Annotated in this window: 121 protein-coding genes and 2 other annotated features; of the genes, 22 read left to right on the top strand and 99 right to left on the bottom strand. The window is 46.6% G+C overall.

The window, feature by feature from the left end:
- Nucleotides 1-90: 90 nt before the first annotated feature.
- From pyrE to KNP91_RS04205, 34 genes are all read right to left on the bottom strand, one after another.
- Entirely contained in the window at nt 91-735 is a 645-nt protein-coding gene (pyrE, locus tag KNP91_RS04370; protein WP_214848835.1) for an orotate phosphoribosyltransferase, read from the bottom strand.
- Nucleotides 732-1,430: an orotidine-5'-phosphate decarboxylase gene (pyrF, locus tag KNP91_RS04365; RefSeq protein WP_214848833.1), complete on the bottom strand. Its 699-nt coding sequence runs from the start codon at nt 1,428-1,430 to the stop codon at nt 732-734. The genes pyrE and pyrF overlap by 4 nt, the downstream gene beginning before the upstream one ends.
- Nucleotides 1,405-2,334 (bottom strand): dihydroorotate dehydrogenase, encoded by a 930-nt coding sequence (locus KNP91_RS04360; protein ID WP_012370811.1) that lies wholly within the window; start codon nt 2,332-2,334, stop codon nt 1,405-1,407. The genes pyrF and KNP91_RS04360 overlap by 26 nt, the downstream gene beginning before the upstream one ends.
- Complete coding sequence (locus KNP91_RS04355; RefSeq protein ID WP_012370812.1) at nt 2,331-3,062, bottom strand: dihydroorotate dehydrogenase electron transfer subunit; 732 nt, start codon at nt 3,060-3,062, stop codon at nt 2,331-2,333. Before KNP91_RS04355 ends, KNP91_RS04360 begins: the two co-directional genes overlap by 4 nt.
- On the bottom strand, nt 3,059-6,271 hold the full coding sequence (gene carB / locus KNP91_RS04350; RefSeq protein WP_214848832.1) for a carbamoyl-phosphate synthase large subunit: 3,213 nt from the start codon (nt 6,269-6,271) through the stop codon (nt 3,059-3,061). The genes KNP91_RS04355 and carB overlap by 4 nt, the downstream gene beginning before the upstream one ends.
- Nucleotides 6,264-7,352: a carbamoyl phosphate synthase small subunit gene (locus KNP91_RS04345; RefSeq protein ID WP_012370814.1), complete on the bottom strand. Its 1,089-nt coding sequence runs from the start codon at nt 7,350-7,352 to the stop codon at nt 6,264-6,266. The genes carB and KNP91_RS04345 overlap by 8 nt, the downstream gene beginning before the upstream one ends.
- On the bottom strand, nt 7,345-8,616 hold the full coding sequence (locus KNP91_RS04340) for a dihydroorotase (protein ID WP_214848830.1): 1,272 nt from the start codon (nt 8,614-8,616) through the stop codon (nt 7,345-7,347). Before KNP91_RS04340 ends, KNP91_RS04345 begins: the two co-directional genes overlap by 8 nt.
- A 1-nt stretch (nt 8,617) precedes the next feature.
- Nucleotides 8,618-9,517 (bottom strand): aspartate carbamoyltransferase catalytic subunit, encoded by a 900-nt coding sequence (locus tag KNP91_RS04335; RefSeq protein ID WP_214849401.1) that lies wholly within the window; start codon nt 9,515-9,517, stop codon nt 8,618-8,620.
- Nucleotides 9,518-9,655: 138 nt separating this feature from the next.
- Nucleotides 9,656-10,972 carry a uracil-xanthine permease family protein gene (locus tag KNP91_RS04330; protein ID WP_214848827.1) on the bottom strand — a complete coding sequence of 439 codons (1,317 nt, stop codon included), beginning with the start codon at nt 10,970-10,972 and terminating at the stop codon, nt 9,656-9,658.
- Between the two features lie 51 nt (nt 10,973-11,023).
- Nucleotides 11,024-11,554, bottom strand: coding sequence for a bifunctional pyr operon transcriptional regulator/uracil phosphoribosyltransferase PyrR (pyrR, locus tag KNP91_RS04325; protein WP_012370818.1), 531 nt, complete (start codon nt 11,552-11,554; stop codon nt 11,024-11,026).
- Between the two features lie 242 nt (nt 11,555-11,796).
- The gene (locus KNP91_RS04320; RefSeq protein WP_026827946.1) at nt 11,797-12,720 is read right to left on the bottom strand and encodes an RluA family pseudouridine synthase; all 924 of its coding nucleotides are present in this window, start codon (nt 12,718-12,720) and stop codon (nt 11,797-11,799) included.
- Nucleotides 12,721-13,194 carry a signal peptidase II gene (lspA, locus tag KNP91_RS04315; protein WP_012370820.1) on the bottom strand — a complete coding sequence of 158 codons (474 nt, stop codon included), beginning with the start codon at nt 13,192-13,194 and terminating at the stop codon, nt 12,721-12,723. It lies immediately after the preceding gene.
- A gap of 72 nt (nt 13,195-13,266) precedes the next feature.
- A complete protein-coding gene (gene ileS, locus KNP91_RS04310; RefSeq protein ID WP_214848825.1) occupies nt 13,267-16,002 on the bottom strand; it encodes an isoleucine--tRNA ligase in 2,736 nt (911 codons plus the stop codon).
- A 57-nt stretch (nt 16,003-16,059) separates the two neighbouring features.
- Nucleotides 16,060-16,287: a binding site (T-box leader), on the bottom strand.
- The gene (locus tag KNP91_RS04305; RefSeq protein WP_012370822.1) at nt 16,288-16,809 is read right to left on the bottom strand and encodes a DivIVA domain-containing protein; all 522 of its coding nucleotides are present in this window, start codon (nt 16,807-16,809) and stop codon (nt 16,288-16,290) included.
- A gap of 26 nt (nt 16,810-16,835) precedes the next feature.
- Nucleotides 16,836-17,609: a YlmH family RNA-binding protein gene (locus KNP91_RS04300; RefSeq protein ID WP_012370823.1), complete on the bottom strand. Its 774-nt coding sequence runs from the start codon at nt 17,607-17,609 to the stop codon at nt 16,836-16,838.
- Nucleotides 17,609-17,881 (bottom strand): YggT family protein, encoded by a 273-nt coding sequence (locus KNP91_RS04295; RefSeq protein WP_012370824.1) that lies wholly within the window; start codon nt 17,879-17,881, stop codon nt 17,609-17,611. Before KNP91_RS04295 ends, KNP91_RS04300 begins: the two co-directional genes overlap by 1 nt.
- 2 nt (nt 17,882-17,883) lie before the next feature.
- A complete protein-coding gene (locus KNP91_RS04290) occupies nt 17,884-18,207 on the bottom strand; it encodes a cell division protein SepF (RefSeq protein ID WP_233550664.1) in 324 nt (107 codons plus the stop codon).
- A gap of 201 nt (nt 18,208-18,408) precedes the next feature.
- Nucleotides 18,409-19,080 (bottom strand): YggS family pyridoxal phosphate-dependent enzyme, encoded by a 672-nt coding sequence (locus tag KNP91_RS04285; protein ID WP_214848823.1) that lies wholly within the window; start codon nt 19,078-19,080, stop codon nt 18,409-18,411.
- Nucleotides 19,067-19,843: a peptidoglycan editing factor PgeF gene (gene pgeF / locus KNP91_RS04280; RefSeq protein WP_012370827.1), complete on the bottom strand. Its 777-nt coding sequence runs from the start codon at nt 19,841-19,843 to the stop codon at nt 19,067-19,069. The genes KNP91_RS04285 and pgeF overlap by 14 nt, the downstream gene beginning before the upstream one ends.
- Before the next feature lie 82 nt (nt 19,844-19,925).
- On the bottom strand, nt 19,926-21,086 hold the full coding sequence (gene ftsZ / locus KNP91_RS04275) for a cell division protein FtsZ (protein WP_012370828.1): 1,161 nt from the start codon (nt 21,084-21,086) through the stop codon (nt 19,926-19,928).
- 38 nt (nt 21,087-21,124) lie between these two features.
- The gene (gene ftsA / locus KNP91_RS04270; RefSeq protein ID WP_214848821.1) at nt 21,125-22,429 is read right to left on the bottom strand and encodes a cell division protein FtsA; all 1,305 of its coding nucleotides are present in this window, start codon (nt 22,427-22,429) and stop codon (nt 21,125-21,127) included.
- Between the two features lie 229 nt (nt 22,430-22,658).
- Nucleotides 22,659-23,438, bottom strand: coding sequence for a cell division protein FtsQ/DivIB (locus KNP91_RS04265; RefSeq protein ID WP_012370830.1), 780 nt, complete (start codon nt 23,436-23,438; stop codon nt 22,659-22,661).
- A gap of 61 nt (nt 23,439-23,499) precedes the next feature.
- Complete coding sequence (gene murG / locus KNP91_RS04260) at nt 23,500-24,594, bottom strand: undecaprenyldiphospho-muramoylpentapeptide beta-N-acetylglucosaminyltransferase (protein WP_214848819.1); 1,095 nt, start codon at nt 24,592-24,594, stop codon at nt 23,500-23,502.
- On the bottom strand, nt 24,591-25,940 hold the full coding sequence (gene murD, locus KNP91_RS04255; protein ID WP_214848816.1) for a UDP-N-acetylmuramoyl-L-alanine--D-glutamate ligase: 1,350 nt from the start codon (nt 25,938-25,940) through the stop codon (nt 24,591-24,593). Before murD ends, murG begins: the two co-directional genes overlap by 4 nt.
- Nucleotides 25,941-25,973: 33 nt before the next feature.
- Entirely contained in the window at nt 25,974-26,936 is a 963-nt protein-coding gene (gene mraY, locus KNP91_RS04250; protein ID WP_012370833.1) for a phospho-N-acetylmuramoyl-pentapeptide-transferase, read from the bottom strand.
- A gap of 22 nt (nt 26,937-26,958) precedes the next feature.
- Nucleotides 26,959-28,278: a UDP-N-acetylmuramoyl-tripeptide--D-alanyl-D-alanine ligase gene (locus tag KNP91_RS04245; RefSeq protein WP_214848814.1), complete on the bottom strand. Its 1,320-nt coding sequence runs from the start codon at nt 28,276-28,278 to the stop codon at nt 26,959-26,961.
- 104 nt (nt 28,279-28,382) lie between these two features.
- A complete protein-coding gene (locus KNP91_RS04240) occupies nt 28,383-30,521 on the bottom strand; it encodes a penicillin-binding protein (protein ID WP_214763674.1) in 2,139 nt (712 codons plus the stop codon).
- Nucleotides 30,518-30,904: a cell division protein FtsL gene (ftsL, locus tag KNP91_RS04235; RefSeq protein ID WP_012370836.1), complete on the bottom strand. Its 387-nt coding sequence runs from the start codon at nt 30,902-30,904 to the stop codon at nt 30,518-30,520. Before ftsL ends, KNP91_RS04240 begins: the two co-directional genes overlap by 4 nt.
- Nucleotides 30,905-30,917: 13 nt before the next feature.
- Nucleotides 30,918-31,856: a 16S rRNA (cytosine(1402)-N(4))-methyltransferase RsmH gene (gene rsmH, locus KNP91_RS04230; protein WP_012370837.1), complete on the bottom strand. Its 939-nt coding sequence runs from the start codon at nt 31,854-31,856 to the stop codon at nt 30,918-30,920.
- Between the two features lie 160 nt (nt 31,857-32,016).
- Complete coding sequence (gene bshC, locus KNP91_RS04225) at nt 32,017-33,576, bottom strand: bacillithiol biosynthesis cysteine-adding enzyme BshC (RefSeq protein WP_012370838.1); 1,560 nt, start codon at nt 33,574-33,576, stop codon at nt 32,017-32,019.
- Nucleotides 33,577-33,601: 25 nt separating this feature from the next.
- Nucleotides 33,602-33,958 (bottom strand): DUF3397 domain-containing protein, encoded by a 357-nt coding sequence (locus tag KNP91_RS04220; protein WP_012370839.1) that lies wholly within the window; start codon nt 33,956-33,958, stop codon nt 33,602-33,604.
- Nucleotides 33,955-34,776: a ketopantoate reductase family protein gene (locus KNP91_RS04215; RefSeq protein ID WP_214848812.1), complete on the bottom strand. Its 822-nt coding sequence runs from the start codon at nt 34,774-34,776 to the stop codon at nt 33,955-33,957. Before KNP91_RS04215 ends, KNP91_RS04220 begins: the two co-directional genes overlap by 4 nt.
- An 87-nt stretch (nt 34,777-34,863) precedes the next feature.
- Complete coding sequence (gene rpmF, locus KNP91_RS04210) at nt 34,864-35,037, bottom strand: 50S ribosomal protein L32 (RefSeq protein ID WP_012370841.1); 174 nt, start codon at nt 35,035-35,037, stop codon at nt 34,864-34,866.
- A gap of 47 nt (nt 35,038-35,084) precedes the next feature.
- Nucleotides 35,085-35,609, bottom strand: coding sequence for a YceD family protein (locus KNP91_RS04205; RefSeq protein ID WP_012370842.1), 525 nt, complete (start codon nt 35,607-35,609; stop codon nt 35,085-35,087).
- A 155-nt stretch (nt 35,610-35,764) separates the two neighbouring features.
- On the opposite strand from KNP91_RS04205, the gene KNP91_RS04200 reads away from it, so the two are divergent.
- On the top strand, nt 35,765-36,916 hold the full coding sequence (locus KNP91_RS04200) for a tRNA(Met) cytidine acetate ligase (RefSeq protein WP_214848809.1): 1,152 nt from the start codon (nt 35,765-35,767) through the stop codon (nt 36,914-36,916).
- Here KNP91_RS04200 and KNP91_RS04195 read toward each other — a convergent pair.
- Genes KNP91_RS04195 through KNP91_RS04175 form a run of 5 tightly spaced genes read right to left on the bottom strand, consistent with a single transcriptional unit; the run spans nt 36,889 to nt 39,722 of the window.
- Nucleotides 36,889-37,887 (bottom strand): SepM family pheromone-processing serine protease, encoded by a 999-nt coding sequence (locus KNP91_RS04195; protein ID WP_214763654.1) that lies wholly within the window; start codon nt 37,885-37,887, stop codon nt 36,889-36,891. The two genes, KNP91_RS04200 and KNP91_RS04195, sit on opposite strands and share 28 nt — an antisense overlap.
- A complete protein-coding gene (coaD, locus tag KNP91_RS04190; RefSeq protein ID WP_012370845.1) occupies nt 37,884-38,378 on the bottom strand; it encodes a pantetheine-phosphate adenylyltransferase in 495 nt (164 codons plus the stop codon). Before coaD ends, KNP91_RS04195 begins: the two co-directional genes overlap by 4 nt.
- Complete coding sequence (gene rsmD / locus KNP91_RS04185; protein ID WP_214848806.1) at nt 38,375-38,944, bottom strand: 16S rRNA (guanine(966)-N(2))-methyltransferase RsmD; 570 nt, start codon at nt 38,942-38,944, stop codon at nt 38,375-38,377. Before rsmD ends, coaD begins: the two co-directional genes overlap by 4 nt.
- Nucleotides 38,945-38,998: 54 nt before the next feature.
- Complete coding sequence (locus KNP91_RS15775; protein WP_012370847.1) at nt 38,999-39,256, bottom strand: YlbG family protein; 258 nt, start codon at nt 39,254-39,256, stop codon at nt 38,999-39,001.
- A 25-nt stretch (nt 39,257-39,281) separates the two neighbouring features.
- Nucleotides 39,282-39,722: a YlbF/YmcA family competence regulator gene (locus KNP91_RS04175; protein ID WP_012370848.1), complete on the bottom strand. Its 441-nt coding sequence runs from the start codon at nt 39,720-39,722 to the stop codon at nt 39,282-39,284.
- 101 nt (nt 39,723-39,823) lie between these two features.
- On the opposite strand from KNP91_RS04175, the gene KNP91_RS04170 reads away from it, so the two are divergent.
- Nucleotides 39,824-40,591 carry an ATP-grasp domain-containing protein gene (locus KNP91_RS04170; RefSeq protein ID WP_234944529.1) on the top strand — a complete coding sequence of 256 codons (768 nt, stop codon included), beginning with the start codon at nt 39,824-39,826 and terminating at the stop codon, nt 40,589-40,591.
- A gap of 110 nt (nt 40,592-40,701) precedes the next feature.
- A complete protein-coding gene (locus KNP91_RS04165; RefSeq protein ID WP_012370850.1) occupies nt 40,702-41,052 on the top strand; it encodes a YugN family protein in 351 nt (116 codons plus the stop codon).
- A 146-nt stretch (nt 41,053-41,198) separates the two neighbouring features.
- Here KNP91_RS04165 and KNP91_RS04160 read toward each other — a convergent pair whose 3' ends face one another.
- The 9 genes from KNP91_RS04160 to cyoE all read right to left on the bottom strand — a co-directional run bounded on the left by KNP91_RS04160 (nt 41,199) and on the right by cyoE (nt 48,494).
- A complete protein-coding gene (locus KNP91_RS04160; RefSeq protein ID WP_012370851.1) occupies nt 41,199-41,456 on the bottom strand; it encodes a hypothetical protein in 258 nt (85 codons plus the stop codon).
- An 8-nt stretch (nt 41,457-41,464) separates the two neighbouring features.
- Nucleotides 41,465-42,070 (bottom strand): SCO family protein, encoded by a 606-nt coding sequence (locus KNP91_RS04155; protein ID WP_114595415.1) that lies wholly within the window; start codon nt 42,068-42,070, stop codon nt 41,465-41,467.
- Between the two features lie 12 nt (nt 42,071-42,082).
- Nucleotides 42,083-42,544 carry a DUF420 domain-containing protein gene (locus tag KNP91_RS04150; RefSeq protein WP_012370853.1) on the bottom strand — a complete coding sequence of 154 codons (462 nt, stop codon included), beginning with the start codon at nt 42,542-42,544 and terminating at the stop codon, nt 42,083-42,085.
- 18 nt (nt 42,545-42,562) lie between these two features.
- Nucleotides 42,563-43,468 carry a cytochrome c oxidase assembly factor CtaG gene (gene ctaG, locus KNP91_RS04145; RefSeq protein WP_214763648.1) on the bottom strand — a complete coding sequence of 302 codons (906 nt, stop codon included), beginning with the start codon at nt 43,466-43,468 and terminating at the stop codon, nt 42,563-42,565.
- Between the two features lie 131 nt (nt 43,469-43,599).
- Nucleotides 43,600-43,929 (bottom strand): cytochrome C oxidase subunit IV family protein, encoded by a 330-nt coding sequence (locus KNP91_RS04140; protein ID WP_026827914.1) that lies wholly within the window; start codon nt 43,927-43,929, stop codon nt 43,600-43,602.
- Between the two features lies 1 nt (nt 43,930).
- A complete protein-coding gene (locus KNP91_RS04135; protein WP_012370856.1) occupies nt 43,931-44,560 on the bottom strand; it encodes a cytochrome (ubi)quinol oxidase subunit III in 630 nt (209 codons plus the stop codon).
- 1 nt (nt 44,561) lies between these two features.
- The gene (gene ctaD / locus KNP91_RS04130) at nt 44,562-46,430 is read right to left on the bottom strand and encodes a cytochrome c oxidase subunit I (protein WP_026827913.1); all 1,869 of its coding nucleotides are present in this window, start codon (nt 46,428-46,430) and stop codon (nt 44,562-44,564) included.
- 34 nt (nt 46,431-46,464) lie between these two features.
- Nucleotides 46,465-47,496: a cytochrome c oxidase subunit II gene (coxB, locus tag KNP91_RS04125; RefSeq protein ID WP_012370858.1), complete on the bottom strand. Its 1,032-nt coding sequence runs from the start codon at nt 47,494-47,496 to the stop codon at nt 46,465-46,467.
- Nucleotides 47,497-47,561: 65 nt separating this feature from the next.
- Entirely contained in the window at nt 47,562-48,494 is a 933-nt protein-coding gene (gene cyoE / locus KNP91_RS04120) for a heme o synthase (RefSeq protein WP_214763646.1), read from the bottom strand.
- A gap of 324 nt (nt 48,495-48,818) precedes the next feature.
- Between cyoE and KNP91_RS04115 the strand changes: the two genes are divergently transcribed.
- Nucleotides 48,819-49,712, top strand: coding sequence for a COX15/CtaA family protein (locus KNP91_RS04115; RefSeq protein ID WP_214763644.1), 894 nt, complete (start codon nt 48,819-48,821; stop codon nt 49,710-49,712).
- 64 nt (nt 49,713-49,776) lie between these two features.
- Here the strand turns inward: KNP91_RS04115 and KNP91_RS04110 are convergent, their stop codons facing one another.
- The 4 genes from KNP91_RS04110 to KNP91_RS04095 all read right to left on the bottom strand — a co-directional run bounded on the left by KNP91_RS04110 (nt 49,777) and on the right by KNP91_RS04095 (nt 56,290).
- Nucleotides 49,777-51,132, bottom strand: coding sequence for a cryptochrome/photolyase family protein (locus tag KNP91_RS04110; RefSeq protein WP_214763638.1), 1,356 nt, complete (start codon nt 51,130-51,132; stop codon nt 49,777-49,779).
- Nucleotides 51,133-51,235: 103 nt separating this feature from the next.
- On the bottom strand, nt 51,236-54,670 hold the full coding sequence (locus tag KNP91_RS04105) for a pyruvate carboxylase (RefSeq protein WP_214848803.1): 3,435 nt from the start codon (nt 54,668-54,670) through the stop codon (nt 51,236-51,238).
- Nucleotides 54,663-55,934, bottom strand: coding sequence for an FtsW/RodA/SpoVE family cell cycle protein (locus tag KNP91_RS04100; protein WP_214763631.1), 1,272 nt, complete (start codon nt 55,932-55,934; stop codon nt 54,663-54,665). The genes KNP91_RS04105 and KNP91_RS04100 overlap by 8 nt, the downstream gene beginning before the upstream one ends.
- A 77-nt stretch (nt 55,935-56,011) precedes the next feature.
- Nucleotides 56,012-56,290 (bottom strand): Fpa/YlaN family protein, encoded by a 279-nt coding sequence (locus tag KNP91_RS04095; RefSeq protein WP_014970798.1) that lies wholly within the window; start codon nt 56,288-56,290, stop codon nt 56,012-56,014.
- A 122-nt stretch (nt 56,291-56,412) separates the two neighbouring features.
- On the opposite strand from KNP91_RS04095, the gene KNP91_RS04090 reads away from it, so the two are divergent.
- Entirely contained in the window at nt 56,413-56,874 is a 462-nt protein-coding gene (locus tag KNP91_RS04090) for a hypothetical protein (protein WP_012370865.1), read from the top strand.
- A gap of 73 nt (nt 56,875-56,947) precedes the next feature.
- Here the strand turns inward: KNP91_RS04090 and KNP91_RS04085 are convergent, their stop codons facing one another.
- Nucleotides 56,948-58,264, bottom strand: a complete 1,317-nt coding sequence (locus KNP91_RS04085; RefSeq protein WP_012370866.1) for a PhoH family protein — start codon at nt 58,262-58,264, stop codon at nt 56,948-56,950.
- A gap of 39 nt (nt 58,265-58,303) precedes the next feature.
- Nucleotides 58,304-58,756 carry a PNPOx family protein gene (locus KNP91_RS04080; protein WP_214763625.1) on the bottom strand — a complete coding sequence of 151 codons (453 nt, stop codon included), beginning with the start codon at nt 58,754-58,756 and terminating at the stop codon, nt 58,304-58,306.
- A gap of 116 nt (nt 58,757-58,872) precedes the next feature.
- Between KNP91_RS04080 and KNP91_RS04075 the strand changes: the two genes are divergently transcribed.
- The gene (locus KNP91_RS04075; RefSeq protein ID WP_012370868.1) at nt 58,873-59,076 is read left to right on the top strand and encodes a YlaI family protein; all 204 of its coding nucleotides are present in this window, start codon (nt 58,873-58,875) and stop codon (nt 59,074-59,076) included.
- A gap of 28 nt (nt 59,077-59,104) precedes the next feature.
- On the opposite strand, the gene KNP91_RS04070 is transcribed toward KNP91_RS04075, so the two are convergent.
- From KNP91_RS04070 to typA, 3 genes are all read right to left on the bottom strand, one after another.
- Nucleotides 59,105-60,154 (bottom strand): PQQ-dependent sugar dehydrogenase, encoded by a 1,050-nt coding sequence (locus KNP91_RS04070; RefSeq protein ID WP_214848800.1) that lies wholly within the window; start codon nt 60,152-60,154, stop codon nt 59,105-59,107.
- Between the two features lie 138 nt (nt 60,155-60,292).
- Entirely contained in the window at nt 60,293-60,646 is a 354-nt protein-coding gene (locus KNP91_RS04065; protein ID WP_012370870.1) for a YlaH-like family protein, read from the bottom strand.
- A 27-nt stretch (nt 60,647-60,673) separates the two neighbouring features.
- Nucleotides 60,674-62,521: a translational GTPase TypA gene (gene typA, locus KNP91_RS04060; RefSeq protein WP_012370871.1), complete on the bottom strand. Its 1,848-nt coding sequence runs from the start codon at nt 62,519-62,521 to the stop codon at nt 60,674-60,676.
- Between the two features lie 187 nt (nt 62,522-62,708).
- Between typA and KNP91_RS04055 the strand changes: the two genes are divergently transcribed.
- Complete coding sequence (locus tag KNP91_RS04055) at nt 62,709-62,879, top strand: DUF5325 family protein (protein WP_012370872.1); 171 nt, start codon at nt 62,709-62,711, stop codon at nt 62,877-62,879.
- An 18-nt stretch (nt 62,880-62,897) separates the two neighbouring features.
- Here the strand turns inward: KNP91_RS04055 and KNP91_RS04050 are convergent, their stop codons facing one another.
- The 3 genes from KNP91_RS04050 to KNP91_RS04040 all read right to left on the bottom strand — a co-directional run bounded on the left by KNP91_RS04050 (nt 62,898) and on the right by KNP91_RS04040 (nt 64,510).
- Nucleotides 62,898-63,677: an inositol monophosphatase family protein gene (locus KNP91_RS04050; protein ID WP_052294397.1), complete on the bottom strand. Its 780-nt coding sequence runs from the start codon at nt 63,675-63,677 to the stop codon at nt 62,898-62,900.
- Nucleotides 63,678-63,814: 137 nt separating this feature from the next.
- Entirely contained in the window at nt 63,815-64,003 is a 189-nt protein-coding gene (locus KNP91_RS04045) for a hypothetical protein (RefSeq protein WP_012370874.1), read from the bottom strand.
- Between the two features lie 234 nt (nt 64,004-64,237).
- Nucleotides 64,238-64,510, bottom strand: a complete 273-nt coding sequence (locus tag KNP91_RS04040) for a UPF0223 family protein (protein ID WP_214848797.1) — start codon at nt 64,508-64,510, stop codon at nt 64,238-64,240.
- Nucleotides 64,511-64,642: 132 nt separating this feature from the next.
- On the opposite strand from KNP91_RS04040, the gene KNP91_RS04035 reads away from it, so the two are divergent.
- Nucleotides 64,643-66,130, top strand: a complete 1,488-nt coding sequence (locus tag KNP91_RS04035; RefSeq protein ID WP_012370876.1) for an aminotransferase class I/II-fold pyridoxal phosphate-dependent enzyme — start codon at nt 64,643-64,645, stop codon at nt 66,128-66,130.
- Nucleotides 66,131-66,254: 124 nt separating this feature from the next.
- Here KNP91_RS04035 and KNP91_RS04030 read toward each other — a convergent pair whose 3' ends face one another.
- The 5 genes from KNP91_RS04030 to pdhA all read right to left on the bottom strand — a co-directional run bounded on the left by KNP91_RS04030 (nt 66,255) and on the right by pdhA (nt 71,543).
- Nucleotides 66,255-66,563, bottom strand: a complete 309-nt coding sequence (locus KNP91_RS04030) for an SAV0927 family protein (RefSeq protein WP_012370877.1) — start codon at nt 66,561-66,563, stop codon at nt 66,255-66,257.
- Nucleotides 66,564-66,666: 103 nt separating this feature from the next.
- A complete protein-coding gene (gene lpdA / locus KNP91_RS04025) occupies nt 66,667-68,079 on the bottom strand; it encodes a dihydrolipoyl dehydrogenase (RefSeq protein WP_114595397.1) in 1,413 nt (470 codons plus the stop codon).
- 3 nt (nt 68,080-68,082) lie between these two features.
- Nucleotides 68,083-69,381: a dihydrolipoamide acetyltransferase family protein gene (locus tag KNP91_RS04020; RefSeq protein ID WP_012370879.1), complete on the bottom strand. Its 1,299-nt coding sequence runs from the start codon at nt 69,379-69,381 to the stop codon at nt 68,083-68,085.
- Nucleotides 69,382-69,479: 98 nt separating this feature from the next.
- Nucleotides 69,480-70,457, bottom strand: a complete 978-nt coding sequence (locus tag KNP91_RS04015; RefSeq protein WP_131502667.1) for an alpha-ketoacid dehydrogenase subunit beta — start codon at nt 70,455-70,457, stop codon at nt 69,480-69,482.
- 3 nt (nt 70,458-70,460) lie between these two features.
- A complete protein-coding gene (gene pdhA / locus KNP91_RS04010; RefSeq protein WP_012370881.1) occupies nt 70,461-71,543 on the bottom strand; it encodes a pyruvate dehydrogenase (acetyl-transferring) E1 component subunit alpha in 1,083 nt (360 codons plus the stop codon).
- Between the two features lie 377 nt (nt 71,544-71,920).
- Between pdhA and def the strand changes: the two genes are divergently transcribed.
- Nucleotides 71,921-72,460 (top strand): peptide deformylase, encoded by a 540-nt coding sequence (gene def / locus KNP91_RS04005; RefSeq protein WP_012370882.1) that lies wholly within the window; start codon nt 71,921-71,923, stop codon nt 72,458-72,460.
- A 56-nt stretch (nt 72,461-72,516) separates the two neighbouring features.
- Here def and rnjA read toward each other — a convergent pair whose 3' ends face one another.
- Both rnjA and KNP91_RS03995 read right to left on the bottom strand, forming a co-directional pair.
- Nucleotides 72,517-74,184: a ribonuclease J1 gene (gene rnjA / locus KNP91_RS04000; protein ID WP_012370883.1), complete on the bottom strand. Its 1,668-nt coding sequence runs from the start codon at nt 74,182-74,184 to the stop codon at nt 72,517-72,519.
- On the bottom strand, nt 74,181-74,399 hold the full coding sequence (locus KNP91_RS03995) for a DNA-dependent RNA polymerase subunit epsilon (protein ID WP_012370884.1): 219 nt from the start codon (nt 74,397-74,399) through the stop codon (nt 74,181-74,183). Before KNP91_RS03995 ends, rnjA begins: the two co-directional genes overlap by 4 nt.
- Nucleotides 74,400-74,569: 170 nt before the next feature.
- On the opposite strand from KNP91_RS03995, the gene KNP91_RS03990 reads away from it, so the two are divergent.
- Nucleotides 74,570-75,346 (top strand): Cof-type HAD-IIB family hydrolase, encoded by a 777-nt coding sequence (locus tag KNP91_RS03990; protein ID WP_214763608.1) that lies wholly within the window; start codon nt 74,570-74,572, stop codon nt 75,344-75,346.
- A gap of 43 nt (nt 75,347-75,389) precedes the next feature.
- Here KNP91_RS03990 and KNP91_RS03985 read toward each other — a convergent pair whose 3' ends face one another.
- From KNP91_RS03985 to KNP91_RS03965, 5 genes are all read right to left on the bottom strand, one after another.
- Nucleotides 75,390-76,058, bottom strand: coding sequence for a potassium channel family protein (locus KNP91_RS03985; RefSeq protein ID WP_012370886.1), 669 nt, complete (start codon nt 76,056-76,058; stop codon nt 75,390-75,392).
- A gap of 310 nt (nt 76,059-76,368) precedes the next feature.
- Nucleotides 76,369-77,391: a cytochrome d ubiquinol oxidase subunit II gene (locus KNP91_RS03980; protein WP_012370887.1), complete on the bottom strand. Its 1,023-nt coding sequence runs from the start codon at nt 77,389-77,391 to the stop codon at nt 76,369-76,371.
- 12 nt (nt 77,392-77,403) lie between these two features.
- Entirely contained in the window at nt 77,404-78,792 is a 1,389-nt protein-coding gene (locus tag KNP91_RS03975; RefSeq protein WP_012370888.1) for a cytochrome ubiquinol oxidase subunit I, read from the bottom strand.
- 221 nt (nt 78,793-79,013) lie between these two features.
- Complete coding sequence (locus KNP91_RS03970; RefSeq protein ID WP_012370889.1) at nt 79,014-80,126, bottom strand: N-acetyldiaminopimelate deacetylase; 1,113 nt, start codon at nt 80,124-80,126, stop codon at nt 79,014-79,016.
- A complete protein-coding gene (locus KNP91_RS03965) occupies nt 80,110-81,000 on the bottom strand; it encodes a transcriptional regulator CcpC (protein ID WP_012370890.1) in 891 nt (296 codons plus the stop codon). The genes KNP91_RS03970 and KNP91_RS03965 overlap by 17 nt, the downstream gene beginning before the upstream one ends.
- Nucleotides 81,001-81,065: 65 nt before the next feature.
- Between KNP91_RS03965 and KNP91_RS03960 the strand changes: the two genes are divergently transcribed.
- The gene (locus tag KNP91_RS03960) at nt 81,066-81,458 is read left to right on the top strand and encodes a disulfide bond formation protein B (RefSeq protein WP_012370891.1); all 393 of its coding nucleotides are present in this window, start codon (nt 81,066-81,068) and stop codon (nt 81,456-81,458) included.
- 9 nt (nt 81,459-81,467) lie between these two features.
- On the opposite strand, the gene KNP91_RS03955 is transcribed toward KNP91_RS03960, so the two are convergent.
- From KNP91_RS03955 to KNP91_RS03925, 7 genes are all read right to left on the bottom strand, one after another.
- Nucleotides 81,468-82,748: a protoporphyrinogen/coproporphyrinogen oxidase gene (locus tag KNP91_RS03955; protein ID WP_012370892.1), complete on the bottom strand. Its 1,281-nt coding sequence runs from the start codon at nt 82,746-82,748 to the stop codon at nt 81,468-81,470.
- A 110-nt stretch (nt 82,749-82,858) separates the two neighbouring features.
- Nucleotides 82,859-83,674 carry an ammonia-dependent NAD(+) synthetase gene (gene nadE, locus KNP91_RS03950; RefSeq protein WP_214848795.1) on the bottom strand — a complete coding sequence of 272 codons (816 nt, stop codon included), beginning with the start codon at nt 83,672-83,674 and terminating at the stop codon, nt 82,859-82,861.
- 38 nt (nt 83,675-83,712) lie between these two features.
- Nucleotides 83,713-84,174: a BsuPI-related putative proteinase inhibitor gene (locus KNP91_RS03945; protein WP_012370894.1), complete on the bottom strand. Its 462-nt coding sequence runs from the start codon at nt 84,172-84,174 to the stop codon at nt 83,713-83,715.
- A gap of 91 nt (nt 84,175-84,265) precedes the next feature.
- Entirely contained in the window at nt 84,266-84,478 is a 213-nt protein-coding gene (locus tag KNP91_RS03940; RefSeq protein WP_012370895.1) for a hypothetical protein, read from the bottom strand.
- Between the two features lie 357 nt (nt 84,479-84,835).
- The gene (locus KNP91_RS03935; RefSeq protein ID WP_214848793.1) at nt 84,836-85,927 is read right to left on the bottom strand and encodes a virulence factor; all 1,092 of its coding nucleotides are present in this window, start codon (nt 85,925-85,927) and stop codon (nt 84,836-84,838) included.
- A gap of 133 nt (nt 85,928-86,060) precedes the next feature.
- Entirely contained in the window at nt 86,061-86,786 is a 726-nt protein-coding gene (locus tag KNP91_RS03930) for an alpha/beta fold hydrolase (protein WP_012370897.1), read from the bottom strand.
- 8 nt (nt 86,787-86,794) lie between these two features.
- Nucleotides 86,795-87,352, bottom strand: a complete 558-nt coding sequence (locus tag KNP91_RS03925) for a GNAT family N-acetyltransferase (RefSeq protein WP_012370898.1) — start codon at nt 87,350-87,352, stop codon at nt 86,795-86,797.
- Nucleotides 87,353-87,473: 121 nt separating this feature from the next.
- Between KNP91_RS03925 and KNP91_RS03920 the strand changes: the two genes are divergently transcribed.
- The 3 genes from KNP91_RS03920 to KNP91_RS03910 all read left to right on the top strand — a co-directional run bounded on the left by KNP91_RS03920 (nt 87,474) and on the right by KNP91_RS03910 (nt 89,851).
- Complete coding sequence (locus KNP91_RS03920) at nt 87,474-88,205, top strand: hypothetical protein (protein ID WP_214848791.1); 732 nt, start codon at nt 87,474-87,476, stop codon at nt 88,203-88,205.
- 251 nt (nt 88,206-88,456) lie between these two features.
- Nucleotides 88,457-88,750 carry a hypothetical protein gene (locus KNP91_RS03915; RefSeq protein ID WP_012370900.1) on the top strand — a complete coding sequence of 98 codons (294 nt, stop codon included), beginning with the start codon at nt 88,457-88,459 and terminating at the stop codon, nt 88,748-88,750.
- A gap of 228 nt (nt 88,751-88,978) precedes the next feature.
- Nucleotides 88,979-89,851: a DegV family protein gene (locus KNP91_RS03910; protein ID WP_214763603.1), complete on the top strand. Its 873-nt coding sequence runs from the start codon at nt 88,979-88,981 to the stop codon at nt 89,849-89,851.
- Nucleotides 89,852-90,032: 181 nt separating this feature from the next.
- Here the strand turns inward: KNP91_RS03910 and KNP91_RS03905 are convergent, their stop codons facing one another.
- The 3 genes from KNP91_RS03905 to KNP91_RS03895 are packed head-to-tail and all read right to left on the bottom strand — an operon-like array spanning nt 90,033 to nt 91,694.
- Nucleotides 90,033-90,527: an HAD family hydrolase gene (locus tag KNP91_RS03905; RefSeq protein WP_214763602.1), complete on the bottom strand. Its 495-nt coding sequence runs from the start codon at nt 90,525-90,527 to the stop codon at nt 90,033-90,035.
- The gene (locus KNP91_RS03900; RefSeq protein WP_214763600.1) at nt 90,514-91,149 is read right to left on the bottom strand and encodes a phosphatase PAP2 family protein; all 636 of its coding nucleotides are present in this window, start codon (nt 91,147-91,149) and stop codon (nt 90,514-90,516) included. The genes KNP91_RS03905 and KNP91_RS03900 overlap by 14 nt, the downstream gene beginning before the upstream one ends.
- On the bottom strand, nt 91,149-91,694 hold the full coding sequence (locus KNP91_RS03895) for a phosphatidylglycerophosphatase A family protein (RefSeq protein ID WP_012370905.1): 546 nt from the start codon (nt 91,692-91,694) through the stop codon (nt 91,149-91,151). The genes KNP91_RS03900 and KNP91_RS03895 overlap by 1 nt, the downstream gene beginning before the upstream one ends.
- A 145-nt stretch (nt 91,695-91,839) precedes the next feature.
- Between KNP91_RS03895 and KNP91_RS03890 the strand changes: the two genes are divergently transcribed.
- A complete protein-coding gene (locus KNP91_RS03890) occupies nt 91,840-92,352 on the top strand; it encodes a YjcG family protein (RefSeq protein WP_012370906.1) in 513 nt (170 codons plus the stop codon).
- Nucleotides 92,353-92,354: 2 nt separating this feature from the next.
- Here KNP91_RS03890 and KNP91_RS03885 read toward each other — a convergent pair whose 3' ends face one another.
- Both KNP91_RS03885 and fabI read right to left on the bottom strand, forming a co-directional pair.
- Nucleotides 92,355-92,558 carry a hypothetical protein gene (locus KNP91_RS03885; RefSeq protein ID WP_012370907.1) on the bottom strand — a complete coding sequence of 68 codons (204 nt, stop codon included), beginning with the start codon at nt 92,556-92,558 and terminating at the stop codon, nt 92,355-92,357.
- Between the two features lie 127 nt (nt 92,559-92,685).
- On the bottom strand, nt 92,686-93,459 hold the full coding sequence (fabI, locus tag KNP91_RS03880; RefSeq protein ID WP_214848788.1) for an enoyl-ACP reductase FabI: 774 nt from the start codon (nt 93,457-93,459) through the stop codon (nt 92,686-92,688).
- A 144-nt stretch (nt 93,460-93,603) separates the two neighbouring features.
- Here fabI and KNP91_RS03875 point away from each other — a divergent pair, with 144 nt between their 5' ends.
- Complete coding sequence (locus KNP91_RS03875; RefSeq protein WP_012370909.1) at nt 93,604-94,773, top strand: FtsW/RodA/SpoVE family cell cycle protein; 1,170 nt, start codon at nt 93,604-93,606, stop codon at nt 94,771-94,773.
- A 45-nt stretch (nt 94,774-94,818) separates the two neighbouring features.
- Here the strand turns inward: KNP91_RS03875 and KNP91_RS03870 are convergent, their stop codons facing one another.
- Genes KNP91_RS03870 through yjbM form a run of 3 tightly spaced genes read right to left on the bottom strand, consistent with a single transcriptional unit; the run spans nt 94,819 to nt 97,182 of the window.
- Nucleotides 94,819-95,700 (bottom strand): RluA family pseudouridine synthase, encoded by an 882-nt coding sequence (locus tag KNP91_RS03870; protein ID WP_214763596.1) that lies wholly within the window; start codon nt 95,698-95,700, stop codon nt 94,819-94,821.
- A gap of 17 nt (nt 95,701-95,717) precedes the next feature.
- The gene (locus KNP91_RS03865; RefSeq protein WP_012370911.1) at nt 95,718-96,521 is read right to left on the bottom strand and encodes an NAD kinase; all 804 of its coding nucleotides are present in this window, start codon (nt 96,519-96,521) and stop codon (nt 95,718-95,720) included.
- A 10-nt stretch (nt 96,522-96,531) separates the two neighbouring features.
- Nucleotides 96,532-97,182, bottom strand: coding sequence for a GTP diphosphokinase (yjbM, locus tag KNP91_RS03860; protein WP_012370912.1), 651 nt, complete (start codon nt 97,180-97,182; stop codon nt 96,532-96,534).
- A gap of 105 nt (nt 97,183-97,287) precedes the next feature.
- On the opposite strand from yjbM, the gene KNP91_RS03855 reads away from it, so the two are divergent.
- Both KNP91_RS03855 and KNP91_RS03850 read left to right on the top strand, forming a co-directional pair.
- Nucleotides 97,288-97,863: a CYTH domain-containing protein gene (locus tag KNP91_RS03855; RefSeq protein WP_251135896.1), complete on the top strand. Its 576-nt coding sequence runs from the start codon at nt 97,288-97,290 to the stop codon at nt 97,861-97,863.
- A gap of 91 nt (nt 97,864-97,954) precedes the next feature.
- A complete protein-coding gene (locus tag KNP91_RS03850) occupies nt 97,955-98,746 on the top strand; it encodes a DsbA family protein (protein ID WP_012370914.1) in 792 nt (263 codons plus the stop codon).
- Between the two features lie 169 nt (nt 98,747-98,915).
- Here KNP91_RS03850 and pepF read toward each other — a convergent pair whose 3' ends face one another.
- From pepF to cls, 3 genes are read right to left on the bottom strand one after another with little or no spacing between them, the layout of a single operon-like run.
- Nucleotides 98,916-100,718, bottom strand: coding sequence for an oligoendopeptidase F (gene pepF, locus KNP91_RS03845; protein ID WP_012370915.1), 1,803 nt, complete (start codon nt 100,716-100,718; stop codon nt 98,916-98,918).
- 5 nt (nt 100,719-100,723) lie between these two features.
- Entirely contained in the window at nt 100,724-101,791 is a 1,068-nt protein-coding gene (locus tag KNP91_RS03840) for a competence protein CoiA (protein WP_214848785.1), read from the bottom strand.
- Nucleotides 101,792-101,802: 11 nt separating this feature from the next.
- Nucleotides 101,803-103,314 carry a cardiolipin synthase gene (cls, locus tag KNP91_RS03835; RefSeq protein WP_214763591.1) on the bottom strand — a complete coding sequence of 504 codons (1,512 nt, stop codon included), beginning with the start codon at nt 103,312-103,314 and terminating at the stop codon, nt 101,803-101,805.
- Between the two features lie 61 nt (nt 103,315-103,375).
- On the opposite strand from cls, the gene KNP91_RS03830 reads away from it, so the two are divergent.
- Nucleotides 103,376-104,098: an SDR family NAD(P)-dependent oxidoreductase gene (locus tag KNP91_RS03830; RefSeq protein WP_214763588.1), complete on the top strand. Its 723-nt coding sequence runs from the start codon at nt 103,376-103,378 to the stop codon at nt 104,096-104,098.
- 70 nt (nt 104,099-104,168) lie between these two features.
- Here KNP91_RS03830 and mecA read toward each other — a convergent pair whose 3' ends face one another.
- The 3 genes from mecA to KNP91_RS03815 form a co-directional block, all read right to left on the bottom strand.
- Nucleotides 104,169-104,804, bottom strand: coding sequence for an adaptor protein MecA (gene mecA, locus KNP91_RS03825; protein ID WP_353048619.1), 636 nt, complete (start codon nt 104,802-104,804; stop codon nt 104,169-104,171).
- 160 nt (nt 104,805-104,964) lie between these two features.
- The gene (spxA, locus tag KNP91_RS03820; RefSeq protein ID WP_012370920.1) at nt 104,965-105,363 is read right to left on the bottom strand and encodes a transcriptional regulator SpxA; all 399 of its coding nucleotides are present in this window, start codon (nt 105,361-105,363) and stop codon (nt 104,965-104,967) included.
- 174 nt (nt 105,364-105,537) lie between these two features.
- Complete coding sequence (locus tag KNP91_RS03815; RefSeq protein ID WP_012370921.1) at nt 105,538-105,675, bottom strand: hypothetical protein; 138 nt, start codon at nt 105,673-105,675, stop codon at nt 105,538-105,540.
- A 224-nt stretch (nt 105,676-105,899) separates the two neighbouring features.
- Between KNP91_RS03815 and KNP91_RS03810 the strand changes: the two genes are divergently transcribed.
- The gene (locus tag KNP91_RS03810) at nt 105,900-106,433 is read left to right on the top strand and encodes an HD domain-containing protein (RefSeq protein WP_214763584.1); all 534 of its coding nucleotides are present in this window, start codon (nt 105,900-105,902) and stop codon (nt 106,431-106,433) included.
- A 49-nt stretch (nt 106,434-106,482) separates the two neighbouring features.
- Here KNP91_RS03810 and KNP91_RS03805 read toward each other — a convergent pair whose 3' ends face one another.
- The 5 genes from KNP91_RS03805 to KNP91_RS03785 all read right to left on the bottom strand — a co-directional run bounded on the left by KNP91_RS03805 (nt 106,483) and on the right by KNP91_RS03785 (nt 112,449).
- A complete protein-coding gene (locus KNP91_RS03805; protein ID WP_214763580.1) occupies nt 106,483-107,436 on the bottom strand; it encodes an ABC transporter ATP-binding protein in 954 nt (317 codons plus the stop codon).
- Nucleotides 107,436-108,509 (bottom strand): ABC transporter ATP-binding protein, encoded by a 1,074-nt coding sequence (locus KNP91_RS03800; RefSeq protein WP_012370924.1) that lies wholly within the window; start codon nt 108,507-108,509, stop codon nt 107,436-107,438. The genes KNP91_RS03805 and KNP91_RS03800 overlap by 1 nt, the downstream gene beginning before the upstream one ends.
- A 27-nt stretch (nt 108,510-108,536) precedes the next feature.
- A complete protein-coding gene (gene opp3C / locus KNP91_RS03795; RefSeq protein WP_012370925.1) occupies nt 108,537-109,568 on the bottom strand; it encodes an oligopeptide ABC transporter permease in 1,032 nt (343 codons plus the stop codon).
- Nucleotides 109,568-110,494, bottom strand: a complete 927-nt coding sequence (opp3b, locus tag KNP91_RS03790; RefSeq protein ID WP_214848782.1) for an oligopeptide ABC transporter permease — start codon at nt 110,492-110,494, stop codon at nt 109,568-109,570. Before opp3b ends, opp3C begins: the two co-directional genes overlap by 1 nt.
- A gap of 338 nt (nt 110,495-110,832) precedes the next feature.
- Nucleotides 110,833-112,449, bottom strand: a complete 1,617-nt coding sequence (locus KNP91_RS03785) for a peptide ABC transporter substrate-binding protein (protein WP_214763578.1) — start codon at nt 112,447-112,449, stop codon at nt 110,833-110,835.
- Nucleotides 112,450-112,720: 271 nt separating this feature from the next.
- Here KNP91_RS03785 and KNP91_RS03780 point away from each other — a divergent pair, with 271 nt between their 5' ends.
- Both KNP91_RS03780 and trpS read left to right on the top strand, forming a co-directional pair.
- A complete protein-coding gene (locus tag KNP91_RS03780; RefSeq protein WP_214763577.1) occupies nt 112,721-113,101 on the top strand; it encodes a DUF3899 domain-containing protein in 381 nt (126 codons plus the stop codon).
- A gap of 55 nt (nt 113,102-113,156) precedes the next feature.
- Nucleotides 113,157-113,361 (top strand) — a binding site (T-box leader).
- A 52-nt stretch (nt 113,362-113,413) separates the two neighbouring features.
- Nucleotides 113,414-114,415: a tryptophan--tRNA ligase gene (trpS, locus tag KNP91_RS03775; RefSeq protein WP_214848779.1), complete on the top strand. Its 1,002-nt coding sequence runs from the start codon at nt 113,414-113,416 to the stop codon at nt 114,413-114,415.
- Between the two features lie 2 nt (nt 114,416-114,417).
- Here trpS and KNP91_RS03770 read toward each other — a convergent pair.
- Nucleotides 114,418-114,645 (bottom strand): hypothetical protein (locus KNP91_RS03770; protein ID WP_214848777.1); only part of this gene is annotated, 228 nt, incomplete at its 5' end.

The raw sequence follows: 114,645 nt of genomic DNA, 5'->3' as shown, positions 1-114,645 counted from the left end.
GCTCCTTTTCTTTGTTTTCAGTGTATCAAAAAAAAGAACACATGACGGACGAATCGAATCTTTTCCGCCATGCTCGGGTGAGTTTCCTGATTATGAATTCTGTTTCGTTCCGATCAGGAAAGATTCACTCCACTTCACCGGATCAATCGACCAGGTTTGTAATCCTTCCTGCTCTTCTTTTGAAATATAGGCGGTCTCGACAGCCGTCTCCAGTAATTCCGTGAACGTCAGTAAAGCATCAGCTTTCACTCCGGCGGCCGTTAAGTTTTCCTTCAGTCGGGTCATCCCGTAAGAGAAAATCGCCTGAATCCGGATGACTGAAGCACCGGCGGCTTCGACGGCTTGCGTCGCTTCAATCGAAGACATCCCCGTCGACAACAAGTCTTCGACGACGATGACACGTTGTCCGGCCTGCAAACGCCCTTCAATCTGATTTCCTTTCCCGTGTCCCTTCGCACTTCCCCGGATGTACACCATCGGGAGACCAAGTCGTTCCGCGACGAGCGCCGCATGCGGAATACCAGCTGTCGCCGTCCCGGCGATGACGTCGGCGTTTAACGGCCGGATTCGTTCCGCCAATTTGTCGGCAATCAAAGTCCGGACCGCCGGACTCGATAAAGTCAGCCGGTTATCACAATAAATCGGCGAACGTAATCCGCTTGCCCATGTATAAGGAGCCGTCGGTGCCAACGTGACCGCTTCGATTTCAAGTAATGCCTGTGCGAGTTGATTCATTGTTTAATCCCCTTCCATTCTGAGAGCAATCCTTCATAAACGACTTTCGGATCTTTTGCCTGTGTGATGGCACGTCCGATGACGAGATCCGTTGCCCCGTTCCGGCGTGCATCCGTTACTGTCGCAATCCGTTTTTGGTCATTCGCATCCGTCCCGTTCGGCCGGATTCCCGGCGTGACAAGTTGGAAGCCGGAGCGGCAGGTTGCTTTGATATGTGTCGTATCCAGAGCCGAGCACACGACTCCGTCAAGACCGGCCTGGTCGGCTTCGCGGGCATAATGGGCAACGACTTCGTCCATCGCATGTGGAATCATCAGATCGGTTAACATGTCTTGATCCGTTGAGGTCAGTTGGGTGACGGCAATCAGCCGTGTCTTGGGCGACGTCTCGCGTAGTCCGGCAAGGGCTGCCTCCATCATCGCTTTCCCGCCTGCAGCGTGAACATTTGTCAGTTTAACACCGAGTTGACCAATGACACGCATCGTCCGCCGGGCAGTCTCCGGAATGTCATGGACTTTTAAATCGAGAAAGACATCATGTCCTTGCCGGACCAAATGACGGACAAAGGCGGGACCTTCCGCATAATACAGCTCCATCCCGACTTTAAGTGCCGGCCGGTGTGGTGCCAATTTTTCTAAAAACCGTTCGACTTGATCGGCTGACTGAAAATCAAGCGCGATGTAAAGTTGCTCCATATGCTTTCCCCCTGATATCCATGATGTGTTCGATGCCCAACTCGTCCATCCGTTTTGGTAAATCCGTAATCAATTCCTGACAAATGAACGGATTGACGAAATTGGCCGTGCCGATTGCTACTGCCGATGCTCCTGCATAAATCATCTCCAGCACATCATCCACTTCCATGACACCACCCATCCCGATGATGGGAATCGTGACGACTTGGGCGACGTCGTGAATCATCCGGACGGCGACCGGTTTAATGGCCGGTCCGGACAAACCGCCGATCCGGTTGGCAAGAATCGGCTGACCCGTCCGAACGTCGATCCGCATCCCGACCAGTGTATTGATCATCGTCAGTCCATCCGCTCCCGCCTGTTCAACCGCTTGGGCCATCTCGACGATCGATGTGACGTTCGGCGATAATTTGACATAAACCGGCTTTTCGGACACTGCCTTGACACGTCTCGTCAGCTCGGCTGCCATCTGTGGATCCGTTCCGAACTGTAATCCGCCGGACTTGACGTTCGGGCAGGAGATATTCAGTTCGATGGCTTTGACGACCGGATCACGGCTGATTCGTCTTGTGACGTCTTCGTATTCTTCCGGCGTTGACCCGGCTACGTTCGCGATGATTTCGGTATCAAACTGACGGAGGAACGGTAACTTCTGTGCAATGATTCCTTCCACTCCGGGATTTTGTAAGCCGATCGCATTCAGCATGCCCATTCCGCTTTCCGCGACGCGCGGTGTCGGATTCCCGTACCGTTCTTCTCCGGTCGCCGCTTTGATCATGATGCCGCCAAGCACCGATAAGTCATACAGCTTGGCAAACTCTTCGCCGAATCCGAAACATCCGGATGCCGGAATGATCGGGTTTTTTAAATTCAGACCGGGCAAGACCACTTGCAAACGATTCATAGGATCACCTCTTCCGCCCGGAAGACCGGACCATCAGAACAGGTTTTGACATAATGCCCGTCGGGTGTCGGACAGACACAAGCGAAACAGGCTCCGATACCGCATCCCATCCGGTTCTCAATCGATAAAAACTTGTGTTCGACCGGCACCTGCTGGATCGAACGTAACATCGGTTCCGGCCCACAGGCGAATAACGTATCAAACCGGCTGCTGTCGAGCGCGGCGGTTACGAATCCTGCGATGCCCGCTGTCCCGTCGACGGTCGTCACGGTCGTCGGACCAAGCTTTTGAAACTCAGCTTCATAAAAGACGCTGTCTGCCGTATCAAATCCTAAAATCGCTTCGCAGGCAATTCCCCGTTCGACCAACCGACGCATTGTATAGTAGAGCGGCGGAACACCAATCCCTCCCCCGACTAAGACGATCTTCGCCTCACGCGCAACGTGTTCGACCGGAAATCCGTTTCCGAGCGGACCGAGCGCATCGATTTGATCGCCGGCACGGAGACGGGCCAGTTCTTTTGTACCTTGACCAATTTCTTTGAATAAAAACGTGATTAAATCTCCTTCCACGTTGGCGATCGAGATGGGACGACGTAACAATGGACCAACCCGTAAATGCATGAATCGACCTGGTTCGATGGCCGTCGCGTCAGGCCGGCGACAGATTAACTCTGTCGCGCCTTTTGCGATTTCCCGGCGTGAAACGACTGTCAGGAGTTGAATCATCGAGTCACCGCCTTTTTCATATAATCGAACGGCTGAATCGCGCTCACTTCAAAGGACAGACTTTCAATGACCCGCAACAACGCTTCCGCTGTATCAAGAGAAGTCAGGCAGACGACATTGTTTTCTGCTGCTGCCCGGCGGATGATGAAGCCGTCTTTCGTGACTTGTGAATCCCGGCTCATCGTATTGATGACATATTCGACTTCTGCTTTTTCAATCCATTCGAGCATCGATCCTTGTTCCGAACCCAGTTTGCCGACGACTTGAACACGTAATCCGTGTTCTTCCAGGACACTGGCTGTTCCGGCCGTTGCAAGCAGCGTAAACCCGAGTGCCGTAAAGCGTTTGGCGAGATCAAGCATCTCTTGTTTGTCCTGATCCGCGACTGTCAGCAGCACCCGCCCGTGTTCCGGAATCGCCATTCCGGAAGCAAGCAGTCCTTTGTAGAGGGCTTTTTCAAGTGTCCGGTCCGTTCCGATGACTTCGCCGGTCGACTTCATCTCCGGTCCAAGCGACGGATCCACTTCTTTCAGCTTCGCAAAGGAGAAGACCGGTACTTTAACAGAAACCAGTTTTTCTTCCGGTAAAACACCGCTCGTCAATCCGTAAGACGCAAGTGTATCGCCTAAGATGACGTTCGTCGCGAGACGTGCCACCGGCAACCCCGTCACTTTTGAGATGAACGGAACAGTCCGGCTTGCCCGCGGGTTGACTTCCAGCACATACAGTTCTCCGTCAGCAAAGACAAATTGGATATTGAGCAATCCTTTGATCCGGAAGGCCTTGGCAATGCGTGTCGTGTAATCGACAATCAACTCCTTGATCGCTTGCGGTACCCGTTGCGGCGGATAGACCCCGATCGAATCACCCGAGTGAACGCCGGCGCGTTCGATATGCTCCATGATGCCCGGTATGACGACATCTGTTCCGTCGCAAATCGCATCCACCTCAAGCTCCATTCCCGTCAAGTAACGGTCGACGAGCACCGGACGTTCCGGTGAGGCGATGACGGCATGTTTCATATAATGCTCCAGTTCCTGCTCTCCATAGACGATTTCCATCGCGCGTCCACCAAGGACATACGATGGACGGACGAGGACGGGATAGCCGAGCTCGCTTGCCGCTGCTGTTGCCTCTGCGACTGTAACGGCTGTTTTTCCGGGAGGCTGCGGAATATCGAGCTGTGTCAGGGCTGCTTCAAACTGTTTCCGGTCTTCTGCCCGGTCGAGATCTTCGAGTGACGTTCCGAGGATCTTCACACCCTCGGCTTCCAGTGATTCCGCGAGATTGATCGCCGTCTGACCGCCGAATTGGACGATGACACCGATTGGCTGTTCGTTTCGGATGACTTCGAGTACGTCTTCCGTCGTCAGTGGTTCAAAATAGAGCCGGTCGGAAATCGAGAAATCGGTTGAAACCGTCTCCGGATTATTGTTGACGATGATGGCTTCATATCCGGCTTCACGAATCGCTTGGATCGAATGGACGGTGGCATAGTCAAATTCCACCCCTTGTCCGATTCGGATCGGTCCGGAACCGAGGACAAGAATCGATGGCCGTGTCGTCGGAACCGCTTCATTTTCGACTTCGTATGTTCCGTAGTAATACGGTGTGTCGGAGGCAAATTCCGCAGCACACGTGTCGACCATTTTATAGACGGGATGGAGTCCGGATTCGTTGCGGATCTGCCGGATTGCCGTCTCGGTCTGTTGCGTGATCCGGGCGAGCATCTGGTCACTGAAGCCGTAACGTTTTGCATGACGGAGGCGTTCAGGTGTCAACCCGTGCTTGACGATGTCTTGTTCGATCCGGTGGATATGATGCAGTTTTTCCAGGAACAACCGGTCGATGCTCGTCCATTCGTGCAGTTGTTCGACGGTATGACCACGTTCGATGCCGGCATACAGGGCAAACAGGCGTTCATCTGTCGCTTTGATGATATGACGGTGCAGGTCGGCTTCATTCATCTCAGCAAAACGGTTCATGTGCAAGTCCGCTTGTCCGATTTCAAGCGAACGAACCGCTTTCAGCAAAGCTTCCTCCATCGTCCGGCCCATGGCCATGACTTCACCTGTCGCTTTCATCTGGGTACCGAGCGTCCGGTCGGCCGATTCAAATTTATCAAACGGCCAGCGGGGAATTTTGGCGACGACATAGTCGAGTGCCGGTTCGAACGAGGCAAAACTCGTTTCCGTAATTGGATTTTTTAATTCGGATAAGGCATACCCGACGGCGATCTTGGCAGCCAGTTTGGCAATCGGATACCCCGTCGCTTTTGAAGCCAGTGCTGACGAACGTGAGACACGCGGATTGACTTCAATGACATAATACGTGAAGCTGACCGGATCGAGGGCGAACTGGATGTTACATCCGCCTTCGATTCCGAGGGCACGGATGATATCAAGCGATACATTCCGCATCATCTGATAATCACGGTCGGATAATGTTTGTGTCGGGGCAAAGACGATCGAATCCCCCGTGTGGACACCAACCGGATCAAAGTTTTCCATCGCACAGACGATGATTGCCTGGTTCGTCGCGTCCCGCATGACTTCGAACTCGACTTCTTTCATCCCGGCAATCGATTTTTCCAATAAGACTTGGGTCGCCGGACTGGCTTTCAGTCCGCCTTCGACAATCCGGATGAACTCATCCATCGTTTCAGCGATACCGCCGCCGGTTCCACCGAGTGTATAGGCCGGTCGAATAATGATCGGCAGACCGATTTTCGCACAGAACTGCTCGGCTTCTTCGACCGTATGCACGATTTCACTTTCCGGAACACCGTGTCCGAGTTTAAACATCAATTTTCTGAACAAATCACGATCTTCCGCTTCCTCGATTGCCGTCAGTTTTGTCCCGAGCAGCTCGACGCCGTATTCGGCGAGCACACCGAGTCGGTCTAGTTCAACGGCGAGATTCAGTCCCGTTTGTCCGCCGAGTGTCGCGAGTAACGCATCCGGACGTTCTTTCCGGATGATGCGGGCAACAAACTCTGCTTGCAACGGTTCGATGTAGACCCGATCCGCTACAGTCGGATCCGTCATGATGGTGGCGGGATTCGAGTTGACGAGAACGACTTCGTACCCTTCCTCTTTCAAGGCTTGGCAGGCTTGTGTTCCGGCATAATCAAATTCTGCTGCTTGTCCGATGACGATTGGACCGGATCCGATAACGAGAATCTTTTGAATATCTTGACGTTTAGGCATGAGAGACCTCCTGTTGGTTCGTGATTTCTGTTAAAAACTGATCGAATAAATCGTTGGCATCCATCGGTCCGGGAGAAGCTTCTGGATGATATTGGACCGAAAAGACGGGATGTGTCGTATGGCGGATTCCTTCGACGGTTCCATCATTGATCGCCCGGTGCGTCAGCTTGAGATTCAATCCGGCAAGCGACTGGTCCTCCACGGCATACCCATGATTTTGTGAGGTGATGCTGACTTGTCCCGTCCGAAGATCTTCGACCGGATGATTCGCTCCCCGGTGACCGAACGGCAGCTTAAATGTGTCTGCGCCATGTGCTAAGGCAATCAGTTGATGACCGAGACAGATGCCGAAGATGACAACTTGTCCCGTCAGTTCCTGAATCAAGGGAATGGCGGTCGGAACATCTTTTGGATTCCCGGGACCGTTTGATAACATGACACCGTCCGGCATGTAACGCAAGACGTCTTTTGCCGTCACGTCGTGCGGGACGACGACGACTTCACAGCCGCGTCGGACGAGCTCGCGGATAATGCCCAGTTTCGCGCCGAAATCGACCAGGACGATTCTCGGACCGGCACCCGGAATGACATAGGCCCGTTCCGTCGAAGCCCGTTTGACCTGATCGGTCGCAAGCGCCATTTGCTTGAGCCGCTCCAGTTGCTCGGTCAAATCGTACGTACCGTCAACGAGCAGTCCCCGCATAACACCCTTTGACCGCAGATGCCGCGTCAATTGCCGCGTATCGATGCCGGTTAAGCCGGGAATGTTGAATTCTTCCAAAGCCGTCGCAAGAGATGTCTGCGAGCGGAAGTTCGATGGCGTATGACAGACTTCCCGGACAATCAGTGCTTTCGCAAGCGGTCGGGTCGTTTCATAGTCGTCGCGGTTCATTCCATAGTTGCCGATCAACGGATTCGTTAACACAATCATTTGATCGCAGTAAGACGGATCGGATAACATCTCCTGGTATCCGGTCATCCCGGTCTGGAAGACCACCTCTCCCATCGTCACCTCGCTTGAACCAAATGCTTCTCCTTCAAATACCATTCCATCCTCTAAAATCAACGTCCGTTTAGACATGTGCTTTTTCCCCCTTGAATACGATTTCTCCACCGACGAGTGTCAGGACCGGATAACCGGTTAGTGATGCTCCGGCAAACGGAGTATTTTTTCCTTTTGAGAGGAACTGGTCCGGTTGTACCGCGCGGACCGTCTCGAGATCAAGCAGGACAAGATCGGCGGGCGCCCCGACTTCAATCCGTCCGAACGGCAAGTCAAACAAATCGGCCGGATTACGCGACATCCAGTCGAATAACTGATTCAGCGTAAAGATGCCGGGTTCGACCAGTTTCGTATAGAGCAGCGGAAAGGCCGTTTCAAATCCGGTAATCCCGAACGGTGCTCGTTCGATGCCGAGTGCTTTTTCCTCCGCGGCATGCGGCGCATGGTCCGTCGCGATGCAATCAATCGTTCCGTCCTGCAGTCCTGCAAGCAACGCTTGGCGATCCGCTTCGCTCCGAAGCGGTGGATTCATCTTGAAGTTCGGATCGCGTCCGATGATATCGTCTTCCGTCAACACTAAATGGTGCGGCGTAACTTCTGCCGTCACCCGAATTCCCGCCCGTTTTGCATCCCGGATGACCCGGACGGATTCCTTTGTCGAGACGTGGCAGACATGATAATGACAGCCGGTCGCTTCCGCAATCAAGACATCCCGGGCGATATGAATGCTTTCTGCCAGTGACGGAATCCCTTGCAATCCTTCCCGTGCACTGTATGCCCCTTCATGGACACAGCCTGCTTTCAGCGAATCATCTTCACAATGGGCGATGATACTTTTATGGACGGCGGCGGCGCGTGTCATCGCTTCCCGCATAACGGCGGCACTTTGGACGCCGACTCCATCGTCCGTGAAGGCAAAGGCATCAGTCAGTTGTTCAAATGCGACGAGTTCCTGCCCTAGCTGATTTTTTGAAATCGCCGCATAAGGGAAAACACGGACAGATGCCGTTTCTTCAATCTTTTTAAAGAGCGCATCCAGCGTCTCGCGGTCGTCCGGAACCGGTCGCGTGTTCGGCATCGGACAAATCGTTGTAAATCCGCCGGCTGCCGCTGCTGCTGTTCCGGTCGCAATCGTCTCTTTATGTTCGCCGCCCGGTTCGCGTAAATGAACATGAACATCCACAAATCCCGGTGCCACCGTGTATCCCGTGGCATCAATCACCTGATCCGTCTCAAGTGGTGTCGCATCAAGATCCGTAAAAATACCGTCCTCCATGCGAATACTCGACTTTTGCAGTTGCCCGTTTTTATACCATGTTGCATGATCAATTCGAATCGCCATTTTAGATCGTCTCCTTTATCGTTGCTGTCTCAAATGCCCGTTCCAAAATCGCCATTCGGGCAAACACACCGTTCGTCATCTGATCAAAGATACGTGATTGCGGATGCTCCACCAATTCGTCGGCAATCTCAACACCGCGGTTGACCGGTGCCGGATGTAACACAATTGCTTCCGGTCGAATCCGCTTCATCCGTTGTTCCGTCAATCCGTACCGTTCGTGATACTCTTTCGTTGCAAACGGACGGCCATCCGTATGCCGCTCGTGCTGGACTCGGAGCAGCATGATGATGTCACTCGTCGCCACCGCCTCGTCCATTTCCCGGTAGGTGATACCCATCGTCTCGTCAAACCATTCCCTCGGTCCAGAACCGATGACGGTCGCTCCCAAACGTTGCAAGACGTGTGCGTTTGACCGGGCGACCCGGCTGTGCCGGAGATCACCGCAGATGACGATCGTTTTTCCGCTGACATGACCGTATTCCGCATACATCGTCATCAAATCGAGCAGTGATTGCGATGGATGTTGCCCGCTGCCGTCTCCGGCATTAATGATTGGAATCGCCAGATGGTGTTGCAGTGGTTCGTAATAACCGGTCTCTCCGTGACGGATGACGAGCGCATCGACGCCAATCGCCTGTAACGTCTTACATGTATCCAGTAACGTTTCACCTTTTTGAACGGATGAGGTCGCTGTTTCGAATGGCAGGACGTGCAATCCGAGATGATATTCTGCCATGTCAAACGAACATTTGGTCCGGGTCGAATGTTCGAAAAATAAGTTAGCGACGGTTTTCTTCGGCAATGGCCGGGCGGGTGCGCCTTGTTTCAATTCCAGTCCCCGCTTTATCAATCGTTCGATTTCAGTTATCGACAGCTCGTCAAGACTTGTAAAATGGGCAATCCGTTGTCGTGTCTGCATGTTCTTCTCTCCTTTGGGCCGCAAAAAAGCGCACCTTCTGATGTGAAGGTGCGCTGAAGAAGACAGATGTCGCCATCTGTTTCTGAAGGGCCTCCACTTTATCGTTCTCTCTGGAACGTCTTAAAAGTCGTTAGCTGCTCGTTTCGATTGTGGTATTTCTTGTTCGTGTTCTGCCGTTTCGACCTTTGTTTTCGGCAAGATCAAATTCAGAAGGACTCCTAAGATCGTGGCCAGTGCCATACCTTCAAGCGAGAAGTTGCCGATTTTGAGGGCAGCTCCACCAATCCCGATGACCAGAATGACCGCTGTGATCGTCAGGTTTCGTTTATCGGCAAGATCGACCTTACTTTCGACCATTGTCCGCAGACCGTTCGAAGCGATGACCCCAAACAACAGGATACTGATGCCGCCCATGACAGGTGTCGGTATCGTCTTGATGAACCCTTCCACATAGCCGAGGAAACCAAAGCTGATGGCAAGAACTGCTGCGCCTCCGAGGACAAAGACACTGTAGACGCGGGTGATGGCCATGACGCCGTTGTTTTCACCGTACGTCGTGACCGGCGGACCGCCGAGCATCGAGGCAATCGTCTTCGCCAGTCCATCCCCGAGAACCGTCCGGTGCATCCCCGGATCAAGAAGCGTCTCGCGCCCGATAATCCGTGATGTCACTTTTTGTTCTCCGATATGCTCTGTCAATGTAACCAGTGTGACCGGAACGATGAGTGCAAGTGCCGCCCAGTTTAGTGTCGGCGAGTAGTCGAGGAACGGGACTGTAAAGTTCGGAACCTGGAAGAAGCTTGCTTGTTTCAGTGACGTGAAGTCGACGATTCCCGCAGCGACGGCAACCAGATACCCGGTCAGGATACCGAACAGAATCGGGACGGTACTCCACATTCCTTTGAAGTATGTCATCGCGAGCAAGGTGACAGCAAGTGTCGTCAAGGCGACGAGCAGGAAGGTACCGTTGTACTTCCCGTCCGCTCCGTTCATCGCCATGTTGACGGCTGTTGGAGCAAGCGATAATCCGATGACCATGATGACGGGACCGATCACGATCGGAGGCAACAGTTTCATTAACCAGCCGACACCTGTATATGTGATGACGAGGGAAACGATGCCGTAGACGAGTCCTGCAACCATTCCGCCGACAAGCGCATCTTCGACACCCCAGCGTTCACTGACGGCAATGATCGGGACGATATAAGCGAAACTTGAACCTAAGTACGTCGGGACTTTAAAGCGGGTGACGGCGAGGAAGATCAACGTGCCGACTCCGCTTGCGACGAGGGCGACGGATGTGTTTAATCCCGTTAATAACGGAACAAGGACCGTCGCGCCAAACATCGCGAAGACATGTTGGAGGCTGAGCATCAGCCACTGCAGGGGGTGTTTTGGCCGTTCTTGTACATCCAAAATCGCTGTGTGGGTTTTCATAAGGATAACTCCCTTTCTGGTCTCTCTGGACCACGTTAAAGGTATTTGTGTTTAACGTTTGATAAATACTTGATCGGCGTCATCGACTTCAGATAAGGCGACGACAACTTGTTCTTCGCGTGATGTCGGGACATTCTTCCCGATGAAATCCGGTCGGATCGGCAGTTCCCGGTGTCCCCGGTCGACGAGGACAGCGAGCTGGATCATACTCGGGCGACCGTGATCAACGAGCGCATCCATCGCAGCGCGGACGGTGCGTCCGGTGTACAGGACGTCATCGACGAGGACGATGATTTTTCCTGTCACCGTCTCCGGCATGTCCGTGCCTTTGATTTCCGGCTCGAGACTTTTTTTCGATAAGTCATCCCGGTACATCGAGATGTCCACGACACCAAGCAGGACCGGCTTGCCTTCAATCTCTTCGATCCGGCGGGCCAGACGGCGGGCCAGTGTCTCGCCCCGTGTCTTGATACCGACGATCATCAGTTGATCAATTCCTTTGTTGCGTTCGATGATTTCATGGGCGATGCGTGTCAATGCCCGACTGATTGCGGCTTCATCTAAAATGACGGATGGTTTCATTACTTGCTCCTTTCTGCAAAAAAACCTCCTGCGTGAAGTCGCAGGAGGTTGTTGAAGACAATAAGTGTGGGCAGCTCACGCTACACGTATCTACACAAATGAAGTGTCTCCCTTTCGTAGCCTCTCCGGACTCGTTTAAAGGTGTGCTATGGGTAGGATCGTCAACGCGGACGACCGGTTGTGTGAGGCAGATGTCTCGCATCGCTCTCTAGGTGATACTCTACCGTTTTATTAGAAAAACGTCAAGACTCTAATTCAAGTTTTTTCAACTGACTGATCTCGAACGTCATCTCTTCCGGTAACGGTGCCTCGAAATGTAACATTTCCCCAGTCCGCGGATGCTTGAATCCAAGAACAGCCGCATGAAGCGCTTGACCGTTCATTTTCATCGTTTTCCGTGGTCCGTATTTCGGATCTCCAGCGAGCGGGAAACCGATGTAACGCATGTGGACACGAATCTGGTGCGTCCGTCCTGTCTCGAGCTTACATTCAACGACAGTGAACCCTTCGTAACGGTCAAGGACACGGAAATGCGTCACAGCCGCTTTCGAGTTTTTATCCGTCACCGTCATCCGTTGACGGTCATTTTTGTCACGGCCGACCGGTGCTTCGATCGTTCCCAGTTCATGCGGAATCTCGCCGTGGACAAGCGCGATGTACAGACGCTCTGTCGTCTTATCTTTTAGTTGTTGTGCCAGGGATTCGTGTGCCAAATCATTTTTAGCGACCATCAGGAGACCGGATGTATCTTTATCGATTCGGTGGACGATGCCTGGACGTTTGACGCCGTTGATGCCGGACAAATCCTGGCAGTGATGGAGCAAGGCATTGACGAGTGTTCCGGATACGTGACCGGCTGCCGGATGTACGACCATCCCTTTTGGCTTGTTGATGACGATGACATCACTGTCTTCATACACGACATCCAGCGGGATATCTTCCGGTAACACTTCCAGCTCGACGGCTTCCGGAATCCGGACGAGAATCTCTTCCGTACCCGACATCTTATAGTTCGGTTTGACGATTCGTCCGTCGACTTCGACGTGTCCCGCTTTTAACCAGTCCTGGACTTGTGACCGGGACCAGTCTTGTTGTTCCGCTAACCATTTATCAATTCGACCGGTAGCACCATTGGCTTTAACAGCCCATTCATTTTGTTCATTCATTTAATCAATCGTTCCCTTCTTAGTCAAACGCTCTTCAAACATGACGCTGATCAGCATCAGAATAACCCCAAACGTCAAACTGACGTCTGCCACATTAAATATCGGGAAATTATACCCGAACGGATAAAAATGAAAAAAGTCGACGACTTCTCCACGTGCCATCCGGTCGATGAAATTCCCGACCGCTCCGCCCAGTAATAAGGCGACGCTCCAAGCAAATACTTTGTTTTTTGTGCCTTCTTTGTAAAGAAAATAAATCAGCCCAATGACGACGACCAGCGTGATGACGAAGAAAAATCCAAACTTCCCTTCAAGCATCCCCCAGGCAGCGCCACGATTCCGGTATGAATTTAAATAAAAGAAATTGGGAATGATCTCAATCGCTTGACCAATCGTCATCTGTTGGACGACGATCCATTTCGTCAATTGATCCACTCCGACGAGTACAGCAGCAATCGCTAAGTAAAGCCACATTCTTTTTTCCTCCACATCCAAAAATAATGAGGGACCGCTACGAAGTCGCCGTAGCTGCCCCTCCCTGATTCATTATAAAGAATTGACGACTTCAGTACAACGTGGGCAAAGTGTCGGATGAGCCGGATCTTGTCCAAGCTCCGTCGAATATGTCCAGCAGCGTTCACATTTTTCGCCGTCTGCTTTCAGAACAGTGATGCCTGTTGTCCCGTATGATTTCTCCGCCGAAGCGACGAACTCAATCTGTGAAACCTGCAACAACTGCTCAAGATGATCGATTGTCGCAAGCAACGCTTTCGTTTCGTCATTCGGTGCAAGCAGGAGTTTCGCTTCGAGCGTTTTCCCGACAAGTTTCTCGGCACGTGCTTCTTCGAGTGCTTTTAGGACATCATCGCGGAAGACGAGGAAACTGTTCCATTTCGCGATCAATGCAAGACCTTCTTCCGTCATTTCCGGTGCTTCCGGAAGATCCGTCAAGAAAATACTCGCCGTCTCGACGCCGGGAACGAATTCCCACGCTTCGTCGGCTGTATGCGGTAAGACCGGTGCCATCAGTTGTAACAATGTGACGACGGTATCATACATGACTGTTTGAACGGCACGACGCGCCGGTGCATCTTCTTTTTCGATGTACAAGATATCTTTCGTGTAATCGAGATAGAACGAAGACAAGTCCAGGACACAGAAGTTATGCAACAGTTGATAGACCGCCATGAAGTCGTACGCATCGTACGCTGCCTTTACTTTACCGACAAGTTGATCGAGTTTCGTCCGCATGAAGCGATCCGATTCCGGCAAGTCTTTAAATGCCACACGGTGCGTCGTGTGATCGAACTGGTCGAGGTTTCCGAGCAGGAAGCGAACCGTATTCCGGATTTTCCGGTAAGATTCCGATACTTGTTTGAAGTTGTCCATTGAAGCACGGACATCTGATTGATAATCGACGGAAGCCACCCAAAGACGAAGAATTTCCGCTCCGAACTGTTGCATGATTTGGATTGGTGCAATCGTGTTTCCGATTGATTTCGACATCTTCCGCCCTTGACCGTCAAGGACGAATCCGTGACTGACGACCGCTTTATAAGGTGCTTTCCCTGTCGTTGCGACGGATGTCGAAAGAGACGAGTTGAACCATCCGCGATATTGGTCAGACCCTTCCAGGTACAAGTCAGCCGGACGCTCGAGTTCCGGACGTGTCGCGAGGACACCGGCATGGGATGAGCCGGAATCGAACCAGACGTCCATGATATCCGTCTCTTTTTTGAAGATGCCGTTCGGGCTTGCCGGATGCGTAAAGCCTTCCGGTAACAGATCAACGGCTTCGCGCTCATACCAGACATTTGATCCGTGAACGGCAAACAGATTGGCGATGTGGTCGATTGTTTCCGGTGTGACGATTTCCGTACCGTCTTCAGCATAGAAGATCGGCAATGGGACACCCCACGCGCGTTGACGGGAAATGACCCAGTCTCCGCGGTCTTTGAACATGTTGTGAAGACGTGTTTCGCCCCACTCCGGTACCCACTGAACTTCTTTGATTTCATCGAGGATCTCCGCCCGGAAATCTTTGATCGAAGCAAACCACTGTGGTGTCGCCCGGAAGATAACCGGTTTTTTCGTCCGCCAGTCGTGCGGATACGAGTGTTTGATGAACGACAGTTTTAACAATGCACCGGCTTCTTCTAGTGCCACACCGATTTCTTTGTTGGCATCTTCATAGAATAATCCTTCAAAACCAGGTGCTTCTGCCGTCATGACCCCTTTGTCGTCGACCGGACAAAGGACATCAAGACCGTACGCTTGACCGATTCGGAAGTCATCTTCCCCGTGTCCAGGCGCAGTATGAACGACACCCGTCGCTTCTGCCGTGACATGATCGCCGAGCATGACAAGTGATTCGCGGTCATAGAGCGGATGTTTCGCTTTGATGTATTCAAAGTCGGCTCCGTCGAAGACACGACCAATCGTCGCACCTTCCCAGCCGAGGGCTTCGATGACTTCCGGTACGAGTGTTTCGGCGACGATATAGCCTTTTCCTTCGTGCTCAATCCGAGCATACGTCAACTCACCGCTGACAGAGATCCCGAGGTTCGCCGGAATCGTCCAAGGTGTTGTCGTCCAGATGACGAAATGATCCGTCGGCTCCAGGATGTTTTTTCCGTCCATGACTTGGAACGCCACATAGATTGCAGCCGAACGTTTATCCTGATATTCGATTTCTGCTTCTGCGAGAGCAGACTCCGAAGACGGCGACCAGTAGACCGGCTTTTTCCCTTTATAGATGTATCCTTTATTCGCCATATCGCCGAACAGACGGATTTGTGCCGCTTCGAATTCCGGTTGTAACGTGATGTATGGATTGTCGTAGTCACCGAGAACACCAAGACGCTTGAATTGTTCCCGTTGGTGATCGACTTGCTCTAATGCATATTTGGCACACAGCTCACGGAATTCTGCGACCGACATCGACTTCCGGTCGACACCCGCTTTTTGAAGCGCTGTTTCGATCGGAAGTCCGTGCGTATCCCAACCCGGTACATACGGAGAACGGAACCCGTTCATCGACTTGTAACGGACGACGATGTCTTTTAAGACTTTGTTTAATCCGTGTCCCATGTGGATGTCTCCGTTAGCGTAAGGAGGACCATCATGAAGAATGAATGTCGGCTTGCCGGCATTTTTCTCCTGGACGGCTTCATACAGATTCATCTCGTTCCAACGTGCCTGCATATCCGGCTCACGCTTCGGCAGGTTTCCCCGCATTAGAAATTCCGTTTTCATCATCAATAACGTATCTTTGTATTCCATCTGGCATTCCCTCACTTATCTGAATTTTGCGTACAAAAAAAGCCAAACACATCCCCTGATAGGGACGAGTTGGCTTGAACTCGCGGTACCACCCTACTAGCAACCGTGAAAAACGGATTACCACTTAAGAGCCTGATAACGGAGGCGAAACGGTGGAACTTACTGAACAGGTTCAGTTCCACACTCAAAGGGGATACCTTTTATCCTTGACTGATCGGGCTCACACCGGTCCCCGATTCGCTGACAGTATTTAGATAAAAGACGTGTCCTTCTCAATGATTTAACTTATACGACATCGTCGTCATTATACGCAACTGCCGGAATCTCGTCAAGCACACCCCGGGTCGAACTATCAAATGCATCCCAGTCGTGGCTCGTCAACAATTCCATCTGTGCGTCGATCAATACTTTGAATCGATTACGGTACAATTCGATTTTTTTACGCATCTGTTCGACTTCAAAATCAGTCCGCTGCGCTCGGCGCTGTGCCGCATCCTGCAGTTGTTCGGCTTCCCGTTCTGCTTGTTTGACGATAAGGCTGGCTTCTTTCGTCGCATTCGCTTTGACTTCTTCTGCCGCTTCTTGTGCCACGATGATGGATTTGTTTAGGGTTTCCTCCATCGAGCTGAAGTAATCGACACGAGACTGCATGTTTTGAATGACTTCTTGCTGTTGACGGTTTTCCCGGAGCAACAATTCAAAATCTTTGATGACTTGATCAAGAAATTCATTGACCTCATCTTCGTCATAGCCGCGAAACTTACGTGTAAATTCCTTATTGTGAATATCAAGTGGCGTCAATGGCATGATGAAATCCTCCCTCAGCTTGTTGGTTATCCTTTTAGCAGACCGTATTGCAGTTTGATCCGGTCCCGTTTCGTTGAACCGAGTACGGCAATTAACTTGACACGTCCCGTTCCGCGAAGTGACAGTAAATCGCCTTCCTCTAACAAAAAGCTCGGATCTTCAACGATTTTATAATTGACTTTACTTTCACCCTGCTTAATCAGGCTTTGCGCTTTTTGTCTTGAAAATCCAAGGATTTCACTGACGACCGTATCAAAACGGAGCGAACTGACAAATCCCAGTTCTTCCTGCCATTCTTGATCCTTGATTTTCAACTGTTCTTCTGAATCCACGAGTGACAACCGGATCTTGGTTTTCCCCGCACGATCGACGTTCGCTTCAATATAAGAAGCCACTTCTTTCGCGACGGCGAACTGGACGAGTTGATCTTGGATGACGACGTCACCGAATTTCCCTCGTTTTAATCCGACGTTTAGTAATGTCCCTGTCACCTGGCGATGCGAGAGCTCGACGAATTTTGTGGGATAATGGATACGATAAATGGCGATATCAAAATCGTTGGCATCAAGCTCGTAATAATCAGGGGCAATGAGGGCACGCTGTCGTTCCGCACCTTCAAAACCGCCCTCAAAAAAGAGGGCACATTTTGTTCCGACAAGTTCTCGGGTAATCTGTTGTTCACGCGGATCCAGAAAGTCTGTCACTTTAAATGTGTAGGTCGCTTCGACATGGTCGATCCAGTTTAGGACAAGATCGACGAACTCCCGCTCATGTCCGCGATAATGATCATAAACGCTCATTAGAAGAAGATCGCTCGAATGCCTGCCTGTGCCAAATTAAGCACTAAAAAGGCAACGATAGGTGAAATGTCAAGCATACCTCCGATGGGCGGGATAATCCGTCGGAACGGTGCGAGGAAAGGTTCGACTAACATGGCCAGGACTTGACCGAATCGTGATTCACGTGCATTTGGGAACCACGATAATAAAATATAGGCAATCATGACGTAGCTGTAATATTGAAGTAACGTGCTGAGTGTACGACCGATTGCGTACATGACTTGCGAATCCATGCTTACCACCCCTTATGGTTGATATCATCTTCACCGAGCAGATTTGAGATACTTCCGGCCAGCTCGACGTTGTTCGGTACACAGAGGAGTGTATTTTGACTGATAGTCGTAATCGTTCCATCAAGAGCAAACACGACACCTGACAGGAAATTAATCATTTGGCGTGATTGATCTTTAGACATCCGTTGCATGTTCACGATGACAGCACGATTTTGACGAAGATGTTCGCCGATTTCCTGTGCTTCGTTAAACACACGCGGCTCACTGAGAATGACTTGTGATTTCGCCTTTTTTGTATGAATGGGTACGATGTTTGATTGTCTCACAGGGTCCTCCTTTTGAGTAACAGTAGGGGTAGAATCCTCATAATACTCGTCATATTCTTGCTGTGATGCACCTCTACCTTTATTTATTGTAGCATCATTTTCATATTCGAGTTCATCTAAATCGTCTGTATTACCGAGAAATAGATTTTGCATTTTTGTTTTGAATCCCATATCAATTCTCCTTTCGTATATCTAGGCAATTTATGACTGGACTAACGTCGTACCGATTCGGACATATGTCGCGCCTTCTTCAATGGCAATCTGATAGTCCGATGACATCCCCATCGACAATTCCATGCACGGTGCATGCGGGAGTTGACGGGTTGCCACTTCGTCTCGCAAGACACGAAGTGAACGAAAAACCGAACGGAGTACTTGTTCGTCTTCTGTCAACGGAGCCATCGTCATCAGTCCGATTACACGGACCATCGGATATTGTCCTACCTCATGCAAAAATGAGTGGACATCTTCCGGATCAATCCCCTGCTTGGATTCTTCACCAGAAACGTTGACTTGCACAAAACAATCGACTGGCTGCTTGGCACGTTTATTGATTTCTTCCGCAAGATGCAAGCGGTCCAAGGAATGTAACACGTCAATCCGATCAATGACTTGCCGGACTTTACGGGTCTGCAGTGTTCCGATAAAATGCCACTCACAGGCCTCACGTCCTAAGACCGTTTGTTTGTCGGTCAATCCTTCCGGACGATTCTCACCCAGTGCCGTTATACCTGCCGCCAGCAACTCCGCCGCCACTTCACTTGAAACTGATTTCGTCACGCCGATCAATTGTACCTGCTTTTTTTGATCGGTCTTTTCATACGCCTGTTTCATGTTTTGTCGGACTTGTTGTACATTTTCAGAAATTGACATCGAGAGACTCCTTTACAATCAAACTGGCAAACCGTCCACCATGATCCCCATGACGATAGGAGAAGTAGTCTTCCGCCTGGCAGTTCGTACAGATTCCTGTATCCAGCACATCACCGACACCACTGCGTTCGGCTAACATGGCATTGGTTTTTTGAAGTGATAACATAGCTTTTCCGTCTTCTTTTTTAGTATAAGGAGACTCTTCCAAGTTCAGTTGGTCAACCGCCTCAAGAACAGGACCATCGACTTCATAACAACATTCCCGGATCGAGGGTCCGATCACCATCTGAATCGAAGAACGTTCGGCACCGGCTTGTTCCATCTTTGTCAATGTGGCTTCGACGATGTTGGCAACCGTTCCGCGCCAGCCGGCGTGAACGTTTGCAATGATACCTGTCCGCGGATCACAGAAAAGGAGCGGCACACAGTCTGCAAACAGCATCATCAATAAGACGTTTGAATCCGTTGTCACCAGTCCATCTGTACCCTTGATTGCCGTTTCGTAATCTGAGGCTCCACGACCGGACTCGAGGGTCGTTACTTGCTCGACATGATTGCCGTGCACCTGTTCAGCCCATACTGAGTTTTCCAGGGCTAAATCCAGTTGCCGCACGATGACTTCACGATTTTTAATGACACCTTCCGGATCATCTTTTACATGCAGTCCTAAGTTGCCTTGACCGTGAGGTGCTGAAAACTTTGTCGTAAACGCTGCACGGACCGTTCCTGTCGGGGTATCCCATTTTATCCATTGACCAAACATCTCATCCCATCCTTTTTTAAAAAAAGAGGTGTCGCTTACGCGACACCTCTTGATCTAGCAGTCGTGTCTCGGGAATATCGAATTAACGATTATTCCGGCGAAGGAAAGAAGGAATATCCATCGTCTCTTCGACATCTGACCCTTTTGCTGATTCTTGGTTCGAGCTAATAGGTGTCTCTTCGACTTGCGGTTTAGGTTCTTCAGCTACTGGTGATGGTGTCGACGCCTGCTTTTTCTTGAGCAGGTTTTTCATCATTTCTTGTGCTGACGGGATTTCAAAATCGAGTGGCTCGTTTTCGAATTCCGTTGCGATGACCGTAACAATGATTTCGTCTTCCAAGTTGTCATTGATGACTGATCCGAAGATTAAGTTGACTTCTTCGTCCGCAGCGCTTTGAACGATTTGTGCAGCTTCCGTTACTTCGTAAAGGCTCAAGTTCGCACTACCGGTGATATTCATCAAGACGCCTTTTGCACCTTCGATCGATGTTTCAAGCAATGGACTCGAAATCGCTTTTTTCGCGGCTTCTGTCGCACGGTGTTCACCCGTTGCAACACCGACACCCATCAATGCTGAACCTTTTTCCGTCATGATCGTTTTAACATCCGCGAAGTCCAAGTTAATGAGACCCGGAACGGCGATTAAGTCCGTAATCCCTTGAACACCTTGACGAAGCACGTTATCGGCTTCTTTAAAGGCTTCAAGCATCGGCGTGTTACGATCGACGATTTCAAGCAATTTATCATTCGGAATGACGATGAGTGTATCGACTTTTTCTTTAAAGTTCTGCACGCCTGAAACAGCATGTTGCATCCGTTTGCGGCCTTCGAACATGAAAGGTTTTGTGACGACACCTACTGTCAACGCACCGATTTCTTTAGAAATTTCAGCGATGACCGGTGCTGCACCTGTTCCGGTACCGCCACCCATTCCTGCTGTTACGAAAACCATATCGGCACCAGATAGAATTTCTGTCAACTGTTCGCGGCTTTCTTCGGCAGCTTTCTTACCGATTTCCGGATTTGCTCCGGCACCAAGACCACGTGTCAGTTTTGCTCCCAGTTGAAGTTTTACATCCGCCTGTGACATGTTTAGAGCTTGTGCATCCGTATTGACAGCGATGAATTCTACGCCTTGGACACCATGTTCAATCATTCGGTTGACAGCGTTTGAACCACCGCCACCTACTCCGATGACTTTGATTTTAGCTACTTGGTCCATCATTTCATCAAAATGCAACATAAAAGGGGCCCCCTATTTTTTTACTGATAATTTTTTATTTAGCCGAAAAATTTCTCAAAGAAACTGCTGAATGACTTCCGCTCTTTTGGAGGCTGTTCCTTCTGTGGTCGCTCTTCGCGTACTGAAGGTTGGGAAGGGTGTGCAAGTAACTCTTCTTGCTCACGTCCTTGTGCGGCTATTCCCTTTTCGTCCGCCCGGTCAAACCCTGACTTCGAAACGGCACTGCGTGACAGCACGTAGCGTAACATTCCGGCAGCGACAGCATACTTCGGATGACGAATCCCTAAGCTGGCTGGTTGATACACGTTCACGCTTTGTTTAAAGATCCGCTTACCGAGTTGGTCAATTCCTGGTAAGGAAGAACTGCCGCCACAAAGAATGATGCCGCTGTTCATTTGTGCATATCCGGCTTGTGTCATTCGTTTCTGGATCATTTCAAAAATCTCTTCCAGACGGGCTTCCAGTACAAAACCGATCTCCGTCTGTGGTTCGAAACGGTGTTCTCCGTTAATCGTCACGTAGGAAACTTTCTCTTCCGGGTCTCCGAGTGCTTCCAGTGCGACACCATATTCTTCTTTGGCGAGTTTTGCATCTTGGTATTTACAATTCATTTTATACGTCAAATCGCGTGTCAGATGATCTCCGCCATACGAAAGTGTCGTTGAGTACACTAAATCATTTTTTTCGTAAATTGAAAGAGTGGTCGTTTCATGTCCGATATCAACGATTCCGACACCGAGTTCCAATTCATCAATCGAAGCTGCAATTCGTGAGACGGCCAAACTTTCCAGCACATACCCCGCAAGTTCCAACCCAGCTCGTTCGATGGAACGTTTGATGCTATGTAGAATCGTCTTCGCTCCGATAATCAGCTTCCCTGTCACTTCTAGACGATAACCGATCATGCCACGTGGATCTGTGATCTCCGTCTGCTGATCGACAGTAAACGTTTTAGGTAAAACATCGACAACGCTCAATTCGTTTGGAATCCGCATCACCATGGCAGAATGAAGGACATCCTTCACATCATCATCCGTGATTTCGTTATCTTCCCCTTTGATTGATGTCATCCCTTGGCAATCCTTGACTTGGATGTGCTCACCGGAAATTGCTACATATACTTCACCAATCGGTTCACCGAGTGTGCGCTCCACTTCTGCAACCGCTTGTTTAATGGCATTTACTGTTTGATCGATGTCGACGATGACACCTCGCTTGACGCCTGCAGATGGTGCAGACCCTTCCGCTAAGACATTCAGTGTTCCACCTAGAAGTTCACCGACGATGAGTTTCACTTCCGATGTCCCAATATCTAGTGCGGCAATCGTACCTTTCGTTTCCATGGGAGTGACACCTCCACTTTCATAATACTAATCCTGTCGTTCCTGTTTATATTTACAGGAATCGAGACAATCTTCTTCTCGTTTAAGTCTACACTATAAAAAACCTCACGAAAAGAAGTTATTGTCTAACTTACCCATCTAATAGATTACGATTTGATGACGATGTGTCCGCTTTACTACTAATGAAAACAAACGTTTGTCAAACCCGTCTAATACAGGGTGTTATTTACTATTTTTTACCTTTATATGGTTTGAAATAGATACCACCATCAATGGTAATCGTTCCTGTTTTACCTTTTGGCAATGCAGAAATCACTTTGACATATTCATTCAACGAGTTAGAAAAAGCCGATGTACTCAATAAGACGGTATTTCCGTCCGTCATGAATAACTTTAATCCGCCTTTGTCGGTCTGGTCATTGGCTACGATTTCCGAAATCCGGCTCCGGACTTTCGGCTCGATTTTAACGAGTTCCTTTGTCAGACGTTCCAAGGACTGATCCGTAAATCCGGTTAGAATCGGTGCATCAAACAATTCTTCCTTCGACTTTCCGGGAATAATCGTTCCGTCCGCTAAGACGATCCGGGCGCCCGGTTTGTCTTTGGCATACGCGATTTCTTTTTCTTCGACGACATCCACTTCATAATGGTGTAAAAACGTTTTTTTCATCGTCGCTTCGCGAATACCCGGAACATCTTCAATCCGTTCCAACACGGCTTCTTCCGACACATTGAAAGCATGTGTCTCCTTCACCTTAATACGTGATGCTTGAATGATGTCTTCCTTCTTGACGTTCACGGTGCCAGTGACATCAAATGTCGCGACACGCGAGAAACTCGATTGAAGATAGAAGACGACACCAATCAATAGACCGATCAGGATGAGGACATAGATTAAACGCCGGTTCGCCTTTTTCCGACGCTGCTCACGGACATATGGAATTTTATCTTCTAAGCTGCGGACAGTCGCATCCATCTTCGGCTGTCTGGCCGGTTGTTGTTCCTTCACGTAAGCCTCTCCCTCCATTATGTTTAATTTCAGTACCTTATCGGTCTATTCCTGCAATGCTTTAGTTTTTTCGCTGAATCAACCGTAATAATTCATCGACCAGATCACTTGCCGCATTTGGCATACCAAGCGCAAGTGACGCTTTTGACATGTCCGCTTGATCGGCAATTGCTTTCGTACAAGCGTCGAACAATCGGTCTCCCGTCAACTCGGATTCCCGAATCAACAGACTGGCTCCTGTCTCGACGAGTGACGAAGCATTCACTTCTTGATGATTTTCCGTCACGTACGGGCTTGGAATCAAGATACTCGGCAAACCGAGCGTCGTCAATTCAGCTAACGTACTTGCACCGGAACGCGAGATGACAAGTTGACTCGCTTTTAAAATTAACGGCAGATCATAAATGAACGGACGCAATTGAATCCGGTCGGGTAATATGCCGAGCTGAGCCTGAATGTCTTCGTGGTGCACCTGTCCCGTGACGAACAATAACGACCAGTCAGTTTCTGTCAGCTTGGGAATCATGTCGACGACTGCTTTATTGATGGCTGGTGCCCCCCGGCTGCCGCCGTAAACGACAATCAGAGGACGATCTTGTTCAAAACCGTATTTTTGTTTTTCTTCGACTGGATCAATCTGCAGCATCGCAACTTCCGAAGCACGGGGATTCCCGATTAAAATCGTCTTCCCTTCATTTTTGCCGAAATGATGACCAGATCCCTTAAAGGACAAGGCCACTCGGTCAACATAACGCGCCAGGAACTTATTCGTGATTCCCGGTAAACTGTTTTGTTCATGGACGAGTGTTTTATATCCCATCTTCGCTGCTGTGTATAAAACCGGACCGCAGACGAAACCACCCGTTCCGACCACGATATCCGGTTGGAAGTCGCGCAAAAGCTTCCGGACGCGGACAACACTTTTTAAAAAGCGGAAACCGGTCTTGACGTTTTCAAACGATAAGGAACGGCGGATCCCCGAAATTTCAATCGATTCGAAAGGAATACCCGCTCGACGGACGATATCTGCTTCGAGTCCATTCTCTGTTCCGATGTACAACACTTCGCATGGCGTCCGACGTTCAATTTCTCGAATCATCGCCAACGCCGGATAGATATGTCCACCGGTGCCTCCACCTGAAACTACGATTCTCATTTCATCATTCCTCCTACTTTTTGGACAGAACGGATGAAATGTTCGCCGCGTTCTTCGTACGTTTTGTATTGGTCCCAACTGGCCGATGCCGGAGACAGCAAAATAATATCCCCGGGTTTCGAGACATCAAATGCCGTGGCAACGGCTTCTTCCATCTCACGTGTCACCGTCGAAGCAATCTGTTGCTCGGTCGCTAAATCGGCGAAGCGTTGACCGGTCTCCCCGAGTCCGATGACATGTTTGACATGGGTCATCGCACTTTTCAACGGTGTTAAATCTGCACCGCGTTCGAGTCCGCCGCAAATCCAAATGATAGACGATTGAAAACCGGACAGTGCTGCTTCCGTCGCAACATTGTTCGTGGCTTTTGAATCATTGTAGACCTTTCGTCCGGCAAACTCACCGATGTATTCTGTCCGGTGTGCTACTCCGCCAAACGTCCGCAAGACGTCTTGAATCGCTGTCAGGGAAATCCCGAACGGTTCAATCAATGTCAAGGCAGCCAGAACGTTTTCGAGGTTATGACCACCGCCGAGCGACAGTTCACGAACCGGAAGAATTTCTGTCTGACCGACAAAAATCATATCGTTTTCGATGTGTGCATACGCATCTTGGCGACGTGAGAACGTCAACCGTTCGGCTGCTGCTGTTTCGCTTAGGCGCATGACTTCCTCGTCATCCGCATTGACGACCAGTCGTCCGGCTTCATCCATGTTTGAAAAGATTCGTGCTTTGGCTGCCGCATAAGATGTAACATCCCCATGGTAATCAAGATGAGCCGGCGACAGGTTCAGGAACGCCGCACTGACTGGACAGAAGGATTCGATGCCCATCAATTGAAAACTGGACAACTCAATGACGATGACGTCGCCTGCTTCTGCCTGCTGGGCAACCTCAACTGCCGGGAAACCGATATTCCCCGCCAGATGAACACGTTTTGATCCCCGTTTTAATAGTTCATGAACGAGCGTCGTCGTCGTTGTCTTGCCGTTTGATCCTGTAATCGCCACCCAGTCCGCTTTTGTTGAACGATAAGCCAATTCCACTTCCGTCCAAACCGGGATGCCAAGCTCCAGTGCTTTCTGTAACAATGGAATCTGATAAGGGATCCCCGGGTTTTTTACGATTAAGTCTGTTCCATCCAACAAGGATAACGGATGACTTCCGAAGAGGGTTTCGACCTTCAAGGATTCAAGCGTTTGGACGTCATTTTCCGAAGGCGTCCCACCATCGTTCACCGTCACGACAGCGCCTGCCTTCACAAGATAGGTCGCTGCCGCAATTCCGCTTTTCGCAGTCCCAAGGACCAATACTTTTTTCTTCTCCAGCTCAGAACTCTTCATCATTAAATCGCTCACTTTCTTGACCACGAATTTCAATTACACGAACAGATAGGCAATTAACGCCACGATTAAGCTAATCGAAGCAAATGTTCCGACGATACGCCACTCACTCCACCCGACCATTTCGAAATGGTGGTGAATCGGACTCATTTTAAAGATCCGTTTCCCTGTCGTCTTGAAGGAAATAACCTGCAGGATGACCGATAATGTCTCGACAACGAATACAATGCCGATCAGTACTAACAGTAATTCCAGTTTCAATAAGATCGATAAACCGGCAAGCGCCGCTCCTAAAGCCAGTGATCCCGTATCGCCCATGAAGATTTTAGCTGGATAGACATTAAACACAAGGAATCCGATCAACGCACCGACAGCTGAAAAGGCAAACAAGGCAACCCCCGGCTCATCCGCGATAAACCAACCGTAAAGACCAAAGAACAGGAATGTCGGAATCGCCGTAAAGGATACGAGTCCGTCCAGTCCGTCCGTCAGATTGACCGCATTCGAGAATCCGACGAGCCAGAATAACGCGACGAGCGGATACAGAATACCGAAGTCAATCGACCATGTCGTAAAAGGAATCGCCAGGTACGTAGCTTGACTCGAAAATCCGCCGCTCAACCAGACAAACAAAAGACCGACGACAATTTGTCCGATTAATTTTTGTTTTGAGTTTAAACCAAGATTACGTTTTTTAACGACTTTGATATAGTCATCGATAAAACCGATCGCTCCGTAAGCAAGCGTCAAGAACAATAACGACAGATGGCTCCGGTCCAGATCTCCCATCACTAAGAGCACAAGCAGGCTGCCGATCATCGCCAGCAATATGACGATTCCACCCATTGTCGGCGTCCCGGATTTCACTTGGTGCCAATCCGGACCTTCTTCGCGAATCTCTTGACCGAATTTAAGACTGTGTAAAAAAGGAATCGCTTTTGGCATCACGAGGACGACAACCAAAAACGCAATAATTAAACTGATGAATAATGTGATCATTGCAAACACCTACTTTTAAGGATTAAGTTTCATTTAGAAATGTAAAAATTTGTTCCAGTGCCAGTCCACGCGACGCTTTCAGCAAAATAACGGTTTGCTGGCCGAGCAAAGGTTGGAGCAGACGCGCTGCCTCTTCGACCGTGTCCGCAAATTGGACTTGGACGGTCGGATCTGCAATTCCATCCGCAATATAACGCCCTTTCCCCCCTACAAGGATAGCATGGGATACAGGAAGTGCAATCTTCTTCCCGACAGAGGCATGCAACAGACGTTCCTGTTGACCCAGTTCATACATATCCCCGAGGACAACGACCTTATTCGTAAATCCGTCGAGCGTTGCAATCGTTTCAATCGCCGCATTCATCGATGTCGGACTGGCATTATAGGCATCGTTGATGATTGCCGTTTGCCCGTACATTAAACGTTCCATCCGCATCGGTGTCAATTGTACGTCATTCAATCCTGCCTGGATGACGTCATCGGTAAGTCCCAGTGCTTTTGCTGTCGCAATCGCGTATGCTGCATTCCGGACTTGATGTTTACCGAGGACCGGTATGCTGAACGTCGTCCCGTCAAATTTAAACGTCGTTCCGATGAACGTCGCTTCCGCCTGTTCGATGACGTACGTATTGGTCGCATGATATCCGATCCGTTCAGCCGGCACTTCTCCTAACAACGGCTCGTCGCCATCTACGAAGAGATGACCGTTCGGTTTTAATCCTGAGCGAATCTCCAGTTTGGCCTGGGCGATTCCAGTTCGTCCGCCGACTTGCTCGGCATGGGACTCCCCAATGTTCGTCACGAGTGCAATATCCGGTTCGGCAAGATTCGATAACAGCTCGATATCTCCAAACCCGTTCATTCCCATTTCAAGAACAGCGACTTCCGTCTCGATCGGCATCATCAAAATCGTCAATGGCATTCCGATATCTGAATTGAAGTTCCCTGCCGTTTTATGTGTCCGGAACGACTGTTTCAAAACACTCTCAATCATATCTTTTGTTGAGGTCTTGCCGTTTGATCCTGTAATCGCGATAACTTTCGGGCCCACTTGTTGTAAGTACCGTTTGGCGATGATTTGTAACGCTTGTAACGGATCTTCGACTTCAAGCACCGTGATGTCCATCTCCGGAAGCGGAATACCTTTTTTCCACAACGTGGCGATGGCCCCTTGAGCAGCTGCTCCCTCGATGAACGTATGTCCGTCGACGCGTGCTCCCTGGATCGGGATATACAATCCTTCTGTCAGCATACTTCTTGAATCTGTCGCAAAATTTCTTAAAGCCCGTGTATCGGTTTCTTCTAGGCCCAGCCACTGGGCAATCTGTGCAATTGTCACCATCACTATTTCCTCCACTCGATTACAGAAAACGAGGACGAACAGAAGTCAACGAATGACTCCGGTCCGTCCTCGTTTCACTGCAGAAATCAGGAGACCGCTGTTTCTTACTCTTTTGGTTCAGCGAGTTCCACCGTCAGCTTTCCATTTTCTTTCACTAGTGTACCAGTTCGCGCCGATTGTTTGGTTACAAAACCTTTACCAATCACGTCTAACTTTAAATTATAGAGACTGACAAGCTTTTTGACATCCCGTTGTGACCACCCGGTGATATCAGGCATCTTAAACGTCCGTCCTGTTTTGAAGAGGACACGTTCCCCGCTGACGAATTCCTGTCCGCGGGTCGGAATTTGGGAGACGACTTCGACCCCGTCACCTAACACGACCGGTACGGCACCTTGCTCTTTCGCCATCTCTTCCGCCTGATTCATACTTTTCCCGATGTAGCTCGGAATGATTTTCGCTTTGACATCCACCGACTCTTTTTGAGTCGCCGGTTTAATGCTTCGATACTGTAATGCTGTATTCATAACACTTTTGAAGACAGGACTCATGATGCTTGGACCGGAAACCGACGATTCATTTTTCGACGGCCGATCGACCGCGATATACATGATCAATTCCGGATCATCCTTTGGCGCCATTCCGATAAAGGAGTGGATGAACTGCCCTTGGATGTATTTCCCGTTCTCGGAAATCTGGGCCGTCCCTGTTTTCCCGATGACACGGTAATCTTTCAGCTTGTACATCTGTCCGGTTCCGATTTTACTGTTGACGACACCGTCCAGTGCTTCCCGGGTCGCTTTTGCCGCTTCCGCGGAAATCGGTTTTCCGACTACTTCTGTCTTGGCTTTATACGGCGCTTTGTCCGTATGGTCCGCTTTTTGGATAATATGCGGTTTGACCATTTCACCGTCTCCGGCAATCGCTGTCGCCCCTTGGAGAATTTGCATCGGCGTTACCGCCGTCGATTGTCCCCACGATGTAATCAGCGTATTCAGCGGTTTTGACAGATCAGATTGACTGTTTACTTCACCCGAGATATCTATACCCGTTTTTTGATCGAAATGAAACTTCTTGAAATAGTCTTTATAGCGCTCGATTCCAAGCTTTTCAGCCGTCAGAATCGAGAACATGACATTTGAGGAGTGATAAACCCCTTCAATCATCGGAATCGTTCCCCAGCCGACATCATTGTAGTCTTTAATGACGGTCCCCTTGTAATTGTAACTTCCTGATTTATAAGGTTCGTTCGGACGGAAGACCCCTGCATCGATGGCAGCAGCCAACGTGAAAATCTTCATCGTCGATCCGGGTTCAAATCGAGACGAGACGGCAAAGTTCGTAAAATCCGTCATATCACGTAAATTCGGGTTAAATGACGGACGATCCGTCATTGCCAAAATTTCACCTGTTTTGGCGTCCATGACGATTCCGGTCGCATTTTTCGGTTTGTATTCGTTGTACATCTTCTGCATCTGCTTCTCAAGCGCCTGCTGAATCCGGTGATCAATCGTCAGATACAGATTGGATCCGTCTTTCGGCTCATTTGAGATTTTTGACGTACCTTGAACCAACTCTCCGCCACTGCGATCTTTTTCAAAGACACGGGAGCCAAACGATTCACGTAAGGCCTCATCGTATTGTTTTTCGATGCCCATCTGTCCTTTTAAGACAACCCGCCCGTTATCTTCTGTAATTTTTTGGACGAATCCTAGCGTATCCGACAGGAAAATCCCGTTCGGATAATAGCGTTTCGGTTCCTCGATTAATCGAATTCCGGGCAACTTCAACCGATCGATCTGTTCTTTCTGATCAACCGTCAAGTCATTCCCTTTTTTACCGAATTCGATTTGAGACCGATCTTTATTTTCAATCAGATACGTTTCCAGCTCTTTCACCGACATGCCTAAAATCGGCGCCAGTCCGGTCGCTGTTTTCTTGAAATCGACCACTGTCTCGTCCGGATCCTTCACTCCGCCCAACCGGTAGATTGCCACTAAGTGATAGGACGGGATGTTGATCGCAATCGGTGAACCGAGCCGGTCAAAGATTTCTCCACGTTCTGCCGATAATGTCGATTGCGACTCCCAACGTTTTTTTTCCGCGTAGACCAACATGTCTTCTCCGTGGAATTTTTTTGTCGTCGATAAGTATAAAAAGCGTGAAATGAACACCAAAAAGAGAGCAGCAAATATCAACATGACAAAGGCTACTCTCCGTCGGGATTTAGATAGTGGATTCATTTAGGAATCACCTTAATGTTCCCTTTTCGCATATCAAGACCTTGTTCTTTCGCAATCTTGTAAATGCGTTCTGGAGAGCTTAAGTTGGTCACTTCAAGTTGAAGACGTTCATTCTCTTTTTTCATCTCTTGCGTCACTTGGTTTTCTTTCGCGAGATCGCGACTGACATTGTAAGCTTCGTTATGAGCACCAATCGTCACACTGCCAAAGAGGACAATTCCGCCAATCATCGCACTGTACAAAAACTTTTCAAATGGATACAAACGATATTTTGGACGAACCGCAACACGACGTGCGATATCTTCCGTCTTACGTGGTTCTTGGATAGGTTGCTGCCGAACAGGTTCCATGGATTGCATCGGTTTACGAAGTGGTTCTGCCATTTGAATGCTCCTCTCAACTTTCCTTCATTTTTTCAACAATTCGTAACTTGGCGGAGCGTGACCGGCGATTGTCATCGAGTTCATCGTCCCCTGCTGTAATCGGTTTTCTTGTCACCAGACGCAGTTCTGGTTCAAATTCTTTTGGAATCATCGGCAATCCTTGCGGAAGCTCAGGTAAAGATGACTTTTCTTTGAATGCTTGCTTACACATCCGGTCTTCGAGCGAATGGAAGGTGATGACACATAAGCGCCCACCGACAGCGAGTAAGTCAATCGCCTGATACACGGCTCGGTCAAAAACATTCAGTTCGTCATTGACGGCAATCCGGATCGCTTGGAACGTCCGCTTGGCCGGATGCCCTCCTTTCCGGCGGGCTGGTGCCGGAATCGCATCTTTGATTAACTCGACCAGTTCAAATGTCGTTTCAATCGGTGCAATCTCACGTGCCTTCTCAATCTTGCGGGCAATCTGTTTGGAGAACTTTTCTTCCCCATATGTAAACAAAATCCGAACAAGATCGTTATACGGCCACTCGTTGACGACTTCATAAGCAGACAGCGGTGACGTTTGGTCCATTCGCATATCCAGTCGGGCGTCAAAGTTGTAGCTGAATCCACGTTCGCCTTCGTCTAATTGTGGAGAAGATACGCCGAGATCAAATAGAATCCCGTCCACTTTTGTTACGGATCGTGCTTCTAATTCCTCTTTTAAATGTACGAAATTACTTTTTATTAAAGTAAAGCGACCTTCATACGCCGCGAGACGTTCTGCTGCATGTGCCAGTGCGACATCGTCCTGATCAAACGCGTACAGATGTCCTGTCGTCAACTGCTTGACGATTTCTTCACTGTGTCCTGCTCCACCCAACGTACAATCGACATAAATCCCGTCAGGTTTGATATTCAGCCCTTTAATGGACTCCCATTTTAATACTGTTTCATGCTCAAACATGTGCTGCCTCACCTTTCACTGTCCAAACTGGACGTTACTCTTTTTCAATGTATCATATTCTTTCTTGAAAACGTTACGAAAATGAGACAGTTTCCTTGATTTTTTGAACTTTTGTGTATCTTTCGTTAAAAAAACAAAAAAACCTGCTTATTTCGCAGGTTTAGAGCATAATTTTCAATTGTTCCGCCTCGGTTTGTTCATAGTGCATCCGTAAGGTCTGAACTAAATTCAAACCGTATCGGTTCAGCCAAGGCAATATCGAATGAATCCGTTCCTGCGGTGCATGATCGGGTGCCAACTGATACTGCAGGGCGCGGTCCGAACGATTCGCCTGTTCATGGAGACGTCGCTTTTGATCGACGATCGTCTCTACGGCAAGTTGAAGCTGTTTGTTCAGTTTCGTTGCGACAGCCGTCGTACGCAACTCCTGTTGTTCGATCCGCGTGACTTCCTCGACCAGGACTGTTCCTAAGAGGGTTGCGTCATGCAAATGCCGTTTTATTGCCGCCGCGTCAAATGGTGTGAGCGGCACGCCTGTATGAAGCACCTGTTCGAGACTCAGACCATGACGCCGAAGTCCTTTCTCGTCCCGCGCCTGTAACATGACGGCTCCCATCCGTGGAATCAGCACCGGCATCGTCCAATCGAAGTGATGGAACAACGGCCGTAATCTTGTCCAGTATGCAATTTCTCCCGGTCCTCCGATGTAAGCAAGTGTCGGGAATAAGTAATCCTGCATCAACGGTCGTGTGACGACACTGTTTGAAAAACGTTCCGGACTCGCATACAGTAATGCCAACAGCTCAAGCTCCGTATAGGTCTTCCCTTGTTTCGTCACAAAATCTTGTCCCGGATACAATAAATCACGTCCGATATCCTCCACAAACAGATGGGCCGCTTCTTCGTTTAAAAAGGTATCCGGCAACTCGGTTGTTTCTTGGATGCCTTTCGATAACGCTTGCCGGATTTCAGCATTGTCCTGAATCAATCGTTCGAAGAACGGAATTTCAAGCTGGCGGACTGCTTCCGTATCTGCATCAAAGAAGATGATATCGTGATCGACAAGTTCTCCCATGAACGAAGCAAAAAACTCTCCGTATGTCGTACTCGATTCGATTAACCGGTCCGACAGTGCCAGTAACTCTTTTGTATACGGTGTTTCCCGTTCGGTACATAGTGCCTGACGAACGATATCCTTGACGGCCGTCTGGTCAAATGCCAGCCGACTGACAGAACGCGAAATCGAATCCGGTGCCTGGATTGCCAGTTTGCGTGTCCGGAAATCATGTGTCGGTACAATCAGATGATTGATTTCATCAAAATCATGGTCTTCGGTTGCGAGCCAAAAAATCGGGAGAACCGGACGATTCAGCAGTTCTTCCGTTTGGCGGGCAACCTTTAGACAGGTCAGCAATTTATAAACGGCATACATCGGCCCGCCGAAGATTCCCGTTTGCTGACCGGTGATCACGACTTGCGCCTCACCTGTCCGCAACAGTTCGAGGCGTTCCTTCAGGCTGTCGTTCAGCCGGGGGTTTTGCCGCATCAATTCATCGACAAGCGCATTCAGATGCGGATACTGCCTTTCTTGCAACAGGCCGCTTCTTGCCTGCATTCCTTCTGTTCCAATATGATCAACGTATTTCGAAAATTCTTGACGGGAAGCTTTCTGCATCAATGAATCTTCATCATACAAGGCGTCAAATGATTGTACCTTCAAACAAAATCCCTTCTTTCTGACAAAATCAATGAATGAACAGTTGTTGAATTCCGATTCCAAACAGCGTCAACTGAACCGGAAGAGCAATCAAGATCGTAATCCGCCAACTGTGTCGAATCATCTGTATATAATCCACATCCACCTTTTTGATCCGTTGCCATAAGGCATTGACTGCAAAAATCAAGAGGACGGCGATTAACAGCCACCCTAAATAATTTTGACCGGTCAGGGCAATCAAGGCGACGTGAATTCCATACAATACGATGAATGTACCTAAATCAAGCGCCAACCGGACTGCTTTTCCGTGTTGGCGAAAGACCATCAAAAAAATAAGGTATAAGCTAACTAAGCTGAAGATTGGAAAAATAATAAACCACGTCACATCGAATCCCCTCTTTTTTCCTGAGATTTAATCTGATTAAAATAAAAAGTCAGTAAGGGTGTCGGATTCACCGCGTGTTCCAGGACAAAACCGACAATCGGCTCAATTTCCGTTTGTCTTCCCTGCTCTATATCTTGAAGCATCGACGAACGATTCAGCGCGGTTCGTCTGATGACCTGTTCGATTTCTTCATAGCTGATCGGATGCTCCGGAAAGACGTTCCGCAACTCTTCAAAAATACCGTGTGCCTTTTCAGCGTAAGGTGCTTCCAGTAATTGACCGTTCGTAATCCGGTAATAGGCAGTTAATGGATTGATGACGGCGTTCATGAATAATTTCGTTAACATGACCTGCGCGATGTCCGGAACATACTCAAACTGCAACGGTGTCGCCTCGAGCATCGCGACGGGTACCCGCCCGTAGCGGATCCGTCCCATTCCGGTATGTCGGACCGCGTATTGTCCCGTTCTCATGGCACCATGCTCGACGATCCCGAACAACGCCTGCGGTACTTGCTCCGCTTCTTTCACATGCCCCATCCCGTTCTGTAAGAACATGACCGGCATCTTTCCGTTCGTCAGATAAGGCATCACACTTTTTATATCATACGACTTTGTCGTCACGAACACCAAGTCTTGTGACTCGAATTGTTCAAGCGGCCGCACCTCTACAGGTCGGCTGACTTGATTATCCCGGATAATCTTGATTTCATGCCCTGTCGTTTGTCTCGTATAGAGTGTCACACTGTGCTGTTCTGCAAGGTAGGATGCGATTAATAATCCAATCGATCCGGCACCGATGATTCCTACTTGACTCATCTGTCCACGCTCCTTCTTTCATCAAAAAAAGCGACCTGTCAAACCGATTGCTCGATTCTAGGGTCGCTTTTATACCGATCATTCAGCTTACTTGCTGACGATTTCTTTACCTTTGTACGAGCCACATGCTTTACAAACGCGGTGTGAAAGTTTCATTTCACCACAGTTTGGGCACTCGACCATACCTGGTACACGGAGTTTGAAATGAGTACGGCGAAGACGTTTGCGTGTTTTCGACGTTCTGCGGAATGGTACTGCCATCGTTGTCCACCTCCTTGAAAAAATACACTCGTCTTTTTATGAAAAGATTAGGAATCCTGATCTTTTTTAAAGAACTGAGCGAGACCCGCAAGTCGCGGATCAATTTTTGGTTCAGCTTCTTCTGGCGCTTCTTCAGAGAGAACCGTCCAGCCTTCCCCTTGAACCAACTGATTTTCTTCATCATCCCCATGCACTTGCACTGGCACATGAAGTAAAATCAATTCTTGCACGAGTGGTTGAAGATCAACCGTATTCCCGTTCGGTAAGTTGATGTCATCCGAATCACTCGGAACAGCATCAACCTCGAGCAGGAACGACTCGATGGATTCAATCTCGAACGGGTACGCGACGTCACTCAGCGTCCGGGCATCCGGAAGCGTCATTTCGCCTGTAATCCGGAGATTGAATATTAATTGATTCGATGTAAACGATGCATTTGCACGAACGTGCACAGGTTGCACCGCCCGGATATCCGGATGGAGGGCGATGAGCTCAGGAAGCTCAATCGTCTCGTTAACCTGAAGTTGACCCAGATTGCGCAATTTATTCAATTGCATCAGGGACCATTTCATCCGAATCACCTCAATTGCAACAATATGAATTATAGAGAGGACATCTTGTTTTGTCAATGTTTTTTCTTTACACTGAAATCGCTAGAGAACGAACACTTTTGGACGTCTTCATCCATATTACCGCACTTAATTCGGTTTGCAAAGGAGAAAGTTTCATGAGAATGACTGCAATTATTTCTGAGTACAATCCGTTTCACAACGGACACCTTTATCAAGCAAAAATCGCACGTCAAGAAACAGGCGCTGATTTGATTGTCGCCATCATGAGCGGAACGTTCACACAGCGCGGTGAACCGGCTTTTACAGACAAATGGACCCGGGCGCAGGCGGCAGTCGCGAGTGGCGAAATCGATCTCGTCCTCGAACTTCCGTTTTATTTCGCCGTCCAACGGGCCGACCGGTTCGCCCTCGGGGGAGTCACGATTGCCGAGACGATTGGTGCGGAAAGTTTATCGTTCGGGAGTGAATGCGGTCAATTGGAGCCGTTCATCGAGGCTGCTGCCGAAAACCAGGAAGCGACTCCGCGTTATCAAGAACTGATGCAGGAAGGGTTAGCCCGTGGATTATCGTCTGCAACAGCCGCCAGTCATGCATTCCGGGAGATGACGACGACACTGGACTTGACGACACCAAATAATACACTCGGATATTATTACGCCCGGGCTGCCTCGACGATCACCTTGCACACGACAAAACGCATTGGGAGCGGCTACCATGATCTTTCCACCGGTGACATCATGAGTGCCACGGCAATCCGTGCTTATCACGCAACGCATCACTCATTGATCGGTTTACCGGAACTGACCGCTGAGACGCTGCGGAATGCGGTCTTTGCTTCATTTGAGCCCTACTATCCTTTTATCCGCCACCGCCTTCTGACAACCCCTCTCGATGATTTAATGCAATTTAACGGGATCGATTCCTCTTTGGCCCCGCGCTTGATTGAAGGAGCACGTAAAAACGAGACGTTCGATAACTTCATGACGGCTGTTAAAACACGTCGTTACACCCGGACCAGCCTGCAGCGTGTCCTGATCTACCTGTTGACGTCATCTAAATCAAGCGAGTTCAAAAATATCGCATTCGACCGGATCGACTACGTCCGTCCATTGGCCTTCAATGACAAAGGACGTCTCGCCTTACGCGAAATCAAACAGCGTATTCCGGTCATTTCGACATTCGAGAAACATCCCTGGCTCATCAAAGAAAGCCAAGTCACAGCAGCATACGCTGTGCCCTTGGCTCGTTATGACAGGCTTGAAGAACATCGCCGCTTCGCTCATTTTGCCGGCAGTGTTTCCAAATAATCCAGTGCATCTTCCACTGTCTTGATCGGGACGAGTTTCATACTCGTCTCGATTTTTTGGATTGACGGTTTTGCTTCTTTGTAATTTTCACCCGCCGGGACAAACATGATTTCTGCATCGGCTTCGTCTGCCGCGACAACTTTTTGCCACGCTCCGCCGATCGGACCGACTTTTCCGCCCTCTTCAATCGTACCGGTTCCGGCAATTTTATATCCTTTGGCTAAATCGCCTTTCGTCAGTTGATCATAAATTTCGAGCGTGAACATCATTCCGGCCGATGGACCGCCGACATCCTTGACGTTAAAATCGACTTCCGGATCTGTCTTTACGGAAGATATCGGAAGCGGCTCATAAATTCCCAGTCCGACCCGCTCCGATCCCTTTGTCAGCTGACTGACGGTAATGCTCGTCTGTCGTTGTTTTTTGTTTCGTAGGTATGTCAGCTTTACTTTCGTTCCTGCTTTTTTGCTGCTGATCGTTTTCATGAAACTGCCCAACGAAGTAATCGCTTTATCGCCAACCGTCGTAATCTGATCCCCGGCTTTTAACTTCCCGTCTGCCGGACCATCCGGAATGATTCCCGAGACATAAATCCCCTTGAAATCGACCGTCGCTTTTTTCCCTGCAAGTTCATACCCTTCAATCGTAGCGTTATGTTGGGCTTCTTCCATGTAAAGCTTCTGACGTTTCTCATACTGCGCATCCGACTCGCCGTCATATAGATAGTCACTGACGCTCGAACGGTCCGCAAACGGCAGAAACAGGCTCTCTACGAGAAAATAGGGTGTCGCCCGCCGCTGGGCAATCGTCAGCATCATCAGGTCACCCGGTTCTTTTGTCGCCCCTTTGACGTCAATCAGCTGCTCTGTCGATGTCGCGTCCCCGGGATAGGAAATGAAATACGGAAGCGGAACAAAAAAAGCAATCATCGCTGCGAGAACAGCAGCCAGTGCCGGTTTCCAAGCCTTCATCTTAATTCTCCTTCGCTGTATTTATGACGTAATGCTTCTTCGACGGCAGGAGGCACGAGACCGGCAACCGATGCTCCGTATTTGGCTGCTTCCTTGACGATCGATGAACTTAAAAATGAATACTGGTTGTTCGTCATCATAAATAACGTCTCGATTTGATCATTCATTTTTTTATTGATGGACGCGACTTGCATCTCATACTCGAAATCCGACACGGCGCGCAAGCCACGGACGATGACATCCGCTCCGACCGTCGAAGCATAATCAACAAGTAGCCCGTTAAAAGCATCGACTTTGATATGGGGTAAATGTTCCGTCACTTCTGAAATCAGCTCCATCCGTTCCTGAACTGAAAACAACGGTTGCTTGGAGGAATTGTTTAATACGGCAACGATGATTTCGTCAAAAATCGGCGCTGCCCGTTCAATGATATCAAGATGCCCGTTCGTGATGGGATCAAAACTCCCGGGACAGATGGCGATTCGTTTCATGCTTGTTCCTCCAGTTCTGTAAATTCATACAATGTAATCGAGATGACCGTAGAATACTGCAGCCGTCTGATGACCTGCAAACGGCCGATGACATCGGGTAACTCCGTTTCTGATCCATGTTCACAAACAATAACGCCGTTGTCCGTCAGCATGTCATGTTGCTCTATGTAGGCCACTTGCTCGGCGAGTTGCTCCTTCGCATACGGGGGGTCGAGAAAAATCAATTTAAAGGGCGATTCGCCCGCCAGTTCCGCCAAGGCCACCGTCACGTCTTTTTTTAAGACACGGCTCCGCTCCGTCAAACGTGTTGTTTGTAAATTTTCTTTAATCGTTTGAACCGCTTTAAAATGTTGATCGACAAAAACAGCTTCATCGCATCCCCGGGATAAAGCTTCGATTCCGAGACCTCCGCTTCCTGCAAATAAATCAAGCGCCTTCCCTCCGTCAAAATACGGTCCGATGACATTGAATAAGGATTCCTTGACTTTATCTGTCGTCGGTCGTGTCTGAGCTCCCGGAACCGCTTTGATTCGTGTACCTTTTCGTTCTCCTGATATGACCCGCATGCCTTCTCATCCTTTCAAAAAAGAGCGACGAGGATGACCTCATCGCTCTACCTGTTAGACTTCTTCTTGTATCTTACCTTTTTTATTCGCATACGTTTCGCTGATGAACGGCCGTTCTGATCGAATGACGCTCTCGACAAACGGCAGTTCCGTAATCCGTTCAACTATCTGTTCATGCCGTTCCAAATCAACGTATAAGAAAACGTACCGTTCCCGTTTTGAAGTGAAATAGACATTTCCGAACCGACGCAATTGACGTGAGGCCTTCAACGCATTGACATAGACGATAAGTCCGATTCGATCCTTGATCACACACCGTTCCTCCCTTGTGTCGTTCTTAACCGCTACAGCTGCAGCTTCCGCCAGTCGAACACCCGCCTGCGCATCCCTGATCGAAAAATGGATTTCCGGTCGGTACTTTGATTTGAGGAGAGACTTGTCCGGCCAGGACGAGACTGACTTGCCCGAGGAGCGTTTCCAATTGCTTCTCCGCCTTCTTAAACTGTGCGACTTCTTCCTGTAAATCAAGCGCACGTTTAATTTCATGCACTTTTTTTGTGATGGTTTGATAGTCCGGATGATACCGGCCAAATCGTTGCACCAATTCGTATTCTTCCTTAATGCGGTTAAAATCACGAATGACGTCCTGTGCTTGTCTTGAGTTTGCACGTGCCTGTTTTGCTAATCTATATGCTTGACCTGTTTCGCTTTGCGAGAGAGAGTATGCAAGGTCTTCCGCTGCGTTGATGAGGTCGATTGTTTTATCTGAATAAATCACAACGAATCTCCTCCTTAACTTAACCATCATATCATAACATTTATCTCGCTCCTAGCACGCTGAATTGTGTATAATTTGTTCAGAAGGAAGGAATGAATTGTATGCAATTTTTATCATTTAACATGTTCCGGACGATTGGTATCAAAACCGAGCATGCGAAGTCGGATTATCATTTTGATTCATTAAATAAAATCGCCCAGGCAGATGTTATCTTGTTTCCGGAATATTGGCAGATCCATTCTATTATCTACGGAATGAAAAAACCGATTTTCCCGTCAGCGGCAACATTCCATTTAGGGCACGATAAAATCGAAATGACACGGATTTTCAAAACCGTTATTCCCGACAATATTCCCCGGACAGAAATTTACGGAAAAAACGAATTCACGATTTCCCGTGTGCTCGATCAGTTCAGTTTTCCGTTCGTCGCCAAGACCGTCCGCAGTTCCATGGGTCAAGGCGTCCATCTGATCAAAAATGACGCGGACTGGGATAAATACGTGGCGCAACATGATACGTTTTATGTACAGGAATATATTCCGAATGAAAAGGATTTACGTGTCGTCGTCGTCGGCGATCAGGTTCTCGCTGCTTATTGGCGGGTCGGCGGTACCGAGTTTTTGAATAACGTCGCTCAAGGGGGTGTCCTTGATTTCGAGAACATTCCACAGGAGGCACTTGATTTTGTGCTGACTCTCGCCAAGCAACTCGATATCGATCATGCCGGATTTGATCTCATTTTCCGAGACGGTCATATTTATGTGCTTGAATTTAACGTTTTCTTCGGCGGAGAAGGATTAAATCACCTCGGCATCCATGCACCGGATACGATTCTTGAATACGTTGAGCGAAAATACGGAAGTTCATGAATTCTTCAAATTGACTTCACAACTTTTTCTTTATCGGTAGTTTCATTATGGTATGATAGCTTGGAAAGACTAGTGTACACTAGCAAACTGGGGTATAGGGGGATTCACACATGAAGTTTGAACAGTTCGGAATCGAAAATAAGGAAATGAAGTTCGGGTTACTCGAAACGATTATGGCGCATCACCGTTTCGTCCGCGAAGGACAATGGGATTATGAGCGTGCCATGTATGACATGAAATACGAAAAACAATCGACGGGCGAGGTATTTTACCTCCGTATTCCGGTCTATGCCATCCAAGGTGAGATCGAAGACCGTCAAGCAGTCGTTCGGATGTTGACACCGTTACTCGGAAAACATTACTATCCGCACGGCGTCGAATACGATGAGGAGTTCCCTCCTGAGATCGTCAAAGACTGCGAGCGCCGCTTAACTGCATTGCTTGAAACACTCGAAAAATAAGCACTCAACGAATCAAAATTCACCTTTCGTGGATTTTGATTTTTTTATTGCGTAACAATTATCTAAAAAGGAGGCACCTCCTCACGAATCGAGAAAGTGCCTCCTTTACTTTTTACGGATATCCCACTGAAATCGAGGAGTCCCGGTTACTTGGCTACCAACTGAAGATAGTCCAACACATCTTCCCCTAATTGGATGTTTACTTGTTCACGCAAATAGTGATACAAGTCCGGAAGCCGTGTGGCGTCGACCTGGACTTTCAAGCTGAACGAAACCGAATCTCCGGATAACCGTTTGATCCGGGCTACCGTCGCACCGAAATCAAGGACTGTACAGAGTAAAAGTTCTTCAATCGCTTGAACCGAGACCGTTACTGCGCCCGTTACTTGATACTGCTGTTCCATCACGGAATTCACTCCTTCGCAAGTTGTTTGACCGATGTCATTACTTCCTCTAAGTCGACCGGTTCGTCTGTCGTTTTTGCCATTGAAGAGATTGCCCGGACTTTATTATCCCGGTCGAGTATGAACATCTGCGTACCGTGTGTGACTAAGCCGCTTTCTGCTTTTGAATAATAGAAATTCAATTGGCGTGTCAGACGATCAATGACGACATCATCTCCCGTCAACACTTTCCAGCCTTCTGCATTTGCTTCAAAGTTCGAAGCATACTTTTTCAATACTTTTTGTGTATCTACTTTCGGATCGACCGTGACCGCGACCAGTTCGACATCTGTTCCGTACAACTCTTCCGCACGTAACTGCTTTTCGAGTTTACGGTAATCGTTTAACGTCAACGGACAGATATCCGGACAGTTCGAGTAGAAAAACGTCAGTACTTTGACTTTTCCATCTTCCGAACTAAACTGTTTCCCATCGACTGCATTCGTCAATTCAAATGGTGTCGGCTCCGCGATGACGGGTAATTTTTCTTTCATGAAGAAGTAATAATACCCGCCTGCTGCAGCTACTAAAATCAACACGACTGCGGCGACAGTCAAATAACTGTTTTTCTTCAAATCAAGACCTCCTTAATGGTTCCAGACGGCCCGGAACACATTTGTTGTCTCTCCCGGCTCGTAGACCACGTATAACAGACAGTAGACGATCACACCTGTAATCGCCGTTAAAAACCAAATGACCGATGCTTTCGGACCGATTTTACGGTGTTTTGCAAAGTTTTTCTTATAGGCAAAGAACAGAGCCATCAGTCCAAGGACACCACCTGATGTCGCGAGCAAAATGTGGAAAATCAAAAATCCTGTGTAGTACGGTTTGACCGTATCCGGTCCTCCAAACGCCGTGTTACCGAGCAGAATCGTCCGTAACGCGTACATGATGAAGAATAGTAAGGCTAATGCAGCAGCAATCGTCATCACGAATTGGTGTGCTTTCATATTTCGGCGTGTCTGCGCAATCAAAAACCAACCGATTGCGACAAAAATCGCACTGATGACAATCAACGAGACACAAATCAACGGCAAATAACTCATGTTCCAACTTCCCCCAATTTAATCCGCTTTTGGCGAGAAGGACATACCTTCATCGACAGCAGTACTTTTAGAACGTCTGACCCAAGTAAAGAATGTCAGACCAAAGAACAGCCCATACACTAACTCTTGACCAAGTTTCATGAGAACCCCACCAAAACGCTGGTCTTCGAGCAAATCTTTTGTTGTTCCGAACAGCCGTTCCATGTTGAGTCCATTCAAATCATTATTCGGCATACAGTATGCTAATACTTTTGCGAATGTTGCCGGATCCTGATAGGCGTCGTACTGGAAACTTTGACTAAAGATCATGAACGCACACGCCGGCGTCAACAAAACACCATTGGCGACGATATAAACCATTTTCTTCAAATCCGACAAGCTGTCTTCTTCATTGACCGGTGCGATAATCGGATACCACATCGTCATACTGAGGAAAATCAATGTCCCGTGGAAAATCCGGTGCACCGTATAGTTCGTCAGGACGTAATCAAAGATGAAGGGCATGTGATAAAACGTAAACAGTGAATTAAACAAAATCAGTGCAATCAACGGCAAAATGAAAAATCGTAATGTCCGTCCAAGATACGGTACCTCAAACAACCGTTTGAACACCCACCCTGGAATCGCAATCATCAAGAGCGGCGGTGCCACCATGTACACGAAGACCATCTGCAACATATGAGCAGAGAACGTGATATGGGCCAAGACATCAAGCGGGCTGCCAAAACCGATGTAATAGACAAACAAAGCCGCAAGCATCGAAAACTTTTGTCCTAATGTCGTCTCCGCTTCATCAGGTCGACGGATTTTTTCCGTCAATACAGCGTATAAAACATATATACCAATTAAAAGTAATGCATAGTATGGACTCCATAAAACGGTCCAGTCGAATTGTGATAAGGATCCCCTTAAATTGCCTAACATGTTTTTCACCCCGTTCCTTTTTCCTACAGATTAAGATTACCGTTCCCCTATTTCATTGTAAAGGTTTCTCATAAAACGATTCCAAAATAAAAGACCATCCTGCTAAACGTTAGCAGAATGGTCACAATTGATTACCAGATCAAAAGACGGAGTGTCGCGACAATCGTCAAGGCGACGAAGACGCCGAGTGCCATCATGACTTTGATCCAAGTGTTGCCTTTATTGTTCATGTGCATGAACATATAAAGTTGCAAGTAAACTTGAACGATTGCCATGATGATTAAAAATCCACCAGCTGCCCAGTGTGGCATGAGTTCTGCCATGACCGCACCAAAAGCAATCAGTGTGAGAAAAATCATCAAAGCAAAACTTGTGAGTTGTAACTGCATCTCGCGGCTGCGATCTGCTTTCATCTCGAGTTCAACTTGATTACGTGTTAATTGCGGCTCGTGTTTTTCCATCTTATTTCACCATCCCCATGAGGTAGACGACTGAGAAGATAAAAACCCAGACGACGTCAATGAAGTGCCAGTAAAGACTTGAAACATAATATTTCGGTGCGTTGACAACCGTGATGCCGCGGTTCCAGTTCCGGATCAACAATGTCGAAATCCAGAGGAGACCGAACAAAACGTGTGCTCCGTGGAAACCAACGAGTGTGTAGAAGGCTGATCCAAAAGCACTTGAAGTAAACGTGTGACCAATGTGGTAATAATGATTGAACTCATAGATCTCACCGCTCAGGAACCCTAAACCGAGTGCTAGCGTGATGATCAACCACATTTTCATTTTCTTGACATCATTACGTTTCATCGCCATCATCGCAAGAACACTTGTCAGTGAGCTTGTGAGAAGGAGCATCGTCATGATGAAGACAAGACCCATTTCAAAAATATCGTAACTGCGTAATCCTTCTTTTGCACCAGAGTTGTGCAAACCGATGTACGTCCCGAAGAGAGAAGCGAACAATGTCGTCTCTCCTCCAAGGAAGAACCAGAAGGCTACATATTTATTCTTACCCTCAAGTGTTGCTTTTTCAACATGATCCGGAATACCCGTGATCGGGTTGTTTGGTACTGAATGATGTCCCATCTTACTTCGCCTCCTTTTCAGCTTCAAGGCGTAGATCTTTTTCGATTTCCGCTTTCGGGATGTAGTATCCTTCATCGTCAATCCAAGAACGGAGGAACATTGCGAAGAGTGTCATCGCAAGACCGATCAAGGCGATGATCAGACCTACTGTACCGTAGTCAAGGCGAAGAATGAATCCGAGACCGGCAAGGAATAAACCGACTGACATGACGAATGGCAGGATCGAGTTGTTAGGCATGTGGATATCGCCGACTTCTTCCGAAACCGAAACCGTTTTGTTTCCAGCCATTTTTTCGAGCCAGTATGTGTCAAGACCTTTAACAAGTGGAATCTGTGCAAAGTTGTACTCTGGAGTTGGAACAGGAAGCGTCCACTCGAGGGTACGACCGTCGCCCCAGACGTCACGTTTAACGTATTCTTTTGACATCAATGCTGCAACGATGGATACGACAAGAACGATTGTCGAGACACCCATGAAGGCTGCTCCGATTGATGACAGTAAGTTCATTGTTTCCCAGCCTTGGTTTGGCAAGTACGTGAAGACACGACGTGGCATACCAGTCAGACCGAGAATGTGTTGCGGGAAGAACGTCAAGTGGAAGCCGATGAAGAACAACCAGAATTGAATTTTACCCCAGAACTCGTTGAGCTGTTTCCCGAACATGAGTGGGAACCAGTAGTACAGACCTGCGAAGAGGCCGAAGACAACCCCACCAACGATAACGTAGTGGAAGTGGGCAACTACGAAGTAGCTGTCATGATACTGATAATCGGCAGGAGCAACAGAAAGCATAACCCCTGTCATACCACCAACAAGGAATGATGGGATGAAGGCAACCGAATAGAGCATCGCAACTGGGAACGTCAATTTACCGCCCCATAGCGTAAAGAGCCAGTTGAAGATTTTGACCCCGGTCGGAACGGCGATCGCCATTGTCGCAACCGCGAAGATTGCGTTCGCAACTGGACCAAGTCCGACTGTGAACATGTGGTGAACCCAAACCATGAATCCTAAGAAACCGATTAACATTGTCGCAAAGACCATCGTCGTGTAACCGAAGAGACGTTTACGGGCAAATGTAGGAATGATTTCAGAGAAGATACCGAAGGCCGGTAAGATCAAGATGTATACTTCCGGGTGACCGAAAATCCAGAAAAGGTGTTCCCAGATGACGATGTTACCACCGGCTGCCGGATCGAAGAAATGTGCCCCGAACAGACGCTCAAACGTCAAGAGGAACAATCCGACCGTAAGTGGCGGGAATGCGAAAACGATCAATGCTGATGCAACGAATGCTGTCCATGTGAACAATGGCATCCGCATCAGTTTCATACCTGGTGCACGCATGTTCAAAATCGTAACGAGGAAGTTAATCCCCCCCATGAGTGTACCGAAACCAGAAATCTGTAATCCGAGTGAGTAGAAATCAACACCGAGAGATTCCGGAACAGTTGAAAGCGGAGCATATGCTGTCCACCCTGCGTTCGGAGCTGCGCCGAAGAACCATGACAGGTTCAACAAAACTCCCCCGAAGAAGAACAACCAAAAACCAAGTGCGTTTAAAAACGGAAACGCAACGTCACGTGCTCCGATTTGAAGCGGAACAGCAGCGTTCATATAGCCGATCAACATCGGCATGGCTGCCAGGAAGATCATGGTCGTACCGTGCATCGTGATCAACTGGTTAAATAATTCACCGCTGACGAAATCGTTCATCGGTTTAATCAATTGAAAACGAATCATTAAGGCTTCTACGCCACCAACCAGAAGGAAAAACAATCCAGAGATGATATAGAGAACCCCGATTTTTTTATGGTCGACTGTCGTTAGCCAGTCCATGATGCCGGTTTTTTTCTTCGGCATACCCATAGTATGTGTCCCCACTATGATTCCCCCTTAAATATTATTGGAGCTTTTTGTCCAATAGGTAGTCTGCAAGTTCGCTTAACTCTTCATCGCTAATCTTATCTTCAGAGAAACCAGGCATTTTTGTTCCTTGTTTTTCTTTTTGCGGATTGCGAATCCATTTTTCGAGATTTTCTTTGTCATGGTCGAGGTATCCAGCGATACGCTGACGATCACCAAAGTTTGTTAAGCTTGGCGCGACTTTCCCGCCACCGTGACAGCTGAGGCAGTTTTGTGCGTAAACTTGCTCGCCAGTCGTCCAGTTCTTTTTGTTTTTTGCATCCAATTGTTTTGTTTCTGCTTCTTTAGCTGATTTCATGTCTTTAAGCCATGCATCGTAATCATCTTGCTCAAGCGCGATGACCTTGAAGTCCATCAATGCATGTGAAGGTCCACATAACTCGGCACATTTACCGTAGTATGTTCCGGCTTCTTGTGCTTGTAACCACATCTCGTTATCGAGACCCGGGTTTGTATCTGTCTTACCAGAAAGAGCCGGTACCCAGAATGAGTGGATGACGTCTTTTGAAGTTAAGTTGACAGCGACACGTTTTCCGACTGGAATAACGAGTTCTTGTCCTGTTGAAACACCTTTGTCTGGATATTCGAACTCCCACCAGTACAAGTTGGCTGTAACGTTGATGACTTCATTTTTCTTCGCTTCTTTCGCATCTGCTAATTCAACCGTCGTTTTGATGGTTGGTACGGCAAGAACGACTAACAAGAGAATCGGAATGACTGTCCAAATGATTTCAAGTGTATGATTTCCTTCCACTTGTTTCGGAACAGTGTTGTCTCCAGCTTTACGACGGAATTTCATAAGTACGTAAATATAGATGACTGCTACAATCGCAAGGACAAACAACATGACCCATAAGCTGAGCTTAATGATTTCAAGTTGCATTTGTGCGCCTTCCCCGCGAGGCTGTAGTGCGGACAATTCCGGGATTCCACAACCTGATAACAATAATGCCATCAAACCGATCGGAAGAAGCCGGAAGAGCATTTTTCCTGATTTTTTCACAACCATCCCCACTTTCTTTTCCCCAATTTTTTTCTTTCTTCAATGGTGTCCGTGAAGTATGTCAAATCGTTTTAGAGAGAAACGAGTACGACCGTCACGATCCAAGCCGTGAAATAAAAGAGCGAGAAGAAAAACATCTTCGAAGCCCACTTAATCTCAGCTTGTTCTTCCTTGATTTTGAGACCTTTCAGTCCCATGTAGAGCCAGTATCCGCCGAGCACAGCCATGACCAGCATATAAATGATGCCGTAGTGCGCAAGGAGAAGTGATGATGGGAGTAAAACTGCAATCCACCATACAATTTGTCGTTTCGTGATCGCAAAACCATTGACGACAGGTAACATTGGAATACCGGCAGCGCGGTACTCTTCCGTCCGTCTCATGGCGAGCGCAAGGAAGTGAGGCGGTTGCCATACGAACATGATGAGAAACAAAATCCATGCATCGATATGAAGTGTCGGAGTGACTGCCGCAAATCCAATGATCGGTGGCACTGCTCCTGAAATACCACCTACGACTGTATTGATCGTATGTGTCCGCTTCAACCACATCGTATAGATGACGACGTAGACAAACGAACCGATCAATCCGAAAACTGCCGCGACATGGTTAACGATCAGCAACAGGACGGTACCGGTAGCCAGTATGCCAAGTCCTAATGCCAATATCCGTTGCCCGTCCATCTTACCGGTTACACTCGGTCTCCCCATCGTCCGCTCCATCTTATAATCGATGTCACGGTCGATGTAGTTATTGAGATAACAACTACCGGCAATGACCAGACCACTTCCGAGAAGCGTCCACAATAATGTCAACTTCGTCTGCCACAAGTAGAGTAGAACATCATCCGTTAAGTATGATGCTGCCACGACATAACCTGCGAAGACAGTGATGAGATTCGCACGAACGATTCCCATCTTTGCTAGGGAGACATAGTCCTTGAACGTCGGCTGATCCGACTGCTCGATCATGATGTCCAGGGTCTCCCCGTTTACTTTCGCCATGTTGTTTCCTCCTTCTAACCGCCTGTGCTCTTTCTGTACGTAGGATACACGTATTTTCTTCACAGAAATAACACAGACACGCCACGAAACGTCCTTTTCTCTATAAAAGATACCACATATTCAAGGTCATGACGTATGAAAATACTTTCGACATAATGAACAAAATGTGAAATGTATGTGATTTACCTCACAGTTCACCATATTTACCTAATATTAGAATAGCGTTCTTCTAAAAGATTGCAAGCGTTTCGATATTTTTTATGCGATACTATTGCTAGGTATTTCAAGTATCATGTATTTTTCCTAGAAAGGTGGTGGCTGCGTTTGAATCGAAAACTTTCGATTTTTTCAGCATTTGTCACATTCACAATGATGATTGTTCTTCTCATGGGAGGAACTGTCACGAAAACGGATTCCGGAAACGGATGCGGAACCGATTGGCCGCTTTGTCACGGTGAACTGATTCCGACTAACCCTAGTGTCGAAACGATGATTGAGTATAGTCACCGCGCTGTGACGGGAGTCGTTGGTTTATTGATCATTGCCTTATGCCTGTGGACACTCGTCGCTTTCAAAGATCGTCTCGATATAAAGATTTTTGCTTTCCTTGCCTTTATCTTTATGTTGATTCAATCAATCGTTGGTGCGGGCGCTGTCGTCTGGCAACAGTCCGATCTCGTCATGGCCTTACATTTCGGTATTTCCTTGATTTCTTTTGCTTCCTTACTCATCTTGACGATTTTAATCATGGAACGACCCGGTCAAGAATTCAGGGAATCGGTCCCAGCGTTCTTGCGTAAACTGCTGTACGGCTTGTTGGTTTATACATTAGTCGTCGTCTATACCGGCGCTTTTGTCCGCCACGTCGGCGCGACGTATGCTTGTGTCGGTTGGCCGGTCTGTTCGCAACCGACGATGACGTTTGAAGCCTGGGTTCAGATGATTCACCGGATTCTGGCCGGACTGCTGTTCTTCTATACGTTGTTTGTTCACTATACGGCGATTCGCCTCAAACACCGGACATCACGGACAGGTATGCTGTTCGCAACTTTCTTCATCTCGTGTCAGGTCGCAACCGGTGCCTGGATCGTGCTCGGCGGACATGCGACGTATGTGCCTTTATTACATGCGTTCCTGATCACCTGCTACTTCGGAGTCATTTCGTATCTCGCTTACCATGCGTTCCGGACCCGGAAAAAGGATTCTAGACTGCGCTGATTAAACCTTCAACTAAAAAGGGAAGCGGATTTTTCAACTATCCGCCTCCCTTTTTTTATACGCTTTATTTAAAACGGGCAATCGCTCGTTTCCGGGCCATATCGTGCTCGACAATCGGCATCGGATAATCGTAGTCTTTTCGTTGTTGTTCCGTCGGTTCATGAATCGATGTTTTCGGCAAATCCTTCAGTTCCGGCAAATAGGTACGGATGAACGTTCCATCCTTATCGAATTTCTTCGACTGGGTCGTCGGATTGAAGACACGGAAATACGGCACAGCGTCCGTACCGACGGATGCCGCCCACTGCCACCCGCCGATATTCGACGCTGCTTCATAGTCCACCAGTTTCTGTTGGAAGTAGCGTTCTCCTTTTTGCCAGTCGACTAATAAATCCTTCGTCAAAAAAGATGCGACAATCATTCGCAGGCGGTTATGCATCCATCCAGTCGTATTGAGCTGACGCATCGCTGCATCGACGATCGGGTACCCGGTTTTCCCTTCTGCCCAGGCTTTGAATCCCTTCTCATCCGTTTCCCACTCAATCTTCGTATACTGTTCATTAACCGGCAGTCGTTTGGATTCCGGATAATGCATGAGAATCGTGTAGTAAAATTCCCGCCAGATCAATTCCGTCAGATAGGTCTGTTTTCCTTTTGAATCCTGTTCCTGCTGGACCGCATCAAAAATCGTCCGAATTCCGATTTCACCAGTCCGCAGATATCGGGACATCAGGCTTGTTCCGTCGACGGCCGGCAGATCCCGTTGCTCCTCATAAGCAGATAAATTATTTTTAAGGAATGATCGTAAACGTTTTCGAGCCGTTTCTTCCCCGACCGCGAAGTCGGTATCTGATGCCGCCCGCTTAAAATAATCCAGCATAAAGGCATTGTTCTGCCGCCGTTTGTGATAACGTTCCTTTAAAAGATTCAGCTTGACCGGATACGGTTTATCGACATCTTTCTTCAAAAAAGCATTTTTATACGGTGTAAATACCTTGTAATAGGATCCGTCATTTTTTTTGACGGCATGCGGATGAAGCAGATGGCGGTCAAGCAACCGTTCCGTTTTTTTATCGCCCCGTTTTTTCATGATGCCGTCGTCACGGCTCTTGAACGGTTCGACGTACTCGGCGTTAAACAACAGAACATCAGCGATTTCCGTTGCTTCGAGAAAATCCTTTTCCTGTCCTTCAATGAAACGGATCGGCATATCATGGGTCTTGCAGTTTTTTGCGAAATGTTCGAGTGCCTGAAAAAAATACTGTTGCCTCGCATCATACTCTCCGATGTAGTCCGGGTTCACCCAGAAAACGAACTCGACATTTGCCTGTTCGTCCTTTTCAAGATAGTCGACCGCTCGTGCCAGCATATGATTGTCCTCGAGCCGAAAATCACTTCGAATCCAACAGATGATATTCATATTCATTCCTCCATCAACTGACGATGAACGAAAAACAGGCAATCCGCCATGCGTTTTGCCTGTTTTCGTCACCCTGTATTTATCCTGCGTTACATATTATGCATTACACGAATTCAATCAATAAATCTTGGTTCGCGATAGCTTCGCCTTCTTTGACATGAACCGATTTAACCTCACCGTCTTCTGGTGCTTGAATCGTCGTCTCCATTTTCATTGCTTCCGTCACAAGCAGCTGCTCTCCCTTACGAATCCGGGTACCGGGTTCGACCAGGACCTTCAAGACGCTACCGGGCATCGAAGCACCGATCTGTTTCGGGTTCGAACGATCGGCCTTCGGACGGCTCGACGAACTTTCTTTGATGCTGATATCTTTTACTTCGACTTCACGCGGGACGCCGTTCATCTCATAGTAGATGACACGGACACCGTGATCGTCCGGTTGACCGATTTGAATCAACTTCAGGTACAGTGTTTTTCCACGCTCGATTTCGACTTCGATTGTTTCCCCGAGACGCATGCCGTGGAAGAACGTACTCGTATCGAGAACGGAGATATCCCCGTAACGTGTGACATACGAACTGTAATCAAGGAATACCTTCGGATACAAGGCATATGCCAGAGCATCGAATTCCGTTACCGGACGTTCCAGTTTCTCGAACAACTCATGTTTGATGGCATCAAAATTGAGTGGCTCCATCATTTTCCCTGGACGTTCCGTCAACGGCTCAACGCCTTTAAGGATTGCCGCTTGGACTTGTTTCGGGAAACCGTCCGGTGGCGTACCCAGCTCGCCTTTCATCAATTCGACGACAGAATCCGGGAAGTCAAGATTGCTGGCACGTTCCAGAACATCTTCTTCCGTCAGATGGTGTTGGACCATGAACAAGGCCATATCACCGACGACTTTCGAAGATGGTGTCACTTTGACGATGTCGCCGAACAACATGTTGACGCGGGCATACATCGTTTTGACTTCCGACCAGCGATCCGCGAGTCCAACGGCTTTCGCTTGTTGTTGAAGATTCGAATACTGACCGCCCGGCATTTCATGATCATAGACCGTCGGGTTCGGTGCTAACATATCAAGTTCAAATGCTTGATAGAGGTGGCGCACATCCTGCCAGTAATCCGACACTTCCTCAAATTTTTGTGCCGAAACGAGCGGTTGACGCTTGTGACCACTGAGGGCATGAATCAGACTTCCTCCGGCAGGCTGACTTGTCAGTCCCGCCATACTTGAAGCGGCGACGTCAACGATATCGACACCGGCATCAACAGCTCGGGCATACGTGTAAATACCGTTCCCGCTTGCATCATGCGTATGCAGATGAATCGGCAAATCAACAGCATCTTTTAACGCCGAGACTAATGCGTAGGCAGCTTCCGGTTTCAGCAGACCTGCCATATCTTTGATGGCAATGATATGGGCACCGCTCGCTTCGAGTTGTTTCGCCAGTTTAACGTAATACGGAAGATGATATTTCGGACGGTTCGCATCAAACAAGTCGCCTGTATAACAAACTGCTGCTTCTGCGATTTTACCCGTCGGCAAGACGGCATCGATGGCCAGCTGAATGGATTCAGGATTGTTTAAGCTGTCGAAAATCCGGAACACATCAACACCCGCTTGCGCGGCTTCCTTGACGAATGCATGAATGACATTGTCCGGATAGTTTTTATAGCCGACTGCATTGGCTCCGCGTAACAACATCTGAATCAACACATTCGGCATCTTTTCACGCAACTGCATCAAACGAACCCACGGATCTTCTGACAGGAAACGGTATGCCACGTCAAACGTTGCACCGCCCCAGGCCTCTACTGAGAACAGTTCCGGCAACAGTTTGGCTTCCGCCTCGGCAATTGCCACTAAATCTTTTGTCCGCATCCGTGTCGCAAGCAACGACTGATGCGCATCACGGAAAGTCGTATCTGTCAATTGAACCCGTTCTTGTGCTTTCAGCCAGTTGATGACACCAAGCGGGCCTTCCGTATCAAGAATCGCTTTCGCACCTGCTTGATAGTCAGCCGGAAGATCTTTCGGAATCCGGACGTCGCGGGCAAGCGGTTTTTCAATCTTGCCGATTCCCGGGAAACCGTTGACGGATACTTCTCCGATATATGTCAGCAACTTCGTACCACGGTCTTGTCGTTTCGGGAAGATGAACAATTCTTTTGTGTCGTCGATAAACGATGTATTGTAATCTCCGCTGATGAACGCGTGGTGCTTCAGAACATTACTTAAGAATGGGATGTTGGTTTTAATTCCCCGGATCCGGAACTCGCTTAAGTTTCGGCTCATTTTAGCAACGGCTTGATCGTATGTTAAGCCGTGTGTCGAAATCTTAACGAGCAAGGAATCGTAATAAGGCGAGATTTCAGCACCGACATAGGCATTTCCGCCGTCAAGACGAACGCCAAAACCGCCTGGTGAACGGTATGCTTTGATTTTTCCCGTATCCGGCAGGAAGCCGTTCTCCGGGTCTTCGGACGTAATCCGGCTCTGAATGGCGAAACCTAACATTTGAATATTTTCTTGCGCAGGAATACCCACCAGGTCACTATGTAGTGATTCCCCTTCCGCGACTCGAATTTGTGTCTGGACGATATCAATGCCCGTAATCATTTCCGTAATCGTATGTTCGACTTGAACACGCGGATTGACTTCGATGAAATAGAAGGACTCGTCTTGTGTCACTAAAAATTCAACCGTACCGGCATTCTCATAGCCGACATGCTTCATCAACGTTACCGCTGCTTCACAGATCTTTTGGCGTCCTTCGTCCGATAACGTGACACACGGCGCGACTTCGACGACTTTTTGGTGACGGCGTTGCACGGAACAATCGCGTTCAAACAAATGAACGATATTGCCGTGGGCATCCCCGATGATTTGAACTTCGATATGTTTCGGACGTTCAATCAATTTTTCAACGTAAATTTCATCTGAACCAAATGCTTTTAAAGCTTCCGATTTTGCCCGCTCAATCATTTCCGGCAACTCTTCTTCTGTCCGGACGACACGCATCCCGCGTCCGCCGCCGCCTAGAGAAGCTTTGACCATTAATGGATAACCGGCTTTTTCAGCGAAAGCATACGCTTCATCAATCGATGTGATCGGACCGTCCGTTCCCGGAATAACGGGTAAACCGGCTTCGATGGCTGTCGTCCGCGCACGGACTTTATCACCGAAGCTGTAGAGATGTTCTTCTCGGGGACCGATAAAGATAATCCCCTCTTCCCGACAGCGAGTAGCGAGTTCAATATTTTCTGACAAAAATCCGTAACCTGGATGGATTGCATCACATTGTGCCTTCTTGGCAGTCTCGATGATTCCTTCGATATCAAGGTATGCTTCGATCGGTTTTTTTCCCTCACCGATTCGGTACGCTTCATCGGCTTTGTACCGGTGAAGCGACCCCATATCTTCTCGTGAATAAATAGCGACTGTCCGAATCCCGAGTTCGGTTGCCGCACGGAATACGCGAATCGCGATTTCTCCGCGGTTGGCGACAAGAATCTTTTTGATTTTAGTCAACTGATGCTCCCCCTTTAGGTAATGAACTCGTAGCACTCATCTTTCGTGCTTCCTGTACTTCTTTATGATACGCTATCCGGTGCTTGTTTTGCATCGAAATATTTGCCACGACCCCAAGCATCGTACTCATGACAAGCAGTGAAGACCCGCCGTAACTGATAAACGGTAACGTCACACCCGTCCCCGGAAACAGACCGGACATCGCCCCGATATTGATACCGGTTTGGATAAAGATGATCGACGAAATGCCGAACGCCACCATACTCGAATAAATCGAAGCAGATTGCCGGGCAATCAGCGCCCCTTGCCACATTAAAAAGAACAACAGTCCGAGAACAACGAGAACCCCGACGAATCCGAGTTCTTCCGAGATGATTGACATGATGTAATCGGTCTCCGGCTCCGGCAGATAACCGTACTTTTGAAAGCTGTTCCCCAAACCGACTCCGAAGAATCCTCCATGAGCGATCGAGATGACCGAATTAATCAGTTGATACCCTTTTCCTTCGGCATCTAAAAATGGATTGAAGATGGCTTGAATCCGTTCCATCTGATTGGCGGAAAAATTGTTCCAGGCATACAGACCGACTCCTGATGCAAATACGATGGCAACAGCGATATACCCGCGCGGCAAGCCGACTGCAAAAAGAATCATGGCCGAAATCAAAAGAAGGATAAACAATCCTCCGTCATCCGGCTGCATGCGGATAATAATGGCGTAAGGAGCCAACAACACGGTCATCGGAATCAAGATCCAGTCCGTAAAACTAAGCAAAATCCGTTTGCCGGATGAATCGGGTGCGATTTGCCGATGAATGAAATGATGGACAATCCCAATCACACCGTTCATCTGTCCTTTATGTTTTTGATCAAAGTAGTTGGCGAGACCGATGACAAGTACAAATTTACACAGCTCAATCGGCTGAATCAAAAAAATCCCAAAATTTAACCAGGCACGTGCTCCGTTCAACGGGGCAGCAAACAGAGTTGCCGTCAACATCCCGAATGTAATGAGATATAAACCCAACCGAGCGAGCGGTCCTCGGAACGTCTCATGATTTAAATGAGCGACAAACAAAAAGACAACAATCGCCATCACGTCAAACATCAATTGTTTTTCAAAAAATGAGGTATTCGCGTAATCGCCGCCGTTCCAGACACTGGCACTGTAGACCATCACCGTACTGATGGCCATCAGGATCAGCATCGTGAAGAAGAGGCGATAATCAAAAAACGCACGTTTTTCCTTAAACTTCGATTGCATTATGTACACGTCCTTTTTCTAATTCCTAGTTCTAAAAAAAAATACCCAAACGCCGCATTTCACGTTTGAGTAGAAAATCAGCACGTCTCCGCATCATGTAAATCAGATAATTGCTGTTCTAATGAGTCGAGTAATTGTTTCCCTTCACTCGCATCAATCAGTTCGAGACGAACGGCAAAATCAATTTGGCGTGACAATCCGAACATTTGTGTATCCAATACTTCCTCATAAAGAGGACATTGTGGCATCGTTAAATTCGCAAGCTGGACCTCGATCAACCGGCGGATTTTATGGGCATCCGCTTCTAGTAGCTCAAGAGCGCGCTGGCGATGAACTGTCCCGATTTCAGTTGACAATCCAATCCCTCCTCATCAAATGACGCGTTCCTGTTATAGCTAAACTTTACCTTACTTTCGCCAACAATTCAACGTTTCGGTATAATGGATTTGCACGACTCATACATTTAGGGGGAATAATGATGATTTTTCCGATTACAGGTAACGTCCGCTATCCACTCACAATCGACCCGACGGTTTGGATCTTCGATGAACGGAAGATTGAAGTCGACCATATTGGAAAAGAAGTCGGGGATAACGCACAAGAAGCCTATTATGCCAAGATGGGGGCTGCTTGGGATAAAGGGATCACAGAGGGCAGTCGAACGGACCACAACAAACCGATGACGCGCGAAGAAAAAGATGCTGCCTTACGGGGAACGTTTGCCATGCCGCTTGCACCGTTCATTCAAAATGCCGAGACACTTGAAGGTGCCTCCGCGCTACGCTTTGAAGGAACAGAAACAGTCGAGCTCAATCTCAGTACGTTACCGGAACTGTACTTACAGTTTTCAAAAGACGGAAAAGTTTTAAGCGACGGTCCTGTCCATCTGCTTTATCGTGATCAAATCGTCCGCTCCGTTACTCGCATCACTGTCGTGTAATCCGGAAACGACAAAAAGCCGTTCTGTTTCTTCTGACTTGAAGGAAACAGAACGGCTTTTTTTGTAGTTGAGCTTACAGCAAGTCGGCTGCCAAACGAGCCAGACTTGACCGCTCGCCTTTCACCAGTTTGACATGTCCTGTCATCTTTTCACCTTTCAACCGCTCGACTGCATAAGACAATCCGTTTGAATATTCATCCAGGTACGGATGATCAATTTGCTGCGGGTCACCGACCAATACAATTTTCGAGTTTTCACCGACACGGGTCAAAATCGTCTTCACTTCGTGTTTCGTCAGGTTTTGCGCTTCATCGATAATGATGAATTGTCCTGGCATGCTCCGACCTCTGATGTAAGTCAGGGCTTCCAGTTGAATCGATTTCATTCCTGCCAAAATGTTTCCCAGCTCATCACCGGAACTCGTATTGAACAGATGTTCCAAGTTATCATAAATCGGTTGCATCCAGGGCCGGAGCTTTTCTTCCATTTCTCCCGGCAAATATCCGATATCATTCCCCATCGGTACGACCGGACGTGCAACAACTAATTTTTTATACCGGTGTTCATCTTCCACCTGTAACAGCCCTGCTGCGAGTGCAAGTAATGTTTTTCCGGTTCCCGCTTTCCCGACAAGTGTGACAAGCGGCACATCATCCCGAAGCAACAGTTCAAATGCCATCCGCTGTTGAACGTTCCGCGGAACGACACCCCAGACTTGATCGATATCGAGTGATAAAGCCCGGATGATCGGCAATTCCTGATCGACGACGGCAATTGCCGATGCTTTTGACATATTACTTTTTAAAATGACGAATTGATTCGGATGTACTTTTTCCGGAAGAACATCGACCGATAATCGTTTATCCTGATAAAACGCATCGATGTATTCTTGGTCGACGGTCAATTCCACAAAACCCGTATATAGTCCGGTCAGATCAGCGATGTGATCGGTCAAATAGTCTTCTGCGACTAATCCGTAAGCATCCGCTTTAACCCGGACGAGGATATCTTTTGAAACAAGGATGACATCCCGTCCGCTTTGCTGTTCTTTTTGTTCCCGGTGAATCGACCAGGCGAGTTCCAGAATCTTATTGTCGTTGGACTCATGCGTAAACGGTGACACTTCACTGATGGAATCTCCAATATCGACCCGAAGAATTCCGCCGTTCCCGAGTGGAACACCGGCATGGAGGTGTCCCGTTTCCCGCAATTGATCCAAAATCCGTGCCGTTTCCCGGGCATTTCGACCGACTTCATCCATATTTCGTTTTTTTCCGTCCAATTCTTCTAAGACTATGGCCGGAATCACGACATCGTGCTCTTGAAATTGAAACAGAGACAATGGATCATGTAGCATGACATTGGTATCGAGCACATATATTTTTTTCATTCCATCGTTCGCTCCTTTAGAGTCGAGTTTTGATGAATGTTATCCTTTTAAAATGTCTTGAATTTGTTGATCAAGTTGCATCGCGGCTGCTTCATCGTACGTTTTATGCACACGCGGCCGGTCCGACACAGCGGCTCCGTAGAATAAGATATCGCGGACCTCTTTTATCTGTCCTTCATAGAGCGCTACCTTTAACGGTAAGCGTGCTGTCGTTTCCCAGGCTGCGACATCCGTACATGTTAAACTGTACGTCGACTGATCAGCAAAGAAAATAAGTGTAAAAACAGGATGGTCAGCTAACGTTTTGACAAGTAATGAATCTGCTTCAATCGCAAAGCGAATCGTTGTTTCGTCTTTTGCATACACCCAACTGATGGCATGTGTAATCGGCCAGCTTTTGCTCTGATCATGTGTGATTAAAAACACAAGCGGTAAATCTGTTAATGCCTTCATCTGCTGTTCACTCAGACGATGTTCCACTTTATTTGCCATGGTACCACCCCCTCTGTTCCTTATTTTATTACTATTCGATACTATATATTCGCATCCCTTTTTCAAGTTGAACAATTCTTAAATATGATATACTAAGAAAAAAAGGGGGACCTCCCATGCGTGTCAAATGCACCATCTGCGATAAACGAGAAACCATCGATGACTGGTCCTTTACAGCAAAAAGACTGCGAAATAAACCGGTACGCGTCTACATATGCGATGAATGTCATGAACGTGTCACTGAGCGGACCATCGCGCGCCAAGAAACCGGACATTTTAACCTTTATCCGACATGGGCGACAACTAAAAAAAGATGGTAAACTACTTTGAATGATCAAAGTAGTTTTTTTATGGCTTAAGACGAACCAGCACATCGTCTTCATCCGACGGATTTCCTCGTCCATCTGTATTGTTCGTCACATAATAAAGTTCCTTCTCGTCCGTCATCACGTCCCGAATGCGCCCGCGATCCGTCACGATTTGTTCCACTTTCGACGACTCCGTCTCAATCGACCGGAGACTTTGACCGACTAGCGTCCCGAAATACAGTTTCCCGTTTTGTTCCGCTACTCCGCTCGGCGCAACTGATTTTTCGCCCACTTCATACCAAGGTGTGACGAGCCCTTGTTGCTTTTCCGTTCCTTCAATCAACGGCCACCCGTAATTTTTTTGTTCGATCCGGTTAATTTCATCGTGTCCGTTCTGTCCGTGTTCCGTTGCATACAGGGTTTGGTCGACAAACACCAAACCTTGTGGATTCCGGTGACCGTAACTGTAGATGTACTCTTTTACATTCCCGTCCGCCGGTTTTCCATCGAGTTTCATCCGGAGAATTTTTCCGGATAACGAAGAGAGTTTTTGAGCGTTTTCAGGGACTGCCGCGTCTCCGGCCGTGACATACAACAATCCGTCCGGTCCTATTTCGATGCGGCCACCGTTATGAATCGTGGCACCGGGGATCTTATCGAGCAGTACCCGTTGTTCTTTCCAGGATTCCTTTTCTTCCTTAATCGCTATGATGCGGTTCCAGAGCGCGCCATCCTTCTCATACGTATGATAGACATATGCTGTTCGATTCTTTGAGAAGTCCGGATCAAGCGCCATCCCAAGCAGTCCGCCTTCCCCTTGCGCAACAACCGGTTCGGTCAGTTCGAGATCCGTCCGGCTGTAGTTTCCTTCAGTGCCTTTGACAATTGTCCCTTCCCGTTCGGTAATATAAAACACTTCTTGGTTTTTCTCAATATTCCATGGTGTCCTTAAATTTTTAAAAATGATATCACTTTTGACCGTTTCCGATGTTTTGGGAACTGTTTTTGATGAATCTTTAGTAGTCGTTTCCGAACATCCGGCTAATACAATCACAAGACCACACGAAATGCCTAAGCTTCGGTTTATCATCTCGATCACCTCTTGCTGTTTTTTTCCCGAACCTGCCGCAAACTATTCCTGCAATCGAACACGGATTACGTTTCCCTTCATTTCACACAAAAAAGTCCCGCTTCCAAAAGGAAACGGGACTTTTTTATTGATTTATGATCAAGAAGCAGTTCGTTCTCGCTCACGTTTGACCATCCACATCCGGAATCGGTAAATTCCGAGAATGACGACCATCGCAAGTAAGACTTCAGGAATCGGCCATGTCCAAAAGACGAGTGTTAAAGCAGCAGAAAATACCGCGAGTAACAAATAGACAATCAGTGATTTCCACCAGGCTAACTCTTTCGCAAAACCTAATTTAAAAACGATTAACGTCAAGATGACGACCGTAATCATCAGTGCATTAAATCCGGCACTCAAGTTGTTCGGGTCACTTCCCACACCAAGCAATTTCGCAACGGCAGGAATATCAAATTTCGAGAAATCAGAAGCAACGGCAGGTTGTGCAGTCATTGCCAGTCCCCCTTACGTGTTAAGAGCTCAGTCTTTACCAAGACGACGGCGCTTGTCTTGTTTTTCACGTTCGTTTTTGTTTAATACTTGTTTACGAAGACGAACTGATTGCGGTGTGATTTCACAGTACTCATCTTCATTCAGGAATGTTAATGATTCTTCAAGTGAGAAGACACGTGGACGTTTAAGAACGTTTGTTGTATCTTTCGCAGATGCACGCATGTTCGTCAATTGTTTCGCTTTAACAACGTTAACAGCGAGGTCGACGTCACGGTTACATTCACCGATGATCATTCCTTCGTAAACTTCAAGACCTGGCTCGATGAAGATTGTTCCGCGGTCTTCGAGTGCAGAGATTGCATAAGCAGTCGCTTTACCCGTCTCGATTGAGACCATAACTCCACTGCGGCGTCCACCGATGTCTGCATTGATGAACGGACGGTATTCTTCGAACGTGTGGTTCATGATTCCGTATCCACGTGTTGCAGATAAGAATTCATTCCGGTATCCGATCAATCCACGTGAAGGAACGATGAATTCCATTTTTGTTTGTCCGTTATCCATTGTCTGCATGTTCGTCAGTTCACCTTTACGGAGACCGATCGATTCCATGACACCACCTGTGTACTCTTCAGGTGTATCAATGACAACGCGCTCAAACGGCTCAACTTTAACGCCGTCTTCAACTTTGATGATTACCTGCGGTTTAGATACTTGAATTTCGTATCCTTCACGACGCATGTTTTCAATCAAAATCCCGAGGTGAAGCTCACCACGGCCAGATACGATCCAGCGGTCCGGCGAATCTGTGTTTTCGATACGGAGCGAAACGTCTGTTTCAAGTTCTTTTTCAAGACGCTCTTCGATTTTACGCGAAGTGACGAGGTCACCTTCACGACCAGCGAATGGCGAGTTGTTAACGATGAACGTCATTTGAAGAGTCGGCTCATCAATACGAAGTAATGGGAGTGGATCGACGTGTGAAGTCGGGCAAACCGTTTCACCGACGTTGATATCTTCCATACCTGCGATTGCAATCAAATCTCCAGCTTTTGCAGCTTCAATTTCAACACGTTTCAGACCAAAGTATCCGAATAATTTTGTAACACGGAAGTTTTTGATTGATCCATCAAGTTTAGAAAGCGAAACGCTGTCTCCAACTTTGATTTCTCCACGGAAAACGCGTCCTACTCCGATACGACCAAGATAGTTATCGTAGTCGAGCATTGTAACTTGGAATTGTAACGGGTCCATGCTGTTGTCAACAGGAGCCGGTGTGTGTTCAAGAATCAAATCAAGAACGTTTGTAATTGTATCTTCTTGATTTTCAAGTTCAGGGTCAAATGAACTTGAGCCGTTGACTGCCGATGCATAAACGACTGGGAATTCGAGTTGATCTTCATCTGCTCCAAGATCGATCAAGAGGTCGACGACTTCGTCAACAACTTCGAGTGGACGGACCATCGGTTTGTCAATTTTATTGACGACGACGATTGGTTGAAGACCTTGTTCAAGTGCTTTTTTCAATACGAAACGTGTTTGTGGCATACAGCCTTCACGTGCATCGACAACGAGGATAACGCCGTCAACCATACGCATGATACGTTCTACTTCACCACCGAAATCGGCGTGACCTGGTGTATCAACGATGTTGATACGTGTATTTTTGTAATCAATTGCCGTATTTTTAGCAAGGATCGTGATTCCGCGCTCACGCTCGATATCATTTGAGTCCATTGCGCGTTCTTCGACTAGTTCATTCGCACGGAATGTTCCAGATTGTTTTAAAAGCTCATCGACGAGTGTCGTTTTACCATGGTCAACGTGGGCGATGATCGCGACGTTGCGTAAATCGTTTCTTACTAATGTTGTCATAGGTGTGTACCTCTTTCTGTTCATTTAAATAATCCATTAATACTTTCGGTCAACTTTAAGAGTATAGCACAGGTTGACTGGTAGTTGGCAATCACTTCGATTGAAGATGACAGCGAAAGCCTTTTCATTGTCCCTGATTCACGCTAAACTAAAGACGAGTTTATGTATCGTGAGGGGGAAATGACAAATGCGGATTCTTTTTTTATTGTTAGCCATTATCGCAGTCGGTTCAATGGCTGCCATCGGTATTTTTATCGCGGAGCAAAACGTTCTTATGATTGTCGTCTCACTTCTTTTAACTATCGGAACAATGGGAGTAGGCTTCGTCTTGAAAGCTCGTTTACGTAAACAAGCTTAAACGCCCTCTAGGGGCGTTTTATTTTTGCACGTACGTTAAGACATCCTCAACGAATTGCCGGCTTCCTGCCAATACACTCGTTTGTTCAAGATACGTCATGTCCGCTCCCTCGATTGTCCCGACACGTCCGCCGAGTTCTTCAATCAAGACTTGTCCCCCTGTATAATCCCACGGCATGTTCCGCATCGTAATATATCCGTCGACCCGACCTGCCGCAACCCAGGCGAGTTCGAGTGAAGCCGCACCGACTGCCCGAACACCGACCGCATCACGGACAAGAGGCGCGAGCAGGTTGGAATCGATTCGCCGGTTTGCCGTCACCCATGTCGCATTCATGCAGATAATCGCTTCATTGACCGGTCTTTCCTTGATTGGTGCAAGCCGGATTCCGTTTTCGTAAGCCCCCTGCCCTTTAATGGCATGAAACAGTTCATCTGCCATCACGTCATAGACGAATCCGTAACGTAATTCTCCTTCTACCATAATGGCAATCGAGATGGCGAATAACCGTTTTTGACGAATGAAGTTCATCGTCCCGTCAATCGGATCCACGAACCAGACCGTGCCTTCTAACGTATCCGGACGAACGATTCGTCCTTCTTCTCCGTACACATGGTGATCCGGATACCGATCCAAAATTCCTCGAATCAGTAAATCCTCCACATGCTGATCAATTTCCGTGACAAGATCACTTTTATTTGTTTTTTCTTCTATATGATACGCTTGATCCATCTTTTGACGAATATACTTTCCCGCCCGCTTGATTAGATCGATCGCATGTAACTCAATCCCTTGCATCCGACTCACCCTTTCCGTCTCCTTTAGACCGTCCTACCTTTTCATGATAACAAAAAAAATCAACCAACAAAAATTTCGCTGGTTGATTTTGGGATTATTTTATTATCGTTTATTCTATTTTAAGAAGATCATCTTGATTACGCTTCAAGACGGACCATCTCTTGGCGGTATTTTTCAAGACGTTCCTTACTGGCACCCATCGCTTCCGTATCACTTGCTACAATTGCATCATGTAAAGTCGCAAGTTCATAATCGATTTCAAGGCGCAATACAGGAATGCGTTTTTCTGCATCTTTTCTTTTGTATGCTTCAATCACTTGTTTCACAGTAACCACACTCCTTCGCGGGATAAAAAACTTAGTTATCAGACAATTGCGACTAATTAGTGGATTGAATCCATAATAGTACGATTTAACTTAGATGTAAAGTATCTATTTTTAAATTTTACAGTTGTACGATATCGTCTTGTATGTAGTATATAACCAGTTTTTGTTTTTTCTAAACAAACAACCTCTCTTCTGTACAGTCAGAAAAGAGGTTGTTTGACGATACGGATTTCGTTACTTTTTCAAACGCAACAAAGCATCGGTTTGTTTTCTTGCCTGCTGAACTGCACGGTAGCTCGAACATCCAGTCTCTTCAAAATAAAACTGATCGAGCTGTTTTTCTTCCGACTTTGAATTGACGATGGTTTTAAAAGCCTGGTAGGCATTTAAAAAGACCGTTCGATCGATTCCTTTTTCGTAAGCCTCTTCGACCAGATTAAAAAATTGAATGACTGTTACGATTTCGTCCGTCGACCAGTCCGGATTAATGGGATAATTGACCGCCATTGTGACACTTCCTTTCTTAACGCTTCCTATTTTACAACGAAATCGAACATAAAACAGTTGCAACCTTATGAAAACTTGTTATAGTTAGCTTGTTTGATTGTTTTTTTATTCGGTTTTAAGGGGGGAAATCTGGTGCAAACAAAAAGCTTAACACAGCTCGATACACCTTTATTCGATGCGCTGCTTGCGCATGCGAAACGTCAACCAATTCAATTTCATATTCCCGGTCATAAAAATGGCCAAGGGATGGATCCTGCTTTTCGATCATTCATCGGTCAAAACGCGCTTGATATCGATTTAATCAATATCGCGCCACTCGATGATTTACATCATCCGAAAGGAATCATCAAGGATGCTCATCAACTAGCAGCCCAAGCCTTTCATGCAGACGAAACATTTTTCTCCGTTCAAGGAACCTCGACCGCCATCATGGCCATGATCATGAGTGTCGTCGGTCCGGATGATAAAATTCTAGTTCCTCGGAACGTTCATAAATCGGTCATGTCGGCTATCGTTCTTTCTGGAGCGCACCCGATTTTCATTCACCCGGAGTTTGACGAAATGTTCGGTATTGCTCACGGTATCACACCAAGCGCCGTCGAGCGTGCCCTCAGTCTTCACCCGGATACTAAAGCGGTCCTCGTCATCAATCCGACGTACTTCGGTGTTGCAGGTGACTTAGAAAGCATCGTCACCCTTGCTCATAGCAAAGGCATCCCCGTCCTCGTCGACGAAGCACACGGCGTTCACATCGCATTCCACGATGATATGCCGCTTTCTGCGATGCAGGCTGGTGCAGATCTTGCTGCGACAAGTGTTCATAAATTAGGAGGATCACTTACCGGCAGTTCCGTCTTGAATGTCCGCCGCGGTCTCGTCTCGCCGGATAAAGTACAAGCTGTCCTGTCGATGTTGACGACGACTTCTACGTCGTATCTTTTACTGGCATCACTCGACTGCGCCCGCCGGCATCTCGCGATCAACGGAGAAGCGATGAACCGTCGCGCGCTCGAACTGGCGACACGGATGCGGATGGGACTGGCAAAACTTCCTTATCTCGCAGTATTTGGTGAATCGGACCTTCATTCCAGTGCGACATTTGCCTTTGATCCGACAAAAGTTCTGATTTCCGTCAAAGGACTCGGCATCTCCGGTCATCTTGTCGAAGAATTTTTACGGGACGAACATCGCATCGAAGTGGAACTGTCCGACTTAAACAACATCTTGCTGATCATCACTTCCGGTGATTCGGAAGAGACGATTGATGCCTTGCTTGCAGGAATGGCTGATCTCGTAGAGCGTCATCGGGATACAGGGGCTAAAACATCTTCTCACTCGATCGTCTTACCCGACATTCCGGCACTCGCTCTCAGTCCGCGTGATGCTTTTTATGAAGAAACGGAAACCATTCCACTTGCAGACGCTGTCGGCCGGATTTCGGCAGAGTTCATGATGGTCTATCCACCCGGCATTCCGATTTTCATTCCGGGTGAAATGATTACGACAGACAATTTAGCGTACATCAAAGAAAATATCGAAGCCGGTCTTCCTGTCCAAGGACTCGAAGATCATACACTTGAGACCATTAAAGTCATTCAACAATCGAATGCAATTCGTTAAGTTTCGTTCATAATAAGCGGCTGACCCTAAAAGTCAGCTTCTCCAATAGATAAAGGGGGCAGATTCCGAATCTGCCCCCTTGTCTCGTTTAAACAGGAATTATTCTTTTAGAAGTCAACCTCGTTTAATCTGCCTGCTCATAACTCGGTACATCCGGCAACAGCGTCGCTAAAAATTCTCCGACCGCCTCGGCATCCACCGGTTCGATCCCGAGCAGACGCGTCATGGCATCCGCCTCGAGAACATCTGTATGATCGAGTAAAGCGGCCCGGCCGCTCGTGAGACTGACAACTAACACCTTCCCGAAAAACTGTTTGGTAAAGACGACACCAAAATCGTACCGCGCTTGTTCCGTTGTCATCCCGATAAACCTGACTTTATCCGTTTCTGAGACATGATACAGTTCTTCAAGTGGCGACAGTTGAGATTCCATCTTGTCTCACCCTTTCTTTTTTTATCCTTTTCCTGTTTTAAAGACAGATTAAACGACACAAAAAAACCTTAAGCGGTCGGCTCCCCGCTTAAGGTTTTTTGGCTTATTTCATGATGTGGATTGGGCTACCGATTGCAACTTCAGCAGTTTCCATTGCGATTTCACCGAGTGAAGGGTGCGCGTGGATTGTGAGTGCGATGTCTTCAGCTGTCATACCAGACTCGATTGCGAGTCCCATCTCTGCGATCATGTCAGATGCGCCTGTACCGGCGATTTGAGCACCAATCAAGAGACCGTCTGCTTTACGTGTGATCATTTTCAAGAAGCCGTCTGGCTCGTTGAGTGCAAGAGCACGTCCGTTTGCAGCGTAAGGGAATTTAGACGCAACATAGTCGAGTCCTTCTTCTTTTGCTTGTGCTTCCGTATAACCGACTGTTGCGAGTTCTGGGTCTGTGAAGACAACCGCAGGAATCGCACTGTAGTCGAGGTATGCCGGATGTCCAGCAGCTGCTTCAGCAGCAATTTTTGCTTCGAATGAAGCTTTGTGTGCAAGTGGCGGTCCAGGAACGATGTCCCCGATAGCGTAGATGTTTTCGTTCGACGTACGGCACTGATCGTCGATTTCGACGAGTCCACGTTCGCTGACTTTAACTTCTGCCATTTCAAGACCGAGATCAGATGTGTTCGGGCGACGACCGACTGTGACGAGGACGTAGTCCGCTTCGACAGTTTGTGTTTCACCTTTGACTTCAAACGTAACTTTCACGCCTTCTTCTGTCTCTTCGACACTTTGTGCAAGTGCTTCGTTGTGAATCGTGATGTTTCCTTTTTGTTTAAGCTTTTTCTTAACGACTTGCGTCATTGCAGGCTCGAATCCAGAAAGGATATCTTTTGTACCTTCTAAGATGACAACTTCAGTGTCAAAGTTAGCATACGCTGTTCCGAGTTCCATTCCGATGTACCCGCCGCCGATGACGATGAGTTTTTTCGGAAGTTCAGGAAGGTTCAAAGCGCCTGTTGAAGAAAGGACACGTTTTGACCATTTGAAAGCTGGAAGTTCGATTGGAGTCGAACCTGTTGCGATGATACATTTTTTGAATTTGTAAGGTGTAGAAGAATCTTCATTGATGATACGAACTGTATCTTCAGATTGGAAGTAAGCTTCCCCAACGACTGTTTCAACGTTGTTACCTTTAAGAAGGCCACCGACACCACCAGTCAATTTGTTGACGACTGATTGTTTCCAAGATTGAACTTTTGAGAAGTCGACAGCGACGTTCTCAGATGTGATTCCCATTGAATCTGAACCTTTTGCATGTTGGAAGTTGTGTCCAGCTGTGATCAAAGCTTTTGACGGGATACATCCGACGTTCAAACAAACACCACCGACGTTTTCACGTTCGACGATTGTTACTTTAAGTCCGAGTTGCGCACCGCGGATTGCAGCGACATAACCACCAGGGCCAGCCCCGATTACGAGTAAATCTGTTTCTTGTGCGAATTCACCTACTACCATTGCTTATCCCTCCATAATGAGAAGTTGTGGGTCGTTTAACAGACGTTTAACCAAGTTAAGCGCGTTTTGTGCTGTAGCACCATCGATGAGACGGTGGTCGAAGCTGAATGACAAAGCAAGTACTGGTGCTGCAACGATTTCACCGTTTTTGACGACCGCTTTTTCAGCGATACGGCCAATACCGAGGATTGCAACTTCTGGGTGGTTGATGACAGGTGTGAACCATTGTCCGCCAGCAGAACCGATGTTTGTGATTGTGATCGATCCGCCTTTCATTTCGTCCCCAGAAAGTTTACCGTCACGTGCTTTACCAGCAAGGTCGTTAATGTTATCTGCTAATCCGAAGATTGATTTACGGTCTGCATCTTTGACGACAGGAACAACAAGACCGTTGTCTGTGTCTGCTGCGATACCGATGTTGAAGTAGTTTTTGTAAACAACTTCTTCGTTCACATCGTCGATTGACGCGTTGATTGCAGGGTATTTTTTAGCTGCAGCAGTCAATGCTTTTACAACGAATGGAAGATACGTCAATTTCGTACCTTGTGCTGCCGCAACTTCTTTGAAGTTTTTACGGAGTGCAACAAGATTCGTAACATCGACTTCGTCCATCAATGTAACGTGTGGGGCTGTATGTTTCGAGTTGACCATTGCTTTCGAAATCGCTTTACGGATTCCTTTGATCTTCTCGCGTGTTTCGAGCTCAGGTTGAGCTGCAACATACGGTTTCACTTCAGATTTAGATGCTGAAGCTTGTGCTGCCGGTGCTTTTTCTTCTGCTGCTGGTGCAGTTGAAGATTGTCCACCGTTTGCAAATGCATCGATGTCTTCTTTGACAACGCGACCGTTGTCACCAGAACCTTGAACTTCACGGATGTCGACGCCTTTTTCGCGTGCATATTTACGCACTGAAGGCATTGCGATAACGCGTTCTGATTTATGGATTTGAACTTCATTTGGCTTGTCTTCGACTTTTTTATCTGTGTCTTGGACATCTTTTGCGTTGTCTGCTGCTTTAGGTTGTTCCGGTGCTTCTTCTTCAGAAGGAGCTGAACCTTCGCCTTCCACATCAAACGTGATCAATACGTCACCAACGACGGCTACGATGCCTTCGTCGACTTTTACTTCTTTGACTGTGCCATCAACTGGTGACGGGATTTCAACGACTGCTTTATCGTTTTGTACTTCAAGAAGAATGTCATCTTCTTTTACTGTGTCGCCTGCTTTAACGAACCACTTTACGATTTCACCTTCGTGAATACCCTCACCGATATCCGGTAATTTGAATTCAAATAAACCCATTTGAATTAGCCTCCTTTTATTTCACTCTTCTGGTCGATTGTTATCTTTAAAACGGAAGCAAGGAGAGAATTGCCTCTCTCCTTTTTTCCGGTTCACTCTTAGAAGTTGTAAACAGTTTTTACTTTTTCGACGATATCTTTGTGGTCCGGAAGCCATGAATCTTCACCTTGTGCGAACGGGAAGATTGTGTCAGGTGCCGTAACACGAAGGATCGGTGCTTCGAGGTCAAGAATTGCGCGCTCTTGAATTTCAGTTGCGACCATTGCAGCCACACCTGCTTGTTTTTGAGCTTCTTGAACAACGACAACACGGTTCGTTTTCTTGACTGACTCAACGATTGTATCGATGTCAATCGGGCTGATTGTCATCAAATCGATAATTTCAACGCTGATGTTTTCTTTTTCAAGCTCTTCAGCAGCTTTGAGTGACGCGTGAACCATTGCACCGTACGTTACGATTGTCACGTCAGTACCTTCACGTTTGATGTCTGCTTTTCCAAGTTCGATCGTGTAGTCGCCCTCTGGCACTTCACCGCGGAATGAACGGTACAGTTTCATGTGCTCGAGGAAAACGACTGGGTCGTTATCGCGGATTGATGCGATCAAAAGACCTTTTGCATCATACGGAGTTGAAGGGATGACGACTTTAAGTCCTGGTGACTGAGCCATTAATCCTTCCAAGTTATCTGCATGAAGCTCAGGTGTTTTAACACCGCCACCGAATGGTGAACGGATTGTAACAGGTGCACTGTACGTGCCGCCTGAACGGTAACGTAAACGTGCGAGTTGTGCCGCTACAGAATCAAATACTTCGAAAACAAAACCGAAGAATTGGATTTCCATGATTGGACGGAAACCAGTTAAGCTGAATCCGACTGCAAGGCCACCAATACCAGACTCGGCAAGTGGTGTATCGAAGACACGGTCTTCGCCTAATTCATCTTGAAGACCTTCTGTCGCACGGAATACCCCACCGTTCTTACCGACGTCTTCACCGAACAAGAGAACTTGCTCGTCGCGTTTCATCTCGACGCGCATTGCGTCAGTGATCGCTTGGATCATCGTCATTTGTGCCATGGGTTATTTCGACTCCTTTGCTGTATACTCATCAAGCTGCTCTTGCAGGTTTTGTGGTAACTTTTCAGCCATCACGTTGATGAAGTCTGTTACTTTTTGTTTTGGTTCTTTATCTGCTTGAGCGAGTGCTTCTTTTACATCCGCTTTCGCTTGTTCAATGACTTCGTTCTCTTTGTCTTCGTTCCAAAGACCTTTTGTTTCCATGAACGCACGGAAACGAACGAGTGGATCTTGTGCTTGGTACTCATCATCCATATCTTTTGTACGGTAACGTGTTGGATCATCTCCAGCGAGCGTATGCGGTCCGTAACGGTATGTGAGCGTTTCGATCAATGTCGGAACACCGTTCAGTGCTTCAACACGAGCTTGTTTTGTTGCTGCGTAGACGGCAAGAACGTCCATTCCGTCAACTTGGATTCCGTTGATTCCGGCTGCAACAGCTTTTTGAGCGATTGTTTTCGCCATCGATTGTTTTTCAACCGGTGTAGAAATCGCAAAACGGTTGTTTTGGACAACGAAGATCGCAGGTGCTTTGAATGCTCCGGCAAAGTTCATACCTTCGTAGAAGTCACCTTGTGACGATCCGCCATCACCTGTGTACGTGATTGCGACTTGTTCTTTTCCACTTTTCTTAAGGCCGAGTGCCACACCGGCAGCTTGCACGATTTGTGCACCGATGATGATTTGCGGCATTAAGACGTTAACACCCTCAGGAATCTTACCGCCTGTGATGTGTCCGCGTGAGAACAAGAATGCTTTGTAAAGCGGGAAACCATGGAAAACCATTTGCGGGATATCACGGTATCCTGGAAGAATCCAGTCATCTTTATCTAAAGCAAATTGTGAACCGATCATTGACGCTTCTTGTCCAGCGACTGGCGCGTAGAAACCAAGACGTCCTTGACGGTTGAGTGAGATTGCACGTTGGTCCCAGATACGTGTGTAAACGAGACGACGCATTAATTCCGTAAGTTCTTCATCTGAGAGGTCCGGCATAGCGTCTTTGTTGACGACTTCACCTTTCTCATCCAGAATGCGGAATGTTTCAAAGTTTTCTTCCACGTTTTTAAACATGTTTAAGTTCATCTTTTCACCTCATCCTTTCACTGTGTTCAGCGAAATATTCCTCTTACTGACTTGCTACATACCAATAGTGTTCAAAAAATGAAGTCCCGTATGACCTTTTCTTGAACATATATCTGTGTACCTATCCAGTTGAGTAAACTGTATTAACATGAAGAGACACGCAAGCATGTCTTGTTCATTACGTTACAAGTATAAAACTGTAACACCTATAAAATCAAAGGAAATGTTTTATTTTTTTTAGCGGATGTTCTTGTGAATGACATCACATATGAAGAACGCCTTTACTTCTGTACTATTCATCAATTCACAACTGTGTTAGTTATTAATATTCCTCCTTTGATATGCTATAATTTTTTTAGATGAAAGGGGTGCTGTTCATGATTACCATGAATGAGATCGTTCGGGAAGATGTCCCTTCGCTTCACGAACGTTCTGTCGACGTTACCTTCCCTCTCAGTGAGGAAGATAAGGAAACGATGCGTCTGATGATGGAATATCTCGCCAACAGTCAAGACGATGAATTAGCCGAAAAATATGATTTACGTAGCGGGATTGGACTGGCGGCTCCACAAATCGGAGTCAATAAACGAATGTTTGCCATTCGTCTGCAAGACGGGGACGACATTCTCGAGTTCGGGATTTATAATCCTAAAATCGTCAGTCATTCCGTTGAACAAACGTATCTTGCCGGCGGAGAAGGTTGTTTGTCCGTTGACCGGGAAGTCGAAGGTCATGTGCCGCGCTATATGCGTATTACCCTGTCTGGCATCGATCATAACGGAAATCCTGTAAAATTAAGATTAAAAGGATTAAAGGCCGTCGTTTGCCAACATGAATATGATCATTTGGATGGGATCATGTTTTACGATCGAATCGATCCGAAAGAACCCTTCAAGGAGTATGGTTCGTCTCTCTAAAATAAGAATGAAGTAACAAAAAAGACATTTCCAGAATAAGGAAATGTCTTTTTTGTTTATACTTCCATGATGATCGGCATGATCATTGGATGACGTTGTGTTTTTTCAGTCAGGTACGGTGTCAATGTATCGTTGATGACTTGCTTGATATCCGTCCATTTTGTGTTTCGGTTCGCTAAAGATTGCTCAAGCGAACGCTTCAACAGACGTTCCGCATCCTTGATCAGGTTACCGGATTCACGCATGTACACGAATCCGCGCGAAATGATGTCCGGTCCTGAAACAAGACGATTCGTTTTAGAATCAAGTGTGACGACGACGACGACCAGTCCTTCTTCTGAAAGAATCCGTCTGTCACGCAGGACGATATTACCAATATCTCCAATTCCTTTTCCATCTACATAGACGGCATTCGCTTGGATTTTACCCGTAATGGCGGCTGCATTGGCATCGAGTGCCAGAACTTCACCGTTGTCCATGACGAAACAGTTTTCTTCCGGCACACCGGCATCCATCGCAAGTGACATGTGTTTTTTCAACATGCGGTACTCTCCGTGGATTGGCATGAAGTATTTAGGTTGCAAGAGACGGAGCATCAACAACTGTTCCTGTTGGCTGCCGTGACCTGATGTATGAATGTCATTCAATTTACCGTACATGACATCTGCACCGGCTTTATACAATTGGTTAATCGTTTTCCCGACGGAAACAACGTTTCCTGGAATCGGAGAAGACGAGAAGATGACCAAATCATCCGGAATGATGGAAATCTGACGGTGTGTTCCGTTGGCGATCCGGCTAAGGGCTGCCATCGGCTCCCCTTGCGAACCTGTACAAAGAATCGTCAGTTCATTTGACTTGTACCGTTTCATCTCGTTCGGTTCAATGATTGTGCCCTTTGGTGCTTTGATGAAATCAAGCTCCTGACCAATCATCATGACTTTATCCATGCTCCGACCGAAGACGACGATTTTGCGTCCGGCTTCGACTGATGCATTGACGACTTGTTGCAAGCGATAGATGTTCGATGCAAAAGTCGCGAAGATGATCCGCCCCTCTGCTTTACGGAAGATGTTTGAAATCGTATCTCCGACGACACGTTCACTCATCGTAAAGCCTTCAATCTCGGCATTCGTCGAGTCAGACAATAGACAGAGAACACCTTCCTTGCCGAGTTCCGCCATTTTTGTTAAATCAGCCGGTTCTCCGACGGGTGTAAAATCGAACTTAAAGTCGCCGGTATGGACGATGTTACCTTGTGGTGTCTTGACGACAACTCCGAACGAGTTTGGAATCGAGTGAGTCGTCCGGAAAAATGAAATACTCGTCTTCCGGAATTTGATGATTGAATCTTCATCAATTTCATGCAACTCGGCCGTCCGCAATAAACCGTGTTCTTCGAGTTTTACTTTAATGAGACCAAGTGCAATCTTTCCGGCATAAATCGGTAAGTTGACTTGTTTGAGTAAAAACGGCAATCCCCCGATGTGGTCTTCGTGACCGTGAGTGATGAAGACACCTTTTACCTTGTCCTTGTTTTTGATCAAGTATGTGTAATCTGGAATGACATAGTCGATTCCAAGCAGTTCATCTTCAGGGAACATGACACCGGCATCGATGACGATAATCTCATCCTGAAATTGAACGACGTATGTGTTCTTCCCGATCTCTCCTAAGCCGCCGAGTGCGAAAACGGCTGCTTGATGGTTTTTAACGAACTTCATGCGAACGTTTCAACCTTATAGTCTGGGCTTAGTTTTTCATATTCAAGGAATTCGCCGCTTAACTCACGGATGAATTCGACGTTAATTTCTTTGATGAGGTGGTCAATCGCTGTTCGCACTTCACGAATGTTCTCTCCCTCAACATACATCACTTCTGTCCGTTCCCGTACCGGGGCTTCTGAACGAAGCGGTTGATAAAATACTTTAAAAATCATGTTTAGCAACTCCTTATCAGTCCATTGTTTTTTGTCCTTAGATTAGTATACACGATATCCTACTATTTTTTCATCCTATTCCTAATCCAAGGTCGGCGTAAACGTTAACGCTGTGCTATAATTCCACATGTATCCGGCTGAACAGTCAATTAAAAAGAGAAGGTGAAACCATGGCAAATCAGAAAGTCGTCTTTTTCGATATCGATGGAACCTTACTTCACGATGGTCATTTTGTTCCCGAGTCGACCAAACAGGCAATTAAACAATTACAAGCAAATGGTGTCTATGTAGCTATCGCAACCGGACGCGGTCCGGCGATGTTATCCGGTGTCCGCGAATTACTCAATATCGATACGATCATTGGGTACAATGGTCAAATCGTCGTGCATCAGAACGAGGTCATTTACAGACGTCCGCAACCGATTGCAAATCTTAAGCATTTGACAGAGCGGGCCCATAAAAATGGTCATACGCTTGTTTATCTAGGTGAAACACAGGGGTTTTCAACGAAACCGTCGGATCAGTTAGTCCAAGAGTCACTTGGCGAACTGGATATTCCTTTACCGGCTTTTAATGACCAGGCGTTTACGACACATGATGTCTTCCAGACGCTTGTCTATTGTACTGCTGAAGAAGAAGCCGAGTACACTCAGAACTATCAGGCCTTCGACTTCATCCGCTGGCATCCGAACGCAATGGACGTCATTAATGTCGGTTCATCCAAAGCGGACGGCATCAAACAATTTCTGAAGCTGACCAATATCCGGCGCGAAGATACGTTTGCTTTCGGAGATGCGTTAAATGATTTAGAAATGTTGCGTTATGTCGGAACCGGCATCGCGATGGGCAATGGTCTTGCAGAAACAAAAGCAGCCGCCGATTTCGTCACTAAACATATTCTCGAAGACGGCATCGAACACGGTCTCAAGGAATTTCAACTCATTTAACTACTCAAAAGGCCGAGGAATCATTCCTCAGCCTTTTTTGATATTAATTTTTCACTTTATGAATGGCGCGCTCCAAGCGGTCCAAGTCATCGTTTTCTCCAATGACGACGAGGTAATCCCCTTTTTCAATCAATTCATCCGCTTGTAAGGAAATCATGACGTTCTCGCCCCGCTTGATGGCAACAACGTTCGCACCGTACTTGCTTCGTAAATCCAGATCAATCAAAGTCTGGTTCGCCATCCGGTCACTGACTTTGATTTCGACAATCGAGAACTCTTGTGATAAATCGAGATAATCTAAAATATTCGAACTCATCAATCCGTTGGCAATCCGGACCCCCATGTCCCGCTCGGGGTGGACGATGAAGTCCGCACCAATTTTACGCAACACTTTTTCATGGTAATCATTCGTCGCCTTGACCGTAATCGACTGGACACCCAGTTCTTTTAAAATTAAAGTCGTCAAAATCGATGCTTGGATGTTTTCCCCGATCGCAACGATGACATGATCAAAATTACGGATTCCGAGACTCTTTAGAACGTTCTCATCCGTCGTATCTGCAATGACGGAATGCGTCGCAATCCCCATATATTCATTCACACGTTCTTCATCCGAATCAATCGCCAAAACATCATATCCGTTTTTCGACAACTCTCGAACAATCGATCCCCCGAAACGCCCTAAACCGATTACCGCAAACTCTCCATTCATGTTCAACTCTCCTTCACATTTCTGCTTCAGTAGTAGTGTACCCGATTCACTTCTAAATTACTATGAACGCTTTTACAATACAGTTTTCGGTTCTCCCCACCTTAAAACGACCGACAAATCTAATCAAAAAAAGGGGTCGACTCCAAAAGAAATCATTTGATCTTTCACGCCATTTCCTGTAGGAGTCTCGTAAGTACGTGAGTTCTACATTAAACGAGAAAAGAGCGGCAGAATTGAATCTGCCGCCCTTTTCTTTGGAGAAACCGACTTTTGAGTCAGCCTCGAACTGATTACGTGATAGACGTTCTACTTATTTTGCTTTTTTCCCGCTGACATAATCGTTGTCAAACAGGAACAACCGTAAAATCAAATACAGTGCAGGGATCAATAACATCAGTCCGAAGATGAAGACGACGACAAGTGCCGTAGCCATCGTTTCGTTAACGACCGCTTTATTGATATCGATGTACGGATAAAGAATGTACGGAAGGTGTGTGTATCCGTATCCGAACCAGGCAACACCGTATTGCGCCATCACGGCGATGAAAGCAATCCCGTAGTTTTTCTTCAAGTAAACAAGTGTGACAGCAACGCAGAAGAATAGGAAACTTGCTGCGAACCACCACCAGTTGCCGTTTAAAATATTTTCATAATGCCACGCTGCCTGATTCTTCAGTCCGAAGAAGACTAATGCACAGACAACAATTGTCGGAATACTCCAGAACAATGCCCATTTCCGAATCAATGGTGTTGCATTCTCATCCTTTGCTTTATCCGCATAGAACAACAGGAACATCGCGCTGATATAAAGAACCGATACGATGGCAAGCGCAACGACCGTCCAAGAATAAAAGTTCGTGAACAGCTTCGTCCCAAGGAATTCGACTGTCTCATTTGTTTTCCGGATAAAACCGCCCTGACTGATTGTCAGTGTCGTCGACATCGCTGCCGGAATCAGCAATCCTGTCGCACCGTATAAGAACGTATAGAACATGCTGTCGTTCGAACCATAGTTGGCAAATGCGTAAAAGCTACCGCGAATTGCAATCAATACCAACACGATCGAAGCCGGAACAAGTAAAGCTGTTCCGTAATAATATGCCGTATCCGGAAAGAATCCGACAAGTCCGACGAAGAAGAAGACGAAGAAGACGTTCGTCACTTCCCAGACCGGAGAAAGATAACGGAGAATCAAACGGTTCGTCAGATGATCCCGTTTCGTATATTTTGAATAAAACGCGTAAAAACCGGCACCGAAGTCAATTGAGGCAACGATGAGATATCCATAAAGGAACGTCCAAAGTACGGTTATTCCAAGTGTTTGAATGTCCAACTCGTTCCCTCCTTATTTGTTGTCGTCCGCAAACATCGCTTCACCACGTGTGTGATGATCGTCCGCGAGTTCTTTGCCGACTGGATTATTTTTAAACATCCGGAGCAAGACGACTGTACAAATCGTTCCGAGCAACAGATAAAGTAAACTGAATAAAATCAACATCGGTCCGACAGCCGTCGAAGTCGTCGCTGCATCAGCCGTTCTCATAATACCATAGAGCGTCCAAGGCTGACGTCCGATTTCCGCATACATCCATCCTGCTTCGATCGAGACGATGGCAAGCGGTCCACCGATGAAAATACCGCGCAGTAACCATTTGTTGTACGGGTTCAACTTTTTGAGTCGGAATGCCAAGATGAACAAGGCTGAGATGGCAGCCAGGTACATGCCAATCGATACCATGATATCGAAGAAATAGTGGACAAACAGAGGTGCCTGATCTTCTTTGGCGAATTCATTCAAACCGATGACCTCTGTATCCGGTGCTCCCCCTGCGAGAATGGATAAAGCATACGGAATCTTGACAGCACCTTTAATTTCATAGCTGCCGTCCGCCTGTTCATCCAAAATACCACCGAAAATCAATTCGGCTTCGTTTGTCGTTTCAAAATGCCATTCTGCCGCTGCGAGTTTTTCAGGTTGGTATTTCGCCAGGTATTTCCCGGAGAAATCACCGACCAATGCTGTCGAGAAGGCAAAGATTAAGCCGGCCATGACGGTTAAGCGAAGTGCTTTTTTGTGATAAGCCGTTTCTGCCGCCGACAAAGTTTTCTTGCGCAACAGATGAAACGCTGCGATTGCTGCCAAGATGAAGGCAACCGTCAAGTAAGCGGATACGATGACGTGCGTTGCTTTCGTTGGTGTCGCCGTGTTGAACATCGCTTTCAACGGTTCGATTTGCGTCAACGTTCCGTTAACGATTTTGAATCCTTCCGGCGAGTTCATGAATGAGTTGACCGTCGTGATGAAGAAAGCAGATAATGTCGCCCCGATGACGACGGGAATCCCGATTAACCAGTGTAACCATGGATTTTTAAACCGGTCCCATGTGTAGAGATAAATACCGAGGAAAATCGCTTCAAAGAAGAAGGCGAAAGTTTCCATGAACAACGGTAAGGCAATCGTTTGACCGGCTACTTGCATCAAGGAAGGCCATAAGAGCGACAATTGTAGACCAATCGCTGTTCCTGTTACGACACCTACCGCTACAGTTACGATATAACCGCGCGTCCAGCGACGTGCCAAAAGAATATAGTCTGAATCTTTTCGTTTAATACCGATGTACTCAGCTGCGAGTACCATCAATGGAACCCCTACCCCAATCGTCGCAAAGATGATGTGGAATGCTAATGTGAGCCCTGTCAATAATCGACTGAGCATGACTGGATCATTGAACATGTGTATAGCCCCCTCTTTCTAGACGTACTTCTATATATTGTTTATATCCGTATCATAGAGAACATAATCATTTGTGTCTGTTTTAAATGTTTGATGTAACAAATTGTTCACATATACTCGTGATTTATTTCACAAAACGTTCGAAAACTGTTCTCTTCTATAAAATGAAAGCCCTTTATCCATTTTTTCATGAATAAAGGGCCGATTGTCACGTCTTTTATTTAGACGTATTCGCGGAAATAATGATCCAGTAAATTGATGACGAAGGGGATGGCTTCTTCGTCCGGATTCAAGGTCGGTTGATGTAATCCGGATGTTGCATTATTCACCCCGAGCCAAAACATCATGCCGGGAATTTCTTTTAACATGAAACCAAAATCTTCTCCCGTCATGGCAGCATCACACTCAATGTAATTCGCATTCATTTTGACGAAGGATGAGAATTTATCAACGACGCGTTGATCGTTGACGACTTCATAATACCGATTTCCGAACTGCAGATCGATTTTGACGCCGAATGAAGCTTCGATGCCGCGGATGATATCCCGGACACGTTGCTCTAACTTTTCCATATCTGTTCCGTTAAGCGCCCGCATCGTTCCGTCGAGTAACGCCCGACCGGCAATGACATTCTCCCGAATTCCTGCATCTACTTTCCCGATCGTGATGACACTGCAGTTCATTGGATTGATCGAGCGGCTGACAATCGTCTGCAGCTGCATGATTAACGCTGCCTGCGCAACGACTGTATCAATCGTCAAATGGGGGAACGCAGCATGACCGCTCTGTCCATAAATCGTGATATGAACTTCCCGTGCACTCGCAAACAAGACACCCGGACGGCTGGCAATCGTTCCGACCGGATACTCCGGTGCGACATGCAGACCATACATCTCACTCGGACGATATTTTTCAAACAGCGGACTTTTAATCATCGGTTCTGCCCCACCCGGACCTTCTTCAGCTGGTTGGAACAGGAAAACGACATCATCCATGACCGGCAGTTCAACGATTCGGCGTAACAGACCGAGGGCAATTGATGCATGCACATCATGGCCGCAGGCGTGCATGAACCCCGGATGCTCGGAACAAAATGGCAGTCCCGTTGCTTCTTCAATCGGTAATCCGTCGATATCCGCCCGGTATCCAATCGTCCGATTTCCGGTTAATCCTTTCACACGGACAAATACTCCTGTTTCGAATGTATCGTAACTGACCCGATCTTCCGGGTATGATCGGATTTGATCAAGGATAAATGCTTGCGTTTTAAACTCCTTAAAACCAGGTTCCGGTATTTTATGAAGTTCTCGGCGCATTTCAATTGCGTATTCCATCTGACTGACTTCCTCCTTCTTCTTTGACAATGTCCCAAAACGCTTGGACTTGTTTTAATTCAAGCATCGACTCCGTTGATAGAATCCACGTGTCCCGCTTTAAAATTTTACCGGATGACGTTTTGAGCGGAATCTGCATCACTTCACTCGCTTCATGGATCGTCGATTCCGGCAAGATGGCAAAACCAATCCCGTGAAGTGCCATCTGTTTACACGTTTCAATCTGGTCGACGACGAGCGTCCGGGCCGGCGGACTCGAAAAACGATCCTGCCACCATTCTAAAATTTCCTGATAATAGGTCGAATCGCTCTTGAACTGGATAAAAGGACGTTCTGTCTTGCGCAACTGTTCCAACGACGTCAGTTCACTGTCGACTAAATACAGCGGATCGGAAAACAGCCGTTCCTTCACGCCTTTCCAATCGGGATTTCCGCGGATGATGCCGATGTGAAAATGTTCTTCCAGCATATGACGCATCATTTCACTTGACCACCCTGTGACCAATTGGACACGGACATGCGGATACCGTTCGACAAATCGTTTCAGAACACGGGGAAGCCAGTATTGTCCCATAATGGACGCGACTGCAATCCGAAGTGTCCCGTAAACGGCTCCCTCTTCTGCCGTCAATTCACTTTTAAGCTCCAGTTCTTTCCGGTTCATCTCCTTGGCGAGACCGATGACTTTTTCGCCTTGCGGAGTAATACTCAGCCCACGGGATGAACGAATGAACAGCTTGGTTGCCCAGCGCCGCTCGATTGCGACCAAACGTTGGCTGAGGGCAGGCTGCGATACAAAAAGACGTTCGGCTGCCCGTCTCATGTTCAATTCTTCTGACAACGTAATCAACATTTCCATTTCCGACACTTGCAATGTATGATTCGACTCCTCATGATATAAGATGGCATTAGTTTAACACGTTAGAGAGGAAGGTACATATGTCACGGTATCATTTTATGTTGATCGTCTCAACGGTCGCTACTTTAGGCAGTCTGTATTTCAGTGAGGTCCGGGGATTCATTCCTTGTCCATTATGTTGGTGGCAACGTCTGTTCATGTATACGACCGCCATCTATCTGCTCGTATCCTTGTTCCGCAATCGCCCGGTCGACGGATTTTTCCTTCGCTTGTATACATTACTCGGGTTCGCAGTCGCGGCCTACCACGTCGTACTCGAACGATTACCGGATGGCGAAGCGCTCTGTACAAATGGTTGTCTCATCAAATGGGTCAATTATTTTGGCTTCCTGACGATTCCGATGATGAGTTTGATTGCATTTACGCTTTTGGTCATCCTCGCCTTTTATCCAAATAAAAAAAACGCTCAATGAGCGTTTTTTTTATTTCCAAGTCGCTGCCACGTTCAACGCGCTCGAGAAGGATAATTCCGATAACTGCCCTTCTCCTTCACACCAATCCCCGACAAACGCCATCGTCTCCTTTGGTCCGTCCTGCATAAAATTAGGTAATCCGCTTTGGCCCATTTTCCATTTGATTTCTTGAACGATTGCCCGTTTCATTGTCCGCTCGACGACGAGACGTTCCTGCCATGTCGGATAATGTTGATCAAGGAGCCGGTGAATGTGTTGGACCTTTTCCGCCAGATAATCCGGATTTCCGACTTCTGGGTGGGCAAGATAAGCAACAACCTGTAAGACTTGACCATCTTTCGGCGCGATACTCGGATCGTAATGGGATAGATCCGTTACGAACAGTTGATGTGTACGGTCGTACACATATGAAAACGGTGTTTTGAGGTATGGACTGATCCCGACATCATATACGAGAACTTCCACCGGTTCGTACTGCGCAAATGGTTCGATGAAGGATTGAACGGATGCCGGCAATGCCAGTTTCCGCATATCCCGGGGAGGAAGCGCCAGGACAACCCGGTTCACAATCCATTCGGTCTTTTTCCGGTCACGTAACTGATATCCTTGTTCATATTCTTCAATCGCCGTGATTTTAGTTTTCCGATGGATGGTTCCGCCTTGTTCTTGGATGACCCGTTCCAGTTCATCAATTAAAACTTGCCATCCTCCGGCGATATAGGAGACCGGCTTTCGTGTCCGAAAGAGTTTGCGGTAATAGTCAAAATAGACGACTGACGGAATGTTTTCCGGTTCGGTCGTAAAAAAATTGCTGGAGGCCAGATCAAGCATCAGACGGGACACATCTTCCTCCGTTTTTTCCCGTATCAACCATTGACCAATTGACAACTCCGGCTCCCCTTTTTCAAGCCGGAGAACGGTTTTCACGACTTCCCATGTGAAACGAAGTTTATCCGTTCCGCCTATCACTTCTGTTTTTAAGAGACCGATTGCATTGGCGGGAGCAGCCGTTAAATGACCGGAAAATTCATATTTTGCTTTTGCCGAAGAAAAGTCCAGCCAGGTAATCTCTAATTTCAGATTTTTTATGATCGTCTTTAAGACGGACTGATCACGCCCGTATATCGCATGCGCCCCGTAATTGAATGTATAGCCTTTAATGCGTTGTGAGGTCGCTCTGCCGCCTAACATCGCGGCATCATAAAGTTGTACCTGTTTCCCTTGTTTCGCAAGCAAGGCAGCAACGGATAACCCTGCCAGTCCACCACCGACGACTGCTATCGATTCCATTCTGTTCCCTCCAGTCAGGCTCTCTTACTCAATGGTTTGTTTTAACTCTTTTCCCGCTTTTTAGACGAAAAAAACGACAGCACTTTCAGCTGTCGTCTGCAGGTCATTCCTTATTTCCACCACGTATCCAGGGGTGAAACCGGCATATGGTGTTTATGGCCAACCCGTTTATACTGAGCTTCGAGTTTAGCCTGACTTTCAGCGGAGATGGTTTTCCCCTCCAAGTAGTCATCGATTTCATTGTACGTCATGCCGAGTGCTTGTTCATCCGGCAACCCCGGCTGGTTATCTTCTAAATCTGCTGTCGGTACCTTTTCAATCAGTCCTTCAGGTGCCTGTAATTGACGTAACAGTTGTTTTCCCTGTCGCTTGTTCAAACCGGCCAATGGCGTCAAATCACAAGCACCGTCTCCGTGTTTCGTATAAAACCCGGTCACGAATTCAGCTGCATGATCGGTTCCGACGACGAGACAGCCGTAATGGGCCGCTATATCATACTGTACTTTCATCCGTTCCCGCGCTTTTGTATTTCCTTTACTAAAATCAGACAAGACGTCTCCTGTCGCTTGTTCAAAAGAAGCCATGGAAGCAGCGACGGCCGGCTTGATGTCCACGCGTAACGCATGATCCGGACGGATGAAGGACAGGGCAAGCTGGGCATCCGACTCGTCTTGTTGTTGACCATACGGTAATCGTACAGCGTAGAATTGATAATCGCGATTCGTCTCACTGCGTAACTCCTCAACCGCGATTTGACAAAGACGACCGGCTAACGAAGAATCTTGTCCTCCCGAGATTCCAAGAACAAGTCCTTTTGCTCCTGTATGCACAAGATACTCTTTTAAGAATTGAACGCGTTGCTTAATCTCTTCTTCAGCGTCAATGACTGGTTTGACTCCCGTCACTTGAATGATTTCCTGTTGCATGAAACCGTCACACTCCTTCATTTTTCATCATGTCTTCCTTAGTTCAAAAGCTCACTTTCCGCTTTCGTGATGGACGTCGATTGATCCTTCACTTGTCGGATGGTCATCGCTTCGATCCGGGTCGGATGACTGGAAGGCGGAAGCTCGACTTTTACTTCGTACCGTTTAGTCTCCAGTCCTTTAAACCGTTCTTGTTCGATGGCTTGGGTAAATACCTGCTCTTGCGAAAAAGTATACAGTACTTTTTGATCCGCATCCTTGATTTTCAATTCAAACCGTTGGGATGTCGGGAATGTCAGAGTCAATGCTTGCTCATTCGGATTCTTTAATTCCACGACAGCCAAAACCGTATTGGATTCGAGCAGTTTGCCGGACACCTTGATTTCAATCGGTTGTACCGCATCGTCTTGTGTCGCTGGCTTTTCCTGTTCCTGCTGGTTACACCCGGCTAAAATCAACGTCAGGACACATACACACGATATCCGTATAATCCATTTCAAAACAACGCCCCCTCTCTTCTCACTTAACAATTTTAGCACAAAAAAGAGGCAGGATAAGGTTCGCCCTCATCCTGCCTCTTCAATTCATAAATTAAGCAACCGGAATCGTTGCTGTCATTTTTGATGGAGAAAATAATTGTTCGATCCCCGTCACAAACAATTCATCGCAAATGGCGTCCGTTGCCGTTGCAGGTGCCACAAGTGTAATCGTCCGGCTGTCCACTGTCTCAATCGTCACGAACACTCCTGAAGCTGTGCGTTCTTTGTACCCTACCGCTAAGTCTGTTTCAGCAAAAAGTATCATATCCCCGAATCTCCTTTGTTATGTCAGATGTCAGTCAAACCAAAATAGCCGTTTGAATTCGAATCAGTTATTGTGATTTCACTTTATCAAAACAGAAAAAACACCGGAAAATTCTCGTTCGACATTTCGTGTCAAAACTTTATTCCAAAAAATACAACCATTTTTTGGAACATCGAGATAGTTGCTGTATACATCTTTAAAATGGCGTTTTATCAACACATTTCAATTCCATTTCAAAACCATTACAAAATAATATTCATTTTTTCCCATTTCCCTTAGTTAGAAGGGAAAATATACCTAGACATCTCACTTGTTATTTTGTCGAATGGTTCTTCGCACACCGTTTATTTGAAGTTCTTATGAACTTTCACCTGACATTCGATTCATTTGTTGCCAAACCGTACCTAGTGCTTCTTCCCCACTTTCAATCCGGGCCAGTGCGAGTTCCGCCTGAAGCGCGACTTCATATTCCTTATCTTGTACGGCTTCTTTTAGGCGTGGAATCGATTGTTCCGTTCCGACATCAAATAAAAAGCGTGCCGCACGCCAACGTACCAGTTTATTTTTATCCGTCAAGGCTTCCATCATCATTACTTCTGCCTCCGGCAAGGCCCAGTCAGAAATCGTATCTCCCGCAGTTCGTCGGACACTGCTTGAAGGATCATGCAAGGCATTCGTAATATAGTCCAATAGTTCCAATCGATTTTCTTCAAACATGCCAAGTTTGACTACGGCTTGTCTTCTGATCTGCATCTTTTCATCCTGAAGCAGCTTCGCATAGGCCGGAATCCAGTCCAGTTCGATTGGCAGTTCGTCAAGCGCTGCAAAACGCTGTTTCCAATCGGACGAAGTTAACGCTTGTCCGTCAAATGTCACTTCTTCTCCAGAAGCGATGGTTTTTAAACGGTCTATCCGCTCTGATGGATACGCGACTTCAATTTCTTGGGCCACTTCCTCCAAACTTTCATCCAAATCACCGTAACGCGGTGCTTGCTCAACCCACCGGCGGTCACTGATGACATTTTTGACATAAGGCTGAACGAATAGTGCGGCTTCCCGGAACCGGTCGGGTAATCCGTGACGTTTTTCTTCTAATCCTTTGACTCCTTTTAGCTGCATCGGTACGCCTAAAATAAATTGGATAAACAGATGAACAGGCTCAAATGCCTCATCCGTTTCATGTCTTTCAACATCACTGAGTATTTCACCAAACGACCGACGAATCTCGATGACTAACGTCCGCCAATCATATTTCGGAAACCGTTCGACAGCTAAAAAATCACTGACTTGATATACTGATTTAATGCCTGGAATCTCTAGTAATTTTGCGACGTGGTCCGGTGCACCGAATGCATGTTCAAATGTTTGTCCCTTCTCCGAAAACGTTTCATCGACGATGACCTTCATATTGTTCGGACTTGGTGTTGGTTCAATTGCTATAATCTTCATCTTAATCCCTCCCCCTTTTATCATTCAGAAATTCGTTTCAAAATGCAACGCATACGCTTTTGTTTTCAGATCCTATCAAAAAGAAGCAAGAAAGCGCCCACCACGCGGTGAACGCTTATCGGCAAGACTGCGTTTACGCATGTTCTTCCGAGAAAACTTCTTCTAGAATCTCACAAAATGCATCCGGTGTCTCGAGCATACCCATGTGGCTGCTGTCCGTCGATCGCTTGATGACCCGCTCGTTTTGAGGTGCAAACGCACTGTCTTCTGAAATCAACGGATCCTTCTCACCATGTATAATCACTCCCGGAACGCTTGTCCGGCTTAAGACTGGTGTCAAATCTCTTCGATCACGCATCGCCGTCAACGCCCGAATGGCTCCTTCGACCGTCATCATGTAGCCGATTTCCTTTGCTTCTGAGACGATCATCGCATCTGTTCCTTCTGCAAACAACCCGGGCACTAATCCGTCAACGAATTCCCGCACGCCGATTTCCTGAACCCGGCTGATATTTTGATTTCTTTTTTGTTTAGCGTCGTCTGTATCTGCTTTAGCGGTCGAATAGACAAGTCCAAATCCGCTGATTTTTTCCGAATAGGTTTCGACAATCGATGAGACGATGTAACCCCCGAATGAATGACCGATCAAAATGGGCCGTTCGATACCTCTTCGTTCAAGATCCTTCATTACCCATGCAGCAAATCCTTCAATTGTATCAGGACCGACCGATTGTCCCTCATGACCGGGTAAAGCAAGTACGAGTACATCAAATGACAAACGCAGTCTCGCTTCAACCCGACTAAAATAATCTGTTCCTCCGGCAAAACCATGTAATAAAACAAGTGGTTGTTTTGACATTCAACTAGTCATCCTTTCCATTCCGATGCAAGCATTCGGTATATCGTTAAATCCATGAATCGTCCATGACTGTAAGCATAGTCTTCAAGTAATCCTTCTGCCTGAAAACCGAGTTTTTGAACCAAGGCATTGGAGGCAATGTTTTCAGGTGCAACCAAAGCACTGATCCGGTGCAAAGCAAAATCTTCAAATCCGTGTGTCAGGACCGCTCGTGCTGCTTCCGAAGCCACACCCTGTTGCCAATAGTCCTGGCTGACTTCAAATCCGATTTCCGCCCGGTGATACTGGGTCAACCAATTATGAAATCCAATTGTTCCAATCAATTGATTCGTTTGTTGATCGGCAATCGCCCACCGGATCGCTTTTCCTTGAGTAAACTGTTCTTTAAAATAACTGATGACATTTTTGGCTTCATACACCGTGACCAGCGGATCAGAGCCGTAATAATACATGACCTCGTCATCCGACAGAATCTTGAATAAATCCCGTGCATCTTTGTTTTCCAACTCTCTCAGGATGAACCGTTCTGTTTTTAGTTCCGGGAATGGTTTTCTCAACCCCCACATACCCAATCACCTCTTTTCTATATTATGCCCGTTTTCAGAAGGAAATACCCTTTTCGCTGCTGAGAAGTTTTGCTACTATTGAACTTATTCACGTTCTGATATGAAAGGAAGTCGCTTTTCAATGTCCAATTCCCTGCTTTATTTGTATGAAGATGCCGAAAATAACCGTTTGACGATGTCCGGTGTCACTTTTGCAGACTTTATCATGTCGATTAGCTCTAAAAGTGCTCTGCTCGTTTCCGGAGCTGCTTTTAAAACCGTCAAACACTCTTCCCGGACCGCCTTTCATTATGTCGAGGCCCATGAAGTGGAGCAATTCGTTCAATCGAGCGATGTCGAACGTTTTCCTCTGAATGCCGTCGATATCCGTTCCTCCCATTCGCTGGATGTCCTGACCGATGTCGAAATCGCAGAGCTTTTATTTTTAATGCATATGAAACGCGGCATGCCGAGTCCTTTCATGACATCCGTCGACAACGAATGGGCTTATTTCAGTGAGCATGACGGCACACAAGCTACCGTCTATTTAAATGACTGGTCAAGTGTTGAACAGGTCCTGTCAACGTTGTTGCAACAAAAAATTCGCCGGGAACTCCGTGTTCCGGCCGCCTCACCGCTTACAGCTGAAATCATCATTAATCTCCGTCAGCTACTGCAGGAAGGAATCTTAATTGATTTTGCGCATACACGGCAATCCATGTTCACACGTCAGACGACTATTCCGATTTATATCGCCGGCCGATACGAAGACATGCATGTCCTGAAAGAAGACCTGGAAACAAAAAAAGAATCCATCGTCTTGCGCGGTGAGTTGATCCATCGCAAAAAAAGCTGGAGTTTGGAGTTACAATGATCCCAAGCCTGTTTATCACTTGATAACAGGATAGTTTTTTCATATTTTTCAAACCGCTATTTTTGCTCGTTTTTTGCCTAATCCTCTATATGACAATACCGTTACTAATTTGTTGGAATTTTCACATAAATTAAGACTGGCATCTGTTGCAGACTTCGTTATAATGAGATTAACCTTTTGGAAGTTAGAAGTTGGAATTGATTTTCTGATGATTTAATTTAAGTCTGTATCAACCGAAGGAGGAATTTAGCATGGATCAGTTAAAAGTGAACGGTATCGGTTCATTCACCAAGTTTGCAACGAATGGAAACATCCTGAAATTGAAGGATGCGACAACAGGCGAACTGAAAGTATCGTTGAATGAAGCGAGCTCAATGACTATCTCACCTATTGATGAAGAAACAGGATTATTCATTATCCGTGGTCAGCAACAAGAACCGCTCGTGGAACTGACCCTCCCTCGTCAATCGTGCGAAGTCGTTCACGCTTGGCTCCTCCATAAATTAAGACGACAAAAAAAGAGTCGCTTCATGGCGTCTAGCTAAAACCATTTACTCCTTTATTTCATTATCACTGCAAGATGTTGCTCACGCCACGGTTAGAGATGTTCTAACCGTGGCGTGTTTTTTGTTGAATGTCAGCTACTTTCCATCAGTTCATCGATTAGACACGATTCCTTTGATTCTATTCCTGAAAAACGGATTGGTTAGTGATGCCGCTTTCATCGCATGGTATGATTAAAAAAATGAAATTCTACTGGAGGCGTCGCTTTAATGGATAAGATTGCTTGGATTACCGATAGTATGGCTTTTTTCCCACCCGGGGAAGCTGAAAAACTCGGAGTCCATGTCGTACCAACAGTCATCATCATCAACGGGGAATCGTATCGGGAATATACTGACCTGTCGATCGAACAACTGGATCAAAAAATGCGCGAAAGCTCTTCTGTCATCCCGACGACTTCACAGCCTTCGTTTGGTGAGTTAGTTGAACTTTACGAACGTTTACAGGCAGAAGGTTATGATTATGCGTATGCTGTTCACATCACAAGCGGATTGAGCGGTACTTATGCCAGCTCTGTCGCTGCTGCAGATGCTGTCGGCTTTAAATTATATGCCATCGACTCCTATACCGGTGCTGCCAACCAACAAAATATGTTACGTCTTTCGATGGAAATGGCGCAAGCCGGAAAACAGCCGGAAGAAGTCATGCAGGTCTTGGAACAGTTCAAACACCATTCTCATTTTTATCTGATTATCGGCAATATGGAGACGATGCGTCGAAGTGGACGTGTGTCGAGCAGTCAGTTTTTGCTGGCCAACATGCTGAACATTAAACCGATCGTGAAGTTCGACGAGGTCGGGAAACTCGTTCCGTTTAAGAAAGTACGTTCCATCAAAAAAGCATTTCAGGAAATGTCATCCGAGATTGCTGTTAAAATCGAACAGTTCGGATTATACAATCAAACCCTCTACATCGGTCATACACTGGCGCGGTCTTCCGCCGAACAATTACGTGATCTGTTGCAGACGAAACTCCCGCAGATCTCGATCGAGATTACACAATTCGGTCCATCCATCCTGACACATGCCGGGTCGGAAACAGTCGGTGTGTACTGGTTCGATGATTTGACGGTCACTCGATGATTGACGACATCTTCCATTGAAGACCTTATCATTAAAATAGTTCCGCTGCTCAGGCGGTTTTGGGATGATTCCGATACCATATCGGAATCATCTTTTTTATAATTCACATAACAAAACCGGACAAAAAAAACCGAATGAGACCTTTTATCAAGTGTCCTCATTCGGTAAATGTTATTTAGAATTAGAATTTCATCTGCTTAAAGACATCATCCAGCATTTTTGCTTCGTCCTCTTCCCGCGGAATCGTCTGATGCGGACGATGGATCCGTTCCGTCCACGCTTCCGACGGATATACCGTCCAACTCAACTGCTCCACTTCCTCCAGGTAACGGAGTATCGTTTCAAGCGAAGCCTCTTCGTTGTGTTGACGCAACCAGTTTTCATAACGTTTATCCGGTTTGCCGTCTTTCAGTAAAATCCTCCCGCTTTCGAGAATCGCCCATTTCGGCTTTGCATCGATTTGAAACAACTCCAACTGACGGAATGCCTCAAACGTACGACTCGTAAATGGAATCAAGCCGTTTTTTTCGACCAGACGCTTTAATCGTAAATGCGTCCGCATCGTCATAAACCGTTTTTCTTCTCCCACTCGTTCTACCAATAAAGTAGGAACGGCAATCTTTTTCATCGCGGCTTCATCAAAAAGCAGACTGTGATCGATATCAAGTAGTAACATGATGCGTCTCCTTTTGTTTCCGTCGCGGTGAAATGAAGGCATAGGACAGACAAAGGATGAAGGAAGCAAAACAAAAACCACCGACTACATCCGAGAAGTAATGAACGTTTAAGATAATACGGGACGATCCCATGGCCAAGATCAACAGACTAAGAAAGATACCTAAGATCACTTTCCCGGACCGGTTTAAAAATCGCCAACTCAGAATCAAAAAACCACCGTACACCGCGAAAGCCATTGAAGAATGACCGCTTGGAAAACTGTAGCCGACTCCGCCGACCAACTCATTGAGTGACGGACGGTCCCGGACAAAAATTACTTTAGCGACCTGATTGAGAACAGCCACTGCCAAAAAGTTCGACAGATACCAAATACTCCCTACACGATCACGCCACAGGTAATAACTGATGGCGGTCAACAGGACGGTCATCGTCACAGCCCCTACTCCCGAGCCTAATTGCGTGAACCAACTGACATAGTCAGCCGGTACTTGTTTCGACATACGGTTCGACAGTTGCGCGTCAAACAAAAAATATCCCGTCAATCGGATCGAGATGGCAATCCCTATGAAAATGATGAACGCAATGCCTGAAACGACTAATGCTTTTCGGTTTAATTTCATCAATACGTCCCTTTCCGTTGTTCGAGTTCTTCTGCCGAATAGTCTTCTTTATCACGCAATCGGTGCGCGAGACGACCGGACGCATTGGCAGCGATCGCGGCAACGATGTCATCCATGAACGTATTGACCCGTCCGTCATTGACCTTCGTATCGAGTTCTTTAATAATTCCGACCTTCGCCTTATCCAAATAACCAAATGTTGTGACGGCAATCGATCCGTACGTATTGACGGCTCCGATCGCAATCGTCTCATCCACGCCAAACAAACCTTCATCACTGCGAATGATGGATAAAAGCGGTTCAGACAACAGTCCTTTTTCGGCTAAAATATCGAGTTCTGCCCCAACAAGAATTGCATGTTGCAATTCCCGCTTTTCGAGAACACGCTCTACAGAGCTGAGACATGTTTCAAGCGTCAGTTCAATCGTGTATGGTGCTTGCATTTGATACACGATTTCAGCAATCGCGTGAATCGTGACGCCCCGCTCATGCAGCTTATCGATTGCTGCTTGTTTTACTTCTTTAGAATGTGCTTTTTCTTTCATGACAAAATCCACCTCTCTGACAAAGTTCTTCACAAGTATACACGGATTGCTCCTCTCTCCTCAAACTTCTTTGACATCACGCGGATAATCCGTCATGATTATCCTGTAAAGCGTTATCATTTCAGGGGAAAGTAGGGGATTTTCGATGAACATCGGGGTAGTTTTGTTTCCATCGAAACGAATTCAGGACTTTGCGAATTCATACCGCAAACGGTACGATTCCAAGTATGCGTTGATTACACCACACATTACGATGCGGGAGCGGATCAATATCGATGATACTGAACTTGATTCCATCGTAACAGCTCTCAACAAAGTAGCGGAGCAAACGAAACCAGTTTCACTTCACATTCAAGGAGCTCGTTCTTTCCACCCGACGAATAATGTCTTATTTTTAAAAGTCATGCCGACGGATGAATTGGAACAATTACATCAGGCTTTGCACACGGGTGATTTGAGTCACACACCCAAGTATGATTTCTTACCTCACATCACAATCGGTCAGGATTTATCCGATGTCGAATTATTCGACGTTCTCGAACGATTGAAGATGGAGGATATCCGCTTCCAAGAAGATGTCACTAAGATGGCTCTGCTGTATGAGCTCGAAAACGGTTCTTGGAGTGTGTACGAAACGTTCCGATTTACAGGTCAATAACATCAAACTTCCCGGTCGAACTTGCGACCGGGAAGTTTTAGTTCTGGCAAAACCCCATAAGCATTAGCTTGTTCTTCTAATTCGGCATGATACGGCTCGACACGTTTAATCGGATTGATACGGGCGACCGGTTCTGTCTTTCGTTCCAAGTCGACCCTTACTTGCCGGTTCACATACTGGACCACCGTAAAATCTACCTGGTACATATGATGTCCTCCCTCTACTTCAGCTGGTTATTCTGTTATTCCCAAAATCGCTTTAAGAAAAACAAAAAACCAGAGTTTCCCCTGGTTTCAGCTGTACCGTATCGTTCAGAATGTACCCGAAATCTTATTATAAGATATGGAAACCGCTGTCGACGTGCAGAATCTCACCTGTGACACCACTCGACATTTGGGACAAGAGGAACAATCCGCTTTGACCGATTTGTTCTGTCGTGACGTTACGGTGAAGCGGAGCCCGCTCTTCGATACTTTCAAGAATTGAATTGAAATCGCCGACACCTTTTGCAGAAACCGTCCGGACCGGACCGGCTGAAATCGCATTGACGCGAACGCCCTGCTTTCCGTATTCTGCTGCTAAGTAACGGACACTTGCATCGAGTGCCGCTTTTGCGACGCCCATCACGTTATAGTTCGGAACCATTTTTTCGCCACCGAGATACGTCAATGTAATGACAGAAGCATCTTCCGTGAAGAAGTCTTTTGCCGCTTTCACGACAGCTGTCAGGCTGTATGCCGAGATATCAAGTGCTTGCGCAAACTGTTCACGTGTCACACCCGAGAATTCACCGCGCAAGGCTTCTTTATCGGCAAAAGCAATCGAGTGGGCAAGTCCTGAAATCTTCCCGTGATCAGCATGAATCGTTTCAAATACCTGTTCGATTTCAGCATCGCTCGTCACATCACATGTGTAGTAAGTAGCCGGTCGTGAAAGTTCTTGACCTAACTTTTCGAGTGGTGCCTTAAAACGTTCTCCGACATACGTAAAGGCAAGACTTGCCCCTGCTGCATCAAGAGCACGTGCGATTCCCCATGCGATTGACCGTTGATTGATGACACCCATTACAACATACGTCTTTCCCTCAAGCGAAGGATAAATATTCATTATGAGTTCCCCCTTAAATTAGTACCTGGTAATAACACCTATATCTAGGTTACAAAAACGTAACGCTTCTGTCAACCATCGCTCTTGATATTGCGATTTTGATAAATTACGGTAATATAGAAAGAGACAGAAAGTAGGGATGGAATGAACCGTTTTAAATCATTTACACAACGTTATGATAACACGTTGCTTTTTTTGCTCGGTTGTTTGATGGTCGTCAGTGTCATCGCAATCTATACCGCGCAACCTTTTTTACAAGGGGCAATCAGTGAAATCAATTTCATGGCTAAGCAGATTCAGTGGTATATCATCGGATTTATCGCACTGTCTGTCGTCATTCTCATCGATTATGAGCAACTGAAACGTTTCCATTGGTACTTATACGGGGCAGGAATTGTCTCCCTGATTGGTCTTGTCGTCTTACGAGGGACACCGTTGGTCGCAAATATTAAAGGAGCCTACGGTTGGTATCAGTTCCCGGTCATCGGAACCGTTCAGCCGGCTGAGTTCATGAAGTTTTTCTTGATTGTCTCACTCGCTGCCGTCATCTCGGAACACAACGCCCGGTACGTCCAGCATGAGCGGGACTTCCTGCTCTTAGTCAAGATGGTCGCTCTCACATTGCTTCCACTCGCTTTGATTATCATTCAACCCGACTTAGGAATCGGCTTGATCCTCTGTGTCATTTTGGCTTGTGCCATGTTACTGTCCGGCTTGAACTGGAAATGGTTACTTACGATGTTCGGCTTGTTGGCTGTCGCAATCGTCGGATTCTTTTATCTGTTTTATTTCCAAAATGATTTACTTGCCACCTTCTTCCCGGGGCATGCGATGAACCGGATCATGGCTTGGTTACAACCGTTTGAATATGCGGATGACCTTTCCTATCAGTTGGTCCAGTCGATTAACGCTATCGGTTCAGGACAGATGTTTGGTGTCGGGTACGGAAAACTTCAAGTATCGGTTCCCGAACTGCACACCGATTTTATCTTCACTGCGATTTCAGCTCACTACGGCTTTATCGGTGCGGCTGTCGTTCTAATTATCCTGTTCCTATTCATCTACCGGTTGATTCAAATCGCGCTGGAAACAGCAGATCCGTTTGGAACGTATATCGTGACAGGATACGTCGCGATGTTCACATTCCAGATCTTCCAAAACATCGGGATGACGATGGGGGTCTTACCGATCACCGGTCTCCCGCTTCCCTTCATTAGTTACGGAGGGTCGACGATGATCGTTAACCTGGTTGGACTCGGCTTAATTATGGCCATCGCTTCACAGTCCCGCATCTCCATGTTTGATGAAGATTAACGTCAAAAAAGAGTGGCATCCAGTCGGGTGCCACTCTTTTTGTATTCACGAAAGACATAAGTCGTCCGGCAACGGTGCGACGAACGTCATCACCTCACCTGTCCCCGGATGCGGAAACGTCGCAGACGCACTGTGTAATGCTTGTCTCGCAATCAATGGTGTCCCTTTATACATCGTATCTCCGACTAACGGATGACCAAGTGCTGCGAGATGGACCCGGATTTGATGCGTCCTGCCCGTCTCCAATTTAATCGTTAATCGGGACAATTCACGCGAAAACGCCGTGATCGGCTCACTCGTTAAGATATGTGTGATCGCCTGCTGACCGTCTTCCCGTACCATTCTTTCCATGAAGGAATGATCGGTTTGACCGATCGGAAGGTCAATCGTTTGAGCCGGAATGGTCCCTTCGATCAATGCGACGTACCGGCGATCAAGCAAGCCGTTCTGTTGCATCTTACTCAACTGATGATGCGCAAGGGAATGTTTCGCAAAAACGACCAGTCCACTTGTATCCCGGTCCAACCGATTGACGATATGAATCGCATACGGGATCTGATGTTGCCGATAATAACCGAGAACAAAATTCGATAAAGACCGCTCCGGATGAAGTCGAGACGGAATCGAGGCCATTCCCGGCGGTTTATTGACAATCAGCAACCAGTCATCTTCAAAAAGAATATCGAGTTCTCCGCTCGTCGCATGCATATCCTGTGCAGGCTGTTCTTCCGGAAACCGGACATGAATCCGGTCTCCTGCATGAACAGGTTCGTTTACGTTGACATGTTGTTCATTCCGCAAAATATCTCCGTGGTGTTTAATCGACACTAACATTTTTCGGGAAATATGAAGACGTGTCGTACAAAAATGACCGACACTCCATCCGTCTTCAATGGAAGTTACTTGTTGTTCAATTTGAAATGCCATCACGTTACCTCTTTTAATTAACTTCTTTCTTCTGCTAAAAACGACTCCCGGACCCTTTGCCAAAACGGGAAAGAACGGAATCGAGCGAATTTGACCTTTTTATCCGATACACGACAACGAATCGATTTAACGTTTTGATGCACAATCGAAGCATAATGATCGTACGTCAATTGAAAATCAATCGGATTGACCGGCCGAATCTCGACATCATGGTGCTTCGGCAATAACATCGGGGAACCAATCGTCCGGTACACGCGATTATTGATCGATGCCATTTCTGTAATCTGAATCGCTTCGAGTGCCGGATGCACGATTGCCCCGCCAAGCGCTTTATTATAAGCTGTTGAGCCGGACGGCGTGGAAATGCATAGACCGTCTCCCCGAAACGTTTCAAAATAATCGCCACGAATCGACAGATCGCAGACGAGTGTTTGATTAAAGCTTTTAATCGTACATTCATTTAATGCCAACAGTTTATTCGTCGATCCATCAGCATAATCAATCGATAATTCAAGCAGCGGATATTCAACGGTCGCTATATTGTCGTCTGCGATATGTTGAATCAATTCATCCATCTCTTCCGGTCGCCAGTCGGCATAAAACCCGAGGTGTCCGGTATGAATTCCGACCAGTGTGATTTCCTCGACCTGGTCCAAATAAGAGTGGAAAGCTTGCAGCATCGTACCATCCCCGCCGATTGAAATCACGATTTCAGGAGTAACGACGTCTCGATGACTTCCTCGTTCGATCAACGCCTGTTCTAATTGTTCCTTCAGCATATGGGAACGTTCATCGCCCCGCGCCGTAACCGCAAAACGCATCGTCATCCTCCTACTCTTTTGCTCGATTCTTTGCTTCGGTCGCCTCTCGTTCATGTAAAACGACTTGAGCATCTTGTATCTCTACTTTCAGCTGACTCATCTCCGCATCGAGCAGAAACGCCGCTTCAGCCGCACGTCGCAAGCGTTCCCGTGTCTCTTCCGGAATATTTCCCTGGTATTTATAATTCAAGGAATGTTCAATCGTTGCCCAAAAGTTCATTGCGAGTGTCCGGATCTGAATCTCGACGAGTGTCGGGATTTCCCCTTCAATCGTTTGGACCGGATAAGCAATGATGATGTGGTACGAACGATAGCCGCTTTCCTTCTTTTGTGTAATATAGTTTCGTTCTTCAACAATCTTAAAGTCTCCCCGGGAACGCAACAATTCTAAGACATGGATGATGTCATCCACGAATTGGCACATGATCCGGAGACCTGCTATGTCCTGCATGTCCTGTTCCAGCAACTCGATATCAATCGATTTTCGTTCAGCCTTCTGTAAGATACTCTTTACAGGTTTGACACGTCCTGTGACAAATTCAATCGGTGAATGTTCCCCACGTTGTTGAAATTGTTTTCGAATGGCTTTTAATTTTACTTTTAATTCATCCACTGCGATTTGATACGGTGCGAGAAATAAGTCCCAATTTTCTTTTGTCATCGTTATTGTCACCACTTTTAGTCTAAATTGTTAGTTCAATTCGTTCCACTACACCATTCATGGTATCATATTTTCAAGCATTCAACTAGAAAGGTGTGGTCGGAAATGAGACAAGAAATGGAAATTGAATTTAAAAACCTGTTAAACGAATCTGAATACAAAAAATTAATGGAACGGTACAATACATCCGGGTCTTCTGTGTGGCAAGCAAATGACTATTTCGATACCCCGGCGTTCGAACTTCGCAATCATGGTGCCGCTCTGCGTATCCGTGAAAAGAAAACCGGATTGGTGTTGACGTTAAAAGAACCGCAAGACCATGGATTACTGGAAACACATGTGACATTGTCCGAACAAGAGGCTGAAGATTTATTCCAGTATGGTCTGATTCACTCTGCTGAGATGAATCAACAATTGGAAAAGTTTGAATTAACGACTTCGCTTGAACATTTGGGCCGTCTTGAAACCGAACGTTTTGAAAAACAATTGCCGAGTGGGTTGTTGGTGTTGGATCAAAGTACGTATTTAGGCACGACGGATTATGAGCTTGAATTCGAAGTGACGGACTACGTAGCCGGCAAACTTGCGTTCGAAGAACTGTTGCAAACAAACGAAATTCCAGTCCGTGAAACGAAAAATAAAATCGTCCGTTTCATGGATCGTAAAGCGCTTACACGTTAATCGTGTAGAAATGTACAAGCAAAACCTTTGCTCTTTCTTTTTTTTCGTTGCTAAAATAGGGTAACGATATTAAAAGAAAAGGGGTGAACGGATGGAACACGAACAATGCAACGGATCATATTGTTCATTGGACGAACCATCAATTCAACAACCGACGAAACCACTAGAAATTTATCATTTTCTAGACGTCACACAAACGGATGGTTTACGGTTGATTCCCGTTCTCAAGAAATTAGAATTAGAATACGGTCATTTATTCCGTCTCCGGACGATTGCAACCATTCCTTGCGCACCTTCACGATCAGCGTGTGATATGTCACCACTGCTGATTCTAAAGGCGATCGAATTGCAGGGAAAAACATTTGGTATGCGGTTCATGCGTCGTTTACGCATGTTGCATAACGTCGAAGGAAAAAGCGCTTATTCGCGTTCTTCCTTGATGCGGTTAGCAGAAGCATTGACGGAATTTGGTCTGGATTTAGCGGAATTCCATCGTGATATCGAATCAGATACCATTCAATTAATGCTCGAAAAAGAGACTGAACTGGTGACAGACTGGGACGTACGTATTCTCCCAACGCTTGCTTTCGTCGGGGATGAGGAAGCCATCAAAGCAGAAGGCCATTACGAATACTTGGTTTATGTATCGATTCTGAACGAATTATTAGATCAACCGTTTGAGAAGCAGGCAAAACCTCCTCTCGAACAATTCTTGAGACGGTATGACACAGCAACCACTTCTGAAATCGCATTTATTTATGATGCAACAGAAGCACAGGTTGAACACGAATTGAAAAAGTTATTGCTTCAACAAAAATGTGTTTCACTGACGTATTGTGACGGTAAAGTGTGGCGTCACTTAAAAGATTCTGCCCATGCTTAACACAAAGAAGCTGCTTCCACGTTAATCGTAGAAGCAGCTTCTTTGTCGTTTTTTGAATCTGGATGGGGGAAAAGAGAATCATCAGGGGGAATGTGATTCGCTTCACATGATTAGTATAACCGAATCTCAACCTTCCCGACACTCTTTTGTTCACTAATTCACAAAATTGTCATTCTCCGAGTAATGCTTCAAATTCATCGAGTACCCGTTCGAATTGACGAAGAGCAGCTTCAACCGGTGCTTTCGTCGTCATATCAACGCCGGCCGCTTTCAGAACTTCAATCGGATAATCACTTGATCCTGCTTTGAGGAAGTTATTGATATACCGCTCGACCGCCGGCTCCCCTTCTTCTAGGATTTGTGAAGTCAGCGCTGCGGCAGCAGAAATGCCTGTCGCATACTGATAGACATAGTAATTGTAATAGAAATGCGGGATACGTGCCCACTCCAAACCGATTTCTTCATCTAATACAATACCATCACCGAAATACGTTTTATTTAGTGCATAATACGTCTTCGTTAAGAATTCAGGTGTCAGTGCTTGTCCAAGTCGAGCTGCCTCATGAATTTGATGTTCAAACTCGGCAAACATCGTCTGACGGAATAATGTTCCGCGGAATGTTTCCAATTGATTGTTGAGGAGATACAATTTCTCATTTTTATCTGTCACACGTTTTAACAGGTAATCATTTAAAAGTGCTTCGTTTGTCGTCGACGCAACCTCTGCTACAAAAATTGAATAATCTCCGTAGGCATAAGGTTGATTCTGACGTGTATAGTAGCTGTGAACCGAGTGTCCGAACTCGTGTGCTAACGTAAACAAGTTGTTGACGTTATCCTGCCAGTTCATCAAGATGAACGGTTGCGTATCGTACGCGCCTGAAGAATAGGCACCACTCCGTTTCCCCCGTGTTTCACGGACATCGACCCAGCGTTCTGCAAGACCTTCTTCAAGAATATGTTTGTATTCAGGTCCTAGTGGCGCTAATCCGTCCACCATCAACTGTTTTGCTTCTTCGTACGAGATCTTCATTTCCACTTCACTGACCAGTGGTGTGTACATATCATACATATGCAGTTCATCGACACCTAAAATCCGTTTACGTAAAGCAACATACCGGTGTAACAACGGAAGGTGTTCATGAACCGCTTCGATCAATCCGTCATATACCTGTTCCGGAATCGTGTTTCCATGTAACGCTGATTCGCGTGCTGTTTTAAATTTCCGGACCTCAGCATAGAAGTTATCTTTTTTGACGGAACCGGCTAACGTAGACGCCAATGTATTTGTATACTGGCTATACGTTCCATACATGGCTTTAAACGCCGCCTCACGGACGGAACGATCTTTTGACTCCATGAACGTGATGAACCGCCCGTGTGTCAATTCCGCCTCTTCCCCGTCCTCGCCTTTGATTTTCGGGAATTTCATATCCGCATTATTCAGCATGCCAAACGTCGTTCCCGACTGTCCAAGGACTTCGCCTGCTTTTGCAAGAATCGCCTCTTCCGCTTCCGATAAGACGTGTTCCCGCTCACGGTTCAACTCATCGAACGCATGACGGTAAAGGGCGAGATCCGGATTCTGATCCAAGTACGAGGCAATTGTTTCTTCCGGAACTTCCAACAGCTCGGGTGTCATGAAAGCGAGCGTCGCTCCAATTTGCGAAGCGAGCGTCCGGGCACGGTCATTCATCGCCTGATAAAAGCTGTCGGCCGTGTTCTCATCGTAACGCATATGTGCATATGTATAGAGCTTATGCAGCCGTCTTGAGATTTCGTCCCGAAGTTGAAGTCCTTCAAATAAAGTGGCATCCGACTGTGCAAGACGTCCCTTATACTCGACGAGTAGCGGAAGCATCGCTTTCACTGACTCAAACTCTTCTTCCCATTTCTCATTCGTTTCGTAAATGGATTCTAAATTCCACGTCTCTTCCTGCTTGACGTCTTTTCGTGTTAATACTTCTGCCATTTAAATCACTCCTTTACTTCATTTATACCTGTTTCCCTTTCGACAAACAAACGAAGCGCACCTGCTAACTTTTGATCTTCTTCCAAACGGGTCGACAAATCAACAGTATTGGTTTGAAAAAGTTCAGGCAGATGATTTTGGAGAAAGTCGATCATAGCCATCCATTCGTCAATCAGAAGGTGAAGATTGGATAACTCATATGAAACCTTGGACCGCGTCAAACATTCGGTGAGGAAGGCAAGCAGTTGCTCTGCGAGGTAAGTTCCTTGTAAGCGTAGATAAACAGCTACTTGAATCTCAAAAGGATGGACAGATAAACACAGCAACGGGGATAAGGGCAGAAAACACCAGGACGGGAGTGTAGAAACCTGGAGGTTGGAGGAATAAAGAGGAGATTGCACGTATCGGGAAGGGAGCGAAGAAAAAAATGGACGAAGCCGATATTTTTTTATCAGTGTCGTCCATGGCCGTTCGAAGAATTGCCGGGGAACCGGACTCGGAAAGAGAAATTGTTTCGCTGATAAAGACACACGTTGGCAGAATACCAAACGTTGCGCAAACGGAAGCGGATGTACATAACGAACGATTCGTCCCCGCTCGATTAAATCGATGTAACCATTTTTCATGAATGCCGCCTTCATCCAGCCATCAAGTTTAAGAAGCTGTCCGCCCGACTCATGAAAACCAATCCAGCGGACTTCGTATCCCGCTTGTTGATCAATTAACGATCTCCGTCGCCATTCTCCAGCGCTCATTTTCGAACGCTGAATCTCGATCCCGATTTCTCTGGGCCCAACTAAAAGATCAAACCGTCTTCGTCCCCGGACTGCTTCTATCTCGACCTTGAATCGCAACGTTTCAAAATAGGCAGCAAGCCGCATTTTCCAAAATTGATGTTCGGACGATTCACCGGTACATGCTGTCACATGAACAAAATGAAGACGTCTCTTCCCTTGACGGACTCGAAGCTGCGTTTGGCAATAGGGACAGTACAGTAGTTTGTCCGTTAACGATTGGAAGGTCTCCAGTTGGCTGTTGATTCGATTTCCCTGTTCATCCATCGCCTCAAACATCTTACTCCTCCTTAGAGCAGCGGTGAGAATAACCGCGAAATGGACTCGATCAAACGTTGACTGAAACTCCTTTGAATAAAGACTTGACGCTCAACCTGTGAAGAATTGGCAAAGTCTTCATAAAAATCACGTGTTAATTCATGGACGGAATTTGTCCCGTATAAAAAGGCATTTACTTCAAAGTTCAAGTGAAAACTTCTTAAATCCATATTCGCCGTGCCAATCGTCGCAATCGCATCATCGACCACGATAACTTTTGAGTGCATGAATCCCTTGTTGTATTCGTAAATCTTCACACCTGCTAATAACAAGTCATCAAAATAAGAACGGCTGGCATAAAAAACGACTTTGTGATCCGGAAAACTCGGCAGGAGGATTCGGACATCGATCCCCGACATCGCTGCCGTCTTTAAGGCAGTCATCAGATCCTCGTCCGGAATCAAATAAGGAGAAGCAATGTAGACAGAACTCCGGGCTTCCGTAATTAAACCGAAGTAAAGGGACTTCATCGTTTCGTGGGGTTCATCCGGTCCGCTCGCAATAATTTGAACGCCTCCTATCGACTCCTCCATGACCTCGAGCGGTTTCATATAATACGGTGTAAACAACCGTTCCCCCGTCATATAGTACCAATCCTGAAGAAAAATCAATTGAAGCTCCGAGACGGCCTCTCCCCTGACGAGCAAATGCGTGTCCCGCCAAAATCCAAACATCTTATCTTTTCCCATGTACTCGTCCCCAACGTTAATTCCACCCGTGAAAGCCACAGTACCGTCAATAACAACGATTTTCCGGTGATTCCGATAATTGGATTTACTCGAGATGAAAGGCAGAACGACCGGGAAAAATGGACGGACTTCGATTCCCGCCAGCTCCATCTTTTTAAAGTAAGACTTATCCGTCGAGAAACAACCGACAGCATCATACAAAAAACGGATCTCCACTCCGGCTTTCGCCCGTTCAATTAATGCTTCCTGCAACTCTAGCGCCAGTTCGTCATCGCGGACGATATAGTATTCCAAATGGATGTGGTGTTCCGCTTGACGAATCTCGGCTAATAATAGCGGAAATTTTTCTTGTCCATTCGTTAATACTTTCGTATGACTATTATACGAAATCGGCAGGCGACTGATGGAGTCGATAAGTTTAACAACTTTCGTATAATGTCCATGTCGGAACACTTGATTGTGTATTCCATGATCAAACTGGGTACGATATTTAATGTAAGACTCTTCATCGAGCATCGCTTTCAGACGAAACATTTTTTTTCGTCTATAATTTTGACCAAAGGTGAAATATACGAAAACACCGACAACCGGAAGCGCCATCATGACAAGCGCCCAGACAAGCGTTCGTTCCGGGTTCCGATTCTCAAGCAGAATGATGACAAAAACACTCAGTACGACAAGAATGATGACGATTGAGAGCCAGCCTACCATGTACACACTCCAGTAATAGGAAAGAAAGCCAATCAGACTAATCGTCAACAGTAGCGTCATAAGTAATTGGACACGCCTTAACATGGTATCCCCTCCTTTGATTAGTTATGGATGACACACTTTTATGTAGAAGGGACGATTCAATATGAAAACGTATTTAGTGACTGGTGCAACAAGCGGAATTGGTGAAGCGACCGCCTTACAATTGGCTCAAGAAGGACATACCGTCCTTGCACTTGGACGAGACGAGGAACGCGGGAACAGCTTGGAAAGTCGTGGTGAAGGACGTATCCGCTTCTTTGCAGTCGATTTATCCGTCCCGTCAGATATCAATCAATTTTTTGAAGACACAAAAGAACAATTCCCGACACTCGATGGTATTTTCAATAATGCCGGAACTTTCGGAAAACCGGTCGCACCAGAACGTGTGACTGAACAGCAAGCCGAAGTCTTCCAAGTCAATTATCATGCACCGGAGCAAATCATTCAACAGGCTGTCAAACGGCTGAGTCGCGGTGCCTCCATCGTCAACAACAGCGCGATTGTCGGACATGTTAAATTCCCTGCCATGCTCTTACCGTATGCTTCTTCCAAAAGTGCTCTTCTTACGCTTACGAAAACATATGCCGCCCGGTTTCACGGAAAGTATCGTTTTAATGCCATTTGTCCTGGCCCTGTCGACACGAAGTTAAGCCATTCTTTATACGGTGGAAAAGATAAATTCGATTTAGCAATGAAACATCATTTACGCGGCGAAGCGGCTCATCCATCCGAAATCGCAGAAGTCGTCTGCTTTTTATTATCCGATAAAGCGAGCTACATCAACGGTCAAACCTTAATCGTCGACGGCGGTTATACTCTCACTTGATTCTTTTTACACAACAAAGGACTGCTTCCAAACACATTGGAGCAGTCCTTTGTTGTAGCGTTTGATTCTGTTAATTCGGGAACTGTTCGCGAACGAACGCAAATACGTCGTTCGGTACGATGACTTTTCCATACTCTGCCACCGGATGAATCGTCTGTTCACTGAAGTTTAAATACTCCGCAATCAGGCTCATCACATTTTCTTGTTCTTCCACTTCTGTTTCTTCTTTAAAATGAAGATGTAACAGGTACAGTCCGTCTTTTTGATAAAGAGACGTTTTCACTTCTTCGAAGATCGGTGCTTCTGCATATTGGCTAAGGGCAATGATATGCTCGAAATCTGTTGTTTCAAATAAGACATCTTGACTGAGTTCCGTTTCTTTTTCTTCCGCATCAGACATCGCGGAGCGAAGTAACGAATCTAACTCATCTTCGTCAACTTGTTCTCCGTCAATCGTTGTTTTAGCGATTGTAACAGTGACTTCAAGACCTTTTTCAAATGCCTGAACTTGTATCCATAGTGGACCTTCGAAGGAGATGGACTCTTTTTCATTCGCTTCATCCATCATCTGCCAGAATAGCTGTTCTCCACGCTCACGGTTGTACCAAATCTCGTCTCGGGCGAAGCCGCGGCGTTCGATGTCCGTGTACGTAATGAAGAACTTGACGGTGTTGTCATTGACGCGTTCGATTTTCAATATGTCCACTCCTTTCCTCTCGCTCTTATCTAGTATACGAACGAGCACTTCACATAGATTCAAAAGAATCATTCAACATATAGGGTATATTCCTTTGTTAACTCTATTTTAACCTTTTTAGACGGTAACAAAAAGCACACTGCTCAGAAAGCAGCGTGCTCGGTGTATATTATTCGTTGACAAGGCGCTGTGCTTCCAATAGTTGGAATGTACGAACTTTACGTGGTAAAAATCGGCGAATTTCATCTTCATTGTATCCAACTTGAAGACGCTTTTCATCAATCAAAATCGGACGGCGTAACAACCCTGGATATTCTTGAATTAAATCATACAAGTGTTGTAATGATAAATTTTCAACCGATACATCTAGTTTTGAAAAGACTTTTGAACGGGTCGAAATGATTTCATCCGTTCCGTCCTCTGTCATACGAAGAATCTGTTTAATTTCATCAAGCGATAATGGTTCCGAGAAAATATTACGTTCCACAAATGGGATTTCATGTTCTTCAAGCCATGCGCGCGCTTTACGACAAGAAGTACAGCTTGGTGAAGTATAGAGTGTTACCATTGAAAAACATCCTCCCCCTGATTTCACATCATTTCCCCTGCGTAAATGTATTACACAGCAGCTGATGATTCTATTACTTGATAGTTTACATTGATTTCAACTGAAAGAAAACCCAATATGTTTTGAGATGAAAGAACTTTTCGTAAAAAAACTTGCCAGAGCCACCAGGTGGCTTCAGCAAGCTGGTGTGTGATCAAAGGGTTGAGAAATCGTCTCTTTTGCTTTCGGGAGTTTAATCTCTTTTAATTTTTTTTCGAAAATGTCCCGCAAAAGGCGCTTTTTCAACTTTTTCTTTTTATCACGTTCTTTCATACTCCGACACCTCACTCGGTCCGAAAAAAGAACAGTTAACCAACGAAAGCTAATTTTTTCATCTTCTACATTACTTAGTATACCACGTTTACCCGATTTCTATTCCTACTTGTGTCAATTAATTATGTGAGATTGTCGATAGACATGAGACAAACAGTTGCAATTCTTTTCAATTTCACGTAGAGTGTATAGAAATACTTACTCGTGAAAGGAGTTATTTCTTTATGTCAGTTACCCTTGTCACCATCATTGAACACCCGATTGCCCAAAAATATTTAGAACGGTCCGGCTTGAATCATGCTATTTCCGTAGCTGAACAAGCTTTGACACTTGCTACTCAACGCGGTCTTGATGCGGATACGGCAACGAAGGCTGCCTTGCTTCATGATATCGGGCATTACGAATGGTATACGGACGGCACATGGAATTATGATCTCTACCGTCAAAATGATATTCATGCAATCAAAGGTGCAGAACGCGCGCATAAGTTACTGATCCGGCTTGGTGAAGAGCCAGAACGAGCAAAAGAAATCGCTCTTGCTGTCCTCTTGCATACAGATTCTTATTTACCACCAGGTACAATCAACCGGACTCCGTTACAACAATTAGTCCATGATGCAGATACGCTCGAAGAACAACCGGGTGGTCTTCATCATTATGAGAAGATTCCATTCGAAGAAGCCGTCAATCGACTGCATGCTCTTGACTCGGTTGTCCACCGCTTTAACAACCTTCCCCGTATTGCTTCCGAAAATTAAAAAAAGGCATTCCCGAATATATTCAGGAATGCCTTTTAATTTGGTTTAATTACACAAGTTGCGCTTGATACGCTTCAAGTTCTGCATCTGTCATCGAGACATAATGACCCGGCTCGATTTCGCGTAATGGTGGGATACTCGAATCTTCATTCGATTTCCCGACCGCTCCGCCTGTCGGCCGATCATAGATAATCCGCTTACGTGTCCGCTCATGCTCCGGATCCGGAAGTGGAATCGCTGACAACAAGGATTTCGTATACGCATGGACCGGGTTCTCGTAAAGACGATCCGCATCACATAATTCTACGAGGTGACCTTGATACATGACTCCGATTCGATCCGAGATGTATTTAACCATTGATAAATCATGGGCAATGAACAGATACGTCAGACTGCGATCACGTTGCAATTGTTTCATCAAGTTGACGACCTGTGCCTGGATCGATACGTCGAGTGCAGAGATCGGCTCATCGGCAATGATGAAATCTGGTTCGACGGCTAACGCACGGGCAATCCCGATCCGCTGACGTTGTCCACCTGAGAATTCATGCGGATAACGGCTCGCATGTTCTTTTGTTAAACCAACTGTTTCAAGAAGATCGTAGACACGGTTGTTTCGCTCGTCTTTCGATTTTGCAAGACCGTGGATATCGATTCCTTCCGCGATGATATCTCCGACTGTCATCCGTGGATTCAACGATGCATATGGATCTTGGAAAATCATCTGCATCGAACGGTTGAATTTCAATTTCTCTTTACGTGATTTTTTATCATGAACATTTTCACCTTTGAAAAGAACTTCTCCGTCTGTCGCATCGTATAAACCGATGATCGAACGTCCTGTTGTCGATTTTCCGCAACCGGACTCTCCAACAAGCCCAAGGACTTCGCCTTCATAAATATCGAATGATAAACCGTCAACTGCTTTGACGACACGACCACGACCGATATTAAAGTGTTGTTTCAGGTTTTTTACTTCAAGTAATTTATTACGATTCTCCATTACTTTAGACCGCCTTTCAGAAGCGATTTCGCGAATGTGCTATCTGGACGATACTTCAGCGCAAGATCGCGGATGGCTGCTGGTGGTTCCACATACGGTGCTTGCGGATGTAGCAACCAAGTTGCCGCTTCATGAGTATCTGTGATCGGGAAGAACGGAGGTTCTTTCTCGAAATCAATTTTCATTGCGTACTGATTACGTGGTGCAAATGCATCACCGACCGGCGGGTGCAATAAATTCGGCGGTGTACCAGGAATTGCCGGCAAGTCCTGCGAACGATCGTCAGACGGTCGTGGCATGGATCCAAGAAGTCCCCATGTATAAGGATGACGCGGCTCATAGAAAATCTCATCGACAGTTCCTTTTTCAATCAACTTCCCAGCATACATTACCGCTACGCGGTCTGCCATGTTCGCTACGACACCTAAATCGTGCGTGATGAAGATAATGGCTGTACCTGTTTTTTGCTGGATGTCTTTTAACAACTCAAGAATCTGTGCTTGAATCGTAACATCGAGTGCTGTCGTCGGTTCATCGGCAATCAAGACTTTAGGATTACAAGCCAGTGCGATTGCGATAACGATCCGTTGACGCATCCCACCTGACAATTGGTGCGGATATTGTTTTAGGCGCGCTTCCGGATTCGGAATTCCGACGAGTGTCAGTAATTCAAGCGTCCGTTTTTTCGCTGCATCGCCTGTCAATCCTTGGTGACGTTTTAAACCTTCTGCAATCTGTTTGAAGATGGTCATCGTCGGGTTTAATGATGTCATCGGATCCTGGAAGATCATCGCGATATCACGACCACGGACTTTCTGCATCTCTTTATCAGAGAGTTTGACCAAATCACGGCCTTCAAACATGATTTCACCTTTTGTGATTTCCCCAGGAGGATTCGGAATCAAACGCATGATGGCTTTTGATGTAACCGACTTACCTGAACCGGATTCACCAACGATGGCAAGTGTCTCACCTTTTTTTAAATCAAACGATACGCCGCGGACGGCTTGAACCGTCCCAGCATACGTATGGAAAGCGACAGTCAGGTCGCGTACTGATAAAATAGTTTCCATTGTGGATGAACTCCTCTCTTATTTCCGTTAGCGACGCAGACGTGGGTCGAACGCATCACGTAATCCATCGGCTAGCATGTTAAAGCTGATCATGACAAGTACGAGGATTGTCGATGGGATGACGAGCAAGTAAGGGAATGTTTTTAATTCTTTGTATCCCTCATTGATCAATGTACCCAGTGATGGTTGCGGTGGAGCAAGACCAAGACCGATGAAGCTTAGGAAAGCCTCGAAGAAAATCGCACCTGGAATCGTGAACATCAATGAAATGATGATTGTACCGAGTGTATTTGGAATCAAATGTTTGAATACTAAACGTGCGCTAGAAGCACCAAGTGTACGTGCTGCAAGAACAAATTCCTGGTTCTTAAGTTTCAGGATTTGTCCGCGGACGAGTCGGCTCATCCCGATCCAGCCGGTGATCGTCATCGCGAGGATGATCGTCGTGATTCCCGGTTCAAGAATTAAGATGAACAAAATGATTAAGATCAAGTTCGGAATCCCTGTCAGAATTTCCGCAATCCGTTGCATGATGTTATCGACGCGTCCACCGTAGTAAGCAGAGATACCGCCGTACGTGACACCGACTAGAACGTCAATGATTGCTGCGACAAGACCGATGAAGAGTGAAATCCGTGTTCCTTCCCAGATACGTGACCATAAGTCACGTCCGAGATGGTCCGTACCGAACCAGAATGTATCTTTGACTTGTTTTGTTTCATAAAAATCGATTGGCTTTTCACCAAGTGTCGCCATTCCGTCAAAACCAGCCCATTCGAGACCAGTGATTTTTGGTGGAAGTTTAGCTTGAGTAATCGTTTGGGTATAAGCATCTCTACCGGATAACATTGGTCCGAATAGTGATAACAATGCGATGATGACGATGATAACGAGCGACAGGATCGCCGCTTTGTTTTTGCGAAGCCGTGTCCATGCATCCTGCCAGAAGTTTAAGCTTTTTCCGGCAATCCGCTCACCCGCTTGTTCATTAAATTCTACTGGTTGGAACAACGAGGAATCGAACTGCTCCGCTTTTGCGTTTGAATTTTGTTCTGCCATTATTTGCTACCCCCCAAACGAATCCGTGGATCGACGACACCATATAGAATATCGACGAGCAAGATCATAAAGATAAAGACTGCCGAGAAGAACAGTGTTGTCCCCATGATAACCGTATAGTCATTTTGTGTGATGGATGAAACGAACAACTCACCAAGACCCGGTACCGCAAAGATTTTTTCAATGACGAATGTTCCGGTAATCAAGGCTGCTGTCATTGGTCCAAGAATCGTGATTGCTGGAATCAAAGCGTTACGCACCATGTGTTTCCAAGTGATTGATTGACCATCTAGGCCTTTTGCCTTAGCGAGTGTCACGTAATCCTGACCGGTGACTTCAAGCATCTCCGTTCGAACGAAACGGGCAATCGAGGCCGTTACTCCAAGCGATAAGGATACCGTCGGAAGAATCGTATGTGCTGGACTTTCCCAGAAGGCTACTGGCAATACGCCCCATTTCACTCCGATATAATATTGAAGAAGTGACGCAAATACGAATGATGGCACGGAAATCCCAAGTACCGAAATAAACATCGCACCGTAGTCAACTGCTGTATTGTGGCGGAGAGCCGCAACAACACCGAGAACAAGACCTAACAATACACCGAGCACGAGGGCTTGAATACCTAGTTGAGCTGATGGTCCAATTCGTTCCATGATCAAATCTGTTACTGGACGGCTGTCATATTTAAATGATACGCCGAGGTCCCCTTGTACCAAGTTGACCATGTACGCTGCATAGCGTTGTGGAAGCGGATCATTCAAGTTGTATTTATCCCGCAGGATATTCAACTGTTCAGGAGAAAGTTTTTCCTGGTTTTGGAACGGTGAACCTGGTAACAGATCCATTAGGAAGAAAGTGAACGAAGCGATGAGTAAAAACGTCAGTACGCCGTAAACAAGGCGTTGAGCTAAATAACGGCCCATAGATGGCACCCCCTATAAAGATTTTCTGTTTTTTTCGAAACATCAATAAAATCAGTATGACCCAAAATTGTCGGAACATTCAAGAATTTTGTTATAAAAATTAAAATTCTTTTTTATCTTGGACTGATTGACGCCCCCCTGGCTACTGTTTTTTCACAGTTAACCAATATTTCAGAATTTTTCGTTTGATTCCATTATACTTTGCTAACAAAGTAATTAGAACCCATTTTTTACGAAAAGTTCACATTTCTGATCATAAAATGAGTTTCCATTCAGAAAAAAACGTATAAAACAGGAGCGTACCTTGAAAACGTTCTCAAGGACGCTCCAATTTTCAATTACTTCACATCAACGTACTTGTACTGGAAGTCAGCACCAAAGACTTGACGGTTAAAGTCTTTGACAGACGGACGGCTCAAGAAAGCAGCCCCTGCTTGATAGATCGGCGCGATGGCTTGATCTTTTTCAATCAATTGTGATTCTGCTTGCTTAAAGAGATCAAGACGTTTTGCAACATCTGATTCTTCATTGGCAGCATTCAACAATTTATCGTACGCAGACGATTTATACTTCACGTCGTTTTGACTGTTTGTTGATTCAAAGATCGACAAGTTCGACATTGGATCTTGGTAGTCAGGACCCCAAAGCGCATACGACATCTGATAGTCGCCTTTCGCTTCTAAATCAAGTTTGTTTTTAAACGGTTGTTGTTTGATTGAGACGGTAACATTCGGAAGGTTTTTCTCGATTTGTCCCTTCATGTACTCACCGACTTTTTTCGCATCTTCGCTGTCGAATGACAGGAGTTCGATTGTCGTTTTCTTGTTACCGTTTGCTTTTTTCCAAAGGTCAGCTGCTTCTTTTCCATCACGGTCGAACCAGTTGATGTCGCTTGTGTAGTCTTTCCCTGCGTCATCTTTGATGAATTCTTTCGGAATGAAGCTTGTTGTCGGGATCGAACCGTTCGCAAGTAACGTATCCGTAATCCCTTTCGGATCGATCGCACGGGCAATTGCTTTACGTGCATCGACGTTTTTCATTGTTGCGTCTTCGTTGTTGAATTTCAAGTAAGCAATCGATGAACGGAGTGCTGTCTTGAACTCAGGTTTTGATTCATATGTTGCTACTTGTTCAGATGTCAATCCGGCATAATCGATTTCATCCGTATCATAGAGATTCGCAACAGTTGAGTTGTCTTTGACGACGCGGATTGATACTTCATCCAATTTCACGTTGTCTTTATCCCAGTAGTTTTCGTTTTTCGTCAGAACACGTTTTGAATCCGTTTTCCAAGAAGTCCAAACGAAAGGACCGTTGTAAAGTAATTTATCCGGTTGAAGCGAGAAATCTTTTTTGTTTTTGTTATAGAAATCTTCGCTGATCGGTGTATACGTTCCGAATGATGTCAGTGAAAGGAAATACGGTGCCGGACGCTCGAGCTTAACTTCGAGAGTTTTATCATCAATGGCTTTAACACCTAACTCATCAACCGGTTTTTTACCTTGTGAGACGTCAGATCCGTTTTTAAGCGTATCAAAAATATACGCATAACCGGAAGCCGTTTTAGGATCGACGGCACGTTTCCATGCAAACTCGAAATCCTGTGCTTTGACAGGAGTTCCGTCCGACCATTTCGAATCACGAAGTGTGAATGTGTATGTGAGATTGTCACTTGAGATATCTGTTTTTTCAGCAAGTGCCGGAATCGCTTTTCCGTCTTTATCGAGACGGTAAAGACCTTCCATCGTGTTGCCGATCATGTTGAAGGCAACAGCATCTGTTGCTTGTGCCGGGTCGACCGTCGTAATATCAGAAGTATCTGTTAGACGTAAGACCTTTTTCCCGTTAGAAGAACCTGCATCTTTATCTCCGTCACCTGTTGTTGAACACCCTGCAAGAACAACGCTTCCTGCAAGCATAACTGATAACGCGAGACCGACTGTTTTTTTATTCATCGGTGAGTCATCTCCTTTTCTTTTTTAAAAACCGCTACAACTAAACGATTTTTAGACATCTCGTCGAAACTGCCTCAACGTTCCCCAAAACGCATTGACCTAGTTTCAAAATCTTAAACGAAGTGATAAATTGATTTTATGTGAGAATAACAATAACGTCAAGTGAATAGTCACACTATTTGCTATTTTACACGCTCTGAATAATACAGAGTCGTAACTGTCCTTGACTTTGCGTATAATGAAATCATCATCTTGCCGTAGGAGGTTCATCATGTCTGCCAAACTATTTCGCCCGCTTTTGATTGCCTTGATTTTAACAACGATTTACACGATTTGGGCCGTTGTTGCCGATGCGACCCACTCCCTGATGTATCACCTGTCCGGCGGTTTATTCATTGCCGGTTTTCTGTTACTCGCGATTGGATTTTTCTCTAATATGTCTGCCAATGGATTTTTTAAAGGGGTCACTGCCGGCTTCAAAAAGCAACGTGAAGCAAAATTACGCGAAGTCGACGGTGATTATTACGAAGACGAGGACGAAGAAAGTGAACTCTTGGAAGCAAAACAAAAACGGGCTTCCAACCGGACAGTTCCGTATCTCTCCAGTGGTTTTATCTGCATCGTCGTTTCATTGCTTTTGTCGTTCATTTGATTGAATTTTAATGACGTTTTGAATAGACATGTGATAAAGTGAAGATAACGTTATAGAGAACACAGTGAAGAAGAGTAGTACATCTGATCACCACTTACAGAGAGTCCATGGATGGTGGAAATGGACAGTCGGAACAGATGGAATGGACTTCGGAGTGGCTGATTCGAAATCATGTAGAATCAGACGGGTCTGCCCGTTACAGCAAATGAGCGGCTAGTGTTCTAGCAACTTGGGTGGCAACGCGATGACTCGTCCCTTGATAATTTCAAGGGACGAGTCATCTTTTTTATTTCATTTTTTGGAGGGAATCTCATGAAAACAATTTTTTCAGGCATTAAACCAACGGGTACGGTCACGCTCGGTAACTACATCGGAGCAATGAAACACTTTGTGAATCTTCAGGATGAACATGATGCCTATTACTGCATCGTCGATTTACACTCGATTACAGTCGACATTGACCGCGTGGAACTGATGAACAATACACGGGCACTGGCTGCATTGTACATCGCAAGTGGATTAAACCCTGAAAAATCAACCATTTTCGTTCAGTCGGAGGTCAAAGCGCACGCGCAACTCGGTTGGATGCTGACATGCCTGTCCGGTATGGGTGAATTGGAACGGATGACGCAATATAAAGACAAATCGCAAGGAAAAGACCGGATTGGTGCCGGATTGTTTGTTTATCCGACCTTGATGGCGGCGGACATTCTGCTGTATGATGCAGAACTCGTGCCGGTCGGTGACGATCAAAAACAACACATTGAATTGACACGTGATTTGGCACAGCGCTTCAACAGCCGATACTACGAAACGTTTAAAATGCCCGAACCGGTCATCGCTGAAACAGGTGCCCGTATCATGAGCTTAACGTCTCCTGATAAAAAAATGTCAAAAACGGATACGAATCCAAAAGGTTATATCTCAATGCTTGATGCACCGGATGTCATTCGGAAAAAAATTAAGTCTGCCGTCACGGATTCAGAAGGCATCGTCCGATTTGACCGGGAAAACAAACCCGGCGTCTCGAACTTACTTGAAATCTATTCGCTGCTTGCCGGTATTTCCATTAAAGACTTGGAAGCGAAGTATGACGGATTAAACTACGGTGTGTTTAAAGCAGATGTTGCGGAAGTCATCGTAGCGGAACTCGAACCAATCCAGCAACGGTATCACGAGCTGATTGATTCAGAAGAACTTGATTTAATTCTTGATCAAGGGTGCGATAAAGCGGAACTGGTTGCCTCACGAAAATTGGCGAAAGTCGAAAAAGCGATGGGCCTTCAGCGTAAACGGGCAAAAGTAAAAAAATAATTTCAGTTATCTTTTACTGAAATCCGGGTGGCAGATTCCAATTCTGCCACCCGGATTTTTTTTGAAAAAATCGACTGTTGCGTCAGCCACTTTTTAACTAGACGAATTGTAATATTAAGTGCAACACCTAGCTGAAAACACAAAAAAACCCATAACGGCCTCGTGTAGAATAGAGTTACCACACAAAATTCAACGGAGGATTCGTTATGAGCTATATTCATCTTACCATA

It is taken from the genome of Exiguobacterium sp. s138, assembly GCF_018618775.1.
GTDB classification, from domain to species: domain Bacteria; phylum Bacillota; class Bacilli; order Exiguobacteriales; family Exiguobacteriaceae; genus Exiguobacterium_A; species Exiguobacterium_A artemiae.
This window is presented reverse-complemented; position numbering and strand designations above follow the sequence as displayed.

Bases quoted from the DNA above. Each gene is read 5' to 3' on its own strand.
- pyrE (WP_214848835.1), bottom strand. From the start codon at position 735: ATGAATCAACTCGCACAGGCATTACTTGAAATCGAAGCGGTCACGTTG.
- pyrF (WP_214848833.1), bottom strand. From the start codon at position 1,430: ATGGAGCAACTTTACATCGCGCTTGATTTTCAGTCAGCCGATCAAGTC.
- KNP91_RS04360 (WP_012370811.1), bottom strand. From the start codon at position 2,334: ATGAATCGTTTGCAAGTGGTCTTGCCCGGTCTGAATTTAAAAAACCCG.
- KNP91_RS04355 (WP_012370812.1), bottom strand. From the start codon at position 3,062: ATGATTCAACTCCTGACAGTCGTTTCACGCCGGGAAATCGCAAAAGGC.
- carB (WP_214848832.1), bottom strand. From the start codon at position 6,271: ATGCCTAAACGTCAAGATATTCAAAAGATTCTCGTTATCGGATCCGGT.
- KNP91_RS04345 (WP_012370814.1), bottom strand. From the start codon at position 7,352: ATGTCTAAACGGACGTTGATTTTAGAGGATGGAATGGTATTTGAAGGA.
- KNP91_RS04340 (WP_214848830.1), bottom strand. From the start codon at position 8,616: ATGGCGATTCGAATTGATCATGCAACATGGTATAAAAACGGGCAACTG.
- KNP91_RS04330 (WP_214848827.1), bottom strand. From the start codon at position 10,972: ATGAAAACCCACACAGCGATTTTGGATGTACAAGAACGGCCAAAACAC.
- pyrR (WP_012370818.1), bottom strand. From the start codon at position 11,554: ATGAAACCATCCGTCATTTTAGATGAAGCCGCAATCAGTCGGGCATTG.
- KNP91_RS04320 (WP_026827946.1), bottom strand. From the start codon at position 12,720: ATGAATGAACAAAATGAATGGGCTGTTAAAGCCAATGGTGCTACCGGT.
- lspA (WP_012370820.1), bottom strand. From the start codon at position 13,194: ATGTGGCTTTACTTAGCGATTGCTGCTGTACTCGTCGGAGTGGATCAA.
- ileS (WP_214848825.1), bottom strand. From the start codon at position 16,002: ATGGAATACAAAGATACGTTATTGATGATGAAAACGGAATTTCTAATG.
- KNP91_RS04305 (WP_012370822.1), bottom strand. From the start codon at position 16,809: ATGCCATTGACGCCACTTGATATTCACAATAAGGAATTTACACGTAAG.
- KNP91_RS04300 (WP_012370823.1), bottom strand. From the start codon at position 17,609: ATGAGCGTTTATGATCATTATCGCGGACATGAGCGGGAGTTCGTCGAT.
- KNP91_RS04295 (WP_012370824.1), bottom strand. From the start codon at position 17,881: ATGGATTCGCAAGTCATGTACGCAATCGGTCGTACACTCAGCACGTTA.
- KNP91_RS04285 (WP_214848823.1), bottom strand. From the start codon at position 19,080: ATGTCAATTTCTGAAAATGTACAACAAGTCCGACAAAACATGAAACAG.
- pgeF (WP_012370827.1), bottom strand. From the start codon at position 19,843: ATGTTTGGTCAATGGATAAAATGGGATACCCCGACAGGAACGGTCCGT.
- ftsZ (WP_012370828.1), bottom strand. From the start codon at position 21,086: ATGTTGCATTTTGATGAAATGATGGACCAAGTAGCTAAAATCAAAGTC.
- ftsA (WP_214848821.1), bottom strand. From the start codon at position 22,429: ATGGAAACGAAAGGTACGATTGCCGCACTAGATATTGGGACATCGGAA.
- murG (WP_214848819.1), bottom strand. From the start codon at position 24,594: ATGAGAATCGTAGTTTCAGGTGGAGGCACCGGTGGACATATCTATCCG.
- murD (WP_214848816.1), bottom strand. From the start codon at position 25,940: ATGATGAAGAGTTCTGAGCTGGAGAAGAAAAAAGTATTGGTCCTTGGG.
- mraY (WP_012370833.1), bottom strand. From the start codon at position 26,936: ATGATCACATTATTCATCAGTTTAATTATTGCGTTTTTGGTTGTCGTC.
- KNP91_RS04245 (WP_214848814.1), bottom strand. From the start codon at position 28,278: ATGGTGACAATTGCACAGATTGCCCAGTGGCTGGGCCTAGAAGAAACC.
- KNP91_RS04240 (WP_214763674.1), bottom strand. From the start codon at position 30,521: ATGAATCCACTATCTAAATCCCGACGGAGAGTAGCCTTTGTCATGTTG.
- ftsL (WP_012370836.1), bottom strand. From the start codon at position 30,904: ATGGCAGAACCACTTCGTAAACCGATGCAATCCATGGAACCTGTTCGG.
- rsmH (WP_012370837.1), bottom strand. From the start codon at position 31,856: ATGTTTGAGCATGAAACAGTATTAAAATGGGAGTCCATTAAAGGGCTG.
- KNP91_RS04215 (WP_214848812.1), bottom strand. From the start codon at position 34,776: ATGAGTCAAGTAGGAATCATCGGTGCCGGATCGATTGGATTATTAATC.
- rpmF (WP_012370841.1), bottom strand. From the start codon at position 35,037: ATGGCAGTACCATTCCGCAGAACGTCGAAAACACGCAAACGTCTTCGC.
- KNP91_RS04205 (WP_012370842.1), bottom strand. From the start codon at position 35,609: ATGAAATGGTCCCTGATGCAATTGAATAAATTGCGCAATCTGGGTCAA.
- KNP91_RS04200 (WP_214848809.1), top strand. From the start codon at position 35,765: ATGAGAATGACTGCAATTATTTCTGAGTACAATCCGTTTCACAACGGA.
- KNP91_RS04195 (WP_214763654.1), bottom strand. From the start codon at position 37,887: ATGAAGGCTTGGAAACCGGCACTGGCTGCTGTTCTCGCAGCGATGATT.
- coaD (WP_012370845.1), bottom strand. From the start codon at position 38,378: ATGAAACGAATCGCCATCTGTCCCGGGAGTTTTGATCCCATCACGAAC.
- rsmD (WP_214848806.1), bottom strand. From the start codon at position 38,944: ATGCGGGTCATATCAGGAGAACGAAAAGGTACACGAATCAAAGCGGTT.
- KNP91_RS04170 (WP_234944529.1), top strand. From the start codon at position 39,824: ATGCAATTTTTATCATTTAACATGTTCCGGACGATTGGTATCAAAACC.
- KNP91_RS04165 (WP_012370850.1), top strand. From the start codon at position 40,702: ATGAAGTTTGAACAGTTCGGAATCGAAAATAAGGAAATGAAGTTCGGG.
- KNP91_RS04160 (WP_012370851.1), bottom strand. From the start codon at position 41,456: ATGGAACAGCAGTATCAAGTAACGGGCGCAGTAACGGTCTCGGTTCAA.
- KNP91_RS04150 (WP_012370853.1), bottom strand. From the start codon at position 42,544: ATGAGTTATTTGCCGTTGATTTGTGTCTCGTTGATTGTCATCAGTGCG.
- ctaG (WP_214763648.1), bottom strand. From the start codon at position 43,468: ATGTTAGGCAATTTAAGGGGATCCTTATCACAATTCGACTGGACCGTT.
- KNP91_RS04140 (WP_026827914.1), bottom strand. From the start codon at position 43,929: ATGGAAAAACACGAGCCGCAATTAACACGTAATCAAGTTGAACTCGAG.
- KNP91_RS04135 (WP_012370856.1), bottom strand. From the start codon at position 44,560: ATGGGACATCATTCAGTACCAAACAACCCGATCACGGGTATTCCGGAT.
- ctaD (WP_026827913.1), bottom strand. From the start codon at position 46,430: ATGGGTATGCCGAAGAAAAAAACCGGCATCATGGACTGGCTAACGACA.
- coxB (WP_012370858.1), bottom strand. From the start codon at position 47,496: ATGGTTGTGAAAAAATCAGGAAAAATGCTCTTCCGGCTTCTTCCGATC.
- cyoE (WP_214763646.1), bottom strand. From the start codon at position 48,494: ATGGCGAAAGTAAACGGGGAGACCCTGGACATCATGATCGAGCAGTCG.
- KNP91_RS04110 (WP_214763638.1), bottom strand. From the start codon at position 51,132: ATGAATATCATCTGTTGGATTCGAAGTGATTTTCGGCTCGAGGACAAT.
- KNP91_RS04100 (WP_214763631.1), bottom strand. From the start codon at position 55,934: ATGCAATCGAAGTTTAAGGAAAAACGTGCGTTTTTTGATTATCGCCTC.
- KNP91_RS04090 (WP_012370865.1), top strand. From the start codon at position 56,413: ATGATTTTTCCGATTACAGGTAACGTCCGCTATCCACTCACAATCGAC.
- KNP91_RS04085 (WP_012370866.1), bottom strand. From the start codon at position 58,264: ATGAAAAAAATATATGTGCTCGATACCAATGTCATGCTACATGATCCA.
- KNP91_RS04080 (WP_214763625.1), bottom strand. From the start codon at position 58,756: ATGGCAAATAAAGTGGAACATCGTCTGAGTGAACAGCAGATGAAGGCA.
- KNP91_RS04075 (WP_012370868.1), top strand. From the start codon at position 58,873: ATGCGTGTCAAATGCACCATCTGCGATAAACGAGAAACCATCGATGAC.
- KNP91_RS04070 (WP_214848800.1), bottom strand. From the start codon at position 60,154: ATGATAAACCGAAGCTTAGGCATTTCGTGTGGTCTTGTGATTGTATTA.
- KNP91_RS04065 (WP_012370870.1), bottom strand. From the start codon at position 60,646: ATGACTGCACAACCTGCCGTTGCTTCTGATTTCTCGAAATTTGATATT.
- typA (WP_012370871.1), bottom strand. From the start codon at position 62,521: ATGACAACATTAGTAAGAAACGATTTACGCAACGTCGCGATCATCGCC.
- KNP91_RS04055 (WP_012370872.1), top strand. From the start codon at position 62,709: ATGCGGATTCTTTTTTTATTGTTAGCCATTATCGCAGTCGGTTCAATG.
- KNP91_RS04050 (WP_052294397.1), bottom strand. From the start codon at position 63,677: ATGCAAGGGATTGAGTTACATGCGATCGATCTAATCAAGCGGGCGGGA.
- KNP91_RS04040 (WP_214848797.1), bottom strand. From the start codon at position 64,510: ATGGCGGTCAATTATCCCATTAATCCGGACTGGTCGACGGACGAAATC.
- KNP91_RS04030 (WP_012370877.1), bottom strand. From the start codon at position 66,563: ATGGAATCTCAACTGTCGCCACTTGAAGAACTGTATCATGTCTCAGAA.
- lpdA (WP_114595397.1), bottom strand. From the start codon at position 68,079: ATGGTAGTAGGTGAATTCGCACAAGAAACAGATTTACTCGTAATCGGG.
- KNP91_RS04020 (WP_012370879.1), bottom strand. From the start codon at position 69,381: ATGGGTTTATTTGAATTCAAATTACCGGATATCGGTGAGGGTATTCAC.
- KNP91_RS04015 (WP_131502667.1), bottom strand. From the start codon at position 70,457: ATGGCACAAATGACGATGATCCAAGCGATCACTGACGCAATGCGCGTC.
- pdhA (WP_012370881.1), bottom strand. From the start codon at position 71,543: ATGAACTTAAACATGTTTAAAAACGTGGAAGAAAACTTTGAAACATTC.
- def (WP_012370882.1), top strand. From the start codon at position 71,921: ATGATTACCATGAATGAGATCGTTCGGGAAGATGTCCCTTCGCTTCAC.
- rnjA (WP_012370883.1), bottom strand. From the start codon at position 74,184: ATGAAGTTCGTTAAAAACCATCAAGCAGCCGTTTTCGCACTCGGCGGC.
- KNP91_RS03995 (WP_012370884.1), bottom strand. From the start codon at position 74,399: ATGATTTTTAAAGTATTTTATCAACCGCTTCGTTCAGAAGCCCCGGTA.
- KNP91_RS03990 (WP_214763608.1), top strand. From the start codon at position 74,570: ATGGCAAATCAGAAAGTCGTCTTTTTCGATATCGATGGAACCTTACTT.
- KNP91_RS03985 (WP_012370886.1), bottom strand. From the start codon at position 76,058: ATGAATGGAGAGTTTGCGGTAATCGGTTTAGGGCGTTTCGGGGGATCG.
- KNP91_RS03975 (WP_012370888.1), bottom strand. From the start codon at position 78,792: ATGTTCAATGATCCAGTCATGCTCAGTCGATTATTGACAGGGCTCACA.
- KNP91_RS03970 (WP_012370889.1), bottom strand. From the start codon at position 80,126: ATGGAATACGCAATTGAAATGCGCCGAGAACTTCATAAAATACCGGAA.
- KNP91_RS03960 (WP_012370891.1), top strand. From the start codon at position 81,066: ATGTCACGGTATCATTTTATGTTGATCGTCTCAACGGTCGCTACTTTA.
- KNP91_RS03955 (WP_012370892.1), bottom strand. From the start codon at position 82,748: ATGGAATCGATAGCAGTCGTCGGTGGTGGACTGGCAGGGTTATCCGTT.
- nadE (WP_214848795.1), bottom strand. From the start codon at position 83,674: ATGCAACAGGAAATCATTCAAGTGACGGGAGTCAAACCAGTCATTGAC.
- KNP91_RS03940 (WP_012370895.1), bottom strand. From the start codon at position 84,478: ATGATACTTTTTGCTGAAACAGACTTAGCGGTAGGGTACAAAGAACGC.
- KNP91_RS03935 (WP_214848793.1), bottom strand. From the start codon at position 85,927: ATGAAGATTATAGCAATTGAACCAACACCAAGTCCGAACAATATGAAG.
- KNP91_RS03930 (WP_012370897.1), bottom strand. From the start codon at position 86,786: ATGTCAAAACAACCACTTGTTTTATTACATGGTTTTGCCGGAGGAACA.
- KNP91_RS03925 (WP_012370898.1), bottom strand. From the start codon at position 87,352: ATGTGGGGGTTGAGAAAACCATTCCCGGAACTAAAAACAGAACGGTTC.
- KNP91_RS03920 (WP_214848791.1), top strand. From the start codon at position 87,474: ATGTCCAATTCCCTGCTTTATTTGTATGAAGATGCCGAAAATAACCGT.
- KNP91_RS03915 (WP_012370900.1), top strand. From the start codon at position 88,457: ATGGATCAGTTAAAAGTGAACGGTATCGGTTCATTCACCAAGTTTGCA.
- KNP91_RS03910 (WP_214763603.1), top strand. From the start codon at position 88,979: ATGGATAAGATTGCTTGGATTACCGATAGTATGGCTTTTTTCCCACCC.
- KNP91_RS03905 (WP_214763602.1), bottom strand. From the start codon at position 90,527: ATGTTACTACTTGATATCGATCACAGTCTGCTTTTTGATGAAGCCGCG.
- KNP91_RS03900 (WP_214763600.1), bottom strand. From the start codon at position 91,149: ATGAAATTAAACCGAAAAGCATTAGTCGTTTCAGGCATTGCGTTCATC.
- KNP91_RS03895 (WP_012370905.1), bottom strand. From the start codon at position 91,694: ATGAAAGAAAAAGCACATTCTAAAGAAGTAAAACAAGCAGCAATCGAT.
- KNP91_RS03890 (WP_012370906.1), top strand. From the start codon at position 91,840: ATGAACATCGGGGTAGTTTTGTTTCCATCGAAACGAATTCAGGACTTT.
- KNP91_RS03885 (WP_012370907.1), bottom strand. From the start codon at position 92,558: ATGTACCAGGTAGATTTTACGGTGGTCCAGTATGTGAACCGGCAAGTA.
- fabI (WP_214848788.1), bottom strand. From the start codon at position 93,459: ATGAATATTTATCCTTCGCTTGAGGGAAAGACGTATGTTGTAATGGGT.
- KNP91_RS03875 (WP_012370909.1), top strand. From the start codon at position 93,604: ATGAACCGTTTTAAATCATTTACACAACGTTATGATAACACGTTGCTT.
- KNP91_RS03870 (WP_214763596.1), bottom strand. From the start codon at position 95,700: ATGGCATTTCAAATTGAACAACAAGTAACTTCCATTGAAGACGGATGG.
- KNP91_RS03865 (WP_012370911.1), bottom strand. From the start codon at position 96,521: ATGCGTTTTGCGGTTACGGCGCGGGGCGATGAACGTTCCCATATGCTG.
- yjbM (WP_012370912.1), bottom strand. From the start codon at position 97,182: ATGACAAAAGAAAATTGGGACTTATTTCTCGCACCGTATCAAATCGCA.
- KNP91_RS03855 (WP_251135896.1), top strand. From the start codon at position 97,288: ATGAGACAAGAAATGGAAATTGAATTTAAAAACCTGTTAAACGAATCT.
- KNP91_RS03850 (WP_012370914.1), top strand. From the start codon at position 97,955: ATGGAACACGAACAATGCAACGGATCATATTGTTCATTGGACGAACCA.
- pepF (WP_012370915.1), bottom strand. From the start codon at position 100,718: ATGGCAGAAGTATTAACACGAAAAGACGTCAAGCAGGAAGAGACGTGG.
- KNP91_RS03840 (WP_214848785.1), bottom strand. From the start codon at position 101,791: ATGTTTGAGGCGATGGATGAACAGGGAAATCGAATCAACAGCCAACTG.
- cls (WP_214763591.1), bottom strand. From the start codon at position 103,314: ATGTTAAGGCGTGTCCAATTACTTATGACGCTACTGTTGACGATTAGT.
- KNP91_RS03830 (WP_214763588.1), top strand. From the start codon at position 103,376: ATGAAAACGTATTTAGTGACTGGTGCAACAAGCGGAATTGGTGAAGCG.
- spxA (WP_012370920.1), bottom strand. From the start codon at position 105,363: ATGGTAACACTCTATACTTCACCAAGCTGTACTTCTTGTCGTAAAGCG.
- KNP91_RS03815 (WP_012370921.1), bottom strand. From the start codon at position 105,675: ATGAAAGAACGTGATAAAAAGAAAAAGTTGAAAAAGCGCCTTTTGCGG.
- KNP91_RS03810 (WP_214763584.1), top strand. From the start codon at position 105,900: ATGTCAGTTACCCTTGTCACCATCATTGAACACCCGATTGCCCAAAAA.
- KNP91_RS03805 (WP_214763580.1), bottom strand. From the start codon at position 107,436: ATGGAGAATCGTAATAAATTACTTGAAGTAAAAAACCTGAAACAACAC.
- KNP91_RS03800 (WP_012370924.1), bottom strand. From the start codon at position 108,509: ATGGAAACTATTTTATCAGTACGCGACCTGACTGTCGCTTTCCATACG.
- opp3C (WP_012370925.1), bottom strand. From the start codon at position 109,568: ATGGCAGAACAAAATTCAAACGCAAAAGCGGAGCAGTTCGATTCCTCG.
- opp3b (WP_214848782.1), bottom strand. From the start codon at position 110,494: ATGGGCCGTTATTTAGCTCAACGCCTTGTTTACGGCGTACTGACGTTT.
- KNP91_RS03785 (WP_214763578.1), bottom strand. From the start codon at position 112,449: ATGAATAAAAAAACAGTCGGTCTCGCGTTATCAGTTATGCTTGCAGGA.
- KNP91_RS03780 (WP_214763577.1), top strand. From the start codon at position 112,721: ATGTCTGCCAAACTATTTCGCCCGCTTTTGATTGCCTTGATTTTAACA.
- trpS (WP_214848779.1), top strand. From the start codon at position 113,414: ATGAAAACAATTTTTTCAGGCATTAAACCAACGGGTACGGTCACGCTC.